The sequence below is a fragment of the Desulfohalobium retbaense DSM 5692 genome (genome assembly GCF_000024325.1).
In the GTDB taxonomy this organism is placed as follows: Bacteria; Desulfobacterota; Desulfovibrionia; order Desulfovibrionales; family Desulfohalobiaceae; genus Desulfohalobium; species Desulfohalobium retbaense.
In genome coordinates this window covers 1,980,001-2,095,051 of sequence record NC_013223.1, presented here as the reverse complement: position 1 = coordinate 2,095,051, position 115,051 = coordinate 1,980,001, and the positions used below count along the sequence as shown (strand labels likewise).

Sequence of the window (115,051 nt, the reverse complement as noted above, 5' to 3'; positions counted from 1 at the left end):
GTGGCTTCGGCATTGTGATAGGCCATGAGGATCAGTTTGACTGAAACCAGAAACACCCCGGCTTCGAGCAGGATGTCGTGTGTCAATCCTTTGGTAAACAGGGCCAGGATGAATAGAATCAGGGTGACCACAACCACCACAATGGAGCTCGGGCCAAGATAGGCTGTCAACTTCGTCACAAAGACTCCGTGTCGCGTTTCGGAAATAAAGGGGGCGCTGACTGAGGGGCGTTGGAGCTGTTTGCAACCTCACGCGCTTTGCTTTCCTTTTTCATATTTCCAGAAATACCCAAGACCCCGCTGATGTGCAACCGATCCTCCTCCAAGGACCGCCAGAAAAAGGGCGGAGAGTGTTTTCACAACGGGCGAAAGAGATGGAAACCGGAGTGCGGGCTTGGGACGTCTCCACTCAGGTCTGTGGGGGGATGGACAAAGGGAGCCGTTTTGGCGCAGTTCAGGATCAGGGAAGTCTCTCCAAGAGGTGCCGTATGGGGCAGCGGTGCAGCGCGGCCTTGTCGTTGGAAATACGTCGTGAGTGCAAAGCCGCCACAAGGGGGCAGTTCACCGCCCCCCTGACCTGCCCCTGAGAGAATACACAAGTCGCACCTCAGGCCCAAAGAGGGCTGTGAGGAAACATGGATTGTCCCGCTTCGGTTCCCCCACCAGAAAGGATCCCTGTTCCGTCGGTAGCTGAGCAGGCCGTTACAAAATCTCTCAATGGCAGACAGCTGCTATACGTTCAAACTTGTCGTACGGCTCCGCACGCTGCGGCCTTGAACGTGTTGCCGCCGTCCCTTGGGATTTTTGGTTCTTTGACGGATCCTGTGGATTTTTGGAGTTTGCCGTCTCTTCTGTGTGCCCACTTTCGGCCCGGTATTTTCTCAATCCCGCCAAAGGGGGATCCTTGCCCCCTCCGGACTCTCAAGTAGAACAGAACTCCAGGTGTCGAAGATGGCCTTGTTGCATCGCAATCCGCCAGGGAGCATTCAGTTCGCGGTCCGGTTTCCCCCTTTTGGCGGGACCAAGAAAATGTGCGGGCCTTTCGCTCGAAGCACACAAAAGAGATGGCAAACTTTTGCGTCTGAAATTCCATGCCCTGTGACGAAGAGCCAGATTTTTGAACGACCTGCATGATACGAAATTTTTCACCAGTCAGTTAGGGGACGAAGGCGTGGTGCGCCCTGTAAAGAGTCGTTCCAGATACGTCTCTGCTGTCTGAATGTGCCCCTGCAGGGTGGACCGGCTCATTTTGTCCAGATGCCAGGTCATGGGTTTGAGACGGGGATTGGCGGCAAAGAACGCCCGTTGTTTGTGGATGAAGCGCCAATATAGTCCGTCCCAGACAGCAGACCACGGCCCCGGGGAGAAATCGGACATCTTGCGGATGTAGTTGCTGGAGCTGATGTACGGTTTACTGCTCATGAGACCGCCGTCAGCGTATTGGCTCATGCCGTAGACATTGGGGACCATGACCCAGTCGTAACTGTCGATGCACATTTCCATAAACCATGTGCATATGTCGTCCGGAGCGATTTCACACAGGAGCATGAAATTGCCCAGGACCATCAAGCGTTCAATGTGATGACAGTAGGCGTTGGACAGCGCTCGCTGGATCGCCAGATCCACCGGCGGAATCCCGGTGGAGGCGGTGTAGAAAGCCTCTGGCAGGGGCCGGCTATGCCCCCAGAAATTGGTACTGCGCTGGCGCCGGCCGTGGTGGCGGTACATGCCGCGGACAAATTCCCGCCATCCCAGGATCTGACGCACGAACCCCTCGAGGCTGGCCAGTGGCAAAGGCGACTGCCGGTGTTTGGCTAAAACGGTATCCAGAACCTGGTTTGGGGTCAGGAGCCCGATGTTCAGACTGGAGGCCAGCAGGGAGTGGAAGAGGAAGGGCTCTTTGCTGGACAAGGCGTCCTGAAACGGGCCGAAAGAGGGGAGGCGACGGTCTACAAAGTCCTCCAGCCACGCCTGTGCCTGGGCATGGGTCCAGGGCATGGTGAGGTCCGGCTCACCGGGGTGGTTCGCAAATTCGTTCCGAACACGGTCCAGGGCGCTGTCTTTTTCCGGACCACCGGTCAAATGCGGCAGGTCGGGCACAGGCGGTTCGCCGCGGTAGCGTTTGCGGTTCGCGGTGTCGAAGGTCCATTTGCCGCCGAGCGGTTTGCCGTGGTCGTCGAGCAGGATCTGGCAACGTTTGCGCATGGCTGTGTAAAAGGAGGTCTGTCGGTACGGCGGTTGTCCGGAGAAAAATGGTCCACACTCTGCGTCGGTGCAGACAAATCCCGGGCTGGGCGTCGTTGTAATCTCCAATCCCGCAGCTCCAGCGGCAGCAGTCAATCGTTGTTCCACCCAGTCATCGACCGGGTCGGCTACACGGATCCCGGTTTCTCCTTTTTGGCGGAGATCAGTGCAGATTGAGTCCAACACCCCGCCTTTTTGCGTGCCCACGGTGGTGACAGGGTGCCCTTTGTGTTTCAGCTGGGTCGCATAGGCCTGCATAGAGGCCCGGTGCAGAGCGAGCTTTTGCTTGTGCATCCGGGCCGGTGTCTGTGCGTCTGCAAAAAAGAGCGGCTCTTCAATGAGGTACACGTCAGCGCCGGGTTCCAAGGCGGGGTGTTCGGCGAAGAGCTGGTGCGGAAAGATGAAGACAGCGGGCATGGCTTCTCCTGAAAGATCGTCACGGGAATGGCAGGAGCTGCCCCGGGAACCGGGCAGAATTCCAGCCGTAGGGCTGCACGATCTGCTCTGCGCTGCGCCGCAGCCTGGTGCGCTGGTGGTCGGTCGGTTTCCCCGTTGTGCGCGGAAACTGGGCGCTCTGCAAGAACCCCTCCTGTTTTTGTTCCTTTATTGACAGAATAAAGCGCGAGTCCTACGAAGGAACGGATTCTATTTCATTCAATGACTGGAGGGTGTTATGCGACGTTGTCTCTTTGTGGTGCTTGTTGTGTGTTTTTGGGGGCTTTCGACCGCTTTTGCCGCCGATCTCGTGGTGTATTCTGGTGCAGGGCTGATGAAGCCCATGGAAGAATTGCGAACCAATTTTGAAACCGAGCACGGCGTGGAAGTGGATATCCATTACGGCAGTTCCGGTGAGCTCTTTGGCATGCTCAAGATGGGCCAAGAATGCGATGTCTTGGTTCCCGGATCGGAAAGATACACCTACGACGCCTTGCGCAATGGATGGATTCAAGAAGATTCCATCAAGAAGATGGTCAAGCATGTTCCGGTCATCGCCGTTCCCAAGGGCAATCCCGGGCAGATCGAAGGGCTCCAGGATTTTACCCGCAACGGCCTGAAACTCGCTATGGGCGACCCCAATTCACCGGCCATCGGGCGTGTGGGACGCAAGATATTCAAGAAACAAGGCCTCTGGGAGGCGGTCAAACCCAATATTGATGTCTATGCACCGACCGTAAATCAACTTTTGGTCTATGTGGCGATGGAACAGGTCGATGGGGCCCTCATTTGGGGCGATCTGGTGACCTGGGCTGAGGCCAAAGGGAAGGTGGAGGTCGTCTCCATTGCCAAAGAGGCCAATATCATCAAGACGATTCCCACCGGATTGACCACGTTTGCCGAGGGCAATTCCTGGGCCGAAAAATTCAGTGCCTATATCAGTTCCGAGGCAGGTCTGGCGATTTGGACCCAGTGGGGTTTTGAGCCATGTTCCGGCCGGTAAATCTGTTTCGCCTTGTGCTGGTCGCGCTATCGTTCGGCGTGACCGGCATTTTAGTTTTGGCCATCGGCTCGTTTTTTGTTGTAGCCGACTGGGCAGAGGTCGGCCACAACCTCCTCGACCCCACTTTGCTGGCCTCCTTGCGCCTGTCGCTGTGGACCGCGGCTTCTTCAGCCCTTTTGGTCATGCTGTGCGCTTTGCCTATCGGCCTGGCCTTGTCCAGGTATGCGTTTCGTGGTCGGGGGCTGGTCAAGGCCGTGGTTGATCTGCCGGTAGCGTTCCCTGAGCTTGTTCTGGGGCTTTGTCTGTTGCTGTGTTTTGGTAAAACCCCGGTCGGGAAGTGGCTCTCGGCCGTCGGCTTGCCGCTTGTTTTTACCAAACAGGGCGTCGTAGCGGCACAATTTTTTACCGCCCTGCCCTATGCCATCCGGATTATGAAATCGACGTATGATTTCATTGATCCCCGGCTGGAATTCGTTTCGCGGAGCTTGGGCTATTCCTCGCTGCAGACATTCTGGAACGTGACCCTGCCGATGGCCAAAAGCGGTCTGGTCGCCGCCGGGGTCATCAGCTTTGCCCGCTGCCTGGGGACATTTGGCACTGTGCTCATCTTGGCCGGCGGCAGTGCCGGAAAGACCGATACCCTGCCCATCCACCTCTACTTGAATATCTCCTACGGCAATCTTTCCCTGGCCATGACCTCGGGGATGGTCCTGATCGCGGTCGCCTTTGCGGCCATTTTCCTGTTTGAAAAGACCGAGGCCCGTTTATGAGTTTTCTGGAAATCCGCGGTTTGAGCAAGGACCTGGGCGAATTTTCCTTGAAAGAAGTGGATCTCGACCTGGAGACAGGAACTTATCTGGCGGTCATCGGACCGACCGGAGCCGGGAAGACCATTTTACTTGAATGTCTGGTGGGATTCTATCTGCCGGAGGCGGGCCATATCCTTCTGGAAGGCGAGGATATCACCCGGTGTCGTCCGGAACACCGGCATATCGGAATTGTCTATCAGGATTTCGCTTTATTGCCGCATATGGATGTGCGCCGGAACATCGGCTATGGACTCCGACGGCGACTCAGAGGAGAAACCCTGGACAACCGAGTCCGGGAAATGGCTGAAGTCCTGCGTATCGACCATCTGCTGCACAGGGCTCCCGGAACCCTGTCCGGGGGCGAAAAGCAACGGGTGGCCCTGGCCCGGTCGTTGATTGTCAAACCCCGCCTGCTCTTGATGGACGAGCCTTTTTCGGCGCTAGATCCCCGGACGCGTCGGAAGTTGCGCCGTCTTTTGCGCCGGGTGATCAAGGAGACGGGGACCACGGTTATCCATGTGACCCATGACTTGGACGATGTTTGGTCTCTGGCTGACGAGGTGGCCTTCCTGCGACACGGACAATTGGTGCAGTCCGGCACCGTGCAGGAGGTCATGCAACGACCGAGGCGGCGGTGTGTGGCTGATTTTCTAGGCATCAATCTTTTCCACGGCCAAGTCCGGGACCGGAGGGACGGGGTCTGTCGCATCCAGGCCGGAGAGATGGAACTGGTCAGCACAGACCGGGCGCAACCCGGCGAGGAGGTCCGGGTGGCGATTCGACCGGAGCAGGTCATCCTGGCCGAGCGGTGTGAAGGGCCTGTGTCGACGAGGAACGTTCTGACCTGCAACGTCGTGGATATTTTTCCGGAAAACGGAGTCTATCTTGTTGAACTTGAACGGGGCGGTTCCCATTTGAGCGCAGTGGTGACGTATGACGCGCTGCAGGACCTGAGACTTGCTCCGGGCAGTGCGGTTACAGCACTGATAAAAAGTACTCATGTGGCGATTGTGGGTTAAAAAATACTGGTTTTTATGCAGCTTTACAATTCGTAGCCACCGGCTATCAAAAGACGATACTGCACTGTTTTGAAGCCATGCTGCAGTATTTGACTCTAACCAGGATACACAGGGAGTGATCCATGCATTCTGTCTATGCCCCTCTTCGAGAACGATTGTACGCCATTTGTGAAGCCGAGCGGCTTCTTGGAGAACACGTCCATATTCAGGCTCGGGTGCTGAGTACTGAAGAAGCGATCGGCAATCCGGAAGGGGACGATTTCCCCTTGCAAAAGGGCCGGGAACGGTTGATGGAGGCCAGTTTCGGACAGGGACGGGGACAGGCCTTTACCGATCGTTTTGGTGATTTTTCTGGACGGCTGGACCAGATTCTGGAGATGGAATTGCAAAATAATTACCGGCGAGCCGTATTCGTGGCAACCATGAACGCGGTCCTGCATCATCTGGGGCAGGTTGGTGGAACGATCCATTGCCGAGACAGCGCCCCAACGGAGTGCGCCGCTAAGCTGGCCGAACATCTGCACAACGAATACGGGCGCCCCAGAATTACCCAGATCGGGTATCAACCCAAAATGGTCGAACGGCTCCAGGACCATTTTGAGTACCGCATTGTCGACCTCGATCCCGAAAATATCGGGCAGGCAAAGGGAAAGGTGGTTGTCGAAGGGCCGGAAACAAGCGCGGAGGCACGTGAGTGGGCGGATCTCCTTTTGGTCACCGGCACCACTTTGGTCAACGACACCATTACCGATTTTTTGAATGGCAAAGAGGTCCTGTTCTATGGGACCACCGTGGCTGGAGCGGCGGCACTTATGGATTGGCCCCGGTTTTGTGCCTGCAGTTCGTAATTGGGGTCATTGGAGCCCCCGGGCGGTGAATTCTTGCACCGACAGGCCGAGGGCGTGCAGATGGATACCGGTGTGGTCGGCATGGAAAATGGTCATAGTGCCCTCAGGGGGGGTGAAGTCGAACAGCCGCTCCAATGGGGCGTTCCGGGCCCAGCAGGCCAGTACGCGGACGACACCGGCATGGCTTACAGCCACGGTTTGCTCAGCGCGGGTCAGGGTCTTTTCGGCCCAGGGACGGACCCGCTCGAGTAGATCGGCAAAACTTTCTCCACCGGGAGGGCGGTAGGTGGCAATGTTTTTTCCCCGGGCTTCATAGGCCCCGGGATTGCGCAGGCGCACCTCCTCTCGGGTCAACCCTTCCCAGTCGCCGAGGTCGATTTCCAGCAAGGCTGGCTCGACAGCCAGGGGGCACTGCAAGGCCGCTGCAATGATTCGAGCCGTCTCCTGGCATCGACCGAGGGGCGAGGTCCAGATTGGGGCAATGGACCAGGATTGGAAGACAGGGGCCCATTCTTTAGCCTGCCGGCGTCCGACTGCGGTCAACGGGACCTCGCGTTGGCCGGTGTAGCGCCATTGAGGGTCCTGGTGGCGTTGGCCATGGCGCAGGATAGAGAGGGTATGTGTGGGTCTCATAGGAGGGTATCCAGTGGCACGCCACAGGCGTGTTCGACCCGTTGAACGATTTGGCTGGCTTGCTTCCAGCGCCGGAGAACAGCCTGTCGGGCGTGAGTGTTTCCGGCAAAGGCCTCGTATTTGGCGCGAAAACGATCGTCCAGACCCACAAGACGGCTGCCCTGGACCAGTTTATCGGCCGTATAGACAATCTCGGTCTCGGTGACCGGGCTTTTTTCTTCGGGTTCGTAATCCGCGTGCTGAGCGACGATGGCGGTCAAGGCCGGGGCAAAACCACAGGCTTTGAGGTGTTTGGCTCCGGTATCGGCGTGGCGGGGCTGGCCCTTGGCAATGTCGTGGAGCAGGGCGCCGGCAACGGCAAGGTCGACATCCACACTGCCCGGGTTTCGGCTGTTTATCTGCAGGGCCAGTCGTTTGGTGACCGAGGCCACCTGCCGGCTGTGGGCACTGATATCGGCATCGCCCTTTGTCTCCCAATCCAAAAGGACTTCGGCCTCTTGGGGCGTGGGCAGACAGTAACGTTGCCACAAGGTGAGGGCGTATTCGTACTGCGTTGGAGTATCGATATCTACAAGGATGTGCTGATCCGGGACCGGAACCTGGACGGTTGAGGCCGTCTCCAGAATCCGGCGCAGTCCCCCGGTGCCGTCGTGGGTAGCGATACGCGAGCGCAAAGTGGCGCGTAGCAGCGGCGGATGCCCGGTTTGATCCTGAAACGAGGGAAGGAAAACCTCGTTGGATTTGTTCAGCGCCAGGACACGCAACAGCAGGCGGATGGTCAATGGGCGGACCAAGGGAATGTCTACCGGCAGGACAAAGAAAGCGTCCGTTTCCGGGCTCAAGGCCGCTACTCCGGCCTGGACCGAGGAAAACATCCCCTGATCGAAATCCGGATTGACGACAGCCCGCGCCCCCGCCTTTTCCACTTTCGGCCGTAATTCTTCCCCGCGATATCCCAGGACGACAACGCTGTCGGCGACGCCCCGGTGCTGAAAAAGCTCCAGGCAGCGCTGAATAACCGTCTGCCCCCCAATGGGCAGCAACGGTTTGAAACCGCGCTGCCGGGTCGAGCGTCCGGCGGCAAGGATGACGGCCCCGATTTTCTGGGTCGGCATCTAACGGCCTCCAGATCGGTGCTGAATGAGTTCGCCGACGATGCTGACCGCGATTTCCTCCGGAGTGTCAGCGCCGATGGACAAGCCAATAGGACAATGGACCCGCTCCAAATCCTTCCAGTCCCAGCCTGCCTCAATCAATGCCGCATAGATAGCGTCGCGTTTTTTGCGACTGCCGATCATCCCGATATATCCGGCCGGGGTCTGCAGGGCCTGATCCAGCACGGTCTTGTCGTGGACATGGCCTCTGGTGACGATAACGATAGCGGTTTCAGGAGTGATGCGACACTCGTTGAAGCAATGGCCGAAATCAGGGAATTGGTGTCGGACCGTGCTTGGGGGAAAGCGGTCCTGGTGGAGGAATTCTTTACGGTCGTCGAGAACCACTGTCTCGTAGCCGACAAGAGCGGCGCAATCCGCGGTCGCTTTCCCTACATGTCCTGCTCCGGCGATGACCACTGTTCCGGAAGGGCGCAAAGGTTCGATCAAAATGGTGTGCTGCGCCTCGTGGACCAAAAAGGGCAAGCGCGTCTGGGCCCCTTTGGTTCTTGCCGTCTCTTTGAGCTGGACGGGAGCAGAGGCCGTCAGACCATCGGTCTCCAGCGCCCGGGAGAGGTCTCCGACCTCGGCACCATTCGAGGTGAAGGCGGTGTAGAGCAGAGCACTTTGGCCATTGTCCCAGCGTTGAAGAAGGGAACCGTAAAAGGTTGCATTTTCTTGAGTGGGGGCGATGTATTCAAGCAGGATGTCCTGGCGTCCGCCGCAGATCATGCCAGCCTCCGCGGCCTGCTCCCCGGTGAGGTCGAGTTGGAGGATGCAGGGGCATTTGTCCTGAAAGGTTTCGGCCGCTTTGCGCTGGGCCAGGGCCTCTCCCGGTCCTCCGCCAACAGTGCCTTGATTGCGGCCGTCCCGGGCAATGGCCATGCGCGAACCGGTCCTGCGGGGGGTGGAACCGGTGCTGGACAGGATGACCGCGCTGACGACGGGGGCGTTGTTTTGCAGTTCATGGTGGATAAGTTCAAGAACGTTGCGCATGGTACTCCCTTTGCGAGAGGTGGCGTTTATCGGAAAGCGACCGTTTGGCGGTATGCGAGCGCTCAAACGGGACCTCGGTCGTGGAGATCTCCAGCGTCAACTGACCGGCAAGTACTGTCTGGCGTAAAACCGGGACAGTCAGGAGCGCCTGGCGGGCCAAATCCTCTCCTGTGCGCTGCGAGCCCGGCCTGACAACGAGGTCGAGGGCAAGCCGCGGGGGACTTTCCGGGGTAGCGTCAGGCGGATCGTACACAGCGGCTTCGTACGAAGTGATCGTCGGCTGGGCCAAAAGGGCTTGATCCAGAGCAGCCAGGGACAAAGTTCCCTGTCCTGGAAAGGTGATGGCGTTGTCGAGTCGACCCTGCAGGTCCGTCAAGCGGGTCAGAATACTGCCGCACGAACACCGCTGGCTTTTCAGACGCCCGATATCACCGGTGCGATAGCGCAGCAAGGGCATGCCGGTGCGGGTCAGTGTGGTGAATACGATTTCTCCCACGGTGTCTGGAGGCAGGACCACTCCGGTGTCGGGGTCGATGATCTCGAAGAGCAGATCGTTTTCCCGGATATGGCAGCCCAGGCCCTCTTTGCATTCTACCGCGGCCCCGAGGCCGGATTCCGTGGACCCGTAATGGATGTGCACGCGGCAGGAAAGGCCGGCGGCAATGGCCTCGCGGACGCAGGGATCGGTGTAGTCCGAGCAGAGCAGAATGCTTTTCAGGTGCGCGGCGGCCAAGCCGGACCGAGGGTGCCGGGCCAGGGCCAGGATGTGCTGGGGCAGGCCCACCAGGCAGTGGGCCTCGTGCTCGTGCACCGCGCGGGCCAGGGCCTCGGGGTCGTGGGGTGGCCAATGGGCGCGACTGGCGATACCGGCTTCGTTCAGAGCGGCCACCAGGAGATTGCCCACGTCATTGTCCCGTTGGCAGGGTAAGAGGACCAATACCTTGTCGTCCGGACCGACCACCAGGCGCATGCCGTACTGGAAAAAGCCCTTCGTGGCTTTGAGGTCGTCGCTGGTGAAGAAGATCCGTTTGGGCGCGGCGCTGGTACCGGAGGATTCCAGGGTGATGATGCGCTCGATGGCTGCTTGCGAACAGCAGAGCATTTCCGGGCCGTGGGCGCGGATGTCCTCGGCTGTGGTCAAGGGCAGGGCCTGGACCAGAACTGTCGGGTCCTCGGTTTCGGGAAGAACGGTGTCCTGCAGGCGCTTGCGGTACCAGGGGCTGTGGGTGCGAGCCAGGTCCACGGTGGCCCGCAAGCGGTCCAGCTGCCACCTGCGCAGGGCAGTGCGGGAGAGCACGGTCTTGCGAGGCAGGTCGATTTGCAGGGAAATCCAGGATTCGAGTTGCGTGACGGGCATAGAGGTATCCCTTTGCTGGGGAGGTTCAAGGGGAGTCCGAGTTGGGCCCCGGCATTTCCTCCCCGGCTCTTGCCTTGGCGAGTTGTCCGTAGCTCGCTCGTCATTCCGTGGCAATTTCCACAGGTTGAATCAGAGTTTGTTTGGGGATTCTGCGGCTCTGGGATTTTGCCCCCCGGCCTGAAAAAACTCGCTCACAGGCAGCGTAGCACTCCTGCCTGCCGCGGATGGCCTTTTCGCCACGCTGGGCGTGGCAATAAGCAGGAGGCGTTTGTCATTGTCCAAGCCGAATATCCGCTTATGAGCTGGCAGGAGTGAACGCTGTTTCGTTCGCTCAGCCAGTTTTCAGGCGGGGGTTCAAAACCCCCAGAGCCGCAAGGCCGGGGCCGCCGGTGTCCGTGCGCAATGGTGGGGGGCGCTATGTTACCTCCGGTACAACGGTCGTCCGTTAGCGGCCGTGAGATTGTAGGCACAAAAGGGGATCAGCCTGCCGTCCGAGGCGTGGACATGGATGCAACAGCCGCGGAGACGCTCCAGGTCCACGGTCCAGGCGTCCTGAAACCCCATGGCCGAGACGGTGAAGCTGGCCTCACGGGCCCGGGCAATGAAGCGGTCCAGGTCGTCTTCATTGGTTTCTGGGCCTGTGGTGGAACCCGTTTGTTGCCCCCGCCAGCGCTGGGCGGTGAGGTGCACGGTCTGCCGGGCCCCGTCCGCGGCCTGAATCGGTCCCTCGCTACAGCAGGCCCCGCCCAAGCGTTGCAGTTCTCCGGAGGCGGCCACCGCATAGGTGGCGTGGAAGGAGCACAGGGCGTGTTCGCAGCCGGGGGGCAAAAAATCTTGGGTCCGGACCAGGCCCGCGGTCTGCTCTTCCAGGGCGCGCATGATCTCCGGCAGGGTCAAACGGTCTGTGTCCGCGGGCGGGGCGGGGTAGCGCCCGAAATAGCTGATGGGCTGGAAATGGACTCCGCGGACCACAGGGTGGTGCTGGACACCAAAGCGCAGGATGGCGCCGATGGCCCGGGTATTGACCCCGGGAACCAGGGTCGGGACCAATACTACGCCCAGCCCGGCTCGACCCATGGCTGTGAGGGCCTGTTGTTTTTCTTCCCACAGGGCCCGGCCGCGGATTGTGGTGTAATCGGCGTCATGGACGGAATCGAACTGGAAAAACACGGCCTCCAGGCCGGCCTCGCGCAGGGCGCGGGCGTATTCCGGTTCCCGGGCGAAGCGCAGGCCGTTGGTGTTCAGTTGGACCAGGCGAAAATTCTGCGCCGCGGCCAAGCGGACGATCTCCGGCAGGTCGTCGCGCACCGTGGGCTCGCCGCCGGAGAGCTGCAGGGTGCAGGGGCCGGCGGTTTCCCGGATGTGGGCCATATTCCGGGCGAGGGTGTCCAGGTCCGGGTCGGTGCCGCTGTCCAGACTGCGGGCAAAACAGATCGGACAGCCCAGATTGCAACGCTGGGTGACTTCCAACAGCGTGGTGCAGGTGTGTTGGGCGTGGTTAGGACACAGGCCGCAGTCAAACGGGCAGCCCGCCTGAGGCTGGGTATGGCAGACCGGGGGCTGGGACGGGAGTTTGTCCCGTTTCCACTCCCCGAACCCCGGGAGCCCGCGCCAAATGGGGGTGGCGAAATGGCCGTGTTCCGGACACGCTTTTTCCAGGCGCATGTCGGTGTCCGTGCCCACGCGCCAGGCTGGAATCCGTTGCAGACAGACGGGACAGAGACTGGCCGTTTGCTGCCTATACTGCATCCGGGCCCTCGGTGGGATCGATGCCGTTATCCATAAGGATGGTCAGGCATTGATCCAAGGTGTCGGCGATGAGCCGTCCACAGATATCCGGATTGGGCTGGGTGGTGTTTTCGCCCAGGATCGCCTGACAGGTGGTGCCGGCATACGCGGCGCAGGCCGTGTCCGCGAACCAGTGTCCCAGGGTTTCCAGCATCAGTGGAAAACGGGAGTGGGCCTCCTCGTTGTCTTGTCCTTTGCCGGCATAGAGCCCCAGCAGGCAGGCCCCGCCGGTCAGGGCGCCGCAGGTATGCCCGCAGCCACCGACACCGTGGCACAGACCGGAGGCGGCCCGGATCAGGGCGGGATTGGACGCGCCCTGGTATTCCAGGCCGAGCCGGAGGATGATCTGGCTGCAGCAATACCCCTGCTGGGCCAGGGGTAAAACGCGGAACAAGGTATCGTCTTCCATAATGGCCTCAATGCGTTTTGACGGCGATGTAACTGACATATCCCGGCCGCAGAGCTTGGATGCCGGCGGCGCAGGACGTGCCCCGGCAAGCCCCGAAAACGGCCTGCCAAAAGCGCTCCAGAGATCCGTGCTCGAAAATGATCCGGGCCGCGGTTTGACGTAGCAATTCGGTCTGGTCTGTTTCCCGCAGGATCTGCCATCCACCGCCGTCAAGGCGCTGGCGCAGCGTGCTGCGGGTGGCAGGAGCGGCCAGGCAGGTGCTGCCCGGGGCTGCGGCCGCAGGTGCGGCAGTGGCGCGGGCGTACAGGTCGCTGTAGTACAGCCGTCCCCCGGGTCGCAGGACGCGCCGGATTTCGGCCAGGGCCTGTTGCGGCCGGGGCAACAGAGCAAGCACACATTCGCAGAACACGGCGTCCAGACTCGCGGTGGCCAACGGTACGGCGGTGATATCCGCCTGGAGGCAGGCCACCTGTTTCTGGGCGCTACGGAGCAGATCGCGGTCGCGGTCCAGGGCCAGCACCCGCTGATAGCCCTGGTTTCGCAAAAACGCCGCTGTGGCCCCCAAACCGCACCCGGCGTCCAGGATACGGGCGTTCATGGCCAACGGGGCCTGTTCCAGGCCCTGGCGGGTGGTTTCCAGGCCACCGGGGCGCAAGGCTTGGCCCAGGGCCTGGTGCATGGTCGGGGAGGTGTAGGCGGTACACTGCTGGGTCACGATACCTCGCTATTTGTCTTCCAAAAGCTTTTCCACCTCCAGCATCTTGCCGGTGGCCATGTCTTCGGGGAGAAGCGCCTGGCGGCATTGGGGGCAGACCTGGGCGCCGACGGTGAAGCTGCTGCCGAGGTAGTGCAGTTCCACCTGACCTTCCTCCAGGGGCTCCTGGCACTGGGCGCAGACCCATTGCCCTGATGGGGGCCGGAAATGTTGATTGACCTGCATTATGCCCTCTTGCTCTGTACGGTCTTGATGATCATGCGGTGACTGTAGGCGGTGTGGATCTGATAGCTGCTGTCCTGTTGCCGGGTGTAATGGACCCAGAAGGTCACCTCGCCGAGTTGAAGGCTGGCTAGAGAGGATTGGGATTCGGTGTCGTAAAACCGCTGTCCGGCGCTCCCGGCATCCTGGATCACCTGCTGGATATCCGAATCCAGGATGCGCCGCTTGTCCAGTAGATCGCGTACCTCGGACTCCATCTGGAGTTTGATGGCAGCGTATTCCGGAGCGGCGAGGCCCGGCTCGTTCCAATACGTCGTCAGCAGTTGGTTTTTGAGCCAGCGCCGGTTGCCGCGACGCAGGGAGAGGGTGGTGCCCTGAGCGCGAAACGGGGCGCTGTCGCCCGGAAAGAGGAGTTCAAGTATATGGGCGGCGGGTTTGCCGCTGCGGGCGATCTGGTCGCGGCACATGGCGCAATAGGTCAGCGCATCACCCTCGCTGCCCTGGCAGCGTTGCTCTGCGGCCCGGGCGGCGACTTCCGGGTTGGCGTTGCTGACCAGGCCGCCGTAGCCGCAACAGGCCGCTTCCTCGGCGTTGCGGCGTGGTTCGCTGATGGTGGCGACATTCTCCTGGGCCAGGTTGCGCACGGCCTGCTGGACCTGCGGCTGGTCACTGGACGTACAGGGGTCGACCAGGGCCGCTTTTTCGGCCGCGGTCAGCGGTGGCAGCTGCCCCTGGTGCCGGGTGAACACCTCCCACAGGGAGATGAGCTGCGGCGGCTGGTCCATGGCCTGGAGCATGCTCTGGCAGGTGGGACAGGCCACGATCCAGGTGGGCTGCCCCAGGCCGCTGGCAGCATCCCGGAGTTGCCGGGTGACTTCCGCAAAGCGCTCCCTGCGGCCGCCCCAATGGGCCGGAGCGCCGCAGCAACTCAGAGCCAGCCCAACGCCGCCGGAAAGGTTGTGCCGCAGCCAGTCGAAGGTGGGGGCGATCTGCTGTGGATGTGTGGCGCACAATTGGCAGCCGGGGAAAAAGAGCCACGCGCAGTTCTCGTGTTCGGGGTCGTCGCGCAGGAGGAAAAACTCCTCGCTTTGGCTGAATTCGAGGTCCTGCATGGCGAACCAATGCGCCGATGGCGGCATGGTGTCTTTGCCCACCATGCGCTCCCGGGCCTCACGGCAGACGTCGCCCATGGGAAAATCGTGCGGGCACAGGGTGGTGCACAACCCGCAGAGCATGCAGGAATTGATGAGGTTGTTGGCCATGCGCGTGCCGTGGACGATGGCCTCATTGTTGTAAATCTGGCGCACGTAGCGTTTGGGATACTCCCCGAAGGCTTCGAGATAGGGGCAGTTGCGCACGCAGATCATGCATTCGCAGGCCAGGCAGCGTCCGGCCTCGTCCCGGACCATTTCCGGGTCAGCGCTATGGGGATCGCCGGTGAGCTGGGGCGGGATCTCTTCTACCCCTTCCAGGCTGGTGACCAGGCGGGTGTCCAGAGGGCCTTCGCGGTCGCGATCAGCGTATAACGAGGCCTTTTGGGTCAGTCGATCCATGGAGATCGCGGCACTGCGGCCTTCAGCCGCGTCGGCAATAGCGCTGGCAGTACCCTTGCGAGCGGAGACGCCGCCGAAAAAGAGCCCTTCTTCCGGCGCCCCCAACGTGGCGGCCTCCCTCGTGTCCAGGCCTGAGGGCAAAACCGCCGGGTCCACCGCGTCTACTCCGACGTAGACCACGTGTCCCTGCTCCAGGAGCGAGAGGACCAATTCTTGGGTACATTTCTGGGCGGTGCACTCCACCCCGAGGCTGTGCAGAAACGCCAATTCTTCGCTGATGGCCGCGCGGGGGACTTGCTGCTCCGTAAATCGGACCGTGAGGTCGTCTTCCGCAGCCGCAGCGGAGTGGTAGACCTGGATGCGGTAGCCTTTGCGGGCCAGATCGTGGGCTACGGTCAGCGAACTGATGCCGCAACCGAGCACGGTGGCCCGGCGACCGCGATCCGGGATGCGCATGGGCTTTTTGCGCCGCGAGGTGTGGCGGACGCAGAATTGTTCCAGCCGTCCGATCTGAATCGCTCCGCCGGCCTCCTGGCGTTTGCATGCTCGTTCGCAGGGCGCTTCACAGACCCGCCCCAGAATGCCGGCGATGGGCATGGTTTTTTCTAAAACAGCCCGGGCGTCGTCGTGCTTGCCCTGTCCCAGAGCCATGCAAAAACTGCGAGCGTCCACGTGCAGGGGGCAGGCCGCGCGGCAATAGGCCCATTCTTCCTGGATGCATTGGTATTCGATGCTACGCAGATCCGTTTGGTCCATGCCGTATCCTGTTCAAGCGGTTTGTCGTTTGGAAGGGGGGCGCGTTACTGCCGACCCAGGCAAGGGAGGCGCCGGACGCAAAGAGGTGCCAGGGACGCTTTCCTGCCACGCAATACGCTGTTCCGCGCACGCACAGAGTTCGAGGGCGAATCTGGTACAAAAAATTGTGGATCAAGTTTCCGTGGTTCTGGGATTTTGCCCCGAACTGAAAAAAACATTCTGTCCGGCCCAGCCCTGGAGGGCGGGAAGTCGTGCTCCCCACCCTCCAGGAATACCGGGTTATTTGGGCATGGCCGCCAAGACTTTTTCCGGGCGGGCCGGGAGTTCGTGGACCCGGGCGCCGCAGGCATTGGCGATGGCATTGATGATAGAGGCGTGCGGACTGGTCAGCGGAAGTTCCCCGACCCCAGAGGCGCCAAATGGCCCCTCCGGCCGCGGACTTTCCACATACATCAATTCGATATCGTCAGGAATCTGTTTGATGTACGGGAACCCAGCCCCGATCAAGGTCGAGTGTTTCTGAATGTCCTCGTAGTCTTCACTCAAGGCCAGGCCGACGCCCTGGGCCAAGCCGCCGTAGTTCTGCCCGTCGACGACGAGGCGGTTGTTGACCACGCCGGGATCGGCGACCATGACCATCCGTTCGACCTCAGTCTTGCCGGTAGCCACTTCCACTGCGACTTCGGACATGAACACGGCGTACATGTAGAGGGCAAAGGGGTTGCCCTGGCCGTTTTCGTCGCAATTGGCGGCCGGGGCGCTCCAGGAGCCGCTGTAGCGCATTTCGCGGCCGGCAGCCTTCATCTCTTCGTAGGTCATGAATCCATTGTCCTTGCGCATAGCGCTGAGCAAGTTCTCTGCCGCAGCGATAGCGGCGCGTCCAATGACGCCCTGAGAGCGGCTGCCGCCGGCGGGGCCGCCGTCGGGGCATTTTTCCGTATCGTTCATGACCAAGTGGATCTGTTCCGCAGACAATCCAAGCGGCCGCAAGGCTTCGTGCACGGTCCCCAGAAGGCCCATGTCCGCGCCCTGACCGTGATCGTGCCAAGTAGTGTAGGCGGTTACTGAATTGTCTTCATTGAGTTCGAGGTCGACTTGAGCGGTGTCCGGGCCGTCCAGGCCGGCGCCGTAAACGCCCACCGAGATCCCCACGCCACGCTTGACGTCGTTTGTGGAGTTCGCCTTGGCGCGTTTGCAGGCTTCTTCATATTTGGGACGCAATTTGTCCATCATCTCCGGAAGACTATAGACTTCGGGCTCCTGCCCGGTCGGGGTCGTGCTGCCGGGGCGATAGACGTTTTTGTAGCGCAGTTCGAAGGGGTCCATGCCGAGTTTCTCAGCCAGTTCGTCAATCAGGACTTCCGACGGGAATTCCGATTCCGGGGAACCGTAGCCCCGGAAAGCCGAGCCCCAGGCGTGGTTGGTGCACACGGTACGGCCTTCACCGCGAATATTGGCGATGTCGTAGCCAGCCCCGATGTACTGGGCGCCGCGCAGGGTCAACAGGTCGCCGAATTCAGAGTACGGCCCGTGGTCCACGCTCCAGTCGGTCTCCATGCCCAGGAATTTGCCTTCCTTGTTCGCCGCCAGACGGACATTGGTGATAAACGGGGAGCGTTTCCCGGTGTAGGTCTGCTGTTGGTGGTAGTCGTAGGACAAAAAGACCGGACGGCCGGTGGCTAAGGCGGCGACGCCGACCAAGGCTTCCATGGTCGGGCTGAATTTGTAGCCGAAGGTGCCGCCGGTGGGGTTTTGGACCATGATGACGTCTTCGAGCTCCACGCCCATGCCCGGGGCAATCATGGCGAGATGGAGATTGAGTCCGATGGATTTGGATTGGATGACCAATTTGTTGTTCTCATTGAGGTAGGCGAAGCCGACATCCGGCTCGATGGGCATATGGGGCTGACGGCCGACATAATAGTCGCCCTCGACCACAGCTTCGGCTTTTTCGAAAACCGATGCGGTGTCTTCGCCCTTGGCGATTTTTTGTTCGAAATAGACATTGGGCGTGCCGGGGTGGATTTCAATAGCGTCTTCGGCCATGGCTTCCGGTGCGCTCATATAGGCCGGCAGCTCTTCAAGATCGACTTTGACTTTCTTGGCCGCCGCCCTGGCGTTGGCTTCGGTGTCGGCGCAGACAATGGCCATGGCGTCGCCGTATTGGTGGATCTTGGTGTCGCAGAGGATGGGACGGTCCCAGCCGTCGCCCTTATTTGTGGGGAAGGTGATCAGGCCGGTGATGCGGTTTTTGCCCTTGACGTCCTTGTGGGTCAGGACCGCATGCACACCGGGCATTTTTTCGGCCTCTGACGTGTCGATGGATTTGATGTTCGCGTGGGAGACCTCGGCCTGGACCAGGGCGAGTTGCAAGGTGTTTTCCGGCATGAACAGTCCCAAATCGCGCCCGAAATCCCAGGTGCCGGTGACTTTGGCCTCGGCGCTGGGCCGGGGCATGGAGCCGCCCCAGACGTGTCCGTCTTCTGGGAGTTTGAAGGCCAAGTCTTGCATGCTCATATCGCCACGAACGACCTTGGCCGCGTCCATGACCGCATCAACGAGCTGTTTATACCCGGTGCAACGGCAGGCATTGCGGTGCTTCTGAAACCAGTCGCGGACGTCCTCGCGGCTCGGATTGGGATTGGTGTCCAACAATCCCTTGGCGGCGACGATAAAGCCGGGTGTGCAGAAACCACATTGGGCGCCGCCGTGGACCATCCATGCCAATTGCAGGGCATGGAGATTGCCTGGCTGACCGATACCTTCGATTGTGGTTACTGCCGCGTTGTCCGGAACTCGACGCATTTTGGTGATGCAGGAACGGACAACCTTGCCATCCATGATGACACTGCAGGCGCCGCACTGGCCCTGGTCGCAGCCGACCTTAGTGCCGGTCAGGTGGAGCTGTTTGCGCAGCACGTTGGCCAGACTTTCGTCGGCTTCAGCGACAATCTTTTTTTCCATTCCATTGATCCACAGAGTCTTTTTGAGCATGGAGCCTCCTTACGGAATATCACTGTTTGGGGGTTATCCCAGGCCGCAACGGCCTGTGGGGAAAGACTGTTTCAAAAAATGATCGCGTCTGAGCTATTTGCCGAATGGGCAAATCGGGTAGCGGCACGGGGAGCATCCCGCACAAAAGCCGCCGTGGCCAAGTTTGATGATGTCCTGACGGGTGACCGGGTCCCCGGCCACAATACGGGGGACAATGAGGTCGAAAATACTGGCTTTGTAGTACATGACGCAGCCAGGCAGGCCGACGACCGGCACGTCGCCGATATACGCGAGCATGAACATGGCCCCGGGAAAGGTGGGGGAGCCATAGGAAACCACTTTGCCGCCGGCGGCCCGGATCGCAGAAGGACTCAGATCGTCGGGATCCACGGACATACCGCCGGTAACGACGACCATCTCGGCGCCCTCTTCAATGAGATTCTCGATGGCACTGACGGTCATGGCTATATCGTCGGCCACAAAGACCTGTCGGGAGATGGAGCACCCCATGTCCTGAAATTTTTTACGGACTACGGGGCCGAAACTGTCTTTGATCCGCCCTTTGTAGACCTCGCTACCGGTGGTCACCATGCCGACCTGCAGCGCCTGGTACGGCAGAATATCGATGATCGGCCCATCGGCACACAAATCCTCCACTGCCTGGATTTTTTCCTCTTCAATGACCAGGGGAACGATGCGTGTTCCGGCGACCGGACGCCCTTGAGCCGCCTCGTGATTGGTGTGGGCCGTGGCCAGAACGATATTTTCAATGGAGTTCAAGCAGTCGAGGCGATCGACATCGATTTTGAGAATGCCCTGGTAGCGGGCGTGCATATTGATACGCCCCTCACTTGGCGTGGAAAGATCAAGTCCTTTTCCGGCCACGGCGGATGCAATGCGTTCAGCCGCTTCGTTTTCATGCACAAACCCGTTTTTTAGATTGAGCACGTACAATTGTTCTTTTCCGATACGCAGGAGATGCTCGATGTCGTCAGAGGTGACGACGTGTCCTTTTTGAAAGGCTCGTCCCTTGAATGTTCCGGGAACAATTTCCGTAATGTCGTGACACAAGACCATGCCGACGGCCTCTTCGACAGGAACGGTTTCCATTATTTGCGAAACGCTCTGCATTCGACCCCTCCTTGGGTTGCGTTTCCTGTAGTCTCCTTGTGCGCTGCCGCCATTGTTGTGTGGGCTGCGCGATCCAAAACCATAGATATCGACGCCAAACTGCAAGTGCGACGCCAACGAAGGGAACACGAGGAATTTAGGTTTCTTATGTGATTTTTTGCATAGCAAAGAAAGGCATAAAAAGGGTCATTTTGTCCCAGTGCAGGGAGGAGTTTGGGTCAATCCGACACATGTGCCCTCCTGCCGGAGGAGGCAATGAGCACATCGTCGACGACGCATGTTGTATTGAATGTCGTGGCCGCCTGCCCGAGTCGCCAAAATGTGTCTGAGTCGAAATGGCACAAGTTGCTGATATACCAGTGTTGCTGAGCCGCTTTGAGAGTTTGCAACCGCTTGTCCAAGGCCGTCGGGGTAAAGATGCCGTCACAGGCTAGAAAGTTGAGGACCTCGGCTATCCGTTCAAGGTGGCTTTCGACAAAGTGCACGTAACGCCGGGCGATATATTGGGAGGTGCTCAGCAGGTGGTGCAGGTGCGGCAAGAGGGCTGGGGTTTCAATGGTCACCATGAAATTGTGGATGAAGTAAGCTCGTTGGCCGCAAATTGTGGAGTGCGGCGGGGCGAACTGGTCGCTAAGCGGCGTATGGCGGCGTTTGTATTCCTTGTGGGGGGAACCCATTGCGCGCACAGCGATGCGGCGCGGATTGGCCAACAAATCGCCGCAATCTGTAAAATTTCCGCTATTGGCGAGCCGAGCCGCACGCAGGATTGCGGCCTCGGCCACACGCGCCAGGCAGATCCAAAAGGACGCGGATTCCGGGGCACAGCGTTGTTGGAGTTGCGACAGGACCCCAGACAGGTGCGCTTCGGACAATGAAGCGGGATCCCTTGCGGCCTCGAGTGACGCATGGAGGTGGAAATAGGGAAGATCGACTGTTCCCTGGGGAGCAGAGCGGGGGCTTGGCCAGGGGCAGAAACATGGTGAGGGCATTCGGCCTCCGTTGGTACTTCCAAGGTGTGAGGACAAGATCCGGTATCCGGAACCATCTCAAGGCAAGCCCATGAAAAAGGACATGTCTCAAATTTTTTATGGGGAGCAAGGGTGGTGTCCGCAAAGTTTCCTGTGGTTTTGTTATGCGCGTTTGTGCATATGTGTCAATGTGTGCAGAAAAAATTTGCTCTTGTGGGGGTGGCGCTGAGAGAGGAAAGGGGCATTGGCGGGTTCAACGGCCCTGAAAAGCAGGAGGGAGGCCCAAAAATCGGTCGCAACAGGCGGTGTCTGTTGCGACGTGGGACTTTCTGTGGCCTGTCATGGATGTGAAAATATCGCTGGGCGATGAACCGAAGACGAAATGGGGTGCACAAGTGGTGCAGTGTGTTGCACTTGTGGGTGAGAAAAAGATTGACGTAAGCCCTGGGAAAAGACGTATGCAGGGGGATACTGGGGTTTGGAACGGATGTTGCCTCTGGGAGGGTAACCGGAATTTCGAAGCACCCAATACAAAGGAGCGTGACATGAATAAACGGACTTTTTTCACTGGCTGTGTGGTGTTGCTCGTGGCTTTGCTGGCCACTTCCGCCGGATGGGCCCAGGGCCATGGTGAGCAGGGCATGATGCGCGGCCAAGGCGGCTATGCTGCTGGACCGAACCAGGGGCCGATGTACGGGCCGTATGGTATGGACCAAGAGCAATACCAGGCTTTGCAGGAGATCGGTGAGAAATACCAACAAGAGTATCTCCAACTGCGCACCACACTTGTCAACAAACGTGCCGCACTCCAGGCTCTGCTGGCCGGACCGCAGGTCGAACCGGAAAAAGCCAGGGCAGCGTATGAGGAAGTGCAGGACGTGCAGGCCGACCTTTTCGAGCTTCGCCTCAAACAGCGCAATGAACTCCAGGCCCAGGGGGTTGATCAGGGCTACGGCATGGGTCCGGGCATGATGCGTGGATACGGTATGGGCCCAGGCATGATGCATGGTCCCGGCATGGGCCGTGGTATGATGGGCGGCTATGGTATGGGTCCGGGTATGATGCAAGGCTATGGCATGGGTCCGGGCATGATGCATGGTCCAGCCATGGGTCCGGGCATGATGCATGGTCCAGCCATGGGTCCGGGCATGATGCGTGGTTATGGCATGGGCCCAGGCTGGATGCACAACAACTGGTAAACAGTGTCTTGCAGGGGCACCCCGAGCTGGCCCAGGTGGCGCTTCGGGGCTCCTGCAGTCATGGAGATATGTATGTTCTGGAATAATTTACCGATGACCGCTCAATACGGACACGGCCCCGGCAATTGGGGCTGGGGGCACATGATGCCCTTCGGCGGTTGGGGGATGATTCTCCTGCTTCTCATAGTGGTGATTGTCGTCGTGGGTCTGCTCCGCACAAGCGGGCGGCAAAGCGGCTCAACCTCCTCGTCGCCGGGGACTGGTGAGAAAGAATCTCCTTTGGATATTCTGAAGAAACGCTACGCTCGTGGAGAAATTGATAAGGATCAATTTGAACAAATGAAAAAAGACCTCCAGGAGTGACCGGGCCGCTAGGCTTTTATGTCCTGGAAGGAGAGTTGGCATGCGAGAAGAGCAGACGCAAGGAGTGGTTGTCGCTGTTGAGGGCAACATGGCCACGGTGAAATTGCCGAAACCGCAGGCGTGCGGTTCGTGCGGCGGCGAAGGGAGCTGTTGCAGCGGTCTGACAGCCAGCGGGGATGTGACGGTTCGGGCCACGAACGAGCCCGGAGCCCGCCTTGGGGAGGTGGTCGATGTTCTTCTTGTGCAGGAATCCTCGAGCAAAGCCGTGAGCATCCTCTATCTCTTTCCTCTGGCGGCCATGGTGCTCGGGGCCATTTTGGGGAGTTGGCTCCATCCGTTGGGCGACCCGGAAATCTCAGCCGTGGTCCTGAGTCTGGTTTGTTTGGGTGCCGCCTTTGGCCTGATCGGGTGGCGCAGCTCCCGGACCCGAGACCGGGAGATCCCACCCCGGATCATCTCCGTGCACCGGTCGCATTCCAGTTCGCGTCCCACGTAAACGCGATACCGGTTCAGATCCATTTTTTCCCTATATGGTTTGGGGATGTTGGCCTTGCCCCAACACTTTCGCTCTCGCCTGTCGCGACCGGGCGGCTGCGCTGGTGCACTGGATTGCACATAGGGTGAGCCGTGCCCGGCTTTCTGGATTTAAAAATAAGTATTTCGATTACTTATTTGATTGGCACTTCTTCTGCATAAGCACCTCCACTTTACAGACAAAGGAGTTGTTATGCAGTACTTGGGGTATGCCGCTTTATTGGCAGCGCAGATCGCGGCCTTGGCTGGGGCCGGATTTTCTCTTTTCGCTGCCATACAGCGGCCGCAAACACACGATGGCCGTGTCAGCCGCTGGGCGATTTTCGCCAATGGCGGATTTTTAACCGTCTCTGCGGTCATTTTGACCTGGGCCCTGGTCAGCAGTGATTTTTCGTTTGCCTATGTGGCGGACTACACTGACCGGGCCCTGCCGCTTTTTTATCGGCTCACCGCCTTTTGGGCCGGGCAGGAAGGGTCGCTGCTTTTCTGGGCCTGGACCGCGGCCGTGCTCGGCTGCGTGTTCGCGCTCAGCCCTGCTGAACGGCAGATGCCACCGCAGAAAAAGCTTTTTTTCTGGGCGTTTTACCTGTCCATTCAGGCCTTTTTCCTTCTTGTCCTCACCTCCTGGAGCAACCCGTTTCAGGAAGTCATGCCCGCCCCGTCTGACGGAAACGGCTTGAATCCCTTACTCCGCCATCCGGGCATGGTTTTCCATCCCCCGCTGTTGTTTCTCGGCTACGCCGGCTTCGGACTACCCGCCTGTGCCGCCTTGGCCCATGGGGTCGCCGGGGGTGGTGGGCAGTGGATTCGGCCTATGCGCAATTGGACACTCCTGGCCTGGGTCTTTTTGACAGTCGGGATCATCCTGGGGGCCTGGTGGTCTTATATGGAACTGGGCTGGGGAGGGTACTGGGCCTGGGACCCGGTCGAGAATGCCTCACTCATTCCGTGGCTTACGGGCACGGCCTTTGTGCACACCGCAGCGATTGAACAGCGAACCGGTGCGCTCAAGCGGTCCAACGTCGCCTTGATCGTGGCCACCTATATCCTCTGTCTTTTCGGAACCTATATCGTGCGCACCGGCGTGGTACAGTCGCTGCACGCCTTCGGCGACAGCGGCCTTGGGCTGCCGCTGCTCTTGGCTATGGGCGTTATAGCGCTTTTCATCCCTGTCAGTCTCTGGGGCGGGATGCGCTCAGAGACCTCCGTTCCCAAAGCGGACAGCCGCGCGGGATTGATTTCCCTTGGCGTCTGGCTCCTGATCGCGCTTTCGGTGGTCATCCTGCTTGGAACCATGTGGCCGGTGCTGAGTTCTTTGTGGAGTCGGCATACGGTCGGCCTCGGTCCCGCGTTCTTCAATCGGGTCTGCACGCCCCTGTTCGCGTTACTGCCCTGGCTGTTTGCTGTGGCCCCGTTTCGCGGTTGGAGAGGCGGTTTTAGAGACTCCCGAGGGATGGGGATCGCATTGGCTTCCGGCCTCCTGACCATTGCAGCCGCGGCAACGCTTGGCGTCAGGATGCCGGTTGTGCTGCTGGCCCTGGGCGGCGGCGGTGCGTGTCTCGTGGCCGCCGGCTATTGTGTGCTTCGGTATCCCCAGGCGCGCCGGTCGCGCAAGCAATGGGGCATGTACCTGGCTCATGCCGCATTGGCGCTGATGGTTATCGGCGTTGCTCTCTCCGGCCCCTTGAAGGTCTCGAACCAGGCCCAACTGGCTCCCGGCGATGCTTTTGAAGTCGGCGGCTACCGGGTCGTTTACGCCTCGGCCGAGCGCGGCCAGTTGCGGGATATGACCTTCCAGCGCGCGGTGCTGGAAATCCGGCGCGGGGGCAAGGTCCAGGGATTTGTTCGTCCCGAACGGCGAGTGTACGCCAATTTTGAGAACAAGACCTTTGCTGAAGCGGGGGTCCTGCCCGGATTGGGCCGGGAGGTTTACGGCATTCTCATGGGGCTTGCTGCGGATGATACGGCTACGGTCAAGGTCAGCATAACCCCCGGTGTCAATTGGATCTGGATAGGCGGCACCCTGCTCTGTCTGGCGGGGCTTGTGGTCTGCGGGCGCCAGCGTTCCCAGGCAGCGGCCAATCCGCGCAATGCCCAGGAGGTGGATCATGGATAGGGTGGTAACAGAGAAGCACAAGGTCACGGCGCTCTTGCTCGGCGGCGTCCTGGCTGTTTTGTTGTTGACGTCGGTTTTTACCAGGCTCACCCACGATCCGGTGCGCATGGAGCAGGGGCAACAGGCGCAGGATCAGGAGCAGATGCAACGGGTCCAGCAATTGATGGCGGCTCTGCAGGACAATCCCGAGCACGTCCCCACGCTGGTGGCCCTTGCCGGGGCGTTTCTCGAATCCGAAAACCCGGAACAGGCGGCGAGGTTTGCCCGGAAAGCATTGGACATCAAGGGCGATCATCCCCAGGCCCTGATGTACCTGGCCACCTCGCAATATCGGACCCATGCGCATGAGGAGGCGGCCCGGACCTTGCGGCAGTTGTTGGAAATCACTCCCGATGATCCCTGGGTCCGCTACAATCTCGGTATTGTCTTGAAATACAATCTCGAGCAGCCTGAGGCGGCCACGGAGCATTTCCGCAAGGCCCGGGAGGATGCCGCCAGCCATCCCGATCTATTGGACCGTTTGGAGCACGAATTGGAACACGACGACTCCTGATCCTGCTCCCTTTCCCTCTTAGCAACGACAACGGCCCGGCTGAAGTCGGGCCGTTGTCGTTGCTAAGGAACTTTTGCCCTCAGTCGGCGTTAGTCGGTAGTGTTCGGAATGTGGCAGGAGGCGCAGTGGAGCGGAACGTCCTGGTTGTGCCCGTGCGTTTTTTCTTCCGTGTGGCAATTGAGGCAGGAGGGACCGGAATCGGCGTGGAAGGCGGCGTAACACGACAAGGCATCGGAACGCGGAGCAGGTTTGGTGTGGCAGCCTGAGGCGCTACAGGAAAAGGTCCCCGCAGGGCCTGCATGGTGGCAGAGTGAGCACTCCATTTCCCGATGCTGGTCATGGGAAAAAACAACCCTGGGCATGGTCCTTTCCATTGTTGCCGGGACCCCTACGACAATACGATCATCAGGGGGCTGCGCTTCTGAGCGTTTCGACGGTTGTCCTTCAGGGACGGGGGGAGTGCAGGCAGCCAGCAGCGTGACGACACCCACGATGAGCAGTCCTTCCCTGAGGTGCGAACGCGGTCTAATGCGAGGAAAATGCATGTCCTTCTCCTGAACGGCTTGCAAGACAAGACGTTTTCAACAGCCAAATACTGCACCGCTACCCGGGCCGGGAATCAAAACCACAGCGCCTCGTGTTCGATGAGGATTTTGATTCCGATGCCGACGAGGACCACACCGCCCAGTATCTCGGCGTACAAGCTGAGGCGGCGGCCTCGACAGGCCAGACGGCCGATGTGCAGGCCAGCCACCGTAAAGGCAAAGGCTGTCAGCCCGATGATCAGTGCTGGGAACCAGACATCAAGGCCCAGCAGGGACAGACTCAGCCCTACGGCAAAGGCGTCGATACTCGTGGCCACCGAGAGCATGACCAATGAGGCGCCGCGGGTAGGATCGGTCTTGTCTTTGGTGTCCGCGTCTTCAAAGGCTTCATGGATCATTTTGCCGCCCAGGTACGCCAGCAAGACGAAAGCAAGCCAATGGTCGAAGGCTTCGATGTAGGGGCGGATTTTGACCCCCATAAACCAGCCGATGATGGGCATCAGGGCCTGAAACAGGCCAAAATGCCAGGCCAGACGGAAGGTCTGCCGGGCAGTGACCCGGCGCAGGGCGACACCGGAAGCGATGGCCACGGCAAAGGCGTCCATTGCCAAGGCAATGGCGATCAAAAATTGTTCGGAAAAAGGCATGACAGATCCTGAAGACTAGGAGCGCGCGTTTTCACCTCAGTCCCGCAACCCCGATGGAGCGAGTGCAATCTTCGGCCTTGGGCGGTTGCATGATCCCGCTACACAGGGGCAGTCGGGCTCGGCTTCTGGCTTAGAGGGAGAGGCGGTGGACTGTCCAGTTGTCGTCGATCCAAAGACCAATTTTCGTCATTTCAGGCACTTCCCGGTCCAAAAAGGTGATCGCTGCTTTGATGTGTTCAAGTTGCGGCTCTTTGGCCACCGGATTGGCGGCGCAATCGGCGTGGCCGGAGACAAAGAGAAGGGAGGAGCCGTGTTTGGACCGGCTGATGGCGATCCGTTCCAGTATGGACGTGATTGTGGGGGCTGGGTCTTGATCGGCCAAAACTTTGTTGGCTCCGGGAATGGTGATGCTGTCCACCCAAGCGTAGCCGAAACAGCGGGCGATGTATTGCAAAAGAGGGGCCTGGATCCGGCCGTCCATGCAGTGAAGCGAAGTGCAAAATGCCATACTGGTCTCCTTTGAGGGCCTTGTTTTTTGAGCAGCAGTGTATCCGGTCAACTCCGGGGCCGGAAATCCGGTAGCCATGAAGAGGCACCGTTTCGGGAGTCTTGTCCTGGAGGTTGTGGATTGGGGGCGACTATCTCAGGTACTGGCTTGAAGAGGGCGCTCCCGGCAGGAATGCCTTGGAAGGCCAAGGCGGATAATTCGGCTCGGCTCTTCCGTAGGGATTGACGCAAGCGTCTGTTTTTTGTCTGGACGAGGGCTACGGAAATGGCTACAGCTTGAGTAAGGGGTGATCAAGGTTTCAGGTGATAGAGGGACATGCCATGCGAGTCAAGCACAGCAGCGCGATACAAGGGCGAGGGCGCCCGGTGTGGGAGAAGCGATGATGGACGTACCTCCAAATGCCCCGAAGACCGATCTCGACGAGGCGTTCCAGCAGTTTCTTGCCGTGCAGGAAGCTTTTCCCGATCCGATTCTGGTAGTGAACGAGGATGGGGTTTACGAGGCCGTTATGGGTGGACAGGCCCGGGGCCTTTACGACAGCGGGCACAATCTTGTGGGCCACGCCATGCACGATGTTTTGCCCCAGGAAAAGGCGGACTGGTTCCTGCAGGTTGTCAGGCAAGCCTTGAACGAACACGAATTGCAGATCGTCGAATACGCCCTTTCTCCCGACGAGGTTATCGATTCCCCTTCAGATGGCCCTGAACACGCGCAATGGTTCGAAGGCCGTGTTTATCCCATTCACCGGCCTGCGGGACAGAAACAGGCGGTGGTCTGGGTCGTTTTGAACATGACCAAGCGCAAGAAACTCTTTGAGGAACTCCAGGCCCAGTCCGAGCGGGACGCCTTGACCGGGGTGTACAACCGCTTGGCATTTACCCGCTATTTCGACCAATACAAATACAACGCCCAACGGTATCGGCGTCCGCTGTCACTGCTGGTGCTGGACCTTGACGAATTCAAGGGGCTCAATGACCGTTTTGGGCACGCCGCGGGCGATGTCGTCCTGCAATCCCTGGCCGAAGCACTCAGGTCACGCCTGCGGCAAACGGATATCCTGGCCCGCCTCGGAGGGGACGAATTTGCCATACTGCTTCCTGAGACCCCCTACGGCGCGGCGGTGGAATTGATGGGTCGCTTGCGCAAAGCGCTCAATGCCATGATCGTGCCTTTTGAATCGGAAGAGATACCGGTGCGCGTCAGTCTGGGGGTGAGTACTTTGTCCCTGACAGACAAGGAATTCGAAGAACTTTTCGCCCGCGCTGACGCCAATATGTACAAACACAAACGTATCCGGCAGAAAAAGGAGCACCAGTTTCCACGGAGCGCTGTGCCGACGTACGAAATCGAATAGTTTCCCCTTTAAAGCGTCCCGAAGCGGCAGCCGTGTCCACTGGCTACCGTGCGGCGGTGGAAGCGATGCTATTGCCCCCTGACAGGAACAGGCCTGGAAGGGGTTTTTTTGTGCCCTTCGCCGGGTTGGCCCGGGGAACTCTCTGAAAAGACAACGGTAGAAAAGAGAGCAAAATCGGTATACACCGAAACCACGATCAGCCTTGATATCTTGCCGGTGGGGTGGCTCGTCGGGAAGCGGGCAGGACGGCGCTGTTCAATTGCTCCAGTGCAGCAGCAAAGGGGACTCGGGATTCCGAGGGCCTGCCGGTCTGGCAGAGTTTGCGGACGCGGCACTCCCAACAGCTATTGACAAATTGTGATTGACGGACTCCATCGCAGTGGACGATTTGCCTAGGAGAATGACAATGCGTGTTTTAATTTGTGGAGCCGGGGATACCACGGCCCAATTGCTCAAACAGATGGGCGAGAATTGGGACGTGGTTCTGGTCGATCCTGAGAAGGAACGCTTGCAGGACTTCGTGGCCGCCCATCCCTGCATCCAGCGGATCCAAGCCGGTGACGCTTCGAGTCCTGTGGTGCTTGAGGACGCGGGCCTGGAGAACGCGGACTATGTCCTGGCCTTGACCGGATCGGACAAGGTTAATCTGGCCATCGCTGAACACGCGAGAAAAAAAGAAGTCGGGGCTGTTCTGGCCCTGGCCCATGAACAGCTCGACGTCCAAGCCTTTCGGGATCTCGGGGCCAGGGTCATCCTGCCGGGCCGTGTTTTGGCCCAGAATATCTATCATTACCTGCAAGACCCGCGGATCAAGGTCCATCCACTGGATATCACCGAGGCCGAGGTGGTGGAAATCGACGCGGCGGACCATTTCGCGCTGGTCGGACGCCGCATTTCTGCCCTGGTCAACGCCGAATGGCGCATCGTGGCCCTGTATCGCGAGGGCCGTATTCTTTTTCCTGAACCGGATATGCGGGTGGGCAAGACGGATAGGTTGATCATTCTCGGGCAGCGAGACGTGTTCAACAATGTCTGTTCGCTGATGGAGTGCGGTCTGCCCCATTTCCCTCTGACCTACGGTCAGACGTTGGTCATTCAGCTCCCAGAGGGTTCAGGGGTTCAAGAAGTGCTTCAGGAGGGGCTGTATGTGACCCAGAATACCCGGGTGCAAAAGGTCAGAGTGGTGGCCCCGGAGGACACCGCTCCGGGGCAAACGATGTTCGACCAATGGCCCCAGTCCCGTCTGCCGCGGGTGGAGACCTACAGCGCGGAAGAAGATCTGCGTGTTTTGCACCGGGTCTGTCAGGCCCAAAACACCGGCCTGGTCCTCCGGCCTCCTCTGGTGGTCTCCTGGGCAGATATCTTCAAGCGCCCGCCGCATGTCGAGTTGGCGCATTCTCTGGGGTGCCCTTTGTTGCTGGGGCGTGGCGCAAAAAGCTATGAACGCATAGCCGTGGCTTTCAACGGCTCGTCCGTAGCGGTGGCTGGAATGGAGGTCGCCATTGATGTGGCGCGGCAGACCGGGGGCACAATAGAAGCGATTGTGGTTCAGGAATCGGACGTGGTTCAAGGGCCGGGCGGCGGTGAGTGGGTCGACGACGTGCTTGCTTCCCTGCGCGAACTGGCCCATGTCCACAAGATCGCCATTGCAGAGCAACTCCGGGAAGGCAATCCGGTTCGGGAAATTGTGGCCGCCGCTGCTGAAAGCGATGTCGTGGTCATGGGGTGCTCCAGGGCGCAGAAGCGCTTGCTGACCCCGAATATTCCGGAATTGGTCACGCGCCGGACGAAAGGTTCTGTTTTGCTTGTTCCGGTGGTCTAGCTCTTCAAATCTTTCTCCGCGCCAAAAGCACGGCGCGCAAAAAAAGATTTGAAGAGCAGTGCGGGGGAACAAGTGAAGACGTGTTCCATTGTGGTGCGATACCGGTGACGTGGTCCAGACGAGGTTACTATGGTTCTCGATCAGGCGTCCGCCTTGCTTATTCTGGCCTTGGCCGTGGCTGTGCTGCCCGGGCTGAGCCGTGTCTTGCGCATGCCGGCTCCGGTGGTGGAGATTCTTTTCGGGGTGGTTTTAGGCAAGAGCGTTCTCGGGCTGGAATTCGGCGGTGAATGGATCGGCTTTCTGGGACATCTTGGATTTTTATTGCTCATGTTCCATGCCGGGATGGAAATCGATTTCGGGATGCTGCTGCGACAGCGGAAAAGTTATCTCGGTTTCCATTTGCTGCTCTTTCTGAGCACCTTGGCCTTGGCGGTGGCCGGGGCCCTTGTCCTGGGACGGGGCGTTTTCATGGCTCTGGTTCTGGCTACGACGTCTCTGGGGCTGGTCATGCCCACACTCAAGCAGGCCGGGCTCAGCCGGACCCCGTTCGGCCAGGGGTTGCTCATTGCCGCCTCGCTGGCTGATTTTTTGACCCTGTTCGCGATCACCTTTTTTCTGCTCTGGCACCAATACGGCATAAGCTGGCAATTCGTCTCTCCCCTGCCCCTGTTTCTCGGTTTCGGCCTTGCCCTCTGGGCCGGGCGGTTGTGGGCCTGGTGGTATCCGTGTCAGGCTGAGCGGATGTTGGCTGCTGAGGATTCCCTGGAAATCGGGGTTCGCCTCTCCCTGGCGCTGCTTTTTCTCTTTGTCGGGCTATCCGAATTGGTCCATCTGGAACCGGTCTTGGGCGCTTTTCTCGGCGGCAGCGTGCTTTCCTTCGTCTTTCGCAACAAAGTGACCCTGGAAAGCAAGATTTCAGCTTTGGGATTCGGATTCCTGATCCCGATTTTTTTCATCAATGTGGGGCTGGAGTTTGATATCGGGAATATTTTGAGCGGAGAGCAGATGATTTTGACCCTGCAATTGCTGGCGATAGCCGTACTGGTCAAAGCTCTGCCCGCGTTGTTGTTTACCCTGCGCCGCATGCGTCTGCGGCAGGCCCTGCAAGCTGGAGCGCTGCTCTCGTCACGTTTGAGTCTGATTGTGGCCGCGGCCACGCTGGGGCTGCAGCAGGGGCTTATCGACCAGGAAACCAAGGATGCCCTGGTCCTGCTGGCCTTATTGACCTGTCTGCTGGGGCCGAGCGTTTTCCATGTATTCGCGCGACAAGACAAACGAACCGGTCAAAACCGGGCCTGAGGGGCGGCTGTGATGCGCGTGCACATTTCCCCGTTTGCCTGGCCCATTGTGTTTTTTGGCGTCGCCATTGTCCTTGGCGCCGTTCTCCTCCATCTCCCGCTGAGCGTGACTGACGGAGCTATCTCCTGGACCAACGCCCTGTTCACCGCGGTTTCGGCTGTCTGCGTAACCGGGTTGATCGTCGTGGACACCGGTTCGTTTTTCAGTCCGTTTGGGCAAGGCGTCATTCTGGGGCTGATCCAGATCGGTGGTCTGGGAATCATGACCATCACTTCGCTGATCTTTTATCTCTGGCGGCAGCGGGTGTCATTGACCGACCATTTGGCGGTGGGGAAGAGCCTGATCCACGACCCCCGTTTCAAACTGGGAGGGTTTCTGATCCGGATCACGTTGCTTGTCCTGGTTTTCGAGGCGCTTGGTGCTGTTTTGCTCCGGTTCCTGGCCCCGCAAGGGTTTTCCTGGCCTTCAGCGGTTTTTCACGCTGTCTCGGCATTTTGCAATGCCGGCTTTGCCCTGCAGGAAAACAGCCTGGTGGCGTGGCAAGGGGATTGGGCCGTCAACGGGGTCTTTATGGGCCTTATCATCTGCGGCGGCATCGGGTTTTCGGTCCTGGTCGAGCTGGGGGCCTTGGCCCGCCGAATGAGGCGGGACTCTTTGCGTTCTGTGCTTCGTGCCACGAGCTGGTATACTCGGGTGGTGCTGTCGACCACTGCCGTGTTGTTATTGGGCGGAGCGGTGTTGTTGCTGGTCACGGAAAGCACGCAATCCGGGATGGGGGTGACTTGGCCCAGGCGGCTGCTGACGGCCTGTTTTCAGTCTGTGACCTGCCGCACCGCGGGATTCAATACCGTCGACATCGGCGCCATGACCAATGTCAGTTTGCTGATCATGGCCGGGATGATGTTTATCGGCGGGGCGCCGGGGTCATGTGCCGGCGGTGTCAAGGTGACCACGGCGCGGACTCTGCTCGCCTTTGTCCGGGCCCAGTTGCGCGGCGGACGACAGCGGCAGGCGGTGATCGGGCGGTATGCGGTGGAGCAGGGGACGATGGATCGGGCCCTGTTGTTGCTTGTCTTTGCCCTGGGTATCGTTGTTGTGGCCGTTGGCGTGCTGAATATGGCTGAAGGGGGCCATCTGGCCCATGCTGAGAGCAAAGGCCTTTTTTTGGAGCTGATGTTCGAGGCTGTCTCGGCGTTCGGGACGGTTGGCTTGAGTACGGGGCTGACCCCCTCATTGAGCGCAGTGGGGAAATATACCTTGATGGTCCTCATGTTCGTCGGCCGGCTGGGTCCGATTTTATTTTTGACCGCTTTGAAGGACTTTCAGAAGCCGCGTCACTATGCATGGCCGGAGCATAACCTGCTCATTGGCTGACGGAAAAACGGCCCGGCTGCGACAGGAGGCCATTTCACGGCACGGCAGCAGGGCCTGAGGAGGCAGATGTGATCAAACGCAAAAGCTATACGGTCGGGGTCATCGGGCTGGGAAAATTCGGTGTCCAGTTCGCCCAAGCGATGCAGGGTCTGGGGCACGAGGTCATCGGCATTGATCGGCATCAGGACCGGGTCAATCAGGCCCAGGAGCATATGACCCAAGCCTACCAGGCCGACGCGATGGACAAGACCGCCCTGGAGCAGATGGGCTTTGCCGATTTGAGCCATGTCCTGATCAGCGTCGGTGACTCTATCGCCTCCAGCTCCATGATCACCTATTATCTGAAAGAGATGGAAGTGCCCTACGTCTGGGTTAAGGCCATTCATGCCGACCACGAGCAATTATTGCGGCGCATCGGGGCCACAGAAGTCATTATCCCTGAGATTTCAGCGGCCCGTGAACTGGCCCACCGTTTAGCCATGCCGGGGTTTGTCGAGTATCTCCCCTTTGGCACCGATCTCGCTTTGCAGGAGGTGATCGTTGACAAATGGGCAGGGAAGTCATTGCGCGAATTGGATCTGACGCGGAAGGCGCACATTCAGGTCGTGGCGGCTCGTCCCTCGAATGAGGAAAAATACGATATCATCCCCCAGCCAGACGACCCGCTCAACGAGGGGGACGCCCTGATGCTGCTGGGCAAAAGTGCCGACCTGCAACGCCTCAAGGCCTAAGGCAGACAAATGGTCAATGGATGGAGAAACATGAACACTACACAAGCGGGGCTGGTCCTTGAGGGAGGGGGACTTCGCGGGGTCTATACCTCCGGGGTCCTCCGATATTTTTCAGATCTTGGACTCTGTTTTCCATATGTGATCGGCGTGTCCATGGGAGCCTGCAACGCGGCCAATTTTGTGGCCCGCCAACCGGAACGCAACCGGATCGTGAATATTCGCTTCGTTAAGGACAGGCGGTACTTGAGCTACCGGCGTCTGCTCCTGCGCGGGGAGTTGTTCGGGATGGATTTCATCTTCGATACGGTGCCGAACCGTCTTGTCCCCTTTGCCTGGAACCGGTTCATGGCCTCGCCGACCCGGTGCGTGACCGGGGTGACCGATTGCCGGACCGGAGAACCGGTGTTCTATACCCAGCATGAGCTCAACGGCGATTATATGACGGTGCTCCAGGCCTCAAGCAGCCTGCCCTTTGTGGCCCGGCCGGTGCGTTATCAAGAACGCTTTTTGCTCGACGGCGGTGTGAGTGCGCCGATTCCGGTGCACCAATGCCAAGCTGACGGGTATTCTCAGCAGGTTGTCGTGCTCACGCAGCCTCCCGGGTATCGCAAGAAACCGTTTCCGGCCCCGGCGCTCGCCCGGTGGCGGTATCCCCGTTTTCCCGGTTTGGTGCGGGCCCTGGCAGAACGGCATGAACGGTATAATGCCTGCCTGGAAGCGCTTGAGCGCCGGGAGCGAAACGGTGAGATCGTTGTTATCCGGCCGGAAAAGCCGTTACCGGCCGGGCGTGTGGAGCGCAACAAGGAGAGGTTGTACCGGGTCTATGACTCCGGGTACGCTGATGCTGTGGCGGCTTGGCCAAAGCTGGCCTCCTATCTGGGGCTTGACTGTGATCAATGACTCTGTGTTCGTTTCAGGAGAGAGCTAACGCAGTGAAGGAAGACTTCTCATGAGTCTGGAGCAAACACGCCTCTATCTGGGGACAGGCCAACACCGGTGTTTTGATTCCCAGGGGCGTGAGATCCCCTGTGACGGCCAGCGACAAGATGGCGCGATACAAGCCGGTCAAACGGTTTCGGCCCCGCGGTTCGTTGTTGACGGGGAACTTGTCAGTGATCGGTTGACCGGACTGCAATGGCCAATGCAAGCGGATCTTTTTCTCTATCCCCTGCGCTGGGACGAAGCCCTGGACGCAGTCGCTGAGGCCAACGCGGCGGGCTTGGCCGGGGCTGATGACTGGCGCGTTCCGAACCGCCGCGAATTGCGTTCTCTCATTGACCACAGCAGGCGCAAACCGGTCCTGCCAAAGGACCATCCCTTCACCGGGGTGCATTTGGGGTGGTATTGGACGTCGACCACAGCGGCCATTGCCCCGGCCTACGCCTGGTATGTCCATTTGGCTGGGGGGCGGATGTTTTTTGGCAAGAAGACGGAATTTTCTCTCCTCTGGCCAGTGCGTGGACAGTTGGCCCGTCTGCCGCGAACCGGCCAAACCCAATGCTTTGATGTTCAGGGGGAGGTCATCGATTGCCGGGAAAGCGCGCAGGACGCGGCGTTGCAGCAGGGGTTGCCTTGGCCCGAGGTCCGTTTTGAGCCTTTTGAGGACGGGATTCTGGACCGGCTCACCGGACTTGTCTGGCGCCGCCAGGCGTTCGAAGGCGGGAAGCTTGTCGACTGGAGTGAAGCCCTGGAACTCGCGGCGGACCTGGCCGAGGCGAGTGGCAGGGCATGGCGGTTGCCGAACATCAACGAACTGGAGAGTCTGGTCGATGCCTCGCAGAGCCGTCCGGCCCTGCCCGAGGACCATCCTTTTTCCGGAATTCAGGAGGCCTATTGGTCCAGCACGACCAGCGGCTTCGAAACCGATTGGGCCTACGCCCTGTATCTGCATAAGGGAGCTGTGGGCGTAGGTTGGAAAAAGAGCCGAGAATTTGCGGTCTGGTGTGTTCGCGATAGGGAGGCGGGGATAACGTCCAGGTGATGAGGGAGCCCTCCTGCATTTTCGGATCTGTTTATTGCGGCTCGTAAGTTGTACCTCGACCTGGAAAAAGAGGGGGCGTGTTTGACCTGGGGCCAGCGTGTGTTCCGAGGCGGGCAAGGCGGTAGCCAAGTGGAGGGGCCACCCAGATCTTGAGCCCGTGACAGATGCTCCTGGCCCGATTGAGGAGGGATAGATCTTGATCGCAGACTGAAATGCGGTACATTGGAGCCGTGTTCGCGCCATCTCATCCTTGTTGTTCACGGAGGGGGTATGAGCCAGACTGCGGCGTATCTGGGGTGCACTACCACGGCCTTGGCCACTCGGGAAAAACGGTTATGGAGCCTGTTGCGTTCGTGTGTGCTGTGCCCGCACCGGTGCCGGGTCGATCGTCTCGCCGGCGAGACCGGCAAATGCCACACGGGCAGCCGAGCGATTGTCTACAACTATTTTCCGCACTTCGGGGAAGAGTCCCCTTTGGTGGGCGACTGCGGATCAGGGGCGATATTTTTTTCCTTTTGCAATCTGGCGTGCTGTTTTTGTCAGAATTGGGAGATCAGCCACGGCGGCGAGGGACTGGAGCTCCAGAGTGAGCATGTCGCGACCATGATGCTTGAACTCCAGGCCATGGGGTGCGCGAATATCAACCTGGTCACTCCCAGCCATGTTGTCCCCCAGATCGTGACTGCCGTCCGGCTGGCTCGCGAGCAGGGGCTGCACCTGCCCCTGGTCTATAATTGCGGCGGCTATGAACGGGTGGCCACCCTGCGGGAACTCGAAGGAATAATCGATATCTATATGCCGGACTTCAAGTTCTGGTCCTCCGCATCTGCGGCACGGTATTGCGGGGCTGAGGATTATCCGGAACGAGCCCGGGCTGCGTTGCGTGAGATGCACCGGCAGGTAGGGGACCTGAGTATTGATCGTGACGGACTCGCCCGGCGCGGTTTGCTGGTTCGCCATCTCGTCCTGCCGGGGCTGGAGCAGGAGAGCGGGGCCATTTTGAAGTTTTTGGCCCAGGAGATTTCGCAGGAAACCTACGTGAATATCATGGACCAGTACCGGCCTTGCGGTACAGCCGTGGGGGATCCCAGGCTGGGCGATGAACTGGAACGGGAACAATGGCTGCGCGTCCTGCGGGCCGCCCGCGCAGCCGGACTGCACCGGTTTGACCACGGCATGATGTTGTTGTCTTGAAGTCCAGACTGGGTCAGAGAGATGCATTGAGGCTGCGGGCTTTTGCTCGTTTTATTCTTCATTCGCGGTACATAATATGCTAAAAATATTAGTGATTTAGTTCCAGAGCCGAGTGTGGCCAATGCATGTAATTCGGGAAGACCGAACTGTATATTCACGAGAAGGCGCAAGTATATGTTCATAGAATTGTATAAATTCGGCCGCATCGTCATCCAGGGGCAGACCTATACCCGAGACGTGAAGATTCTCGAAGGGCGGGTGGTTCCCCATTGGTGGCGAGAAAGCGGACACCGGGTCGTGCTCGGTGACATCCGTGATCTATTGCGCACCGCACCCGAGGTAATCGTCTTTGGGATGGGCAAACCCGGGCTGATGCGATTGGATCCGGATGTCCGGGACTACCTCCAGCGAGAGGAAATCGAAACAATCGAACAGCCCACGGCCCAGGCGATGGAGACGATCAATTCCCTCCTCCAGTCTGGCCGGCGAATGGCTGCCGGGATACATTTGACCTGTTAATCGTCCGTTTATGGACTTGTCCTTGAATTTTCAGCAAGAGATCCGAGAAAAATGGGGTGGGGAAGCGAGCGTTGCGCCTTTGAATTTGCGCCAGTTTACCGCTGAGTGGAGCCCATTCCGACGTATGAATCACGAGCGCCTTCGGCCTGCGAGGGCCGGGTGAACCTCTAACAAAGAGAGCGACTATGCGACGGTTACGCGTTTTGAGCTTGACTATATGCCTGGTTGGAATTGTGCTGCTCGTGGGCACGATCAGCACCGCCTCCACGGGACAATACAAAGGGGCTATTTCAGCTGACAAGCTTGAACAGATGATTGACGAGGAGCGAAGCGACAAGGTGGTCCTTTTGAATTTCTGGGCCACGTGGTGTTCGCCGTGTCGAAGGGAAATGCCTGAACTGGCTCAGCTGCGCCGGGATTTCTCTCCTGAGGAATTGGTCATCCTCAGTGTGTCTCTGGACTATAACAGCAAGGTCATTCCGCATTTTGTGGACCAGTTTGGTCTCAATTTCCCTGTGTATCGCGACGGTGGCGGTGTAGCCCAGCAATTTGAAGTCGCTGCAGTCCCGAAGGTGATGCTCTTTACTCAAAACGGGTTGGTCATGGAACACGCCGGGTATGTTCCGCCGGCTATGCTGCGCCGGGTGGTCGAACAGGCGCTCGACAAGCAGTAGGAGTATCAGCCCGTTGGAACTCTCCAGCGAGATTGCATTTTTCCCCGCCTCCCTTGGAGGTTTTGAACAGGTTGCGAGCGCCTCCCTGTTGCGACGAGGCGAGAGAGGAAGCGGCTTTGCGCCGGCATAAAGGAGTCAACTATGCGTTATGGGGTTCTCATTGGACTGGTCTGTATTTTCCTCAGCGCTGTCCCTTTGTGGGCTGAAGCGGGATCCGGAGATCCGGTGGCGGTTTGCTGTTGCCTGCACTCCCCGGAACGGGCCCAAACCTATGCCGCGCAGATGGCTGAGGCCGTTCCGGGACTTGAATACACCCTGGAATACGCCGCTGAAGACGATGAATGCCAGGGTGTGACCATCTGGATCAGTCACCCGGAGATGGATGGCGACGCCTTGTGTGAGGCGGTCTTTCAATCCTTGCATACTGAATTGACCTGCCCGAAGGAGTAAGTATGGCCGGGACCACTCGTCGAGGACCGATCGTGTTGATGGCCGTTTTTTTGATTGTCTTTCTCGTTGGACTCAATAGCGGCGAAGTGGGAGCTGTTTTTGAAAAAGCCGCCACCATCTGTTTGAGTTGCATAGGGATCGGGTAGATGGTTCTGCGGCGGATAATCCAGACGGTGGCTGTCTTCCTGACCAATGCGTATTGGCTGTTTCCTTTCAGTGGGTCGGGGATCTATACCGGCCGCTTCAAGGCGGTTTGCGCCCCAGGGCTCAATTGCTGGTCCTGCCCCGCCGCGACCACGGCCTGCCCTATTGGGGCGTTGCAGAACAGCTTGGCGACCGTGCGCTTCAACCTCGGGGCTGGGAATTACCATTTCGGGCTCTACGTGCTGGGGTGGCTGGGTCTGATCGGCACAGCCGTGGGGCGCATGCCGTGTGGTTGGGTGTGTCCCTTCGGATTTTTCCAGGAGCTGGTGCACAAGATCCCCTCCAGGAAATTCGGCATCCCGCGGGTTCTGACCTGGCTCAAATATCCTATTCTGGCCTTGTTCGTAGTTTTGCTCCCCCTGTTTGTCGTAGACAGTTTTGGCTTTGGGCAGACCTGGTTTTGTAAATACATCTGTCCAGCCGGGACCCTAGAGGCCGGCCTGCCGGCCATGGGGTTGCAGAGCCAGCTCCGGCCGATGGTCGGGTGGTTGTTCGCCCATAAGGTGACTCTTTTGCTGGGGTTTCTGGTCTGGATGGTTTTTGCCAGCCGCCCTTTTTGCCGGGTGGCTTGTCCCTTGGGCGCTTTGTATTCGTTATTCAACAAGGTCTCTTTTTTCCGGATGCGCTGGGATGAAGACGCCTGCGTGCATTGCCAGAAATGCTATCAGGTTTGTCCCATGGGGGTGAAATTCTGGGAGAATGCGAACCATTACGATTGCATACGGTGTCTTCGCTGCTACTATGAAGGATGCCAGTTCGGGGCCATTAGCTATGAATGGGTCGGCCTGCCGGAGCGGGTGGTTCGAACGGGGCGACGGAAGCAGCAGAAACAGCAGGCGGCGCCATCCGGTGGACAAAGCGGTTGATTGAAGTGAAGATCAGACCACGTTCACAATCCCCCCACCGGGTTTGTGATTTCGGTATGTGTTTCCCCGGTGGGCGATTGTGCGCCCGGCCTGAAAAAAGAGCGTGGGTGAGTATTCCAGTCAAAGCAGGGGAAGTCAGGCAGAGCGTTGCCTGGAGGGCGTTGGTTGCTTGTGGCGCTGAAGGCAGCTTTCAGGCCGCGTTCACAATTCCCCCACCGGGTGTATGATTTCGGTATATGTTTCCCCGGTGGGGCTGCGATTTGGCATTGACAGGGTGACTCTATTTGGTTACTTTGCCAAGTATGCAAACGATCGTAAGACGCAAACCTGATGCCTATTACACTGCCCGGGCTGAAGTTTTCAAAGCCCTGGGACATCCGACCAGACTGCGCTTTGTTCAGGCCTTGGCCGAAGGCGAGTTGTGTGTCTGCCATCTGCAGGAACTTGTTGACGCGGACATGTCGACTGTTTCCAAACACCTTTCCGTGTTGCGCCAAGCCGGCGTGGTCCAGAGCGAAAAACGCGGCAATCAGGTCTATTACCGACTGCGGCTTCCTTGCGTTGGGCAATTCATGGACTGTATCGATGCCATGCTCCAGGAGCAGGTTTCAGACCACTTGGAGGCTGTGGGCTCGGCTTTGCGCTGAGCCAGGCCCAGCAACGGGCTAGAGCCCGTGGGAGTGAAAAGCGGAAGCCCTCTAAGTATTTTTTTGGGATTGTATTTGGCTTTTTGGGAAAATAGAAAATAACTTCAGAAGGAGTTGTGTGCATGGAACCTTTGGAAACCGAAACATGTGCCTGCCAGAGTGGCCACTCTTCACAGCAGGGCGGCGAGCGGCCTCGGTTGGCCCGGCAATTGGGGATGCTGGCTCTGGCTCTTGTGCTCTGGGTAGCGGTTTACCAGCAACTTCTGCCGGTTTCGCAATGGCTCGCCTTCGATCTGCTGGGTCTTTCGCCGGAAAGCCATCTGGGTGATGCAGTCCGGTTTTTCCTCTATGATACTCCCAAGGTGCTCATGCTCCTTGTCCTGGTCGTCTATGCCATTGGGGTCATCCGCTCGTTTTTTACGCCGGAACGGACGCGGGCCATTTTGGCCGGCAAACGCGAATCCCTGGGCAATGTTCTGGCGGCCCTGCTCGGTGTGGTGACGCCGTTTTGTTCTTGTTCGGCCGTGCCCCTGTTTATCGGTTTCGTGTCCGCCGGCATCCCGCTTGGGGTGACCTTTTCCTTTCTGATTTCCGCGCCGATGGTCAATGAAATCGCCCTGGTCTTGCTCTACGGTCTTTTCGGCTGGAAAGTGGCCGGGCTGTATATGGTGACTGGACTCGGTGTGGCCATCGTGGCTGGGTGGACGCTGGGGCGCCTGCGCCTGGAAAAACATCTCCAGGACTGGGTCCGGCAGATCCACGCCGGAGCGGTACAAGATCAGCCTGCCGAGCAAAGTTGGAGTGATCGCCTGAACTATGGTCTGGAACAGGTCAAGGAAATTGTCGGCAAGGTTTGGATCTATGTCATCATCGGCATCGGTGTCGGCGCTGGCATCCACGGCTACGTACCCGAAGGAATGATGGCCTCGATCATGGGCGAACAAGCGTGGTGGTCGGTCCCCTTGGCGGTCGTTATCGGTATCCCGATGTACACCAATGCCGCCGGGGTGATCCCGATCGTGGAGGCCCTTATGGCCAAGGGCGCGGCCCTGGGCACGGTGTTGGCCTTCATGATGAGTGTTATCGCGCTTTCCCTGCCGGAGATGGTCATTTTGCGCAAGGTGCTCAAAGTTCGGCTCATTGCCGTGTTTATCGGTGTTGTCGGTCTGGGGATTCTGCTAGTGGGGTATCTGTTCAATACCCTCATTTAGACGTGGTTGAGCGGAAGGAGTTGTTTAGCAGGCCGTTAAAAATCTTCCAATGACAGCAAAGCTGCAAAAGGTTCCACCACTCACGTGCGAATACGTAGGCAGCGACCTTGAATTTTTCTCGCTGTCCTTTGGAATTTTTGAGCAACCTGCATTATGCCAGTTTTTTCAACAGGTAGTTAGCGTAAGAAGTCATTGAGAAGGAGGCGTGTATGCGTATTCAGGTTTTGGGACCAGGATGTCCGAATTGTGAAAAGACGGAACAGATCGTTCGTGAAGCGCTTCAAGAAGCGGGAGTGGAGGCGACGGTTGAAAAGGTCAGTGATTTTCAGGAAATCGCCCAGATGGGGGTCTTGTCGACACCGGCTGTTGTTGTCGATGGACAGATCAAAGTAACTGGCAAGGTTCCGAAAAAACAGGACGTCCTTGGCTGGATAGGTGCCGCTCCATAACGATTTTGGTTCTTTGACGGATCCTGTGGATTTTTGGAGTTTGCCATCTCTTCTGTGTGCCCACTTTCGGCCCGGTATTTTCTCAATCCCGCCAAAGGGGGATCCTTGCCTCCTCCGGACTCTCAAGTGGAACAGAATTCCAGGTGTCGAAGAGGGCCCTTGTTGCATCGGAATCAGCCTGGGAGCATTCAGTTCACGGTCCGGTTTCCCCCTTTTGGCGGGACCAAGAAAATGTGCGGGCCTTTCGCTCGAAGCACACAGAAGAGACGGCAAACTTTTGCGTTTGAAATTCCATGCCCTGTGACGAAGAGCCACGATTTTTTGGAGTGCAGCCGGAGGGCTGTTCATCCAGCCTGGATCGTCCCGCGGGGCCCAAACAAGCAGCAAAAAAGGAGCGTTTATGCGGATGTTGGCTCAGTTATTTCCTGAATTCACAGAGAAATTGGATGAAATGGACGCCTTGTACAAGGAAAAACGGCTCATTGACGAAAAGACCTACCAATTCATCTGTTTCGCCCTGTCGATCAAGGCTCGTTCCCAGCCGTGCGTGCGCAAGCACTACAAAGAGGCCCTGGACGCAGGGGCAACTGCCCAGGAGTTGGCCTATATCCTGGCTCTGGTTATGCGTGAGGCCGCCGGTGCCGACGATTGCTGGGTCCATGACGTCCTGCATGATTGTGCGGAAATAGCGGCTGGATCTGTGGAATGCGGCTGTCAGAAATAGTATTGGGCCCGGTTGAGTGTCTTCGCCTGCGATAGTGCAAAACGTCGCTTGCAGGAGATTTTGAAGTCCAGCCGAGGTAGAGAGATCCTTCGCGGCTTCGGAGGGCAAACAGGGAAATGGAGATGAAGATGAGTGAACAGCTCCGGCTGCTGTTTTTGTGTACCGGAAATGCCTGTCGCAGTCAGATGGCGGAAGGATGGGCCAACCATTTCTTCCCGGATACGCTTGCTGCAACCTCGGCCGGGGTGGTCAAGACGGTTGTCGACCCCAAGGCTCGAGAGGTCATGGCGGAAGCCGGTGTGGATATAAGCGGTCAGTTTTCCAAACACCTCAGTGAACTTGAATCGCTTGATTTTGATTATGTGATTACGTTATGCGACCATGCGGCCCAGCACTGCCCTGTTTTTCCCGGCCAGGCCGTGGTGCTCCACCACCCGTTTCCCGACCCGCCCCAACTCGCCCGGTCGCTTTCAACCCAAAAAGCGATTTTGGACGTTTACCGCGAGGTCCGAGACGCCATTCGGGAATATATTCGGAATGTACAGGATGAATTACCGGAAAAGCAGCCGATCGAACCTCCGCGGCTGAGATGAACGCCTCCACGGGCTTGCCAGGTTCTTTGCTTTTTTTGTATTCTCAAGCGGTCTTCACAGGCCGCTTTTTTTTTCAATTGTTCTCCCTCCCTCCCGCCGCAGATCGCCGTCCGGGAGCGCCGCTTCTCGGGCGATGACGGACCGTGGGCTTCCAGGGGGCGAGGAGATCTTGCAGGAGACTGTATGGAGTCAAACGCTCCCGACGTATCGCGTCGGACCATATTGCACTGGGCGGTTCTGGCCGCCACCACCCCGGTGTGGTGGACGTTGAGCGGCTGCGCCACCAATCCGGTGACAGGAGAATCAGAATTGATGCTCGTGTCCCGGGATCAGGAGATCTCCCTGGACCGGCAGAAAAGTCCCCATCAACTTTCCGCGGATTATGGGGAAATACAAAACCAGGAACTCCAAAGGTATATCGCTTCCGTAGGTCAGGAGTTGGCGGGGCGGACGCACCGGCCGGACATGCCGTACCGTTTTTTCCCGGTCAACGCGGTCTACGCCAACGCCTATGCCTTTCCCGGCGGTACCATTGCGGTAACTCGGGGTATCCTGCTCGAATTGGACAACGAGGCCGAATTGGCGGCTCTCCTCGGTCACGAACTTGGGCACGTCAACGCCAGGCACACGGCGGCGAGGATGTCCACCGGGGTTCTTTTGCAGGGACTTTTGGGAGGTGCCGGCGCTGTGGCCGCCTCCGCTGGCGGGGGGGCTTCGGCCGAGGCCCTGATGCAGTTAGGCGGCTTGGGAGCCGGAGCGCTGCTGGCCAAATACAGTCGGGACGATGAACGGCAGGCAGACGCCCTTGGTATGCAGTATATGGTTCAAACTGGGTACGCGCCCCGGGGGATGGTTGGTCTCATGGATGTCCTGCGCGGTATGTCCTCCCGTAAACCCTCTGTCATCGATCAGATGTTTTCTTCGCACCCCATGTCCGAGGAGCGGTACCGCACGGCGGTCAGTCGGGTTCAAAATGAGTACCAGACTGGCCGGCAACTGGCGCTGAACCGGGAGCGGTACAAAGACCATTTGGCGCCGATTCGCGCCATGCAGGAGGCCATTGAGGCCATGCAGGAAGGGGAGAAAGCCTTGGGCGCGGAAAATCCCGATCAGGCCGAGCGTTCCTTGCGGCGGGCGTTGCAAGCCGCCCCTCGGGATTACACCGCCTTGGTCATGATGGGCAAATGCCGCTTGCTCCAGGATGCCCCGAAAGATGCGGAGCGCTATTTTACCCACGCGCGGGAGGTTTACCCGCAAGAGCCGCAGGCAGCGCATTTTCTGGGGATCACCCTGCTGGGCCAAAAAGAATACGACGGCGCTTATGAACAATTCCGGTGGTATGAAGAGCGACTGCCGGGAAATCCGAACACTATTTTCCTCCAGGGATTGGCCCTCGAGGGCGCCCAGCGCCAGCAGCAGGCCGCCGAGGCCTACGCCCGTTTTCTGCAAAGCGGCGCCAGCGGGGAGCAGGCCCAATACGCCCGGCAACGGCTCCAGACGTGGGGCTATCTCTAAGCCAGAGCAGGGGCCAGGGGCTCTCCCTGGTCCATTTCTTTTCCACACACAAGACCAAGGTGACACGATTATATGGCACGGCGAAAAGGACAAGGATCCTCACGTAAAGGCACGTTTCTCGTTTTTCTGCTTCTGCTTCTCCTGGCAGGCGGAGGAACGCTGTATTTCTTGAATGCGGAAGGCACTCCCCCGCAAATCACCCTGACACCGCAAACCTCGTATATCGGGCAGGATGCCCAACTCGAAGTCGCGTTGCAGGATCCGGACAGTGGGTTACGGCAGGTGACCGTCACGGCTGTCCAGAATGGGACCCGGATTCAGGTCCTGCCCCCGACGGACATTCGAGGCGGACAATGGCAGCAAGCCTTCTCTTTGAAGAATCTCGGGTTGCGCGAGGCCCCGTTCGAGTTGCAGGTCGTGGCCACGGATCGCTCCTGGCGCCGGCTGGGCAAGGGGAATATCGCCCAAGTGCAGCACCAATTTACCCTGGACACGACCATGCCCTCGGTCGGGGTGCAGTCTGTGCACCATAACCTGAACCAGGGTGGCTCGGGGATGGTTACCTTTTCGGCCAGCGAACCCCTCGCTCGGGCTGGGGTGCAGATCGGGGAGAGCTTTTTCCCGGCCTACCAGACCGAAAACGACGACTGGATCTGTCTGTTTGCCTTCCCCTATTTCGCCACACCAGGAGAGGACCACCCCGTCCTTGTGGCTGAAGACCGGGCCGCGAACAAATTCAGGACCGGGTTTACGTATCACGTCAATGCCCGCAATTTCCCCCAGGACCGCATTCGGGTTTCCGATGCCTTTTTGCAGGCCAAGATGCCGCAATTTCAGAATGATTTTCCGGAGGCCGGGACCTTGCTTCAGGTTTTTCTGCAGGTCAACGGACCCATGCGGGATCAAAACCGGTCCTGGTTGCGGGAGGTCGGTCAAAAAACGGTGGCCAAACGGTTGTGGGAGGGCAAGTTCCTGCGCCTGCCGAACGCCGCCCGCAGGGCATCGTTCGGCGACCAACGGACGTATGTCCATGGTGGAGAGGCCATCGACCGAGCGACCCATCTGGGCGTGGATCTGGCTTCAGTGGCGCGAGCCGAAGTCCCGGCCGCGAATTCAGGTCGGGTGGTCTTCAGCGATTTTCTGGGAATCTATGGCAATGTGGTGGTCATCGATCACGGTTTCGGTTTGCAAAGCCTGTACGCCCACTTGAGCAAGAGTATGGTCCAGGAAGGTCAAGAGGTGACCAAGGAGCAGATTATCGGCAAGACCGGCGCCACGGGGCTGGCCGGCGGCGACCACCTCCATTTTGCTATGCTGGTCTCCGGGCAGCCGGTCAATCCGGTGGAATGGTGGGACACCAACTGGATCGCGAACAATATTCTCTCCAAGTGGGAATATCTGCAAGAAAACGCTTCGTAGGGCGGGCAATCTCGCGGACTTTCCTGATTGCTCTGAGCCGGGGATATCTCTTCCCCCAAACAGCTTTTCGGGTTCAGGTTTCCACCTGAGGTCCTTGGGTTACGAATCGCCCTGACGGGAACATGCGCGACCGCCCCGGATGGATCAGCAGGATCTGTCCGGGGCGGTCGTTTCTTCCCATCTTGGCTCCAAGAGGGGGCACAAAGGAAAGTCGTTTCGGTCCATTGCACTTATATCAGGCGTCTTGACGGTCCCATTTTCTCCGTTGGATTTCGTGGCAGCGATTGCCGGAACTTTTCATTGTGATCAAGGAAACGGGTGTCTCAACCTGTTCCAGTCAGGAGTTCAATAGGGCTATGAAACCTTTTCGAGCCAAGGAATACCCGGATTGCCCGGGGACCTATCTGATGAAGGACGAACGGGGCCGTGTGATCTATGTCGGCAAGGCCAAGGTGCTGCGCAAGCGGTTGGCTTCCTATTTTCAGGAACCAGACCGTCTGCCGCGCAAAACGCGGGTCATGATGGACAAGGTCTGGTCTATTGAAACATTGTGCACGGAAACGGAAAAAGAAGCGTTTCTGCTCGAAAACAGCCTGATCAAGAAGCACCGGCCCCGTTACAATATCATTTTGCGCGACGACAAGTCGTACGTCCTTTTCAAACTGGACAAGCGCCACCCCTTTCCCCGTTTGAGCATGACCCGGCGGGTGGTCCAGGACGGGTCGACCTATTTCGGGCCTTTCACTTCTGCGGTGGCGGCCAGAGAGACCTGGAAACTGCTCAATCGTTTGTTTCCGCTGCGCAAATGCAAACAAACGACCTTCAACAACCGGGTCCGGCCCTGTCTGCAATATAATATCGGTCGGTGTCTGGGCCCGTGTGTCTACGATATCCCTCGGCAGGAGTATCAGGAGGTGGTGCGGCAGGTGGAACTGTTTCTGACCGGCCGCTCCAAGGAACTGCTGCGCCGGCTCCGGGCGGATATGCAAGCGGCGTCAGAGGATCTGCGGTTTGAAGATGCGGCCCGTCTGCGGGATCAGATCCAGGCTGTCGAACAGACCGTGGAGCAGCAGGTCGCGGTTCTTCCCGGCGGCAAGGACCGCGATGTGCTCGGATTGGGGCGCACGGTTGGCGGTGTGGCGCTAGGGCTGCTTTTCGTGCGCCAGGGGCAGCTGCTGGATCAGAAGAGCTTTTTTTGGGCTGAAGAAGACGGGACAGACGAGCTGGGTCTCCAGGAGGAGACGGCCTCGGCACAGTCCACCGCTGTGGAAGAGGCGCAAGAGGTGCTGCGCTCCTTTGTGCTCCAGTTCTACAGCCCTGGCCGGTATATCCCGGAGCGCATCGTGCTCCCCTTTGCCATGGAAGATGCGGTCCTGGAGGACATATTGAGTGAGCGCCGCGGCGGCCCTGTCCGTTTGGCCACCGCCCATGGGCCGCAGGAACGCAAACTGGTATCCTTGGCCGAAACCAATGCCGTCCAGGCGGGAGATCGGGCGCGGAAAACGGTCGAGCCCCCTCTCGAACGCCTTCAGGACCGGCTTGGACTCTCGCAATTGCCGGAGCGCATCGAAGCCGTCGACGCCTCCCATTTCGGTGGCCAGGGGATGGTCGTGGGCCAGGTCGTCTTTGAGAACGGGCGACCGCACAAGGAGGCCTACCGGATTTATGCCTTCCCGGAACTCGAGGGGGCAGCCGATGACTATGCCGCTCTCCAGGGATGGGCGCGGCGCCGGCTTCGTTCCGGACCGCCCTGGCCCGATCTGATCGTGGTTGACGGTGGCAAGGGTCAGCTCCAGGCAGTACAAAAAGGGCTTAACGAAGGACAGGAGGCCGGTCTTGCGGCGGATTCCTTCGCCCTGGCCGCTTTGGCCAAAGGGGAGCGCCGCGGCGGCGAACTCGAGGAACGCGTCTTTCGACCGGGACGAAAAAATCCGGTGGCCCTGCGTCCGGGCAGTGCGGAATTGCTTCTCCTGCAACACATCCGTGACAGCGTGCACCGCTTTGTCTTGAGCCGGCAACGCCGCACGCGGCGGGCGAAGGGCTTGGACAGCCGGCTCGAGGAATTGCCGGGAGTCGGTCCACGAACGGCCCACTTGTTGTGGAACCATTTCGGCACCCTGGAGCGGATGTGTCAGGCAACCGAAGCTGAACTGGAAGCATTGCCAGGCATTGGTGCGGCCAAAGCGGCCCAATTGCGCCGGGGATTGGCTTCACTGTCCCCCGGGACCCCCGTGGACCATGATGAGCAGGGGGGCAACACGGCTTGACCCCTTGCCGGACGGTCTATACGTTCCCGTTCGCTCACATTGGGTTTGTTCGTTCCTGAATCGAAACTGCTGCTTGCCGAGCGGCGGGGTCCGCCGCAACGGAGAGGATGTAATGGCAATCAGTCCTGAATGCGGGACCATAGGATGGCACGAGGATGCATATGGACGATGAGGCGGTGACGACTTCCGAGGCCCTCGCGGCATTGATCAAGGCCAAGCGGCTGGAGGATGGCCTGACCCAGGACGAAGTAGCCGGCTTTTTGGGGCTCGGCCGTCGGTTCGTCGTTGAACTCGAGCAGGGCAAGCCCACGGTTCGTTTGTCCAAGGTCCTCGAAGTGCTGCAAGGCCTGGGTCTGGAAGTGGTCGTGCGTTCCCGGGGCGAGGATGCTTCATGACCGTGGCCGTCAATGTCTATTTGGACGGGTTTTTTGTTGGCAATGCTTGGCGGGACGGCGACGGACAACTCCTGTTCAAGTATTATCCAGGATGGCTGGAATCGTCTGGGAGACAACCGCTGTCGCTGAGGTTGCCGTTGCGCCCGGATGTCTACGGCGATGCAGTAGTCCGCCCGTTTTTGAGTGGTATCTTGCCGGAGCAGGGGGCGCGCCATCGTCTGGCGCAATGTCTGGACATTGACGACAGCGATATCTTGGGCCTTCTCGCGGCTATCGGGGGGGATTGCCCGGGGCGCATTTCCTTTTCGCTGCCCCAGCACGGCCCCGAGCACGTTCCACCGGGACAACGGCCCCTGGACGATCGGATTCTGACGGCGCTTCCCGAGGTGCTGGCCGAGTGTCCGTTTTTGGCCGGGGAACAATCGTTGCGTTTGTGCCTTCCCGGTAGCGGGAGGGCCTTGCCGGTGGTCCAGGAGAGAAACCGGTTTTCTTTGCCGCTGGGCGAACGTTCCAGCACACATGTCCTGAAAACGGCCCCTTTTGATCGCCAAGCGGGTGTGGCTAATGAAGCCTTGTGCCTCGCGCTTGCCGCCAAGGCTGGAGTGCCGGTCCAAGCGAGTATGCAGGTGGCCACCTCCCGCGAACCGCTTCTGCTGGTGCAACGAGCTGACAGATCAGCCGTTGGTGCAGAAGGGATTCAAAGATTGGGGGCCGAGAGCCTCGGACAAGCCCTGGGGATCGCGAACGGGATACCGATCCAGGACAGCAGGTTTTTTTTGCAGACGGGATTCCAGCTTTTGAAACAGGTCGGCGTGGCGCCTATCCGGGATCAAAAACGGCTTCTGCAATGGAGCGCATTGCAATGGGTGTTCGGGAACGAGATGTTGCCTGTCGAAAATATTACATTGCTCAGGCAGGGGCAGGGATGGGGTGTGGCCCCGTTTTACGGTTTGGTCTGCAAGGCGGAGCATTGGGAGCCCTCTGCGGCTGCAGCGAGCGATGAGGGGGCAGAATGGCTGGAACATCGGCCCTGCGTGGCCTGGGCCGAGGCCACGGCTGTGCCGGAAAAAACAGTGGGCGCGATTTTTGATCAGGTAGCGCGTGGGATACTCAAATATGTCGATGAGGCGGTCGGGCAGGTCGGTGATCCCGAGCGGACACGGACTTTGGCCGCGTATTTGCGCGCCAGGGCGGAAAAAGGCTCCCGCTGAAGGTTTTCCGTCTCAGTTTGGTGATTGTGTTGGTGGCATCCGGTTCTGGAATTGCGCTTCCGGCCTGGAAAAAGAGCGAGGGCGGTTTTGTAGGGCTTCGCTGATAATGGGGACGAGGGCGTTGGTAGAGGGCAACGGTTCCTCAGGCGCTGAAGGCACCTTCCCGGCCGTCTTCGCAACTCCAGAACCGGATTCGAAGAGTGGAACTCGTTAGGTGGGCATCCGGTTCTGGAGTGGCGCTTCCGGCCTGGAAAAGAGCGTGGGAATGGACCTATTTGCGCCCTGAGTGTTGCCCATGAATGGACGTTCGGGAACACGGCAATTCCTGCCGTGTTCCCGAACGGGAGAGAAGGCAAGATGGCGTAAATTTCCCAATGGAAATACAGCGGCAAGGCGTTTCAGGTCTTGAATCGTGTTCAGCGCTCTGCTCGGGTGCCTTTTTGTCGGGTCTCTTCGGAATCGGCAATGTCCTGGAAACAAGGCGCTTTTCAACTGCCAGTTAGCACTCGCAAAGGGATTTGTCCGGCAATTGTAGTGGCTTGCCAACCTCGAGCACAGAAATGCCCGTGTCCGGAGCGACCTTGTCGATCTCTTCCTCGAATTTGGTGGTATTTTGTTCTAAAACGGGAAAGGAGCCCCAATGCATGGGCACGACCCGTTTGCATTGCAGAAGTTTGCAGGCCAGGGCGGCGTGGCGCGGATCCATGGTGAAGATGCCGCCGATGGGCAAAATGGCGAGATCGATGTCATAGAGCTGGCCGAAGAGTTCCATGCTGGAAAAAATGCCTGTGTCACCAGCGTGATAGATGGTGAAACCGTCCTCAAGCCGGAAGATGAATCCGACCGGCGTTCCGCTGGCCGAAGAATGAAAGGCCTGGACCATCGTGATATCGACATCCTGAACGCGGACCGTGCCCCCGATATTAATACCGATGCCGTTGACGATCTGGGCCGCGGGGAGGCCGTCGGACACGACTTTTCCAGCCGTCTCCACAATGCCCAGAAACTGGGCCCCGCTGGAACGGCAGATATCCACGGCTTGCCCGATGTGGTCCTGGTGGTCGTGGGTGACACAGACCAGATCGACCTTGCCGACCTCGCCGGATTCGGTAATTGCCGCGGGATTGCCCTCGAACCAGGGATCAATGAGAATATCCAGGTTGGGGGTCGTGATCTGAAAATTCGCATGGCCGTGCCATGTCAAGGTATTCTGAGCCATAGATGCCTCCTGTCGGGGTGGTTTTCTGGCGGCGGGCGGTTGGCCGGTCAATCCGACCTCAGGCGCCGGGTGGGCTTTCTCGCCCCACCGATGGTCCTGTTGTGGGGCAGGCGAGGGGATGTGGTCAAGCGGTTCCTTCTTTTTCATTACCCAACCCAATGAGGCCGTGGATGCAACGCTGGATCCTCCATGTAGATATGGACGCCTTTTTCGCATCCATCGAACAACAGGACTATCCGGAACTCCAGGGGAGGCCGGTCATCGTCGGCGGCGGCGAGCGCGGTGTGGTCAGCGCAGCCTCCTACGAAGCCAGGCGGTTTGGCGTACGTTCAGCGATGCCCATTTCCCAGGCCCGCAAACTGTGTCCCAATGGGAACTTTTGCCACGGGCGCCACAAACGCTACAAAGAACTCTCCCGCCAGGTCATGACCGTGCTGGACGGGTTCTCTCCATGCGTGGAGCAGGCCTCCATCGATGAAGCCTATCTGGATATCACCGGCACCGAGCGGTTGCTGGGCCCCCCGGGAGAGGTGGGGCGGGCTTTGCAACAGGCTATCCGGGTGCGAACCGGATTGTCGGCCTCTATTGGCATTGCTCCCAACAAATTTGTGGCCAAGATCGCTTCGGACTGGGACAAACCCGGTGGATTGACCTGGATCCGGGCGGAGCAGCTGCAGACCTTTCTGGACAAGCTGCCGGTGCGCAAATTGCCGGGAGTTGGGCCGCGAACCAGCGCCCTGCTCGAGCGCCTCGGTGTGGAATCTGTCGGGGCGGTGCGCCGTTTCAGTGAGGCGTTTTGGACGGACCGTCTTGGAGAAGGGGGCAAACAGCTCTGGGCCCGGGCCCATGGGATCGACGATTCCGAGGTCCAGCCGTATCACGCCCCCAAGTCCTGCGGCGCCGAGCACACTCTGCCTCAGGATACAGAGGACGAGGCGATTTTGATCTCGTGGCTGTTGCATGAGGCCGAGCGTATTGGGCGGGAATTGCGGCGCGAGGTCATGGAAGCCGGGACCGTAACCCTCAAGATCCGTTACGACGATTTCACGACCTTCACCCGTTGCCGCAAGCTTTCCCCTCCCACCCAATCGACTCAGGATCTGTACAGCGCCGGGGTGACTCTTTTGCGGCAACAGCAACTCCAGCGCCCGGTACGACTGGTCGGTCTGAGTGCGGGGAATTTGGCGCCAATGGGATCGGGGCGGCGCCAATTGTCTTTTTTCGAAGCCGATTCGGCCCGCCGGAACAGTCTGGACGCGGCTATGGATGCTGTGCGGGAGCGGTTCGGCGGGACCAGCGTCCGCCGCGCTGAGATCCTCCGGGCGCAGGAGGGCAAGGGACAGAGTGACCCGAAAGAGGAATAGTGCTGGTTAGCGAACCGGTTCTGAAAATTTCGAAGCCACGAACAGTTCTCTTCAAACAAAGGCCCCGTTTTCCGGACCGGAAACGGGGCCTTTGTCTGTCGAAAGAGGAGTGTCGAGGCAGTGCTTTGGATCAGTATTCGAGCACCCCGGGATTGACAATTTTGACTTCAGCCTTTTCCCGCAACTGGGTCAGGTAGGCTTGAAACAGGGCCTGCTTGCGGGATTGTTGGAGTTGGCCAACCCAAAGGCTTTGCTGCTCTTCCCATTTACTCATATCCGGGGCTACGCGTTCGGCAAGCCGGGCGAGGACATAGCCTTGCTGGACCTTGTACGGCTTCTCCAGCCATTGGCCCTGCTCAGCGTTGAATACGCTCTCGACCAATTGCGGGTTCATCCCCAGGCCGGGAATAAAGCCGCGACGGCCGAACGGTTCACTGGTGGATGTTTCCCGCTCCAGGTCCTGGTCAGGGGCTTCGAGTCGGGCGAGAACATTTTCAGCCGCCGCCTTGGCCTTTTCCAGGCCTTGTTCCCGTTTCAGCGTCGTTTCGATCTGGTCGCGGACCGCCTTGAGTTCCCGTGGTTGAGCCGGTGAGAAGTCGGTCTGCTTAGCGATCAGGTACCCGTTGTCGAGCAACAGCGGTGTATCGGTGACCTCGCCGGGAGTCAGCGTGAACAGCGTTTCGCGCTGTTCTTTGTCCAGTTCGATGCCTTCAGGGCCTTGCGCCTGGGTGAAGGGGCCACTGTGGCGCAGGGGGATCTCCAGTGTTGCGGCAGTATCCTTCAGGCTCTTTCCCGAGAGGATAAGATCCAGGGCTTCATCAAGCAGGTCGGACATTTTTTGAGCGGCCTTGTCAGCGCCGATTTCCTGGCGGATTTCGTCCTGCACCTCCTCAAAGGGTTGGGTACCGGAAGGTTTGCGGTCTTCAACGGTGATGACGTGGAAGCCGAAGGAGGTCCGGACAGGATCGCTGATTTCGCCGGTGTCCAGGGCAAAGGCGGCCGCTTCGAAAGCCTCGACCATCTCACCACGGGCAAACCACCCTAGATCTCCGCCCTGGGCACTGCTGGGACCGTCGGAATATTCCCGGGCCAGTTCGGCTAAGTCGGCGCCGTCGCGAAGGCGCTCAACCAAGGCCTGGGCCTGCTCTCGGGCCTCGGTCACCTGCTGGTCATCGGCGCCCTCAGGGACTTCGATCAGGATATGCCGGGCCTTGAGTTCTTCCTGGCGTTCGAATTCTCCGGGATTGGCCTCATAGTAGGCCTTGATCTCTTCGTCGCTCACGGGCTGGGCCGCGGCCAATCCTTCCGGGGTCAGCAGGAGGTAGTCCATCTCCATGCGAGCCGGGCGCTGGAACTGCTTTTGGTTTTCCTGGTAGTAGTGTTTGACCGCCTCTTCATTCGGAGCGAGTCCAGGCTGGTCTTGCCAAGCGAACAGGGCGTATTCCATGCGGGCCTTTTCCTGGCTGAAGGCGAACAGATCCTTGGCCTGCGCTTCACTGACCGAAGCCGGCAGTTTGACCGCCCGCTGGATCTTGTTGGTCAGCAGACTGCGGGTCAGGTCGGCTTCGAATTGGGCCGGGGTGAGCTGATTGGCGCGCAGGAGCTGCTCATAGCGCGACGGATCGAACTGCTTGTCGGCATTTTGGAATACCGGCATCTGCTGCACGTATTGCCGGACCTCGGGGGCGGTGACCGCCAGTCCGAGTTTTTTGGCTTCCCGGAACAGGAGCTGGCTGGTGATCAAATCGTTGAGGACCTGGCGTTTGAGCTGCATCTGCTCAAAGTCCTCTCTGGAGATGTCGGGCTGTTTGCGTCGCAGGTTTTCCACCGTGCGTTGGTAGGCCTGCTGAAAATCGCGGATGAGAATGGCTTCTCCCTGGACTTCAGCGACCACTGTGGCCTGGTCATTGCCCAGGTTGCCGACGCCCCAGAAGACGAAGACAAGAATGATCAGGGCAAACAGAAATTTAATGGCCCATGACTGGGCGTTTTTGCGCATGGCATCAAGCATGGTTGTGTCCTTGGCCTGGTATCGTCTTGCGTTGCGGACCGCGGTGCCGGCCCCAGCCTCAAAGTTCTATGACCTGTGTCCCATCATGAGCTCCAGCGAGCAGTACCAGGGATACAGGCTTCGCAGGCCGATGAAAATTCCCAATGGCAGACAGCTGCAATACGTTCAAACTTGTACGTACGAATAGGTACGCTTTGACCTTGAACGTGGTGTCGCCTGGTCCTTGGGATTTTTGAACGACCTGCGTTATAGGGATTTCTTCAACAGTCAGTTAGTCCTCAATCGTGTGCCTGACGGCGTTGAGCTTACCGCCTGCACGGATAACGGCAAGTTCTTCCTCCGTCAAATCGTTGCTGACGTCGATACTCACCCCTTCAGCACTGCTCAGGGAGATGGTTCCCCCGGCGCGAAGCGTCGCGGCCGGGATGGTGAGCCGTGTTCCTTGCTCCAGTGCGTCATAATCCGCCGGATTGGTGAAGGTCAGCGGAACAATGCCGAAGTTGACCAGATTGGCCCGGTGGATCCGGGCAAAGGATTTGGCCACCACGGCACGGATACCGAGGTAGCGCGGCGCCAGGGCGGCGTGCTCCCGGCTGGATCCTTGCCCGTAATTTTCGCCTCCGACAATGATCCCCTGGCCGGCGTCTTTGGCCCGGGTCACGAACTCGGGATCGACACGGCTGTAAATATACTCGCTGATGGCTGGGATGTTCGAGCGCAGGGCGGTCACTTGCGGGCCACCCGGCAGGATATGGTCGGTGGTGATGTTGTCGCCGACCTTGAGGACCACCGGCACGGCGAGGGTCTCAGGCAGAGGCTCGAACGGCGGCAGGGGCACGATGTTCGGCCCGCGCTGGACCTCGACTTTGCTGCGATCCTGTGGGGGATAGAGGAAAAGATTCTTGATATCCGGGACGTCCGCCGGCAGTTCCGGTTTTGTCGGAGCCGGTCCCCAGGTGGCGGGGTCGGTGAACCGTCCGTCCAAAGCCGCCTGGGCGGCGACAAGTGGGCTGGTCAGATAGATCTGGCCGTCCTGGGTGCCGCTGCGCCCTTCAAAATTGCGGTTGAAGGTCCGCACGCTTACGCCGCCGCTTGAGGGCGACCCGCCCATGCCGATGCAGGGACCGCAGGCGCATTCCAACAGGCGGCCGCCGCTATCGAGAAAGGCATCGAGCAACCCTTCGCGGGTCAACATTTTCAGGACCTGTTTGGAGCCGGGGGCGATGAGCAGGTCCGTGTCCTCATGGCGTTGACGCCCCTGGAGGAGCAGCGCGGCCGCTTTGAGATCACTGTAGGAGGAATTGGTGCAGGAACCGATGGCCACCTGGTTGACGGCCAAGCCGTCGAGTTCGGCCACAGGAACCACTTTGTCCGGCATGTGGGGGCAGGCGGCCATGGGCTCGATCCGGGCCAGATCCAGGGTGATCAGCTCATCATAGACAGCGTCTTCGTCGGCCTGCAAAGGTTCGAAATCGGCTTCGCGGTGCATGGCCCGCAAAAAGCGCCGTGTCTGTTCGTCACTGGGAAACAGGGAGGTCGTCGCCCCGAGTTCGGCGCCCATATTGGTAATGGTCGCCCGTTCGGGCACGGTCAGGCTGGCCACGCCGGGTCCGGTATACTCCATGATCGCCCCGACGCCGCCCTTCACGCTCAGCTGCCCCAAAAGGGCGAGGATAACATCCTTGGCTGAGGCCCAACCAGTCAAGGCGTTGTCCAGATGTATCCCGATGATCCGCGGCATGGGCAAGGTATAAGGTTCGCCAGCCATCGCCAGGGCCACGGAGAGTCCACCGGCGCCGATGGCTAGGCTTCCGACGCCACCGGCGGTCGGGGTGTGGCTGTCCGACCCGATCAGGGTCTTGCCGGGACGGGCGAAATTCTCCAGGTGCAGTTGGTGGCAAATACCGGTGCCAGCCGGCGAGAAAATCATGCCGTAGCGCTCGGCAACGCTTTTGAGATACCGGTGATCGTCCGGGTTGCGAAACCCCATCTGGATTGTATTGTGGTCGACGTAATTGACCGAGAGTTCGGTCTGGACCGTCTCCAGGCCGATGGCTTCCCATTGCAAGCAAGCCATGGTGCCAGTGGCGTCCTGGGTCAGGGTCTGGTCCATGCGCAGGCCGATGGATTCACCGGGGGCAGGTGTCCCGCTAAGGAGGTGGTTCTTGATGATCTTGTGACTGAGCGTCTGGCCCATGAGCGTTACTCCTCGTGTGCTGGTATTGTCAGTGGCTGGACAGAACCGTCGAGGTCAAAGATGTGGGTGTCCAGGTATTCTTTGAGTTTGTAGCGGTTGATATTCTGGAGTTTGTGGTAGAGGTCAAAAACCCGTTCGCTTTCGCGGTGGATGATAGCGGCGTGGCGCTGGGCACGCTCGTTGTGGGCTTCGCTGGCCGACTCCAAAAGTTGGGCGGAGTTGATGATCGCTGTCAGCGGCTGCGCCAGCTCGTGGCTGATCGCTCCGGCCACGGCCAAAGCGGCGTGGAGCCGGTTTTCTTCTTCCTGGCTGGTCACGTTGCGCCAGGTCCAGATGATTTCCGAAACCTCGCCTTGTTCCTTGAGCACGAAGTAGGAGATCTCCCATTCCTGCTTGTCCCGAAAATAGGTCACGGTCCCGGAGCCTTCTTCGCTACGGGAGGGAAACAGTGGGCGTTGGTCCTCGGCCGACGGGAGTTGGGACGCCAGTTCCGGCAACAGCTCGAAAAGGTTCTGTCCCCGGATCTGCTCGGAGGCTCCGAGGGATTCCAGGTCAAAAAGGTGGGCGGCCGACCGGTTGCTGACCTGGATGGTGCCCTCGGCGTCGGTCTGGACGAGGGGCAGGGGGACATTGGCGATCAGGGACTGGAGCTGTTGCTCCTGTTGGCCGATGGCGTTTTGGAGTTCGTGCAGGGAATTGAGGTCGTGGATCAGTTCAACCGCGCCCAACAGGCGATCCCCGGAGCGGATCTGGCGGGCGGCGATTTCGTAGTATCCCTGGAGATCTTTTTTCAACGTGCTGAAATAGCCTCGTATGCGGACACCCTCAGCCATGGGCAGGATTTCAATGCCCTCCGGGTAATAGGGTCGCAGTTCGTGAGGATCGGTCGTATGCAGGATGAGTTGTCCCAGCAAGGGGCGTTCGCGGTCATAAAGCGTTCGGCCGAGGCTGGTTTTGCCCTCCATCTCCTGTTTTTTTTGCCCTGTGAGCTGTTCACCGGCGGCATTCCAGTAGGCGGCGTGGCCGTGGCTGTCAAAGACAACCATCGCGCTGGGCACGGCGTCGATAAGATTCTGGGTGAAATGCTGCCAATGGTGGTCCCGTTTTTCGAGACGGGCTGTCTCAATGAGGCTCTCCAGCAGACACCGGCTCGCCAGCGGCCCCAACTGTTCCACCGCAGGGGGGATGTCCTGCCCGAACCCTTCTGGAAGGTCCGTCGGTGGGACAAGAAAAAGACACAAATCCGGACTGGTTGCGGCGAGGGCCTCGTGGCAAGCAGTGAAAGCCGGAACAGGCCAGGTGCCGGCTGTTGCCGAGGAAACGACCGGACAGAGGGCTCCGACGATCATGCATTGCTTCTCCGTCTGCGGTTTGGCGGGCAGGGGGAGGTGGGCAATGGTCTTCGCGAGACGATCCTCAGGGCCAATGAGCAGGGCGCGTGCAGTGGCCATGCGCTTAGGGGGCCTCTTCGTGCGCCATTCTGTTCAGTCGTTTTTGCAGCAGGTCCGCTTCGACTTCCAGCCGGAGTTTTTCCTGACGCAATCCGTGGATTTCCTGGGCATAAAAGATTCCCTGGGCGGGATCTTCCTGGAGCATAAAGTTCTGGATTTTTTCTGCACAGGCACGGGCATCCTGTTGCAGCCGCTGCATTTCCGCTTCTATCTGCGTGCGCTGTGCGTGGGGGGCACTATTTGACGATGCGCCGGCGTCGCCGTTTACCATTGTCTGTTGCCTCCGTTTTTGGCGTTTGCGGGGCTGCCTGCGGTTTGGGCAAGTGCCGCATGATCCGCCAGAATTTGGGCCATGCCGAAGAGATGTCACCGGGGTTGGCGTATTGGAGCGGACCGAAGCGCAACCCGTAGAGTGCCCCAGCCAATCCCCAGTTCGGGCCTTCGGCCGCAAAGGGCAGTTCAGGAGCCGCAGAGGGCTTTCCGGGATTCAGTCCGTGGTCGGTGATTTTGTACGGACAGGCGAGTTGGTCCAAGAAGGAGACCACCGCTCGGCGCTCGGCAGGGTCATCGACCTGCAGGGTGGCGCCGGTAATGGCGGACAGGGCCGTGGCCAGGGGGAGAATCGGACCGTAGCCCCGGAGACGGTCCAAGGTCGTGCCTTCCTGGAGGGTGCTGACCACAGCCTGGGCGTCGTGGTCGCAATGCAGTCCACTGGCGCCAAGGATGCCGAGCATGGATTGGGTCACCGGATTGGCCGTGTCTAAGCGCCCCTGAAGCCGGACCTGGCCGCCTTTGATGCGGGGCAGCGCCAGGAGGAAGCTGGACAGGACCGGATCCAGCCCGGGAGTGACGGATTGCGGCAATTGCGCTCGACCGGGATCGATGGCTACCGTCCTCTCCGAGCGGGAGATGGTCACGCCGATCCGCTCGAGAATGTCCAGGGCCCGAATCACTTCCGGGGCGTCGGCGTGCCGGTCGCCCCAACGAATGACGCACCGGCGCGGGAAACGGAGGCCGGCCATGAGCAGGGCCGCCAAAAATGCAGCCGGGGCCTGGTCTGGAAAATCGACTTCCGCAGGAAGATGGCCGCTGCGTTCCATGCGCAGGGGAACACTGTTGCTCCCGGGGGTCAGGAAGACCAGGCGACTGCCGAGCTGGGCAAAGAGTTCGGTGGTCAGCGAAAGGTCCTCAAGGCGCAACAGACTGCTGCCGGTAATTTTGGTGTTGCCGGGTTCCGGAAGCGAGAGCATCATCACCAGCGCCAGGTTGAAGAAATCCCCCCCAGCGTGCACTGTGGCCCCGTTGAAATGTAAAGTGGTGTCTGCGGGGCAGGCCAATTGTTCTTCTTGCCGCGACAGCGAGGCCTCGACCTGGTTCGCGGCTGTCACGAATTCGTGGAGGGTGTCGTTGGCCAGGACACCGTTTAATTGGAGCGGCTGTCCGGAAGCCAGAGCCGCAGTCGACCAGAGACGGGCCTCAGCTGTATCTGTAGGTCCTGGGAGGTCGACATCCATAGCGGACGTCGCCGGATAGACGGTCAGGGGGCGATCCGGCGTGCGTTCCGCCTGGCCGTAGGCCAGCCCATTGATGGTTTGAAAAATATGCCGCCAATGGCGGGGATCCATGCCGCTTTCCTGCAGGACTTGCTGCCACAGCACCCATAAGCGTTTTTCCTGGCCTGGGTCGACAAGGGACTGTTTGCGTTCCTTGCGTTCCTGAGCGGATTGCGCCAGCAACTGGGAACGGCGGATCAGCATTTTGGTCAGGTCACGGTCAAGGCGGAGGAGTTGGTTGGTCAGCGGGGGGGCACTTTTTTTGTCGTGTGTCATAGGCGGTGCAATAACTTTTCGGCTCGGATTACAAGTGTGCGCGGAGTGTCGTTGCCCTGGATCACAATGGATACGGGCCTGCCCTGTTCCTCACGGTGTGAAGAGCGAGTGCGCACCAGCCGCTTCGCGGGCCGGGCGCATTGGCACACGGTGTGCTGGGCAAAAGGCGAGGCAGACCCGCTGCACAGGCTGCACAGTCTTTCGCAACCGGCGGCGTTGACGCCTCTTTAAATCGCAGGGTCTGGCCGTGAGAATCGGGTAACGGGAAAAGGTCGTTTTTAGCGAAATTCCCTTCAGGAGACAATGTTTTTTAACTCCTTGAAAGTACGAGAAGTTTCGAAGGCTCCTGCCCCTGTAATGATTGTGCCTTTTGGTCAACGTTTTGCATCCGTGTTCCGCCCTTCATTAACGGGCTGGATCTTTTCGCTTTTGGCTTGCATTTGAAGGCAAAATCAGCAAAGGTGTTGCCTTATTTGTTATATTTGTAGAACCGTGGCCTGTCCCGGGGCTTCAACCGATTGCCCAGGCTCGCCATGACGGCGCTACAGGCGGTGTGTGTTTCGCAAATCTCTAACTGCACAAGGAAGGGGCTATGGCACAACGTGAAGAATGGGGAACCAGGGTAGGCTTTATCCTGGCAGCTGTGGGCTCGGCCATTGGACTGGGAAACATCTGGCGTTTCCCTTATATGGCCTATGAAAATGGTGGTGGAGCATTTCTCATACCGTATTTTTTCGCCATGCTGACGGCCGGAATACCGATTATCATTCTTGAGTTCGGCCTTGGCCACAAACATCGCGGTTCGGCTCCTTTGACGTTTGCCAAGGTCTCCAAGAACTGGGAATGGATCGGCTGGTGGCAAACCTTCGTGGCTTTTGTCATTTCCGTGTACTATGTCGCGGTTATCGGCTGGGCGCTGAACTACGTTTTTCTCGCCTTTGGTCAAGGGTGGGGGGAAAACCCCGGCGATTTCTTTTTCGGTTCCTTTTTGCAACTCACCGATAGTCCGATGAAGTTCGGTGGTATCCGTTGGCCCATCTTTGCCACGACCCTGGCCGTCTGGGTCATTAACTGGGCAGTGCTGTTCAGCGGGGTCAAGAAGGGCATTGAAAAGGCGAACAAGATTTTCATGCCCGTTTTATTTGTGCTCATCCTGATCATGATCGGGCGGGCGGTGACTTTGCCCAACGCCGCCGACGGACTGCAATGGCTTTTCCGGCCGGATTTCTCGGCGATCATGGACTACAAGGTCTGGACCGCGGCCTACGGGCAGATTTTCTTTACTCTGAGTGTGGCCTTCGCGATCATGATCACCTATTCCAGTTATTTGCCCAGCCGTTCGGACATCAACAATAACGGCTTTATCACCGTTTTCGTCAACTGCGGGTTCAGCATGCTGGCCGGCATCATGGTTTTCGGTGTTCTGGGCTATATGGCCGCCCAACAAGGCGTTGGCGTTGACGAAGTGGTTGGCTCCGGTGTCGGCTTGGCCTTTGCCACTATCCCGAAAGCGATCAACCTCCTGCCAGCTTCGACGCTCTTTGGCGTCCTCTTCTTCCTGGCTTTGTTCTGCGCCGGCCTGAGTTCGATGATTTCCATCAGCGAGGCCTGCTGTTCCGCCTTGATGGACAAGTACGGCTGGAGCCGGAAATTCACGACTTCGGCCTACGCCATTGTCGGCGGGCTGATCAGTATCGTCTTCGTGACCCGGGGCGGCCTGCTCGTGCTGGATATCGTCGACCACTTCATCAATAACTTCGGTATTGTCTTTACCGGCTTGGTCGAAGTTATTGTCCTGGCTTGGCTGTTCAAGACTGATACCATCCGGCAGCATGTCAACAAGCTCTCCGATTTCACCATCGGTAGCTGGTGGCTGTTTTGCCTGAAGGTCATCACCCCGATCGTGCTTGGGTACATGGCGATTATGAACCTGATCGGCGACATCAAGGAAGCCTACGGTGGGTATCCTGGTTCGGCTTTGGCCCTCTACGGCTGGGGGGTCGTGATCGGTATCGTCGTCCTGAGCTTCATCCTCCAGGCCACTAAAACCGCCAGTGTGGAAACCAAGTAACCTGCTGCAGGGAGAACGCATATGACGACAGGATCCATTATACTGATGATTATCGGCTTGACCGTGACGTGGGGTGGGGCCGCGATCTGCATTTCCCTGGCCATGCGCAAGCGGGATATTTAGCCCGTTTGTAAGGGAAAATAACGCCTTCCCGTGCGGAAGGCCCGGGGCAGGGGGATTTCCTCCTGCCCTTTTTTGTGGCATGGCCCGGAACACCACCGGAACGCTGGACGGAGATGTCGAAATCCAGTGCTGGAGATCTGCAAAACGGTCCGAGGAGAAACAGCAGTGATGAGTCTCGAGGAGAAGCGCCAAGAAACAGAAGCGATTTTTGCCGAGGCCGCGGCCACAGCCCCCTTGGACCGGATCGCCGTGGCCTGGACGGGGGGCAAGGATTCCACCCTGCTTTTGTGGTTGTGGCGGCAGTGGTTGATTGACAACGGCAGAGCACGCCCTGAAGAGGTCCGGGCCCTGAGTGTGGACACTGGCTTGAAATTTCCTGAGACCATCGCTTTTCGCGAGGACATGGCCCGTCGGTGGCAGGTCGCGGTCCACGTTTGTCGGCCGCAGACTGACCTGGAGTCGTATCCGGTGGCCGAAGATGTCGTCCAATGCTGTCGAGACTTGAAAATCGCCCCCTTGCAGGAAGGACTGCGCGCACTGGATATAGCGGTCCTTTTAACCGGGCTGCGCCGTGATGAGCATCCGTCCCGGAGTCAGCGGGCGGCTAAAGAGGCCTGTGATAGGCCGTCCCATTTGCGGGTGCACCCCTTGTTGGCGTGGACGGAAATGGATGTCTGGGCCATGCATATCCAAAGCGGGATCCCATATTGCTCCCTGTACGACCACGGCTATCGGTCCCTGGGATGCCAGCCGTGCACCCGCTGCGACAGCGGCGCAGAACGGGCCGGGCGCAACCAGGACAAGGAGGGCCAGTTGGACACCCTGCGCAGTCTCGGCTATTTTTGAGGGATATTCTGGATCTAAGCCCAGGCTGCACCTGGGCGCACAGCAGTTGAACAACAAGGACAACCAATGGAATCGCAATCCTCTGCGGCTCAGGATCCGCAAGCGAGGCGCCGTCACACGCAAAGCGTGTATATCGGCGGGGTCGGGGTCGGCGGAAACAACCCTGTCCGGGTCCAGAGCATGACCAATACCCCCACTCATGATGTGCCCGCGACATTGGGGCAGATCCGAACCCTGGCAGCGGCGGGCTGCGAAATTGTTCGCGTGGCAGTGCCCGACGAGACGGCGGCAGCTACGCTTTCCGACTTGTGCGCCGCCGCGCCTGTCCCGCTTGTGGCTGATATCCATTTCGATTCCCGGTTGGCGGTGCAGGCGGTGGAAGCTGGGATCGCGGGATTGCGGATCAATCCGGGCAATATCGGCTCGGCCCGTGAGGTGGATCGGGTCGTGGATGCTGCCTCGGCCCGGGGTGTGCCCATACGGATCGGCGTCAACAGCGGGTCGGTGGAAAAAGGACTTCTGGAGCGTTTCGGGGGCCCAACACCGGAAGCCATGGTGGAGTCAGCGCTTTCCCATGTGACCCTGCTGGAAAAGCGGGGGTTCTCGCAGATCAAAATTTCCCTCAAGTCTTCCTCTGTTCTGGATACGGTCCACGCCTATCAACGTATGGCCGATCGGGTCAGTTATCCGCTGCATATCGGTGTTACGGAAGCGGGAACCCCCTTGCGCGGAGCGGTGAAATCCGGAGTGGGACTTGGTATCTTGCTTTGGGAAGGGGTGGGCGATACAGTCCGCGTTTCGCTGACCGGAGACCCGGCCGACGAAATGGTCGCTGCCTGGGAACTCCTCCGGAGCTTGGGGCTGCGCAGCCGTGGCCCGGAGATCATCTCCTGCCCCACTTGCGGACGCACGGAGATCGATCTGATCGGTCTGGCGCAAGCTGTTGAGCGGAGGCTGCGCCCCGTGGAAACAGTGTGCAAGGTCGCGGTCATGGGGTGCGTGGTCAATGGTCCGGGTGAAGCCCGTGAGGCGGATATCGGCATCGCCGGTGGCCGTGATTGCGGGATTATTTTTCGCAAGGGCAAGGTCATCCGGAAAGTCCACGGCGACGCCAACCTTTTGCCGGTGTTTATGGAGGAAGTCCGGCGTTTTCTGGCGGAATGGGGCGTGGAACTGCCCGAAGAGCTCTAGGGGCCACAGGTACGGGCGTCCATGTGCGGTTGTGCAGCCCCGTTTCCGGGATTTTGCTCCTGGCCTGGAAAAAGGCGCGTGGTGGAGTTGCAGGGGCAGTTTGGTGTCTTCCGGCAGTGCGCCGGACGTGGGGCACCGATGGCTCCCTGGCGCAGGAGCTTTCCAGGCCGGAGCAAAACCCCGGAATCGGGCGTCCATGTGCGGTTGTGCAGCCCCGCTTCCAGGATTTGGCCCCTGGCCTGGAAAAAGGCGCGTGGTGGAGTTGTAGGGGCAGTTTGGTGTCATCCGGCAGTGCGCCGGACGTGGGGCACCGATTACTCCCTGGCGCAGGAGCTTTCCAGGCCGGAGCAACACCCCGGAACCGGGCGTCCATGTGCGGTTGTGCAGCCCCGCTTCCGGGATTTTGCTCCTGGCCTGGAAAAAGGCGCGTGGTGGAGTTGCAGGGCAGTTTGGTGTCTTCCGGCAGTGCGCCGGACGTGGGGCACCGATGGCTCCCTGGCGCAGGAGCTTTCCAGGCCGGAGCAAAACCCTGGAAGTGGAGTTCACGCCTCCAGAGAAATGAATAACCAATCGAGCAGTGCGAGAAGGAGCTAGGCATGCGTTTGAGCAACGCGTATATCCCGACCCTGAAAGAAGAGCCGGCCGAGGCCGAAGTCGTCAGCCATAAATTGTTGGTCCGCGCCGGCATGATCCGGAAAGTGACCTCCGGTATCTATACCTTTTTGCCCCTGGGGCTCCGCGCTTTGGACAAGATCGCTCATGTGGTCCGTGAAGAAATGAACCGGGCCGGATGTCAAGAAATCTTCATGCCGATGGTCCAACCGGGAGATCTGTGGAAGGAGACCGGGCGGTGGGAATATTACGGCAAGGAGCTTTTGCGCCTCAAGGATCGCCACGACCGCGATTATTGTCTGGGCCCCACCCATGAGGAAGTGGTTACCTCCCTCGTTCGGGGTGAGGTGCGCTCGTACCGGCAGTTGCCGCTCAATCTCTATCAGATCCAGACGAAATTTCGGGACGAGATCCGGCCCCGGTTCGGCTTGATGCGCTGTCGGGAATTTATCATGAAAGACGCGTATTCCTTTGATCGGGATGAGGCCGGTGCCCAAAAGTCCTACCAAACGATGTTTGATGCCTATACCCGGGCGTTTCAGCGGTTGGGGCTGCAGTTCAGGGCCGTGGAGGCCGATTCCGGAGCCATCGGCGGCTCGGTGTCCCACGAGTTCATGGTCCTGGCCGCCACGGGAGAGGACACCATCGCTTCCTGCGCCGCCTGCGAGTTCGCGGCCAATCTGGAAAAGGCTGAAGTGGTCGTGCCCACCGACCACCCCGTTGGCCTGTGTGAGGCCGAAGCCTCGGAAGTGCCCACCCCGGGTAAGCATACTGTGGACGAGGTGGCGACATTTCTCGGCGTAGGGGCGGACCGGATTGTCAAAACGCTGCTTTATGTGGCCGACGGTGAGGTTGTCGGAGCCTTGGTCCGGGGGGACCGCGAACTCAATGAGACCAAACTCAAGAATCTGCTCGACGTCCAGAGTCTTGAATTGGCCGGTAGCGAGCTCGTTGAGCGTGTCAGCCAGGCACCGGTCGGCTTCGCCGGCCCCAAAGGATTGCAAGTGAAGCGGCTTTATGCCGATCTGGAACTGCAAAACGGCACGGATTGGGTCACCGGAGCGAACAGGGCCGAAACCCACCTCGTGCACGTCGATTTGCAGCGTGACGCGGCGATCACCGCGTATGCCGATTTGCGCGACGTGACCAGCGGCGACCCCTGTCCGCGCTGCGGCGGCGAATTGCGCTTTCCTCAGGGCATTGAGGTCGGCCATGTCTTCAATCTGGGAACCAAATACAGCGCTCCCATGCAGGCCTTGTATCTCGACGAAAACGGCAAGGAACGGGAAATGGTCATGGGGTGTTACGGCATCGGTGTCAGCCGTATCCTGGCAGCGGCCATTGAGCAGAACCACGATGCAAGCGGTATCATGTTTCCGCCGAGTATCGCTCCCTATGAAATCGCCTTGCTTTGCCTGGATACCAAGAACGAAGAGGTCCGAACCAAAGCTGAGGCCTTTTACGAGACCTTGCAGGAGCAAGGCGTTGATGTCCTCTACGACGACCGTGTTGAGCGGCCCGGCTTCAAATTCAAGGACGCCGACCTGATGGGGTTGCCGCTGCAAGTGGTCTTCGGGGGCAAAGGCGTGGCCCGCGGTATTGTCGAGGTCAAGGACCGGCGCACTGGCGAGAAAGCCGAACTGCCGCTGGACGGATTGGCCGAAGCCTTCGCCTCGTGGCGCGACGGTGTCCGGGCTGGATGGAAGGTGGCTTCCCAGCAATAATATCGGGACCTCTTTTTTGCCGCCGCTCAAACAGTTGCCAGGCAGGGGCTCCGGCAATGCCCGGTCCTCATTTCAGGGAATGGCAAAAGGCCAGGTCGTCAGTTTATGCAGCATGTCTTCAGCGTTCAGGAATTGACCCAGGCCGTGAAAGGGGTCGTCGAGGGCCAGTTCCCTCTGGTCTGGGTTCGAGGGCAGGTTTCCAACCTGTCCCGGCCCGGTTCGGGGCATATCTATTTCACGCTCAAGGACGAACTCGCTCAACTCAAAGTGGTCTGGTTCAAAGGCAACCAATGGCAGACACCGGCCCTGGAATCCCTGCATAACGGGCAGGAAATCGTCTGTGCCGGGCGGTTGAGCGTCTATCCGCCGCAAGGGACCTACCAACTCATTGCTGAATGGGTGCAGGACCAGGGGATTGGCCGTTTGCAGGCCGCCTTTGAAGCCCTGAAGCAGAAGATGGAGGCCAAGGGGTATTTTGCACAGGACCGGAAACGGCCCCTGCCGCCGCATCCCCAACGCGTCGCGGTCGTGACCGCGCCCCAGGGCGCGGCGGTACGCGATTTTCTCCGTCTGGCCGGAGAGCGGGGACGTCCGGCTGCCATCCGCATCTACCCCAGCCTCATGCAGGGAGAAGGGGCGGAAGACAACGTCATTGGAGCCCTGGAGCAGGTGCAACTCGACGAATGGGCCGAAGTGGTGGTCATCACCCGCGGCGGTGGATCACTGGAGGACCTGTGGACCTTTAATACCGAGGCGGTCGCCGAGGCCGTGGCCCACTTTCCGCTTCCGACCGTTGCCGCGATCGGCCACGAGCGGGATGTGACCATCGTAGACCTTATCGCTGACAGTCGGGCGGCCACGCCGAGTCACGCTGCGCAACTTGTGTGGCCTTTGCGTCAGGAACTTGTGCAGGAGGTCGACGAGTGGGAAATGCGTCTGGATAAGGCGTGGATGGTACAGTGGCGCCATGCCCAGCGCCGCTTTGCCGAACTGGAGAAAGGGCTGGGATGGCTTTCGCCCAGGCGCCGTTTGCAACGAATGGACAAGGAATGCCACCGTTTGGGACACGCCCTGGTCCGGACCGGACGCCGCTTTGTCACGCAGCAGGAAAGCCGGGCACACGACAGCAGCGAGGCGCTTTTGCATCGGGTGCGACGGCATTTTGGCCGCACGGCCACGGAACGTCTGGAACACGCCGGGCGACGTTTGCTCCACTGTCGCAGCAACCATTTTAATGCCGTTGCCCATCGGCTCGAAATCCAGACTTCGGCCTTGGCCCATCTCGATCCCAAGGCCCCGCTACGGCACGGATTCAGCCTAGTCTCTCGGGTGGACACCGGAGAGTTGGTGACATCGGCGGCTCAGGTCGCCCCTGAAGATTTTTTGCAGGTCCAGACCGGTGATGGAGCGTACCGGGTCCGGGCTACAGCAGGCGATACGGCTGCCTCGTCCGGCCAAGAGACGGAAACCTGACCCCATGGCCATGTCGGGTGAGCCCATTTTATGCCCTCGCATCCAAGAGCAAGGAGAAGAGCAGTCATGACGACCGCGTCCACCGAATCGGACCAAGCGCAATGGGATTTTGAACAGCGTCTGGAACGGCTCCAGGCCATCGTCAGCCGCCTGGAAGAGGAAAACGTCCCTTTGGAAGAGGGAGTGGCCCTGTTCAAGGAAGGCAGTGAACTGGCCCAACAATGCCGCAGGCAATTGCAGGAGGCCAAGCACCAGGTTGAAATTTACGCCCAGGGCGTGCTCGAAGAGTTCGATCCGGAGCAGGGCGGGGGAGGAGGCGATGCCGAAACAGCGTCTTGAACTCTACCGGCGCGAGGTGGAGTCTTTTTTGGAGCAGTGCCTGGACGCCCGGCGGATGCCGGCAACATTGTACGAGTCCATGCGCTATTCGCTTCTGGCCGGTGGCAAGCGGGTGCGCCCCGTTTTGTGTCTGGTCTGGGCCGAGCTTCTGGGCGGAGACCGCCAAGCGGTACTGCCTTTTGCCTCTGGGCTGGAATGCATTCACACCTATTCCCTGGTACACGATGATCTCCCGGCGATGGACGACGACGATCTGCGGCGGGGCAAGCCTTCCAACCACAAACAATTCGGCGAGGCGATGGCCATTCTGGCCGGCGACGGCCTCTTGACCCATGCCTTTGAGCTCATGCTTCACGCCGATCTTCCCGCAGAGCGTTTGGTTCGGGCGGCTGGCCTCGTAGCTGGCGCCGCCGGCGCATCAGGGATGATCGGCGGCCAGGTCACGGACATCCAATTGACCGGCAGCGGCGCGACGAATGTGGAGGACCTCCGGGCCATGCACGGCATGAAGACCGGGGCCCTGCTGCAGGTCGCATGTACCTCGGGCGCAGTCCTGGCCGGTGCGATAGAAGAAGATATCCAGCGGGCAGCCACCTATGGAGGGGCGTTGGGGCTTGCTTTTCAGGTAGCCGACGATATTCTGGACGTTGTCGGCGATGAAGCCGCCCTTGGCAAACCGGTGGGGAGTGACCAGGGGGCTGACAAGGTCACTTATCCCGCCCTGATGGGGCTGGACAAAAGCAAATCCCTGGGGCAGGAGATGGTCGCTCAGGCCCAGGAAGCGCTCCAGGGCAAATCTGGACCGCAAGCCGATTTTCTTTCCGATCTGGCCCAATACGTCATGGATCGGACCGAATAAACCGCAGGCCTTTTTCCCGTTACCGCGGGCTGCCACACCCCTTGGCCAACACTGAATCAGAGCAGGAACTATGACAGTATCCTCATCATCTTCCATCCTCCAGGCGATCCAGTCTCCGCAGGATGTTCAGGGGTTGTCCCTGACGGAACTGACGACCCTGGCTGAAGAATTGCGGCAGGCCATTATTGAGGTCGTGTCCACCAACGGCGGACATCTGGCCCCTTCACTCGGGGTCGTGGAATTGACCCTGGCGCTGTTAAAGAGCTTCAACCCGGACCAGGACCGCTTTGTCTGGGACGTGGGGCACCAGGCCTATGCCTACAAGCTCCTGACCGGCCGCCGGGACCAATTCCATACCTTGCGCTGTCTGCACGGGGTCAGCGGATTCCCCAACCGCAGCGAAAGCCCTTACGACCATTTTGGCGTCGGCCATTCGAGCACCTCGATTTCCGCAGCCCTGGGTATCGCTGTGGGGCGTGATCTGGCGCAACAATCGAATAAGGTGCTGGCGGTCATCGGCGACGGATCCATGACTGCGGGGCTGGCCTACGAGGGGCTCAATCAGGCTGGCGGGCTGGACCGTGATCTGGTCGTGGTTCTCAACGACAACGAGATGTCTATTTCCAAGAATGTCGGCGCCCTGTCCTCATTTTTGAGTCGGCAGCTCTCTTCGCGCTGGCTGGTGCGCTTCAAGCGTGAACTCGAAGGGCGCTTGCGGCAGATTCCCCGGATCGGCGAGGATCTGGTGACCTACGCCAAGCGCAGTGAAGAGTCGTTCAAGGGGCTCTTCACGCCGGGAATGCTTTTTGAAGCCTTTAAGTTCAATTATCTGGGGCCTATTGACGGCCACGACCTGCGGCAGATGACTGATGTCTTCAAGCAGGTACGTTCTTTGGACGGGCCGGTGCTCGTTCATGTCCTGACCCAGAAGGGGCGGGGGTATACCCCGGCCGAGGACAACCCGACCTATTTTCACGGCGTAGGGTGTTTCGAGCCGGAGACCGGAAAATCGAAAAAGATTTCCAGCTGCAGCCTGCCTCCATATACGAAAGTCTTTGGACGGACACTGAGCCAATTGGCCCGTCAAAACGACCGGATCGTGGCTATTACCGCTGCCATGCCCGAGGGCACCGGCCTTGGAGAATTCGCCGAAGAGTTCCCGGACCGATTTTTTGATGTCGGCATCTGCGAACAGCACGCCGTGACCTTTGCCGCCGGGTTGGCTACTGAGGGCTATCGGCCGTTTGTGGCCATTTATTCGACGTTTTTGCAACGTTCTTATGATCAAATCGTCCATGATGTGTGTCTGCAAAACTTGCCCGTGACTCTTTGCCTGGACCGAGGTGGTCTGGTCGGCGAAGACGGGGCGACCCATCACGGGGCCTTTGACCTCTCCTTTTTGCGCCATATCCCGAATCTGGCGGTCATGGCCCCTAAGGATGAGCCCGAACTCCAGGACATGCTGGCCACGGCTCTGGCCCATAATGGACCTGTGGCGGTACGCTATCCTCGGGGTGTGGGACCCGGCCATGCCATAAAGGACAGCGCGACCGCTCTGCCGTGGGCTCGGGGTGAATGGCTCCGCTCCGGCAGCGATGCCGTGGTGCTGGCCATCGGTAGCCGTGTCGAACCCGCCCTGGAAGCCGTAGCGCAGCTTGCTGAGGCGACTGGGAAAGAGATCGGGGTCCTCAATCTCCGCTTCGTTAAGCCGTTGCCCGTCGAGGAAATCTTGGAAGCGGCCCGGCAGAGCAGGCGCCTTCTGGTGGTCGAGGAAAATGCGGCCATCGGGGGAATGGGGTCGGCCGTGCTGGAATGTCTGGCTGAAAACGACGCCCTGGACGGTATCCGGGTTCGTCGGCTCGGCCTGCCCGACGCTTTTGTCGGGCACGGGCCGCAAAAAGCGCTGCGGGCCGAGGTTGGCCTTGATGCCGCTGGTATCAGCAAGGCATTGCGGGACTTTTTGAGCGAATAGAATACGTTGACCGGTTCTGGGGAGTTGAGTGGTTGGTGTTGTTGGCCTTCCCCGGTTCTGGAATTGTGCTCCCGGCCTGGAAAAATAGCGTAGGTGTTCTCTTGAATTGGCAAGCGGATAGTGTGCGGCGTGGCTTTGCCTGAAGGGGGGCGGTGTCCTGGTGCGCTCAAGGCACCTTCCAGGCCGTGTTCACAATCCCAGAACCGGGGTATTGAGTGGTTGGTGTTGTTGGTCTCCCCCGGTTCTGGAATTGTGCTCCCGGCCTGGAAAAAGAGCGTAGGTGTTCTCTTGAATTGGCAAGCGGATAGTGTGCGGCGTGGCTTTGCCTGAAGGGGAGCGGTGTCCTGGTGCGCTCAAGGCACCTTCCAGGCCGTGTTCACAATCCCAGAACCGGGAGTTGAGTGGTTGGTGTTGTTGGCCTTCCCCGATTCTGGAAACCGTTTCAGCAACGTTTATACGAAGGCCGGCTTCTGCGCAGCAGAGGCCGGCCTTCGTAGTATTGGAAGTCTGATTGCGGGAGGTTTTCCTTCTTGGGAAAAGCGTGAGCGTCGGGTCGGCTTCCACGCCTCTTGGGCATCGGGCGAGGGGGAACCCGGTTGCACAAGTTACCGCTTGGCGATGATCCAGACCGCGTGGACGATGCCGGGCACATAGCCCAGCAAGGTCAACAGGATATTGATCCAGAATGGCCATTTGATGCCGACCTGGAGAAAAACACCGAGCGGGGGGAGCAAGATCGCTATCAGAATGCGAACAAGATCCATAGGGGCGCTCCTTGATTGGGCGCGAGTGCGGTGCCAATCGGCTGCTACCGGCAATCAGCGCGTCTGTTTCTGTTCCTCCTCCTCACGCAGGGCGCGGCGGAGGACTTTGCCGACCATGGTTTTGGGGAGTTCCTCTCTGAATTCGACCTTCTTGGGGACCTTATAGTTGGCGAGTTTCTGGCGGCAGAAGCTGATGACGTCGCTCTTTTTGAGCTGGACTCCGTCCTGGGGAACGACAAAGGCCTTGACGATTTCCCCCCGGGTGGGGTGGGAGATGCCGACAGTCACGGCCTCTTTGATGTCTGGATGCTCATAGAGCACCTCGTCGATTTCGCGGGGGTAGATGTTGTAGCCGCCGGAGATGATCATGTCTTTTTTCCGATCGACGATGAAAAAATACCCTTCTTCATCCATATAGGCAATGTCGCCGGTGTACAGCCAGCCGTTGCGCAGGGCTGTGGCCGTCTCGTCGGGCCGGTTCCAATAGCCCTTCATAACCTGCGGCCCCCGGATGACGAGTTCCCCGACCTTGCCCGGCGGCAGGGCGAGACTGCCGACCTCCATGTCCACAATGCAGGCGTCGGTGTCTGGAAAGGGCAGACCGATGGAACCGATCTTCCGTTTTTTACGCAGCGGATTGAGATGGGTGATGGGTGAGGCCTCGGTCAGGCCAAAGCCCTCAATAATTTCAGCCCCGGTGAGTTCCTTGAAGGTGTTGATCGTTTCCCGCGGAATGGGCGCTGAACCGGAAATGCAATACTGGATGGAACTCAGGTCGTATTTCTGAATATCCTTGTGCTGCAATAGGGCCTGGAAGACGGCTGGAGCGGACGGGAAAATCGTCGGCCGGACCTTGTGGATGGTTTTCAGGACATCGATGGGCGCAAAGCGGGGAAACGGGACCAGGGTCGCCCCGATGGAGGTCGCGAAATTGACGCAGACAGTCAGTCCGTAAATATGAAAATAGGGCAGCAGGCCGAGAACGGTTTCTTGTTTTTCACCGATTCGGTGGAGCATGGCCAGGCACTGCTGGACATTGGCCGCCATATTGGCATGGCTGAGCATGACCCCTTTGGATATACCTGTCGTGCCGCCGGTGTATTGCAGGACAGCCAAGTCGCGGTGGGGATTGATATGCGGATGAACCGGCGGAGCACCGGCTTTGAGGAGGGACTTCCAGGGCAAGACAGTCGCGTCGTCAAAGGGGATATCGACCTTTTCTCCGGATCGCCGGGTCTTGAGGGTGTAGAGCTGCTTGAAGGGAAACCGGAGTCCGTCTTCGATCCCGGTGACGAAAATTTTCCGTAGTTCGGGCAGTTGGGGACGGAGCGGGGCGACTTTGGCGTAAAGGCGGTCCAGGGTGACCAGAAACCGCGTTCCGGAATCGGCCAAATGGTGGCTGAGTTCCTTTTCCATGTACAGGGGGTTGGTCATGACGACGACCGCGCCGGCCTTGAGCAAGCCCCAGTAGGTGATGATCGTCTGGGGCAGGTTCGGCAGCATCAGCGCGACCCGGTCTCCCTGACGCACTCCGTTGGCCCTGAAGTTGGCGGCCACGGTCTCGGCCATCTGCTTGAGGCGGGCGTAACTGGTCTTGCAGTGGTTGAAGACGATAGCCGGGCGTTTGGGCGTCTTGGCCGCGGCCCGATCGAGATAGGTATACAGCGGTACGCTTTCGTAACGCAGACTCGAGCTCACTTCGTCATCGTAGCTCTCGAGCCACAGCCGCTGGATTGCATCCTGGATCATGGTCGGTCCCTTGATGTGTTGCTTTCGGAAGTGGTTGGCGCCTTACCCGTTCGAGCCGCGGCGATCAAGGATAAAGACGCCCTCCATATGCCACGTCTGCGGGAACATGTCGAAAAGGGCCAGTGACGTCAATTGCCATCCCTGGGTCAAAAAGGACCGCACATCCCGGGCGGAGTTGGTCAGATCGCAGGAAATCCAGATGATGCGCTCAAGAGAGGGGATATGCAGCAGGTGGCGACAGACAGGGCCGCTGCCGGAGCGGGGCGGGTCGGCGACAACGACGTCGGGCTGGAATTCGAGGATGGGCTTCCAGGCCCGTTCATGCCGAAGGTCGGCCTGTCGGCCCTGCCAGTGGTCAAGACCGGAGCGGGCGGCGGTGGTTCGAGCGGCTTGCAGGGCGGGGCCGTCGCCCTCCACCGCAAAAACGGGATTGCCGGCCTGGGCCAGAGGCAGGCCGAAATTGCCAGCCCCGGCATACAGGTCCGCCACTCGGCTGCCTGCCGGGCACCAGGAGCGGATATGCTCCACGAGCGTAGGATTCAGAGACTGGTTGGCCTGAAAAAATGTCTGAGGCAGAACGTCGACCGCCAGTCCGCCAGGCAGAGGGAGAGACAAACGGTGTGTCTCCAATGCGCTGGCGACGGCGTGGTCCACGGGGCTTGCGGCCACGGTGTGCCGCCCGTCCGGCAAATCGCGGGCCAAGCGTGGCAACGCCTCAGCCAGAGGACGGGCAAAAAGCAGGCAACGCTCTATGGGGACTTTCGCATGACTGCCCTGTCCGAGCAGATGGGGCTGTCCCTGATGGACATGGAGTTGGCCGCGCCACCGGTAGCGCCACCCTTTGGGGCTGGGCACCACCTGAGGGGACTCCAGGACGGAAGCCGGGACCTCTTTGCCGAGGTGGCGCCTCAGGGTGTCGGCCATGATAGCTTGCTTGAGGGCCAGCTGGGTCCTTTGGGAGGTGATGCCAAAGCGGCAGCCACCGCAGGCTGGCGAGGCCGGACAAGGGTGGGGTCGGCGTTCGGAAGCGGGCTCGAGGACCGTCTCGCACTTGGCGCGCAGGTAGTCCTTGTGCCGTTTTGTGATCCGGGCCTGGATTTCCTCACCGGGCAATACGCCGGGTTCGACAATGACAACCGGAGCGTCAGCCGGGCGGGCCAGACCGCGGCCACGCCAGATGAGTTTCTCGACGCGCAGGCGCATGAGGGAATCAGACATGGGGTGCGTCACATTCGGTTATGAGGCGGTCCTTTTGGGGCTGACAGCTACAAAAGCCTATCTTCTAGCCCCTTATCAGACTGTTGCAAATCTCCCAATGGCAGCAAAGTCGCAATACGTTCCAACGCTTCCGTACGAATACGTGCGCTGCGACCTTGAAATTTTGTCGCTGTCCTTTGGGGTTTTCGAACGACCGGCGGTAGAAGGAATTATCCAACAGTCAGTCAGGAACTTTCTTCTTCCTCAATCCATTGGTCCAGAGCGGTCACGATCTTCCGGGCCTGGTCCACACTGGAAATATTGAATTTGGTCTGTTGCCGGTATTCGCCGTGGATCTTCCGGTAGCGGCGCAAGGTGAAGCGGGGGGCGCCGAAATCTCCGGTTTTGCGGTCGAGGTCCTGGTATTTGAACAAAATAGTGGTCCAGGCACCTTTGGAAAGGATGACCTTGTCCAATTCCTGGACCAGGACCTGTCCGTCTTCTTCGTAGTGGACGGTGAGGGCGTCGATTGTTTCAGCCATGGACGTCTCCGAGTGGGGCTTTTACAGGACCTGAATCTGTGCATGCGAGCGCCTTGCTTCACCGCAATCCCCATACAGAGCCAGAAACTCCTGGGGCATGACGACGCTTTTAGCTGTGTGTCAAAAGCGTACATCTCGGCGACGCAACGTCAGAGCCAAGTCTGTAGATTCAGAAAAGAAAGTGGTTGAAAAGCAAAATCCGCCCCGCTTCGAGGAAGCGGGGCGGATATTCATAATTTGTGAGTTGGAAACGCGGGTTACCAGTTGGACTGGCGCGGCTTGCGCTCGCGGGCTTCGTTGACCCGCAGGCTCCGGCCGCCGAAGGTCGTACCATCCAAGGCTTCAATGGCCTTGTCTGCGCCGCCGTCCTCCATTTCAACAAATCCAAAACCGCGGGGGCGACCAGTGTCGCGGTCGGAAATGAGTTTGACCGACTGGACCTCGCCGTATTGGGCGAAAAGATCGCGGACTTCGTCTTCCGTGGAACTGAACGGCAGGTTCCCAACATAAATGTTCTTCATCGCGAATGCTCCTTACATCTGAAAAGCAGAAAACCAACCCGTTTCGCAGGAACCTGGCCACAGGCCACTCAATCGTCCGACAGTATAGGAGCGAAGCCCAAGTGGCTTTGTGCATGCGCAGTCCGAGCGCAACGAGCGCAAAACTGAATCCCCTGTATAAAAACTTCCTGTCGGTGGCAAGGACAAATCGCAGGAAAAACGGTTCCTGGGCAAAAAAGTTTCTCGCCCGTGCGAGGGTCTTCCGTGTGTATCCCAGCGACCACCCCTTCCGTCACCGGGGCCCAGCGAAGTCCCTGCCCCTTGGCGTTGGACGCCCTCAGGCGAAGGGGCTTTCACCCTGTCGCCTTGAAACGTTTTGCCGGTGCTTCTGGTATCCTGGAAGTCGCTAGACCCGAGCGACCGGAAACGTTTTCGCTGGGAGAGCCCCGCTTCAGTTGCCCTGCGAGGAATTGCTGTCGTTATCGGAGGACTGGCGAGTTTTTTTCCGGCGAGGCCGCCGCCGTTTCTTGTTGGCTTTGGGCTTGTCCTGCTTTGGCTCGGAAGGAGGTTCCTCTTCGCTTGGTGCGGCTGGCCCCTGGCTTGCTTTTTGCGCTGCTTCGTCAAGGAGCATGCCCAGCAACATGGCGGCGTCGTCGTTTTGGCCCAGTTCTCTGGCGAGTTTGACAAATCGCTTGGCGCGTTCCTGCTGGACAAGATCACGGGAGCGGAGTTCAGCTTCGAGGATAGCGGTCAACCGTTGCCCGACCATATCGTTGACTGTTTCCTCCGAAGGCAGTTCCTGCTCCTGCAGCGGGATGCGGAATTTTTTGGCGACCTGATTGAGCTTGATCTTCTCCATCCCGGCCACGAGGGTCACCGCCTCGCCGCTGGCGCCAGCACGTCCGGTCCGCCCAGCCCGGTGGACATAGAGTTCGGGGTCTTCCGAAGGCTGGTACTGGATGACATGGGAAAGATCGGGGATGTCGATCCCCCGGGCAGCGACATCCGTGGCCACGAGAAGACGCAGGTTTCCGGCCTTGATGCGTCCAAGGACCTGGTCGCGTTTGTTTTGTCGCAGGTCCGAGGTCAACTGGTCCGCGTCGAGGCCAAAACGTTGCAGGACCGTGGTCACGAATTGAACATCACTTTTCGTATTGCAGAAAATAAGCGCCGAAACCGGATTGAGATATTCCAGAATGCGCAGCAGGCTCCGTTCGCGCTGCACCGCGGGAACCACATAGTAGGAATGCTCGATCTCTGCGACGTTGAGGGTGTCGCTGCTGAGGCTCAAAAAACCGGGATCGATCAGAAACTGACTCGACAGGCGCAGGACGTGAGAGGGAAATGTGGCAGAGAAGAGGTAGCTGCTTTCAACGGATTGCGGAAGATAGCCCCGGATCTGGACCATGTCCTGGTAAAACCCCATGGATAACATCCGATCGGCTTCGTCCATGACCAGGATACGCAGTTTTTTGGTGGCGAAACTGCCTTTGAGCAGGTGGTCGAGGATCCGCCCCGGGGTGCCTACAACGACATGGGCGCCTTCACGCAGAGCGTCGAATTGTTCTTTATAGCCAACTCCGCCAAAGACAGCGGCTGTGCGAAGTCCTGAACCCTTGAATAACGTCTGGGCCTCGGCGTGGACCTGCCGGGCCAGTTCCCGAGTGGGGACGAGGATCAAGGCCTGACAGGCGGCTTGATCCGGGTTCAGGCGTTCCAGCATGGGCAGGAGAAAGGCTCCGGTCTTGCCGCTGCCGGTCCGGGATTGGACCATGAGGTCGTCACCGCGCAGCAGAACCGGTATGCTTCTGGCCTGCACCGGAGCCAAGCTGGACCAGCCGGCTGAGCGGCAAGCCTCTTGTATGCGCGGAGAAAGGTCCTCCAGCGAGGTGGCGGAATATTCGTGTTTGGACTGGGAAGCGTTCGAGGCGTATTGATCGGTCATAAATGCTCTTGGTGTTTCGTATTCGGCCACGAAAGGCGTGGCGGAAAATGGGTTTGGGTTTTGAATACGGGAAACCGCGCCGGAAGCGAGGCCCCGGATTGCATGCTGGTTCTCAATGTGTCACCGCGTATCAAATCTTTGCCGTGTCGCGGTTTTCTCAGGCCTGCCGGGGGATGCTTGACCCTTCCGGAATTTGGGTTCCGAAAGCGAAGGATTTTTGATTGGACCGGGATACTGTGGCTTAAAAGCTTCGCACAGCAATCCAGCTTCCGGCGACGAAGGATCCCAACGAGCTCCCGAGATTGGCCAGTACCACAACGAGAAGGATTCGGCAAACCGGGTTGAACCAGAAGGCCTTGATGCTGGTCAGAGCCAGAGGCAGATCTTCAAGGTCGGTGACGGTCGGACGCCGGACCCAGGCCTGGACGATGCCGGCCGCCCAGCCGGCTGCGAACATGGGATTGAGACTGGTCAGTGGGGCCGCAACAAAGGTGATCAGGATAGTCAAGGGATGGGCCAGGGCCAGGGCTGCGCCCAGAGAGGACAAAACCCCGTTGACCAGGATCCAGATGGAGATGGATTCAATGGAATGGGCGGCGCCGCCCTGGAAAAATCCGTAAACCAGCAGGCCGATGATCAGCGCCGGAATCGCCCACTTCAATACTGTGGGCCAGACCGATTTCGGCGGCGTTGTTTCCAAAGGGGCCAGGTCGTTTTCCTCATGCACGGCCTCGCGGATGCCGGCGACATGCCCGGCGCCAACCACGGCCAGGATTTTTTGCCCTGGGGCGCGACGGATTTTTTCCGCCAGGTAGATGTCGCGCTCATCAATGAGCCGCTTTTTGACCTCGGGGAGAGATTTGCCGAAACTTTCCATGACCGCTTCAAGCTGGTCCTGTTCTTTCAAAGATTCAACCTGCTCGGCGTCGACGCCGTCTGCGGCCAGCAGGGAGACCATGATCTGAAAGGCCATTTTGATTTTTTGCCACCAGGAGAGGTAGCCCCAAACCCGCCGCAGGGTGATCTGCACGTCGCGATCGGCCAGCACGAGATGGGCTCCGGTGGCGTCTGCCTGCCGGGCACCTTCGAGCATTTCGGCGCCGGGTTGGACACCGAGTTGTTCGCCCAGTTTGCGATAAAACGCGGTCATCAGGAGTTGGGCTAAAAGCAGTACGGCCTTGCGTTCCTTAAGCACGCGCAGGATATCCATCTTTTTCCAGGCGTCCTGGTTGCGCATGGCCTGGTAGCGCGAGGGACAGAGCTCGATACAGATGGTGTCCGGACTAAGCGCGGCCACACTGTCCTGGACGTCCTGGACGCTGCTTGGAGAGACATGCGCGGTGCCCAGGAGGTAGACCTCTTTATCTGCCAGTTGGACGTGTTGGATGTTTTCGGGAAGTGAAGAAGGGGTGTCCGACATACACGATCCTTGGTTGTACAGGCCGGTTTGTTCGTGTCGAGGGCGGTTTCCGCCGGACATGCGGTGGCGCGGAGCGCGGCCTGTGGCACAGAATGTCTGGGTTGTGTGTTCTCCCGGCATACAGGGAGGATGCCGGCGTACCTGACAGCTGAAAAAGGTCCCTTGTCTGGCTGGCCGTGGAACAGCCCAAGTAGCGGCGAGGAAACGTTCAAAATTGAAGCCTACGCAGAGGCACGTCTCCAATGTCTGCCATTGGGAACTGTTCGGTGGCTTGATTTCAGGCCTTGCTGGCGCAAGCCGGGACCACCGGGAGCTGTATCCTATCCCTCTTTACTTTGCAAAAGGAGAACAGGTAGATACCCGCCAGGAACGGCGAACCTCTTTGAAGCGTGGCAAACTGGAAGGAGAACACCATGGGCTGTACATGGGGACCGCGGCGCGGTCAATGGCTGGATGGCGAAGATATCCCGTCAACCACGGGACTGACAAGCGATGAACGTGCGTATCTGGAGCATTTCGATGCTGTTTATCGGGCACTTTGCGCGATGCTCTATAACTATGTCCCAACTTCGGGACATCCCGGCGGCTCGATTTCCTGCGGCCGGTTCGTGGCCAATTTGATCTGGAACCATATGGATTACGATCTCGGCGCCCCGGACGAGGCCGCCGCCGACCAGATTGTTTTTGCCGCCGGGCACAAGGCGCTGGGGCTCTATGCCATGTGGGCCCTGCGTGATGAAATCGCCGCCCAGTATGCGCCCGGGATATTGCCGGAGTTGTGGCAGCAACGCCTGCGGCTTGAGGATCTGCTTGGCTTTCGGCGCAATCCGGCCTCGATGACCCCGCTGCGGCACCGGTTCCAGGCCAAGTCCCTGGACGGGCACCCGACTCCGGCCACCCCATTTGTCCCGCTGGCCACAGGCGCTTCAGGAGTCGGCCTGTGCGGTGCGATCGGCCTGGCTCTGGGGTTCAAGGATTACTATGGGGACAATGCCCCGCGGGTCCATGTGGTCGAAGGCGAGGGCGGTCTGACGCCGGGACGGGTCAGCGAAGCCCTGGCCAGCGCTGGCACGGCTGGCCTGGACAATCTCGTGCTCCATCTGGACTGGAACCAGTCCTCCATTGATGTGGATCGTGTCTGCCGCGATGCTGCCGGCCCCGGTCAATACGTCCAGTGGGAGCCAGCGGAACTGCTCCGCCTGCACGACTGGAACGTCATCTGCGTCGAAGACGGCACCGATTGGTCGGGCATCGATCGGGCTCAGGCCAAGGCGTTGTCCTTCTCCAACGGCCAGCCTACGGCCATCGTCTACCGCACGACCAAAGGGTGGCAATACGGTATTGAAGGCCGCAAATCGCATGGGGCTGGGCATGCCTTGTGTTCGACCTCGTTTTACGAACTCCTGGAACCGGTTTTGCAGGAATTGCACGGCAACCTTCCTTCCTGTTCCGCCGCCGAGGTGCCGGCCTGTGCCTCCGCTGACGGCGACGAGATCAGGGAAGCCTGTTTTTGGCAAGCATTGGAACAAGTTCGCTCCCTGCTCGGTGAGGCGCCCGCATGCTGCCGCTGGCTGGCTGGCGGAGTGCAGCAGGCCAGAGAGCGCCTCCTGGAACAGGGGCGTCAGTCCCGGTTTTCTTCGCCCCCGAATGTGGAGGCAATTGGACAGGCGGCAGGACGTTTGGGCAGCACTGTTCCGTCGGATATGGCCGTGGCCCCCAATTCTTCGGAAACCTTGCGCGGGGCTCTGGGCAAGGCTCTCGGCTACTGGAACAGGGTCGCCGGTGGGGCGGTTCTCACCTCCTCGGCCGATCTCCTTGATTCGACCAGCGTCAGCCAGGCCGGGCGCGACTGGCCCCAGGGATTGTACCAGAGCCGGGACAACCCAGACACGCGGCTGTTTGCCGCCGGCGGGATCTGTGAAGACAATATGGCTGGGATGATCGCTGGGCTTGCGGCTACGCGGCGGTATCTCGGGGTCGGTTCTTCGTATGGGGCGTTTATGGCCCCATTGGGGCATATCGCTGCGCGACTGCACGCCATCTCATGCCAAGCCCGTGCCGAGCGCACCGGCGAACCCCCGCTGCCCCTGGTTATGGTTTGCGGCCACGCCGGTTTGAAGACTGGCGAGGACGGGCCAACGCACGCTGATCCCCAGGCCTTGCAGCTACTCCAGGGCAATTTCCCGGCCGAGGCGTGTGTGACCCTGACGCCGTGGGAACCGGCCGAAGTTTTTCCGTTATTAGCCCGGAGCCTGGCGTTGCGCCCGGCAGTCATCGCCCCGTTTGTGACTCGCCCGAAAGAGACGGTTCCAGACCGCGAAGCGTTGGGCTTGGCGCCGGTTTCTGCAGCGGTCCAGGGGCTTTATTGTCTGCGCGAGAGCGGGGGCGAGCCGGATATTGTCCTCGTCTTGCAGGGCAGCGGCGTGACCCTGACCTTTGTCAACGATGTTCTGCCTCAGCTGATTGCCGATGGAATCGATCCCCAGGTTTTTGTGGTCTCCAGTGCTGAATTATTCGATAGCCTGGAGCCGCGAGAGCAGGAGGAGGTTTTTTCCGTCCGTGCGGCTGAGCGCGCCATGGGGATCACCGGTTTCACCCTGCCGACATTGTATCGCTGGGTGACGTCGCCGCTGGGCCGGCAATGCTCGCTGCACCCCTTTGCCGAGGGGCATTATCCGGGTAGCGGCCGGGCGGAGCAGGTCCTTGGCCAAGCTGGTCTCGACGCCCGGGGCCAGCTGGCAGCGATCTACAGGTATCTTTCCCTGCGAGCGTGATTTTTGAAGGGCGAGATCGAGTAGGAAATGTCGAGACGCAAAAAGGGGCTGCAAGTATTGACTTGCAGCCCCTTCATTTTTCTTGGTGGAGGCGATGGGGATCGAACCCACGACCTCAGCGTTGCGAACGCTGCGCTCTCCCAGCTGAGCTACGCCCCCGAAAGAAGACCCGATTTTTAGCGACTTTGCCCGGGTGGGTCAACCCCCGCGTTTTGACACCTGTCGTGGTATGAGGCACATAAGGCGGCTTGGCTACGAAACAGCTTTAGGCTATCCTCCGGACCCACATTGGCGACAAGGGACCCATCTCGTATGAAGAAATACCGCGACCACTATTTCAAACGCGCGAAGCAGGACAATTATCCGGCACGCTCCGTGTATAAGCTCCAGGAATTGGACAAACGTTTTCAATTCCTGGCCAAAGGGCAACGGATTCTGGATCTCGGCGCCGCTCCGGGGTCGTGGACCCTTTTTGCCGCGAAAAAAACGGGCGCAGCCGGACGGGTCGTTGCCGTGGATCTTCAAGCTATCGACATCGAACTGCCGGACCATGTCACGGCCTTGCAGGATGATCTGCTCCACCCCTCGCCCCGGTTTGCCGAAGTCATGGGCAGCCAGGCGCCATTTGATGTTGTACTCAGTGATATGGCGCCCAAAACCACCGGGGTCAAAATCACCGATCAGGCCCGTTCTCTGGAACTGGCCGAGATGGCTCGGGATGTGGCACTGGATACATTGAAGACCCCCGGGGGCACGTTTGTGGTCAAGATTTTTGAAGGTCCGGATGTGCCACAATACGTGAGCGATCTCCGGCAGTATTTCAAAAAGGTCAAGACCGCCAAACCGAAAAGCTCCCGGGCGGAGAGCAAGGAAATTTTCGTCATGGGGTTCGGGTTCAAGGGGCAGGAGTGACCACTGGCTTTGGCGATTCCAAGTAGAAAGGCGGGGGCGCCAGAAGTGTTCTGGCTTGCGTTTTTACCGGTTTCCGGACATCTCCCGCCCCATGGGCATACAGCGATTGATGACTGGTACTCACACATAGACCAGGAGCTAAGGAGGCTTCTTCATGGCCGGACACAGTAAATGGGCAAATATCAAACGCCGGAAAGGCGCTCAGGACGCCAAACGGGGCAAGATCTTCACCCGGGTGACCAAAGAAATCATGCTTGCCGCGAAGTTGGGTGGCGGGGATCTGGACGGCAACTCCCGTCTGCGCGCTGCCGTTGAGTCGGCGAAATCGGTCAACCTGCCCAAGGACAAGATCGAAACAGCGATCAAAAAGGGAACCGGGGAAATCGGTGCTGAGAGCATCGAGGAAATCATGTACGAGGGGTACGCGCCCGGCGGCGTAGCCATGCTCATTGAGGCGGCCACGGACAATAAGAACCGTACCGTTGCTGAGATCCGTCATATTTTGAGCAAAGGCGGTGGCAGTCTGGGGGAATCTGGTTGTGTGGCCTGGATGTTCGATCGCCGCGGCATTTTGCGGTTCCCGAAGGAAAGCTACGACGAGGAGCAATTGCTTGAAGTCGGTCTGGAGGCCGGAGCTGACGACGTCAAGGACGACGGTGACACCTGGGAAGTGCGCACTGAGCCCGAGGCCCTGAGCGAGGTCCAGGAAGCCTATACCTCCGCGGGCCTGGAATATACCGAAGCCGACGTGACAATGGTCCCCCAGAATACGGTGCCTGTGGACAAGGAGACCGGGGCGAAGGTCCTCAAGGTCTATGAGGCCCTGGACGACCACGATGATGTCCAGCGGGTCTACGCCAATTTCGATCTGCCCGACGACCTGCTCGAAGAACTCGCGAACTAGCGTTCAGGCGTGGCAATTGTGGACACGGAAAATGGACTGGTGGTGCTCGGCCTGGATCCCGGCTCCCGGTGCACTGGGTTCGGGGTGGTCCGGGAACGTTCAGGGCAGTTGACACTTCTGGAAACTGGCACCATCCGCCCCAAGTCCTCGGAGGGACTCAGTCTCCGTCTGGGCGCGCTTCTCACACAGATTGCGGTGGTCATAGACCGGTGGTCGCCCCACGAAGCGGCAATTGAAGATGTTTTCGTCGCTCGGAATACCGCTTCGGCTCTCAAGCTCGGCCAAGCCCGGGGCGCGGCGCTGGCCGCCTGCGGCAGTCGCGGACTTGATGTCTCCGAATACGCGCCGACCGTGGTCAAAAAAACACTGGTTGGGGCCGGCCGGGCGGAAAAATCCCAGGTGGCCTTCATGGTCGGGCAGATGCTCGGCTGCAAACCGCAGTGGGCTGAAGACAGCAGTGATGCCCTGGCTGTGGCGCTGTGCCATTGCAATCAGCGGCGACTTTCTCGCTTGACGGCCGCCGGGAGGTAGCAGCCCGCTCGGTCCGATATCCCCGGGCGGGGAGCAACGAGCCCGCAACCCAACCGTATCCCAGGAAAATGCAACATGATCGGCTATCTCAAGGGCGACGTGCTTCGGATCAGAAAGGACCACTGCCTGCTGGCCACGGCCGGCGGCGTAGGGTATGATGTCCAGGCCACGGCCGGGACGTTGGGGCGCCTGGAACAGGGCAGTGAAGCGGAGCTTTTTGTGCACACGGTGGTGCGAGAGGACGCCTTGGAGTTGTACGGATTCGCGAGCCTTGCCGAGCGGGATGTCTTTGCTGAATTGCTCGGGGTCTCCAAACTCGGGCCGAAAACCTCGTTGGCCATCCTCTCCACGTTCACGCCGGAAGAACTGGCCCGCATTGCCCAGACAGAGGACACCGCCGCATTGACCCGGGTCAGCGGTATCGGACCTAAGTCGGCCAAGCGGATCATGTGGGAACTCAAGGACAAACTGACCGCCTGGGAAGGGGAAGCCGTGCCGGGAACACCGCAGGCCACACCGGCATCCGGTGGTTCGGTTTTCGGGGATGCCTTGTCGGGCTTGTGCGGACTCGGTTACAGCGAGGAGGAGGTCCGTCCCGTGCTCAGCGAAATCTTGGAACAGGAACCCGACCTGGATGTCGGTGAAATCATTCGGGCCTGTCTGAAGCGGCTGGCCCGCCACACACAATGACACACCCGAATACTTCCCCTCTTGACGAAGGCGTCCGTCCAAGCCGGATGGACGAATTCATTGGCCAGGACGATCTGCGGGCCAATCTCCAGGTCTTTCTCCAGTCCGCGCGCGGACGGGGCAAGGCTATGGACCATACGTTGCTGTTTGGTCAGCCCGGCTTGGGCAAGACAACACTGGCCCAGATCATTGCCACGGAAATGGGGGTCAATCTGGTCTCGACCTCAGGGCCGGTCATGGAACGAAGTGGTGATCTCGCCGCTATTTTGACCAACCTCCAGCGCTACGACGTCCTTTTTGTCGACGAAATCCATCGTATGCCCGCCAGTGTGGAGGAGGTGCTCTATCCGGCTCTGGAGGATTTCAAGCTCGATCTCGTGGTGGGACAGGGACCGGGAGCGCGGACGGTCAAAATTGATCTCGAGCCGTTTACCCTGGTCGGAGCCACCACGCGTATGGGGTTGCTGAGCTCGCCGCTGCGGGACCGGTTCGGGGTGATGTGCCGGCTGGAATATTATACCTCGGAAGACCTGGCCCGCATCGTTCAGCGTTCGGCCCAGATTCAGGCCATCGCCATATCTCCGGACGGGGCCTTGGAGATCGGCCGCCGTTCACGGGGAACGCCGCGCATCGCCAACAGGCTCCTGCGCCGGGTCCGCGATTTTGCCATGGTTCAGGGTGCTGAGCATATCGGCACAGAGGAGGCCGCGGCTGCCTTGGAGCGCCTCGATGTCGATCAGCTGGGGTTGGACATGATGGACCGCAAGATATTGCAGGCCATGGTTGAGAAGTTCGGAGGCGGGCCGGTGGGCGTCAAGACCCTGGCTGTGGCCTGCTGCGAAGAGGTCCGGACCCTGGAAGATATCTATGAGCCCTATCTTATCCAGAGCGGATTTTTAAAGCGTACCCCCCGAGGGCGGGTGTTGACGGCCAAGGCCTACGAACACTTGAAAATTTTGCTGTAAAAAGGCCAGTTATGCGTATTATCGATCCTTCCGCCGAGATCCTCTCCCTGCAAAATAGTGACCAGGTCCTGCGTCTTATCGAACAGGCGGGGCGGACCTGCTACAAGTCCGAACACCGTATATCCCAGGGAACGGCCGAGGAATTCATCGGTCGAATCATCAATATGGGCCATGAGAGCGTCATCGAACACGGCAGCGCCACTGTGCGTTTTGTGATCGATCGCGGTGTCTCCCATGAACTGGTCCGGCATCGGCTGGCCTCCTTTTCCCAGGAGTCGACCCGCTACGCGAACTACGCCAAAGAGCGTTTCGGCAATGAGATCACGGTTATCCGGCCCTGTTTTTGGCAGGAAGGATCAGAGGCCTACCGCATGTGGGAAACGGCCATGCGCGATGCCGAGCGCCATTATCTGGCCCTGATCGAAGCCGGGGCCAAGGCGCAGGAGGCGCGCTCGGTGCTGCCCAACAGCCTGAAAACCGAAGTGGTTATGACCGCCAATCTCCGGCAGTGGCGGCATGTATTTCGTCTGCGGTGCGATAGTCCGGCGCATCCCCAGATTCGTGAGGTCATGCTGCCCTTGCTGCACGCCATGCATGAACGGTTGCCGGTCGTCTTTGCCGACCTGGCCGCTCAGTTTCCGCAGATGGGAACCTCCTGCTGATCAAAAAACGTGTTTCGACGGACATTGCTGTGACGACAGGGCGACAGTGCCCCGGCCTTTCGCGCTTAGCGGGGGGTGTGAGCAGACTGCGATTCGAGAGAACGATCACGGTGGCCCGGAACAGGCCAGTGAAAATCACCCAATAGGCAGCAAAGCCGCAAGAGGTTCAAACTCGTACGGACGAATACGCGGGCTGCGACCTTGAACTTTTTTGGTTCTTTGACGGATCCTGTGGATTTTTGGAGTTTGCCGTCTCTTCTGTGTGCCCATTTTCGGCCCGGTATTTTCTCAATCCCGCCAAAGGGGGATCCTTGCCCCCTCCGGACTCTCAAGAGGAACAGAACTCCAGGTGTCGAAGATGGCCCTTGTTGCATCAAAATCCGCCTGGGAGCGTTCAGTTCGCGGTCCGGTTTCCCCCTTTTGGCGGGACCAAGAAAATGTGCGGGCCTTTCGCTCGAAGCACACAGAAGAGACGGCAAACTTTTGCGTCTGAAATTCCATGCCCTGTGACGAAGAGCCACTTTTTTTGTGCTTTGCCCGTGGGATTTTTGGCTGGCCTGGGGTATAAGGAATTTTCCAACAGGCAGATACAGGGCCGTGTCCGGTGCGCGGCCACCGCTTCAGCAGGTCTTACCCCACCTCGACCAATTCCATTTGTCCCCAGACTCCGATCTGATCGTCGTATTGGGCGAAGACGCCCTGCAGTCCCTGCGCCGCCATCTCCTTGGCCTGGTCCAGTACACGCTGAACGTCCTGCCGTCTGTGCAATAGATTGGCCAGAGCGGTGGCGCCGGCGTCGGCAAAGGCGCCCTGCCGGGCCCGGACGACTACCAGGTCGCCGGAACCGAGACTCAGGGAATGGCCGATTCGGCCGGACGAGGCGCACAGGGCGCAAGGGAAATCCGTGGCGTTGAGGCGCAGCCCCAACCGCAGACCCTGGTCTGGCTGGGCCAGCAACCCTATGGTCCGCTCGCGGGTGGAGTGGAGATAGAGATCACCCCCGTTTTCGACCAGCAGCTCCGGACTGTGGGGCTGGCAGCTGTCAGCCACCCCCTGGGCGATGGCGCCGGCGACACAGGCCATGGGGCCGACATTCCAGGCCAGAGCAGCCTCGGCCATCTCGCGGATCAGGGCCGGTGCACTGTCAGGAACCGGGACCGGCCGCAGGCTTGGGCCGAAATCCGCATAGAGGGCCAGGGCGTTTTTGACCATCCCTCGCAGGCGGTGCACAGCCGAGTGGACCTCGGGGCTCAGATCTTTTTGGGCCGTGATCCACAGGTCGGTCTCTTCAACGACCACCTGGAATGCCAGTTCGCTTTCGCGCGGTCGGGCGTCCATGCGGTAGGCGCGCTGGGGTGAAGCGTGGTGTTTCATCGGTCGGGACTCAGGAGCCGGGTGTACAGACTCTGGGTGTGTTGAACAAAATGGTCGGTGGAGAGATCGCGGATGGTCTCTTCCTGCTGCTTGTGCAGCCGCTGCACAAGGGATTGATCGCTGAAAACGTCCCGGATGCGGTCGGCCAGGGCTCCGCTGTCGCCTGGCGGAACCAGGGCTTCCTGGGAGAGCAGGTCGGGCAGGACTCCGACGGTGGTTCCAATAAGCGGGACGGAACAGGACATGGTCTCCAGGGCGGCGCGGGCAATGGTCTCCGACCACAAGGAATTGACAATACCGAGATCCAGGGCCGAGAGACAGGCGGGGACGTCTTCAGTCAATCCCGTGATATGGACCACTTCGGTCAGCCCCAGGTCCTGAATCCATCCTTCCACTTCCGCCTGGGAAGTGGCGGTGGTAAAACCGATGAGCAAGACCCGGAGGTCGCTCATCCCGTCATGGTAGAGACGGGATACGGCCTGGAGCAATTCCCACTGTCCCTTGACGCGGTCGAATCGTCCCAAGAGACCAACCACCTTGTGCTGGGGGCCAAAGCCGTAGCGTTGTCGCACAGTGTGTCGTCCTTCAGGATCGTATTTGAACCGGTCCCGGTCCACACCACCGAAAATGAGCCAGAGGTGGGAGGCAGGCAGTCCAAGGATATCCCGGAAATGGCGGGCCATGGCCGAGTTGGTGCAAACTACGGCGTCTGCCAGACTCCGGTGCAGCCAGCGGTTGACGCGGTTGTTTTTGGGGGGACGCTGGTCGCCCCGGGTGCGCACGAGCCGAAAAAGCCCCCTGCTTTGCAATTTCAGGAGTCCCCAAAGGACAAAGGCCTCCCCGCGGTGGCAATTGACTATTTCCGGGGGAAATTCCCGGAGCAGCCTGCGCATGCGGACGTACAGCCGGACTATGCCCAGCGGCGAGGTGGTGTTCAGGTCCAGGGTGGCGACAGGAAGCCCGTATTCCAGGGCCTTCAGATGGGCTGGCGAGTCCGGCAGACAGACGACCATGACCTCATGGCCGTGGGCCGTAAGCAGCCGGGCTTGGGTGATAGCATACCAGGCGGTGGCATTGAACCAGCGGACATTGATAACTTCGTAAACGCGCATGGAGAAGGCCGTGCCGAATAAAGAACTTCAGGTTGCAGTGATTATCCCTACGCACAATCGCAGGGGGACTGTTGAACGTGCCGTGGCTTCGGTTCTTGCGCAGACCCGTCCCGCTCGGGAGGTCATCGTCGTCGACGACGGGTCCACAGACGGAACGGCCGAAGCACTCGAGCAGGAATTCGGCCGGCGGATCCGTGTCCTGCGCCAGGAACACCGCGGGGTTTCGGCTGCCCGCAATGTTGGCATAGCCGCCAGTTCAGCGGCATTGATCGGACTTTTGGATTCGGACGATATCTGGCTTCCCGCCAAATTGGCCCGGCAAGTGGCCTTCCTGAGTGAGGGGAACTGGCATATCTGCCAGACGGAAGAGAGCTGGATCCGCAACGGCAAGCGGGTCAATCCCGGGTTCAAACACGCCAAACCCTCGGGCTGGATTCTGGAACCCTCGCTGACCATGTGCCTGATCAGCCCCTCGTGCGTGCTTTTCCGGCGCAGCCTGTGGCAGGAGTGCGGCCCTTTTGATGTTTCGCTTCCGGCCTGCGAAGATTTTGACCTCTGGCTCAGGGTGGCCGGGCGCTATCCTGTCGGCCTGTTGCCGAACGTGCTGGTGGAAAAATACGGCGGGCACGCCGACCAATTGTCCCGGCGCATTATCGGACTGGACCTCTACCGTATCTATGCCCTGAAAAAAACAGTGGACGAGGCCACCTTAGCGCCGGCTGATCATAGATTGGCCCGGACGGCCCTCCACGACAGGGTTCGCCTGTATGCCCAAGGTTGCCTCAAGCGGGGAAAACCGGAAGAGGCTGCCCGGGTTTGGGAGTTGCTGGGCGCGTGACACACCCAGCGCCAAGTGGTGGCGTTTTCTATGCGCCGGGCACTTCTTCCTTGCTGATCGCTTCCGTTTTGACACGGTCAAGCAGATCACTCAGGGCCTTTTTGACATTCTCCCTGATATCTCCGGCCACGACGAGAAACAGGAGGTCATCGCCCGGGGTGAACGTCCCTTCATTGGCCTGGATACGGATGTCGAAGATACCGGGATATTGCAAAATCTCCTGACGGATGCGTTCAATTTTTTCCTGATCGGGCTGGACCTTCAGCGAAGTCACTGAAGAGCGGTCCGCCCGCGACCATTCCCGGGCGGTTCCGTTATGGGCCAGGACCATGCCCACGTTCTGGGCGAACCCCGGGTCTTGCTTCATTTCAGCGATGGTCTTTGAAATATCCATACGAACTCCTGTGGGGTGATGGCGTTTACAGGTCCGTGAGCCGGTTCGGCAGTTGTGGTTTGGTTTTGCCCTGGTCCTCTGAGGCGGGCAGAGCTGCTTGCCATGCGAACTGGATCAAGGACCGGACTTCGAGCTGCTGTATACTTTACGCAGGAGCCCACAGGGGGTCAATCGGGTCAACAGCGGATAAAAAAAGGCGGTGCCGTCAGGCACCGCCTTTTTTTCGCAGAAGTAGTGACCGCGTTATACGCAGCCGGTGGGCTTGGGCAGGCCAGCCATTTTGCAGGCTCCCTTGCCGGGCCCGGAGGGGAACAGTTCGTAGATCTTTTTCAGCTTGAAGCCGGTGACCTTGGACAGGATGCGCACCATGGGGGCGATCCCGTTTTTCTTGTAGTAGTCTTGCAGAAAATCGATCACTTTCTGGTGTTCTTCGGTGATCTCTTTGATGCCTTCTTGCTCTTTGACATAATCAACCCATTCCGGGGCCCACATATCGAAACTTTGCAAGAAACCGTCTTCATCGACTTCAAATGTTTTCCCCTGAAATTCCACTGTAGCCATGATCTTACCTCCTTAAAACCGGTTTGTGTTGCACGGCGGGTGCTATAGCATTGCCCTGCATGTGTGTCAAAGCCCTGGAGAGAGCCCAGGGCTGACAAGGGACCGTGTTCGGACTTAGCTTCGTTATTGAACTACTAAGTTGACGGAAGTCCTTTGTCAATGCCTGAACTTTCAATGGGTTCTCAGCCGAATCTTCAAGTATTGAGCAGGCCTGCCAAGGTTTCCCGGGCGAATTCGATGCCGGGATCGAGCTCGAGGGCGGTTTGAAGCCATGTAATGGCCTCTTGCCTGTCTCCCAATTTCAAAGCGCACATCCCCACATTGGCTATATCCATAGCCGAGCCGCTGTCCTCGGCAAGGGCCTGTTCAAAATGCTTCCGCGCCTCGGCGTATTGCGCTTGTTTGAATGCGGCCACCCCCCGAAGGTTGAAGGCGGCATGGGAACGACTGGCTGCCAGGGAGCGGTCGAGAGCGGTGGCGGTCGTTTCCCAGTCGTTTATTAGGGAGGCGCTGTAGCCAAGATAGAAGTCGACCAGGGCCCGCTCCTCCCGGCCCGGCTGGAGACCAGCCGTAGCGGCGAAGCAGGTCATGGCCTGTCCGGGGGCGTCTTCGCGCAGGGCGAGCAGGCCCTGGAAAAAGGGAACATAGGGGGCTTCGGGCTGCAGGGCTTCCAGAATCTGCAAACCGGGCCGGGCCTCTTCCACCGGGGTGTCTTCCGCCAGCCGCCGCCCGACAAACAGGCCGAGGCTGGGGTGCCGGGTCCGTTCACGGAAGTCGCAGCCGGTGATAAAGGTGTAAAAGGCTGGAATAGTAAGGTCGGGGTGGGTCATATCCGCAGCGTAGGCGCGCAGTCCCTGTCGGTCCAGAGAGCGGGCCAGGGTCCGTATTTCATGAGCGATGTTTTCGTCGGTGATGTCCGGTAGCGAGTTCAGGGAACAGGCTCTGCCCCAGGTCAGCCAGGCGCATTCGTCCAGGCTGGTGTATTTGCTGAGCCCGGAGGCCTCGTAATTGCTGCTGGTCTGGAAGTCACCGGCGAGTTGGGCGACTTCAGTCAGGGCCCGGATGGCTGCTTTGTCCGGGCTCGAAGCGGTCCCAGCGGTGAAGACGATTTCGCTGGACTCGGGAAAAGTCTGGGGGTCGTAGGCCAGGGCTCCCACTGTCGGGGCGGGCAGGCCATACGAGAAATCCTTGAGCCAGACCCGGATGCCGTTGGCCTCAAAGGTATCAAGCAAGGCCCGCAAGGTGGGGTCGGTACACGAGTCCGGATCGATCGTCGGCAACTCGGGCGTCCGGTCATCGATCCGGGCGCAGACATGCCGTTCGATGACTTCGCACAAGCCCTGGAGGATGGCTTCTTCATTGGTGTTGCCCGCGCAGGACCCATTATACTCATTAAGCAGCCTGAACCAATCCACAGGGGCGTACACCTCGCGTTCCAGGGCCAGGTCCCAGACCTTGGCGAACCGCCAGGCGAGCAGATCAAGCAGATTTTCAGCCAGATCCGGATCGAGGTCGTCCCCGACCGAATCCAGAATGTGTTCTATTGGGATCAGGGCATCGCCGTAGCGGGCCTTGGCCTCGGTCCAGGTGCATGTCTCGCAGGAGTGGCCGTCTTGCCAGAAAGCGAAAAAACTGAAGCGTTCCGTGAGTTCCATGAGGGCCGAAGCCTGAGCCTGTTCCGGGGAAGCCCCTTTGCCCATTTGCTTGCGCCCCGGCAACAGATCAAGGGCCTTGGGGCCACAGCAACTCATGTAGACCGGTATTCCCAGACGACCGGTGTCGATTCGTTTATTTTCGGACAACACGCCGCCGTAGCGCTCGAGCACTTCTCCGACGCGGGCGACGGTTTCCTGCGGCGAGCAGACCTTGTCCAGATCGGTGGTGGATCCCTTGAAGCAGTTCTTAAGCAGCATCGGAAGCCGCTCCTTTGCGGGTGAGTTTGTATATGACACTCATGTGCTTTTCGTCTTCTTTGTCCGCCCCTTCTTTATAGCCGAGAATGGTCTGCTGAACCTGGAATGCGTTTTGGGCCAACTCGAAAAACCCCTGGGCTCCGCGGGCATAGCCCTGGGCTAAAAGCGTGGCGGCATGTGGCCTTTGAGCGAGGTGGTTCTGCAGAAACTCCACCAGGCCGGTATAGGCGGAAGCGTGGTACAGGACTTCGGAGCCCAGAATGAAGTCGTAGGTTCGGGGCAATCTGTCAGTGCTGAAGTCGGCTTGGGCCACTTCGGCCCTGTCCTGCAAACCGTTCTGCAAAATGTTGATCTGGCTGAAGAGCAGGGCGTCAGGGTCGAGGTCGCTGATGGTGACCGAGAAACCGCAACGCGCGGCCACGAGGCCGCAGACGCCGACCCCGGCTCCGATTTCAAGCAGGCGGGGAGCATTTTGCCGTCCGGGGAGTTTTTGGACAAAATAGGCGAGCAAGAGGGAGGTGGGCCATATCTTGGCCCAAAAGGGCAGCTCCAGATCTTTGCTCGTTTGCGCAGCCAATCGCTCGATATAGTTTTCCATATCCGCGATTTGGAGGATTTCAACACGCTGTTCGCCAATGACAAGCGGTTCGAAACACACGTTGTATTTGGACTGGGCCTGGTCCAAGAGTTCGGACAGTGGGGCCCTGAGGTCAAATGGCAGCTCTGACAAACCGATTCCCTCCCGACAAGGTGGATACAACAAAAAAAAGGCCAAACCGAAACGGCTGGCCTTGAATAATCAGATGGAGCGGGAGACGGGATTTGAACCCGCGACTTCAACCTTGGCAAGGTTGCACTCTACCACTGAGTTACTCCCGCGAACAAATATGGAGGCGGCATCCGGATTTGAACCGGAGAATGGCGGTTTTGCAGACCGCTGCCTTACCACTTGGCTATGCCGCCTTGTCGATGGAGCGGGAAACGGGATTTGAACCCGCGACTTCAACCTTGGCAAGGTTGCACTCTACCGCTGAGTTATTCCCGCTCGCGACGAAGGAATCTTTTAGGCAAAAGCCAATGCGGTGTCAAGCAGTGAGTGCGGGGTTGGATAAAAAAAGCGAGGTCTCGGCTGTAAAGGGGAGAAGCAAAGTGCCCCGGATCGACAGGAGAAAAAGGGCCTGGAGGGCATTTATGTCCTGCTACCGGGCAGAGTCCCTAAGCGCAACTGAGCTCCAACTGTTTCTGGACAATGGTGAGAGTGTACCGGCATGAAAAAACGTTGGGGCAGGCGGGAGGTTCGCCCTCAGGCTCGCCAATTCAGAAACTTGGGTCGGCAACAGCCTGTACTCGACTTGCTTCTTTACTTTTTATGTCCAGATACGGTAGGAATCTCTCCTTCTCAATCGGTAATTTCAGGATAGGAGGAGAAGGAGGAATTTTCCATGGAACAAAAAGATCTTGATTTTTTTCGCGAATACCTGACCCAGGAATTGGAAGAAATCCAGAAAAAAGGCGAACATACTCTGGAGGACATGTCCAACCAGAACGCGGTCTACGCTGACCCGGCCGACCGCGCGTCGCACGAATCGGATCAGGCCTTCACGCTCCGTCTCCGGGACCGGGACCGCAAGTTGATCAAAAAAATCCGGGAAGCTTTGGGGCGTATTGAGGACGGGACATTTGGTATCTGCGAGGAGTGCGGCGAAGATATCAGCATTTCCCGTCTCAAGGCCCGGCCGGTGACCACGTTGTGTATCGAGTGCAAAAGCAAGCAGGAAGAGGAAGAGCAACTGCTTAAGCCGTAGTAGTCCGACGTGCTCTAACGCCCTTGCAATGTTGAGCTTTTTGTGTCGTTGCTCGGGGTGTGGGAGCGGGGCGCGATGCGGTTTTTTCAACAGTCAGATAAGGACGTTCAGGCATGGAAGCCAATTTCTTCCGCTATCTTGTGCCCGAACTCCATCAGAAGGTGCAGGGACAGCGGGTAGACAAGGTCTATATCCCCTCTGCCACGCTTTGGACGATCAAGTTCGCCTCGCACAGTCATGTCTTGGCGGTGGTGGACAAGAAAATCGGCACATTGTTCTGGAGTCCAACTCGACCGCCCAATCCGGAGACGCCCTCTGGGGGCGCCCAGTGGCTGCGCAAACGGCTACGTGGACGGCGGTTGGACTCCTATGTTCTTGACTGGCCCCACCGCCGCGTTGCGTGGTGGGTGGTGCCTGATGGGTATTGGCTTATGTGGGACGTCTGCGCGGGGCCCACGTGTCTCGAAGCCTTGCCCGACGGGTTCGGAGCCTCTCCTGCGTGGCCAGATTCCGTGGAACACGCCATGGATTCTCAGAGCTGGCGCCATTTTCCTCAGCTATCCCCTCCGTTACGCTCGACCCTCAATTCCCTGTCTCCGGACGAGGCCGCCGCGGTATTGGATCGCTTGGCGACGGGAGTTCCTGACCGATTCTATTGTTATTATTATCCTGACGGCCGTGCTGTGGCGTTGCCCTGGCGTTTGCCGGAGCCGCTGCGTACCTCGGTGCGGGAAGTCGAGGCCGATTCCGCTGTTGAAGCGGCCCGATTGGAAGGCGAGGCAGCACTTCACAGCCGCCTTGGGGCCCAGCGGCAGGGAAATCGAGAACATAAGCGGGCACGGAAAAAGCTCGAGCGGCAATTGCGCCATGTCCATGAAGACGAACACCGTTTGCAGGAAATGATCGCTCTGGCTGAGGATGCCCGTTTTCTGCAGATCAATCTCCACCGGGTGGATAAAGATGCCAAGCTCGACCATGTCGAGGGGTATGACGAGAACGGCACGTGGCGACGCCTCGCACTTGACCCGGCCTTGAACGTGCAAGAGAATATGCAACGGCTGTTTACGAAAAGTCGCAAAGGCCGGCGGGGGATTCCGCATGTGCGCCAGCGTAAAGAGATGCTGGAGCAGGAATATGCCGCTTTGCTCCACCGCTCGGGGGAAATGGACCAGCAGGATCGGGACGACAAACAACCTTCCACAACAACCGTGAAGCGCTCAGTGCCGCGAATTCCGTCCCGTTTTCAAGGAGTAGCTGCGCACGCCTTTCGCAGTTCCGATGGCTTTCTTGTATTGCGCGGCAAGAACAAGAAGGCCAATCACGCTCTGCTCACCAAGGCGGCCCGCCCCTTCGACCTCTGGCTGCACACTCAGGGCGGGCCCGGGGCGCATGTGATTTTGGTCCGCGACCACCAAGGGCAGGAGGTTCCGCAACGGAGCCTGGATGAGGCCGCATGTCTGGCCGCCCTGGCCAGTCACGCCAGTCAGGCGGACAAGGCGGAAGTGATGGTGGCGCTGGTGCGCAATGTGCGTCCTGTCAAAGGGGCGGCGCCAGGCCAGGTTCGGGTGGATGTGGTCCAACAGACCCTTCTCGTGACCGTGGACGCCGCTTTGGAACAACAATTGCGGCTTGATGTTCCGGGTGCGGGAACCAGTTCGTTTGCGAAGTAGACAGCCGACTGGACGGGAGGCGCGAATCCAGCCGTTGGCAACCAGGGCTGGTTGGCGCCTGAAATGTTCTGACCGCCTTGATGAAAGGGGGAAATTGTGGGGCCCATGACAGATGATTACGGCAGGAGTGTGAGTTATCTCCGGTTGAGTGTGACCGATCGCTGCAATCTGCGGTGTTTTTATTGTCGCAACAAAGAGGGGCTGCAGTTCATCCCCCACCACAAGATCCTGCGCTACGAGGAGATGCTCCGTCTGATCGCGGCCGTGGATTCCATGGGGGTTTCCAAGGTGCGCCTGACCGGAGGAGAGCCCTTTGTCCGCCGGGATTTTATAGAATTTCTGGAGCAGGCCGCCGAGCGCTTTCCCCAGACCGATTTTCGGGTGACCACCAATGGGACCTATCTCACGACCCACGCTGAGCGCTTGCAACGTATGGGCATGCGCTACGTCAATGTGTCTTTGGATACCTTGGATCCGCAACGGTATGCCGAGATTACCGGGCGGGACATGTTCAGCCGCGTCTGGGACGGGATCCACGCCTGTCTGGAAGCCGGTCTGCGAGTCAAGCTCAATGCCGTAGCCCTGCGGTCGTTCACCGCCGATGAATTGGAGGGGTTTATCGCCTTTGCCCTGGAGCATCCGGTAGACGTCCGCTTCATCGAATTCATGCCCATCGGCGCGAGCACTTCCTGGGAAGAGCAGCAATACTGGTCGGCCGAAGAGTTGGTGGCCGCCGCCAAGAATATTACCCCCCTCGAGCCGGTCAAAGCACAGGACCGGAACAAGGGACCGGCCCGGATGTATAACCTGGTCCGGGGCCGGGGCCGGTTGGGGGTCATCTCTCCGTTGTCCGACCATTTTTGCGCGCAATGCAATCGGCTCCGGGTGACACCGGACGGGCGGTTGCGAACCTGTCTATTTTCAGACAAGGAGTACCGGCTCCGGCCCCATTTGCGCCATCCCAAGCTTGGGATCGAACATCTGCGGCGGGTACTCGTGGCGGCGAATGCCCATAAACCCTTGGGCTATGAATTGTTGCAGGCCAAAAAAGACAACGCGGTCTGTCAGCGGGGCATGTCGGCTATTGGGGGCTGAGGCCTGTTTTGAAGCGAGCTCTGCGGCGAAGTGACCGTGATCCATGTGCTTCCCTGTTTGGATGGGGGGAAGCGACACCAGTGGCTTCGTGAATCGATTCTGGAAGTCTGTTTCCCAGCCCGCAAGCGAGCGTGGGGCCAAGCGCGGTGGAGAAGCCGCCTTGTCAGGCAATGCCGGGCACCAGGTTTGTTGTCTTGGGGGCCTGGAGCGAGGGCAGAGTGCAGGCACAATCCCGGCAAATGGATTGTGCTCGAAATTTTAAGGGATTCCGTACTACTGCATTGGAGACGTAATGGCTGAACAGCGCATCACCTTTCATGATGCCGATATTGCCCGGGAATTGTTCGGGGCCCAGGAACGCAATCTCAAGCTCGTGCGCGAACGCACCGGTGCGGAGGTCAACGTCCGGGGCACCGAGGTGCTTGTCCGGGGGACAGAAGAGGCTGTGGCCTGGGCTGCGAGTGCTCTGGTCCAATTATACGAACTCTACCGCTCCGGCTATACCTGGGTGGTCCAGGAGATGGAATACGCCTTGCGGGCCCTGGAAAAAGATCCCCAGGCCGATTTAAGCGGGCTGTTTCGTGACGAAGTCTTTGCCGTGTCCCCGAAAAAGACCATCAGCCCCAAGACCCTGGGCCAGCGAGAGTATTTGCAGGCGCTGCGGACCAATGATCTGACCTTCGGGATCGGACCGGCCGGCACTGGAAAGACCTACCTGGCCGTGGCCATGGCTGTCTCCTTTTTGCTCCAGCGCAAGGTCAAACGGTTGATCCTCACCCGCCCCGCGGTCGAGGCCGGTGAAAAGCTCGGCTTCTTGCCCGGCGATATGATGGAAAAGGTCAATCCCTACCTGCGCCCTCTCTACGACGCCCTGCACGATATGCTCGACTTTCGGAAGGTCCGAGAGATGCTCGAGGGAGGCGTCATCGAGGTCGCTCCTCTGGCCTTTATGCGCGGACGGACCCTCAATGACGCCGTGGTCATCCTCGACGAGGCCCAGAATACGACTCCGGAACAGATGAAAATGTTTTTAACCCGAATGGGATTCGGGTCCAAGGCGGTGGTCACGGGCGACGTGACCCAGATCGACCTCCCGGCTCGGACCCAGTCGGGATTGATCCAGGCCCTGAAGATTCTGCAAGGCGTGCAGGGAATCGGCGTGGTCCACTTCGGGGACGAGGATGTCATTCGCCACAGCCTAGTCGGCCGCATTGTCCAGGCCTACGACCGCTACAATCGTGAGTTGCAGACCGATTCGGATCAATCCACATGAGTGCTGCAGGAAGTGGCGTTGCCGTCCAGATCGATGCCCAGGCAGCCGCGTATGGGGTTGTCCCGATCGGCCGCCACGAGGTGGCGGCGCTGGCCGTGCAGATTGGCAATATTTTGGGGCTGAGCACCGCATCGCTGGATATTCGTATTACGACCGATTTCGGCATCGCCGGTCTTAATGCCCGCTACCTCGGCTGTGTGGGACCGACCAATGTCTTGAGTTTTCCCAACGAATACGGCGGCGGCAGTCTGGTGCTCAATGCCCAGGCGGTGGCGCGCGAAGCCTGGTTGTACGCCCAGGATCCTCTGGAGCATTGGGTCCGGCTGGTGGCGCACGGGCTGTTGCATCTTTATGGCCTGGACCACGGCCCGGCTATGGACGCGGCCACGGAAACGGCTGTAGAGCAGGCCGGCATCCCCTGCATATCTTGACCCGTCGAGGCGGGGCGTATCCCGTTGTCCGTCAGGCGCTTTACAAACCGTGAGCAGTGCTTATAAGCCTTGAGGGCTTGGTTACCCGGCAACCCAAAAGGAATCTCTATGTCCCGACATTTTCTGCGTATCCTTGATATTCCCCAACAGGAGATGCTTCCGCTTATCCAGCGGGCCCAGCAGCTCAAGGCTGTTCGGGCCCAGAGCCATCTCCTGGCCGGAAAGACGATCCTTCTGGTCTTTGAAAAGGCCTCGACGCGAACCCGCCTTTCGTTTGAGATGGCGGTACGTGAATTGGGGGGCTCGACAATTTTCATGACCCCGATGGAATCCCAATTGGGGCGCAGCGAGCCACTCAAGGATTCGGCCCGGGTCTTTTCCCGCTATGTCCACGGGCTTGTTGTCCGGACCTTCGGGCAAGAGAAACTCGAGGAATTGGTGGAGTATGGCGCAATCCCGGTTGTCAACGCTCTAACCGATTCCTACCACCCCTGTCAGGTCATGAGCGATCTGTTGACTATGTACGAACGCACCCCGGCCCTGAAAGACCAGGTCGTGGCCTGGATCGGAGACGGGAACAATATGGCCCACTCCTGGATCAATGCGGCCGCTCAGGTCGGCTTTCACCTCCAGATGGCCGTGCCCGCCGGGTATGAACCGGATGCGGGCCTGCTCGAGCAGGCCCGGGCAGCAGGGGCGCGGATCTCATTGTCTCAGGATCCCCGGGAGGCTGTGACCGGAGCCGATTACGTCAATACCGATGTCTGGGCCTCAATGGGCGATGAAGCCGAAGCCGAAGAGCGGGCCAGGGCCTTTGCTGGCTATCTCGTGGACGAGGAACTGTTGCGGCTGGCCAACCCCGGCGTTAAAGTCATGCATTGTCTGCCGGCGCACCGCGGCGAAGAGATCAGTGAGGCGGTCATGGAAGGGCCGGCAAGCATTGTTTGGGATCAGGCCGAGAACCGGTTGCACATGCAAAAGGCGATTCTGGAATGGGTTTTTTCCACCCCAGAGCGGGGGTGAGCCCCAGGTTCGGGATGCAAGCCGAGCAGGCCGTTGAAATCTCCCCATGGCAGCGAAGCTGTAAGAGATTCAAACTCGTCCGTACGGATACGCAGGCTGCGACCTTGCATTTGTGTCGCCGTCCCTTGGGATTTTTGAACGACCTGCAATAGAAAGAATTTTTCAACAGTCAGCTAGAACCTGGACGGGTCTCCTCTTCCCGCGGGGCCAGGAGACAATTTGTAGGACACAGAGCGAGCAGCGGAGTCAGACTGTGAAACACGAGCAGATAGCAAAAGTTGTCCTGGCCTATTCCGGCGGCCTGGATACCTCCATCATTTTGAAATGGATCAAGAAGACATACGGTTGCGAGGTCATTACCTTGACGGCGGATCTCGGGCAGGAGGAAGAACTCGACGGTCTGGAAGAAAAGGCCCTGAACACCGGGGCGAGCAAGGCCTACGTCGAGGATTTACAGGAAGAATTCGTCAGGGATTTCGTCTTTCCTGCCCTGCGCGCCAATGCCGTCTATGAAGGACGGTATCTTCTGGGGACATCCCTTGCCCGGCCGCTCATTGCCAAGCGGATGGTGGAGATCGCCCAGCAGGAGGGCGCTCAGGCTCTGGCCCACGGCGCGACAGGCAAGGGCAACGACCAGATCCGGTTCGAACTCAACGCCATGGCCCTGGCCCCGGAATTGGAGACCATTGCCCCGTGGCGCGAGTGGGACCTGCGTTCGCGCAGTGATCTGGTGAACTTCGCTGAAGCCAACGATATTCCGGTTCCGGTGACCAAGGAAAAGCCGTACAGCAGTGACCGCAATCTGTTGCACCTGAGCTTTGAGGGCGGCGAACTGGAAGATCCCTGGCAGGAGCCCGGTCCACACAGTTATCTGTTGGCGGTTCCGGTGGAGCAGGCTCCTGACACACCGGAAATTATCAGCATAGATTTTGAGGCGGGCAATCCGGTGGCGGTCAATGGGGAAACGTTGTCGCCAGCGGCATTGTTGCGCCGCTTGAACCATCTTGGCGGCAAACACGGCATCGGTCGTGTCGATATGGTGGAAAACCGTTTTATTGGTATGAAATCCCGCGGTGTTTACGAGACCCCGGGAGGGACGATACTGCATCTCGCCCACCGGGACCTGGAAGGGATCTGTCTGGATCGCGAAGCGATGCACCAACGCGACAGTCTTATCCCCGAGTATGCCAAGATGGTCTACAACGGGTTCTGGTACGCTCCGGAGCGTACCGCTTTGCAAGCCATGGTCGATGCCACCCAAGGTAATGTGACCGGTACGGTGCGGCTGAAGCTCTATAAAGGCGGTGTCTATCCGATCGGACGCAAGTCTCCTGTTTCACTGTATAACCCTGATCTGGCCACCTTCGAAAGCGACGAGGTTTACGACCAAGCCGACGCGGCCGGGTTTATCCGTCTGCAGGGATTGCGCCTTCGGGCCGCCCAGGGTGTGGCCGCCAAGGGACAGGGCAAAAGCTGATCACTGCGGCCGGACCGGCACGGCCGGGTCCGGCAGAATTCTGGTGCCGAGGGGAGGGATTTACTCCCCGGATTGCGGAAGGAAGAGCCATGAGCGAACAGAAATTGTGGGGCGGGCGCTTTGAAGCCAGGACCGACAGCCTGGTGGAGCAGTATACGGCGTCCGTGGAGACCGATAAGCATTTTGCCGTGCAGGATATTGCGGGGTCCAAAGCCCATGCCGCCATGCTGGCGGCCCAGGGCATTCTCACCCGGGAAGAGGCCCAGACCCTGCGCAATGGTCTGGATCAAGTCGCTGATGAGATCCTCCAGGGGAGTTTCGAGTGGCGCGACGACCTTGAAGACGTGCACATGAATGTCGAAAAACGGCTCACCGACATCGTCGGCGAAACCGGCCAGAAATTGCACACCGGGCGCAGTCGCAACGACCAGGTCGCCCTGGGATTCCGGCTTTTGGTCTCTGAACGGGTCACGGCCTGGCAGGGCCATCTGTGCGGAGTGATTCAGGCCCTGGTGGAGCAGGCCCGGCAGCATGTGCAAACCATTCTTCCCGGCTACACGCACTTGCAGCCTGCGCAGCCGGTCTCGCTGGCCCAGCATCTGCTTGCGTATGCGACCATGTTTCAACGGGACTGGGAGCGGCTCAACGACGCCCAGAAACGGATCCGGGTCTCCCCGCTGGGTGCAGCCGCCCTGGCCGGCACCACGTATCCCCTCGATCCTCAGGCTGTGGCCGATGAACTCGGATTCGAGACCGTGTTCGCCAACAGCATGGACGCGGTGGCCGACCGGGATTTTGTGCTCGAACCCCTTTTTGGAGCCAGCTGTATCGCCATGCATTTGAGCCGGTTGTGTGAAGAGATCGTGCTCTGGGCCAATCCGGGCTTCGGTTTTGTCCGTCTGCCCGACGCCTTTGCCACCGGCTCGTCGATCATGCCCCAGAAGAAAAATCCGGACGTCGCGGAGATCATGCGCGGCAAGACCGGCCATGTCTATGGCGCCTTGATGGGCTTGCTGACGACCTTGAAGGGGTTGCCCTTGACGTACAATCGGGATCTGCAGGAGGACAAGGCCCCGTTTCTGGAGGCGGACCGCACTGTGGGCCTTTCTCTGGAAATCATGGCCCGCATGGTCCCCGAACTGGAATTTCTCCCGGAGCCCATGCGCCGCGCCACCAGAGCCGGCTTCCTCAATGCCACGGAATTTGCGGACTATCTGGTGGGCAAGGGCCTTCCGTTTCGCCAGGCGCACCATATCACCGGCCAAGCAGTGGCCGCGGCAGAGCGTGCCCAATGCGGACTGGAGGATCTTTCCCTGGCCCAGTTCCGGGAATTTTCGCCACTCGTCGACGAGGATATCTATGCGGTTCTCGATTATGCGGCAGCGGTGAACAGGCGGCAGACGCCGGGAGGAACGGGAGCGGGATCAGTCGAGCACCAGATCGCTACTTTGTCGCGTTGGCTGGAGATGGTCCCGAAAGGGGGGAATGGCGGAAGCGTATAGGAGTCGAACCTACCGGCGACTTGGCAGCCGCCCACTGGATTTGAAGTCCAGGCGCCACACCGGTGACGAAACGCTTCCCACCACGTCCGAATTTCTTTAACAATCCAGGCCTTCTTTGACAAGGCCTTTTCAGCGCCGCGCATAGACAGGTGGCTGGGACTGTGCTAGACGGCTGCGTTATTTTGCTGCTTTGCCGGGAGACTTTTCCCATGCCCCCGGCACGCAACGCCCGACCCCATTACGGAGGAATTCGTTTTGAACAATTTTTATAAGAACCTTTTTTTGTGGGCAACGATCTCACTGGTCATGGTCGTGCTCTTCAACCTCTTCAACCAGCCCCAGGCGCCACAGCAGCAATTGTCCTACAGCCAATTGCTGACCGAGGTCCGTCAGGGACGGGTGGTCGGCGTGACCATCCAGGGGCAGAAAGTGACCGGGGTGATGACCAACGACCAGCGATTCGTCAGCTACGCGCCGGACGACCCGAATTTCGTAAACACCCTTTTGGAGAACAGCGTCGAGGTCAAAGCCCAGCCACGGGACGAGGCGCCATGGTATATGACCATTTTCGTCTCCTGGTTTCCAATGCTGCTGCTGATCGGGGTCTGGATCTTTTTTATGCGCCAGATGCAGGGCGGTGGCGGAAAGGCTATGTCATTTGGCAAGTCCAAGGCCAAGATGGTGACCCAGGAATCGACAAAGGTCACTTTCACCGATGTGGCCGGCGTGGATGAGGCCAAGGAGGAGCTGACTGAAATTGTAGAATTTCTCAGCAATCCCAAGAAATTTACCCGACTCGGGGGGCGGATTCCCAAGGGCGTTCTGCTCGTTGGCGGGCCCGGTACTGGAAAGACCCTTTTGTCCCGCGCCGTGGCCGGGGAAGCTGGGGTGCCCTTTTTCTCCATCTCCGGTTCCGATTTTGTGGAAATGTTCGTCGGTGTCGGTGCGTCGCGGGTGCGGGACCTTTTTGTCCAAGGCAAGAAAAACGCCCCATGTCTGATCTTTATTGATGAAATCGACGCGGTCGGACGTCAGCGCGGCGCTGGCCTTGGCGGCGGGCACGACGAACGGGAGCAGACCCTGAATCAGTTGCTGGTGGAAATGGACGGTTTCGAGTCCAACGAAGGTGTCATCCTCATCGCTGCCACCAACCGCCCAGATGTCCTGGACCCGGCTCTGCTTCGTCCCGGGCGCTTCGATCGCCAGGTGATGGTCCCCAATCCGGACCTCAAGGGCCGTAAATCGATCCTGGAAGTCCATGCCCGCCACACTCCCCTTGCCGGAGACGTGGATATGGGGGTCATCGCGCGCGGTACGCCTGGCTTTTCCGGTGCCGATCTGGAAAACCTGGTCAACGAAGCCGCTCTGGCGGCGGCCAAGGTGAACAAAGACCAGGTGGACATGAACGATTTCGAAGACGCCAAGGATAAAGTCCTGATGGGCAAGGAACGGCGTAGCGTGATTTTGAGTGAAGAAGAAAAGAAGACCACGGCCTACCACGAAGCCGGTCACGCGTTGGTGGCCCGGTTGTTGCCGGGAACCGATCCGGTGCACAAGGTGTCCATCATCCCCCGGGGACGCGCCCTGGGCGTGACCATGCAGCTTCCTGAAGACGACCGCCACAACTATTCCCGCGTCTTTTTGGAAAATTCCTTGGCGGTGCTTCTCGGCGGGCGTGTGGCCGAAGAATTGGTCCTGGATCAGATCACCACCGGAGCCGGCAACGACCTCGAACGGGCGACAAAGATGGCCCGGAAGATGGTCTGCGAATGGGGCATGAGCGAGGCTATCGGCCCGCTGGGCCTCAATGACAACGGCGATCAGGTTTTTCTCGGCCGGGAGTTGGTCCAGCATAAACATTACAGCGAGGATACCGCCCGGCTCATCGATAGCGAGATCAAGCGGATCATCAGCGATGCCTATGAAAAGGCGCGGCGGCTGCTCAAGGAAAATGGCGAGACCCTTGAAGCCCTTGCCGAAGCCTTGTTGGAGCGTGAGACCTTGACCGGGAATGATATCGCCACCATCATGCGTGGGGAAACTCTCCCTCCGGTGGAGGTAGAGCAGGAAAAGGGCCAGGGCCCATCGGCCTCGGCCGACACTCAGCAAGAGACTGAGGATTTTGCTGCGGAGGATTTCACCCTCGAAGAAGAGGACGACGAATGAACGAGTCACCCGGGAGCACGACGCCGATCTGGCGGGTGGCTGGGGGCAGGGTGGTGCACCCTGCCCCTTTTTGCATATTGGGCATTTTGAATGCCACGCCGGATTCCTTTTATGACGGCGGCCGCTACGACCGGCCGGACACGGCCGTGGCCCAAGCAGTGCATATCCTGGATGCCGGCGCGGATATTCTGGACATTGGCGGAGAATCGACCCGGCCTTACGCCGAGCCGGTCGGGGCGGCTGAGGAGATCGAGCGGGTGGTGCCGGTGATAGGAGAGGTTCTGGAGCGGAGTCCAGAGGCCCTCATCTCCGTAGACACCTACAAGGGAGCCACGGCCGAGGCGGCGCTGCAGGCCGGGGCTTGTATCGTGAACGATGTCTCAGGGTGCCGCTACGATCCCGCATTGCTCCCGGTGCTCACCTCGTGCCGTCCGGGCTATGTCCTGATGCACAGCCAGGGACGACCCAGCGATATGCAAGACGCGCCTCGATACGGTGACGTTGTTGACGAAGTGATGGCCTTTTTCGTGGACCGGATGCAGTGGCTGACGGGTCAGGGGTTGCCGGAGGAGCATATTGTTCTGGACCCAGGCATCGGATTCGGCAAGACCCTGGAGCACAACCTGGCGTTATTGCGGCATGTCGAGCGGCTTCAAACCCTCGGGCGCCCCGTGCTCATGGGGCTGTCGAACAAATCCCTGTGGAGCAAACTCCTGGGGTTGGAAGGAGCCGAGCGGGAATGGGCCACCCAGGTCGCGACTGCCCTGCTGGCGGCCCGAGGTGTGACGCTGCACCGTGTCCACGACGCCGGGCGAAGCAGGCAAAGCTTGCAACTCATGCAGGCGATCACACCAACAGCCCCCTGAAGCGGGACAAGGATGGTGGCAACAGGCAAAGCTTTTGGGCGTTGGATGGCAACGGGCCCTGCCTTCCTTTGCTGATTGTTGCAAAATTCCATAGACCGCAGGTTATGCAAAAATCCCAAGTGACGGCGACAAAAGTTCAAGGTCGTGGCGTACCTATTCGTACGCAAGAGTTTGAACGGATTGCAGCTCTGCTGCCATTGGGAGATTAGCAACGGCCTGTTCGGATAAAGCGGGCAAGGGTATGCTAGAGAATCTTCCTTTCGAACTCCCGGCGCTGCACTGGCGGGACCTGCTGGATATCAGCCTCGTGGCCTTCGTGCTCTACAGGCTTATTCTCCTGGTCCGGGGCACGCGAGCGGTTTCGGTCATTTTCGGGCTCTTGCTCGTCCTTTTGATCTATTACTTGGCCGGGGAATTCGGGCTGTATACCCTGCATTGGCTGCTGGCCAATTTCCTGGGGTCGATCTTTCTGGTGGTCATCATCTTGTTTCAGCAGGACATTCGTAAGGCCTTGGCTGAAATGGGCACGGCCGGCTTATGGCGCCGACGGAGCAAACCCCCGGAGATCCTGGACGAACTTGTTCTGGCCATGATGGAGATGGCCCGGCGGCGCGTGGGCGCTCTGGTGGTCATTGAACGCCAACAACAGCTGGGAGAAGTCATTGCGCGAGGGGTGACCCTGAATGCGGTCTTCAGCCGGGACCTGCTGTTGACCATTTTCCGTCCCGAAACCCCGCTGCATGACGGGGCGGTGCTCATTCGGGGTCAGACCATCACCGCTGCGGCCTGCATTTTGCCTCTGGCGGCCGGGGTAGAGCATAAATCCGACTGGGGAACGCGACACCGGGCGGCTATGGGCATCACTGAGGAAAGCGATGCCGTAGCTATCATCGTCTCCGAGGAACGGGGCAGCGTTTCTGTGGCCCTCGGCGGAAAATTGACAACCGCTTTGGACGAGGTCCGTCTGAAGCGGGTGTTGGCCTCGACATTGCGGCGCTAAGGCCCTTGAGATTTTGTGAACGGGTTGCGGGTGCGGCTGCTTTTCAGCAGCCAGTCCTGGAGCCTGGGTTCGAGAGCGTATTCTATGGCGATGAAAATACATAAGAATTGGCAGTATCAACTTCTGGCCCTTTTGCTGGCCTTGTTTACTTGGTACCTCATTTCCGGGCGTGAACGGGTTGAGACATGGGTCGAAATGCCCATCGAATTGGTGAATCTGCCTGAGGAGCTTGTCATCCGCGAAGGGATGGTCAATCGGCTCGAAGTCCGGGTGCGCGGGCCGAAAAGTCTGGTCCGTGCTTTGAATACCAAGGATCTGGCCTATACCATGGATATGGGGACACTGCAGCAGGGGCGGCAGACCCTGGCCCTGCAGCCGGCGAACGTCCCCATCAGCCAAGCCTTGCGGGTCATGGAAATTCGGCCGTCGCGGGTCGAGATCGTGGTTGACCGGCTGATGAGCAAAGAGGTCCCGGTCAAGGTCAATTGGGAGGCCGATCTGGATCCCGCTTTTCAATTTCTCAATGCGCGGACGGTGCCGGACCGCGTGGAGCTAGAAGGACCGAGTACCCTGGTCGCTCCTCTGGACCACGTCTTCACCAAGCCGGTCACCGTTAAGGGGAATCAGCCGCGGCAATGGCAAGGCACGGTTGGCCTTGACGTCTCTGCAGAGATTGAAGTGCGCCCGGCCACCGTCCAGGCCGAACTCGAATTCGCGCCCAAGACCACCACCTTGTGGGTCAAGCGACCGGTGGAGCTTTTGGGAGGTCCGGTTTCGCAGGCCAGTGTCGCGCCCGAAGCGGTCCGCCTCCATCTCGAATTGCCGCTGACCCTTTTAGATCAGGAGAATTGGCGCGAGCGGATCACCGTGACCGTGCCGCTGGACGAACTCGGTCCTGGCGTCTATCAACGCGCCTATGAAGTCGATCTCCCGCCGGATACCCGGATTCTGGGCATCAAACCCGATCAATTGCGGGTGGTCATTGATGCCCCCGCCAATGCCACCGCAGAACAGACAACGCCGATGCAACAGGAGAACTCGCGATGAGTCAGGAGCTTTTCGGAACCGACGGCCTGCGCGGCCAGGTCAATATCTATCCGATGCAACCGGAGATCGTCCTGCGTCTGGGGCTTGCCGCAGGACAGTATTTCCGCAACGGGGCCAAACGGCACCGGGTGGTCATCGGGAAGGACACGAGGTTGTCGGGGTATGTCTTTGAAAGCGCCTTGACCTCGGGATTTTGCGCCGCGGGCATGGACGTTTTTCTGGTCGGCCCCATGCCCACACCGGCTATCTCTTTTCTGACCAAGAATATGCGTGCCGATCTCGGCGTGGTCATCTCCGCTTCGCACAACCCGTTTATGGATAACGGGATCAAGTTTTTTGACAGCGACGGGTACAAACTGGCCGACAGTGTGGAAAAGGAGATCAGCTCTCTGGTCCTCGATCCCTCCACAAACTGGGAGATCCCGGATTCGGAACAGATCGGACGGGCCTATAAGATCCAGGACAGTCCGGGACGCTATATTGTCGCGCTGAAAAATTCCTTTCCCCCCCAAATGACCCTGGACGGGATGAAGGTCGTGCTCGACTGCGCCAACGGGGCCTCCTACCGGGTGGCGCCACTGGTACTCGAGGAATTGGGGGCCAAGGTCGTCAAGGTCGGCAATGAGCCCGACGGGTTGAATATCAACCGTCAATGCGGTTCCCTGTATCCCGAGGTCACGGCCCAGAAAGTGGTCGAGACCGGGGCGGACATCGGGCTCGCCCTGGACGGAGACGCCGATCGCTTGATCGTAGTCGATGAAAAGGGGCGGATTCTGGACGGCGACCAGATCATGGCTGTTTGTGCTCGGGATTTTTTGAACAAAGGCGATCTGCCAGGCAATACCCTGGTGGCCACGGTCATGAGCAATATGGCCCTCGAGGTCTTTATGCAGGAATGCGGTGGCAGGTTGGTGCGCACGCCGGTGGGCGATCGCAATGTGGTCGAGGCCATGCGACACCACGGCACCATTCTCGGTGGAGAACAGTCCGGCCATCTTATCTTTTTGCGTCACAGCACGACCGGTGATGGTGTTTTGGCCGCCCTGCAACTTTTGCGGATCATGCGCGAACAGGACCGTCCCATTTCAGAACTGGCTGGCTTGCTCCAACCGTTTCCTCAGGAATTGATCAATGTCCATGTCGAACGCAAAGTGCCGTTTGACGAGGTCCCGGCCGTGCAAAAGGGGGTCACCGAGGCCGAAAAACGGTTGGGTGATCGCGGGCGCGTCTTGTTGCGCTACTCGGGAACAGAGGCTGTGGCCCGGGTCATGGTCGAGGGCGAAGACGGGGAACTGGTCGCTTCCTTGGCCGGTGATCTCGCCGAAACGCTTCGGGTCCATCTGCGTTGATTGACCGAGCTGCACGTGCGGCCGGGGAGTGCTTTTTTCCGGCGCGTGTTTGATCGGCCGGGAAAAAACGGCTACTCGGGACTTGTCTGGGGCCTGCTGTCGCTGTGCTTTTTCTGGCTCTGAGTCAGGACGCCAGGGATCGCCGCGACGCTTCCCAGGCTGATGAAAATTTTCCAATGACAGAAAAGCTGTACTTTTTCAGTATGTTATATTCGAAAGCGCATACTGCGATCTTGACCGTTTTTGCGGCGTCCCTTGGGATTTTTGAACGACCTGCGGTCTAAGGAATTTTTCAACCGTCAGTGAAGAGGCTGAAAAGCCTTCGTCGACACGAAAATGTCGTATTGACACCCCTGTATTGGCATGCGCATAGTGCATGCCAATACCCTTCCTGCAGCAATCACGACCTTCGCATGTCCAGCGCGCGTTCACGGCGTTGGCCTGTCCAGTTGAAAGGAGTCCGCACGATGCAAGTCGACAAAGTAGTTGTTCCAGTAGCCGGATGGGGGACACGTTCTCTTCCTGCGACCAAAAATCTGCCCAAGGAAATGTTGCCGGTGTATAAAAAACCGGCGGTGCAGTATGTTGTCGAAGAGGCCATGATGGCCGGGCTGACCGATGTGGTTTTCGTCAACAATCAGAATAAAACGATCATTGAAGACCATTTCGACTACAATCTCGCCCTGGAATCGGTTCTCCAGCGGACCGGGAAACTGGATATGCTGGAACAGATCCGCGAAGTGGCCGAAATGGTCAACATCACCTCCGTGCGCCAGAAATCCCAACTCGGACTTGGGCACGCCGTCCTCTGCGCCCGGAAGGTGGTCAAAGATTCCCCCTTTGCGGTCCTGGTTGGCGATGATCTGCTCTTCGACGCCGAACCCGGGATCAAGCAACTTATTGAGGTTGCCAAGGCCGAGCACATGGCGGTCGTCGGGGTCGTCCAGGTGCCTGCGGACAAGGTCCCCAGCTACGGGATCATCCAGGGCGAGGAATTTGCCCCGGGGATGTACCGTGTCCGGGACCTGCAGGAAAAGCCCAGCCGCGAGTCGGCGGTTTCCCGGTTGGCTGTTGTGGGGCGGTATGTGCTGACTCCTGAAATTTTCGATCATCTTGAAGGCCTCCAGCCTGGACACGGCGGGGAAATCCAACTCACCGATGCCTTGCAGGCCATGGCCCGGAACAACCGTCTCCTGGCTGTCCGCCTGCGCGGCGAACGGTTTGATATCGGGGATTGGGTCGATTATCTGACGGCGAATATCTATTTCGGGCTCCGGGACCCTGAGTTGCGCGACGATCTTGCTGAACGTCTAAAGGAGCTGCTGCCCTCGTGATGCTCAAGCGGGTTTTCTTGTCTGTGTGCTTTGTCCTCTGGGCCGGGGCCAGCCCGGCCTTTTTTCCGACAACCCCGGAAGTGGCCGATCGGGTCCAGACCAATTTCGGGTCGTTGGATTCTTATCAGGTCCAGTTGGCGGCAAACGGCACAATGGCTGTGGGACAGAGCATCAATTTCTGGTCCGATTCGGGACGGTGGCGCCGGGAATGGGTCCGCGAAACAAACGGTACCGCCACCCTGCAGCGGGTTGATGTGGGTGACGGGGCCCGGCTCTATGGGACGCTGCCCCGGGAACGCACCCTCCCGGCTCCATTATTAGTGCTCTTGCATCGGACAAATCTGCGGTCATGGTGGAAGGAACTCGGGATCGACACCGGGCACAAACGGTACGCCTTTATTGGGCAACGCCCCTGTCTGGTCCTGGGCGATGCCTCCGCCGGCCAAGGTCGCCGCACTGAGATCTGGATCGATTTCGAGCGCTGGCTACCGCTCAGACTTGCCTGGGGCAATGGGGGCAGCGCGCGTTTCGCCCGCTACCGTAATGTCGGCAATTTCTTGTTGCCCCACAAGATTGTTGTCGATGACGGCTCGGGGCAGCATTGCCGGTTTTCCTTGCAATGGCAGGGCGTCAATACCCAGCTGCCGCCGCGGCTATTCAATGCCTCACGGCTCCAGGCCGAATACGGCACGGCCTCTTTCCCCTCTCAGCCTTCCTATCTCTTGCAGTGGTTGCGCGGTGTCCTCCCGCTCGTAGCGCGCTGATGGAAACCTTATGGGATGTCGCCCTGCTTGGGGCTCCCTTTACGACGTTGACCTACACGCTTCCCGAGGGCTTCCCCCACTCCCTGTGGCAGCCCGGGCTCCGGGTGTGGGTCCCTGTCGGGCGTGCGCTGCGCCCTGGCGTTTTGCTCCGTCCCGCCTCGTCCTCCCTTGATCCCGATAAACTCAAGCCCCTTTTCTGGCCGCTGGAACGCGCTCCTTTGCTCTCCCGGGATTATCTGGAGATGATCGAGGAGATGGCCAAACGTGTCGTGCAGGACTCGGGAGCAATCCTGGCCGCCGCTTTGCCTGCCGGACTCCGTAGCGCCAAGGGAGCGCTTGTGGCTGCAGGGAACAAACGAGAGCGACTTTCGCTTGACGCCCTGCGCCGGCTCTCAGAGACGGAACGCAAGCGCTGGGCCGAACTCTGGAGCGAGGGCCAAGCCGAGTGGGTGTTGCACGACAGCGAACACCGCGACAGTCTGCAGTGTTTTGTAAAACAGGATCCCCCCTGGCAGGTCCGCCCGCAAGCAAAGCGCCAGATCGCTGTGCTCGATTACCTGTGGGACAAAGGGAGTGTGAACAGGGGCAGGCTGCGGCACGAGCTTGGTAATTGGGCCGGCCCGGTCCTTGACACCTTGTGCGATAAGGCGTTGGTGGAGGTCGCTGCTCCGGAGGAATGCGAGCCAGACTCGTGCTCGGTCGCCTCAGGGCTGGAAGATCTGGTCCTGAGTGCGGAGCAGAGCCGAGCCCTGGAGGGATTGCGCCATGCCGCGACCCAGCACCAGGCGGCCCTGGTCCACGGAGTGACCGGCAGCGGCAAGACCGTTGTCTATGCCCATCTCGCCCGGGAGTGGCTGGCGGGCGGGCGCAGTGTCCTCTTGCTGGTCCCAGAGGTGGCCCTGGCCCGGCAGACCCTGGCGGCAGTGCGCCATTTCCTCCCTGGTGAGAGGGTGTATCTCTACCACGGCTACCAGTCCCCCAAACAGCGGGAAAAGGTCTTTACCGAACTTGCCGGGCGCGATGAGCCGTGTGTAGTCGTCGGAACCCGTTCCGCCCTGTTTTTGCCCCTGCGTGACACCGGCCTTGTGGTCCTGGACGAAGAACATGCCGAGTCGTTTAAACAGGATGAGCGCTTGGTCTATCAGGCCAAGGAACTCGCCTTTTTCCGGGTGCGACAGAGTCAGGGGTTCCTGGTCCTCGGCTCTGCCACACCGGATCTGAAGACTTTTTCCGCAGCTCGGGAAGAGCGGCTGCCCAAGGTGACCCTCCAGGAGCGGGTCGGTGCCAGCCAGCTGCCGGAGATCGATCTCGTTGATCTGCGTGAGGAGCCACCGGTTGCCGGTCCTTTTGCGGCCTCGGTCCACCAGCGTTTGCAGGAGGTCCTTGAGCGCGGCGAACAGGCAATTATCATGCACAACCGGCGCGGCTATGCCCCTTTGGTTTACTGCACCGGTTGCGGCGAAGTGGCCCGGTGTCCGGATTGTGAGGTGGGGTTGACCTACCACAAGCGGCGCCAGCGGCTTGTCTGTCATTATTGCGGTCAGCACAAAGAGTTTCCTTTTGTATGTCCGAAATGTCGCGCCAGCCAGTTCGTCCCCATTGGCGAGGGGACCGAACTCATTGAGGAATACTTGTCGACCTCGTTGCCGGCCGGGGTGCGGGTAGATCGTCTCGATCGCGACAGCACCCGGCGGCAAGGGCGGCTGGAGGAGATCCTGGCCGCATTCAGCCGCGGGGAGTCGCAGGTGCTCGTTGGGACCCAGATGCTGAGCAAGGGCCACCATTTTCCCGGGGTAACCCTGGCGGTGGTCGTGGACGGCGATCTGGGGCTCAATCTGCCCGATTACCGGGCAGCGGAGAGGACGTTTCAGATGCTCGTCCAGGTTGCCGGCCGTGCGGGGCGGGGGGACAAACCAGGCCATGTCCTGATTCAGACCCGGGATCCGGAGCATTATTGTTGGGAATTTGTCCGGCGCGGCGATTATGAAGGGTTTTTCGAGCGTGAAGCCGCACTGCGGCAGCGGCTGTCCTATCCGCCGTATACCAAGTTGGCCTTGGTGCGTTTCAGCCTCCCGACTGAATGGGAGCAAGGGGCGGAAACGATTAGGGAAGTAGGGCGATTTCTCAGGCAGGCCGGCAAGGCCGCTGGATTACGCGTACTCGGTCCTGCTCCGGCCCCTTTGGGACAATTGCGGGGGCGGCTACGGTACCATTGCCTGCTCAAAGGGGAATCCTGGCAGGAGATGCGCACGGTGTATCAGCAGGTGCGGCACCGCTTTTTTCGCGTCCGGCAACTTCGAATACAACTCGATCTTGATCCAGTGCACATGATGTGATTGTGTCTGCGCCCAGACCCACGTCCAGAAGCGGGCGGAGACGGTGGCAAGATGGCAGCGGCGCGCCCTGCGCCGGGAAATGCAATGGTATAACGGCAGGAAGTGGAGGAGAAAATGGAGCGAACTCGTGTGGTGCAGGCCTTGCGCTCCACCGCCCCGGTGGACGATATCCAGATTATGGGCTGGGTGCGTACCAAAAGGGATTCGAAGCAATTCACCTTTTTGGAGGTCAATGATGGCTCGTGCCTGAAAAATATCCAGGTCATCGTGGACAGCGATGTCCCGAGTTATTCGGAGTTGGAAGGCATCAACACCGGGGCTTCCGTCCGTCTCCGGGGCAAACTGGTCGAATCACCCGGCAAGGGGCAGAAATGGGAGGTCCAGGCCACTGAAATTGCCCTGATCGGCGCAGCGGACCCAGAAGGATACCCTTTGCAAAAGAAACGCCATTCCGACGAGTTCCTGCGGACCATCGCCCAGTTGCGCCC

103 protein-coding genes and 5 tRNA genes (2 of these 108 running past the window's edge) are annotated in these 115,051 nt (G+C 59.4%); 68 read left to right on the top strand and 40 right to left on the bottom strand.

Features of this window, described 5'->3' with window-relative positions:
* Both DRET_RS09125 and DRET_RS09120 read right to left on the bottom strand, forming a co-directional pair.
* Positions 1–179 carry the 5' portion of a hypothetical protein gene (locus DRET_RS09125; RefSeq protein WP_015752251.1) on the bottom strand. It extends 76 nt beyond the left edge of the window, so the window shows 179 of its 255 coding nt (coding positions 1–179); its start codon is at positions 177–179; the stop codon falls past the left edge of the window.
* A gap of 972 nt (positions 180–1,151) precedes the next feature.
* On the bottom strand, positions 1,152–2,660 hold the full coding sequence (locus DRET_RS09120) for a cryptochrome/photolyase family protein (RefSeq protein WP_015752250.1): 1,509 nt from the start codon (positions 2,658–2,660) through the stop codon (positions 1,152–1,154).
* A 256-nt stretch (positions 2,661–2,916) separates the two neighbouring features.
* On the opposite strand from DRET_RS09120, the gene modA reads away from it, so the two are divergent.
* The 4 genes from modA to DRET_RS09100 all read left to right on the top strand — a co-directional run bounded on the left by modA (position 2,917) and on the right by DRET_RS09100 (position 6,357).
* On the top strand, positions 2,917–3,681 hold the full coding sequence (modA, locus tag DRET_RS09115; protein ID WP_015752248.1) for a molybdate ABC transporter substrate-binding protein: 765 nt from the start codon (positions 2,917–2,919) through the stop codon (positions 3,679–3,681).
* Positions 3,666–4,451, top strand: a complete 786-nt coding sequence (locus DRET_RS09110) for an ABC transporter permease (protein WP_015752247.1) — start codon at positions 3,666–3,668, stop codon at positions 4,449–4,451. The genes modA and DRET_RS09110 overlap by 16 nt, the downstream gene beginning before the upstream one ends.
* Positions 4,448–5,509, top strand: coding sequence for an ABC transporter ATP-binding protein (locus tag DRET_RS09105; RefSeq protein WP_015752246.1), 1,062 nt, complete (start codon positions 4,448–4,450; stop codon positions 5,507–5,509). The genes DRET_RS09110 and DRET_RS09105 overlap by 4 nt, the downstream gene beginning before the upstream one ends.
* A gap of 122 nt (positions 5,510–5,631) precedes the next feature.
* The gene (locus DRET_RS09100) at positions 5,632–6,357 is read left to right on the top strand and encodes a Rossmann-like domain-containing protein (protein ID WP_015752245.1); all 726 of its coding nucleotides are present in this window, start codon (positions 5,632–5,634) and stop codon (positions 6,355–6,357) included.
* A 6-nt stretch (positions 6,358–6,363) separates the two neighbouring features.
* On the opposite strand, the gene DRET_RS09095 is transcribed toward DRET_RS09100, so the two are convergent.
* The 12 genes from DRET_RS09095 to DRET_RS09040 all read right to left on the bottom strand — a co-directional run bounded on the left by DRET_RS09095 (position 6,364) and on the right by DRET_RS09040 (position 21,054).
* Positions 6,364–6,990: a histidine phosphatase family protein gene (locus DRET_RS09095; RefSeq protein WP_015752244.1), complete on the bottom strand. Its 627-nt coding sequence runs from the start codon at positions 6,988–6,990 to the stop codon at positions 6,364–6,366.
* Entirely contained in the window at positions 6,987–8,105 is a 1,119-nt protein-coding gene (locus DRET_RS09090) for a DVU_1551 family NTP transferase (protein WP_015752243.1), read from the bottom strand. Before DRET_RS09090 ends, DRET_RS09095 begins: the two co-directional genes overlap by 4 nt.
* Positions 8,106–9,140 carry an XdhC family aldehyde oxidoreductase maturation factor gene (locus tag DRET_RS09085; RefSeq protein ID WP_015752242.1) on the bottom strand — a complete coding sequence of 345 codons (1,035 nt, stop codon included), beginning with the start codon at positions 9,138–9,140 and terminating at the stop codon, positions 8,106–8,108.
* Positions 9,124–10,497: a DVU_1553 family AMP-dependent CoA ligase gene (locus DRET_RS09080; RefSeq protein ID WP_015752241.1), complete on the bottom strand. Its 1,374-nt coding sequence runs from the start codon at positions 10,495–10,497 to the stop codon at positions 9,124–9,126. The genes DRET_RS09085 and DRET_RS09080 overlap by 17 nt, the downstream gene beginning before the upstream one ends.
* Positions 10,498–10,917: 420 nt before the next feature.
* The gene (gene trsS / locus DRET_RS09075; RefSeq protein ID WP_015752240.1) at positions 10,918–12,246 is read right to left on the bottom strand and encodes a radical SAM (seleno)protein TrsS; all 1,329 of its coding nucleotides are present in this window, start codon (positions 12,244–12,246) and stop codon (positions 10,918–10,920) included.
* Complete coding sequence (locus DRET_RS09070; protein ID WP_015752239.1) at positions 12,236–12,694, bottom strand: DVU_1555 family C-GCAxxG-C-C protein; 459 nt, start codon at positions 12,692–12,694, stop codon at positions 12,236–12,238. The genes trsS and DRET_RS09070 overlap by 11 nt, the downstream gene beginning before the upstream one ends.
* A gap of 7 nt (positions 12,695–12,701) precedes the next feature.
* On the bottom strand, positions 12,702–13,409 hold the full coding sequence (gene trsM, locus DRET_RS13065) for a DVU_1556 family methyltransferase (protein ID WP_015752238.1): 708 nt from the start codon (positions 13,407–13,409) through the stop codon (positions 12,702–12,704).
* Positions 13,410–13,418: 9 nt separating this feature from the next.
* The gene (locus tag DRET_RS09060; RefSeq protein ID WP_015752237.1) at positions 13,419–13,634 is read right to left on the bottom strand and encodes a DVU_1557 family redox protein; all 216 of its coding nucleotides are present in this window, start codon (positions 13,632–13,634) and stop codon (positions 13,419–13,421) included.
* Positions 13,634–15,940, bottom strand: a complete 2,307-nt coding sequence (locus tag DRET_RS09055) for a pyridine nucleotide-disulfide oxidoreductase/dicluster-binding protein (RefSeq protein ID WP_015752236.1) — start codon at positions 15,938–15,940, stop codon at positions 13,634–13,636. Before DRET_RS09055 ends, DRET_RS09060 begins: the two co-directional genes overlap by 1 nt.
* Before the next feature lie 279 nt (positions 15,941–16,219).
* Positions 16,220–18,934 carry a molybdopterin-dependent aldehyde oxidoreductase gene (locus DRET_RS09050; protein ID WP_015752235.1) on the bottom strand — a complete coding sequence of 905 codons (2,715 nt, stop codon included), beginning with the start codon at positions 18,932–18,934 and terminating at the stop codon, positions 16,220–16,222.
* A gap of 93 nt (positions 18,935–19,027) precedes the next feature.
* Positions 19,028–20,044: a molybdopterin-binding protein gene (locus DRET_RS09045; protein WP_041282559.1), complete on the bottom strand. Its 1,017-nt coding sequence runs from the start codon at positions 20,042–20,044 to the stop codon at positions 19,028–19,030.
* A 239-nt stretch (positions 20,045–20,283) separates the two neighbouring features.
* Complete coding sequence (locus tag DRET_RS09040) at positions 20,284–21,054, bottom strand: hypothetical protein (RefSeq protein WP_015752233.1); 771 nt, start codon at positions 21,052–21,054, stop codon at positions 20,284–20,286.
* Positions 21,055–21,578: 524 nt separating this feature from the next.
* Here DRET_RS09040 and DRET_RS13060 point away from each other — a divergent pair.
* The 5 genes from DRET_RS13060 to DRET_RS09015 all read left to right on the top strand — a co-directional run bounded on the left by DRET_RS13060 (position 21,579) and on the right by DRET_RS09015 (position 25,798).
* Positions 21,579–22,232 (top strand): periplasmic heavy metal sensor, encoded by a 654-nt coding sequence (locus DRET_RS13060; protein WP_015752232.1) that lies wholly within the window; start codon positions 21,579–21,581, stop codon positions 22,230–22,232.
* Positions 22,233–22,304: 72 nt separating this feature from the next.
* Positions 22,305–22,595 carry an SHOCT domain-containing protein gene (locus DRET_RS09030; protein WP_015752231.1) on the top strand — a complete coding sequence of 97 codons (291 nt, stop codon included), beginning with the start codon at positions 22,305–22,307 and terminating at the stop codon, positions 22,593–22,595.
* A gap of 40 nt (positions 22,596–22,635) precedes the next feature.
* A complete protein-coding gene (locus tag DRET_RS09025) occupies positions 22,636–23,091 on the top strand; it encodes a SoxR reducing system RseC family protein (RefSeq protein WP_015752230.1) in 456 nt (151 codons plus the stop codon).
* Positions 23,092–23,322: 231 nt separating this feature from the next.
* Positions 23,323–25,245: a heme lyase CcmF/NrfE family subunit gene (locus tag DRET_RS09020; protein WP_015752229.1), complete on the top strand. Its 1,923-nt coding sequence runs from the start codon at positions 23,323–23,325 to the stop codon at positions 25,243–25,245.
* Positions 25,238–25,798, top strand: coding sequence for a tetratricopeptide repeat protein (locus DRET_RS09015; RefSeq protein WP_015752228.1), 561 nt, complete (start codon positions 25,238–25,240; stop codon positions 25,796–25,798). The genes DRET_RS09020 and DRET_RS09015 overlap by 8 nt, the downstream gene beginning before the upstream one ends.
* Positions 25,799–25,887: 89 nt before the next feature.
* On the opposite strand, the gene DRET_RS14050 is transcribed toward DRET_RS09015, so the two are convergent.
* From DRET_RS14050 to DRET_RS09000, 3 genes are all read right to left on the bottom strand, one after another.
* A complete protein-coding gene (locus DRET_RS14050) occupies positions 25,888–26,343 on the bottom strand; it encodes a cytochrome c3 family protein (protein ID WP_015752227.1) in 456 nt (151 codons plus the stop codon).
* A gap of 74 nt (positions 26,344–26,417) precedes the next feature.
* The gene (locus tag DRET_RS09005; protein ID WP_015752226.1) at positions 26,418–26,990 is read right to left on the bottom strand and encodes a manganese efflux pump MntP; all 573 of its coding nucleotides are present in this window, start codon (positions 26,988–26,990) and stop codon (positions 26,418–26,420) included.
* Positions 26,991–27,120: 130 nt separating this feature from the next.
* On the bottom strand, positions 27,121–27,498 hold the full coding sequence (locus DRET_RS09000; RefSeq protein ID WP_015752225.1) for a carbonic anhydrase: 378 nt from the start codon (positions 27,496–27,498) through the stop codon (positions 27,121–27,123).
* Positions 27,499–27,877: 379 nt separating this feature from the next.
* On the opposite strand from DRET_RS09000, the gene DRET_RS08995 reads away from it, so the two are divergent.
* From DRET_RS08995 to DRET_RS08890, 23 genes are all read left to right on the top strand, one after another.
* A complete protein-coding gene (locus tag DRET_RS08995) occupies positions 27,878–28,852 on the top strand; it encodes a GGDEF domain-containing protein (protein ID WP_015752224.1) in 975 nt (324 codons plus the stop codon).
* Between the two features lie 406 nt (positions 28,853–29,258).
* Positions 29,259–30,674, top strand: a complete 1,416-nt coding sequence (locus DRET_RS13055; protein ID WP_015752223.1) for an NAD-binding protein — start codon at positions 29,259–29,261, stop codon at positions 30,672–30,674.
* 129 nt (positions 30,675–30,803) lie between these two features.
* Positions 30,804–31,973: a cation:proton antiporter gene (locus tag DRET_RS08985; protein ID WP_015752222.1), complete on the top strand. Its 1,170-nt coding sequence runs from the start codon at positions 30,804–30,806 to the stop codon at positions 31,971–31,973.
* Between the two features lie 12 nt (positions 31,974–31,985).
* Positions 31,986–33,347, top strand: a complete 1,362-nt coding sequence (locus DRET_RS08980; RefSeq protein WP_015752221.1) for a TrkH family potassium uptake protein — start codon at positions 31,986–31,988, stop codon at positions 33,345–33,347.
* Positions 33,348–33,415: 68 nt separating this feature from the next.
* Positions 33,416–34,078, top strand: coding sequence for a potassium channel family protein (locus DRET_RS08975; protein ID WP_015752220.1), 663 nt, complete (start codon positions 33,416–33,418; stop codon positions 34,076–34,078).
* Between the two features lie 30 nt (positions 34,079–34,108).
* On the top strand, positions 34,109–34,978 hold the full coding sequence (locus DRET_RS08970; protein WP_041281987.1) for a patatin-like phospholipase family protein: 870 nt from the start codon (positions 34,109–34,111) through the stop codon (positions 34,976–34,978).
* Between the two features lie 49 nt (positions 34,979–35,027).
* Entirely contained in the window at positions 35,028–36,059 is a 1,032-nt protein-coding gene (locus DRET_RS08965; protein ID WP_015752218.1) for an Lcl C-terminal domain-containing protein, read from the top strand.
* A 270-nt stretch (positions 36,060–36,329) separates the two neighbouring features.
* Complete coding sequence (locus DRET_RS08960; protein WP_015752217.1) at positions 36,330–37,253, top strand: radical SAM protein; 924 nt, start codon at positions 36,330–36,332, stop codon at positions 37,251–37,253.
* 174 nt (positions 37,254–37,427) lie between these two features.
* Positions 37,428–37,772 carry an Mth938-like domain-containing protein gene (locus DRET_RS08955; RefSeq protein ID WP_015752216.1) on the top strand — a complete coding sequence of 115 codons (345 nt, stop codon included), beginning with the start codon at positions 37,428–37,430 and terminating at the stop codon, positions 37,770–37,772.
* Positions 37,773–37,957: 185 nt separating this feature from the next.
* Entirely contained in the window at positions 37,958–38,446 is a 489-nt protein-coding gene (locus DRET_RS08950; protein WP_015752215.1) for a TlpA family protein disulfide reductase, read from the top strand.
* A 141-nt stretch (positions 38,447–38,587) separates the two neighbouring features.
* Positions 38,588–38,896 carry a hypothetical protein gene (locus DRET_RS08945; RefSeq protein WP_015752214.1) on the top strand — a complete coding sequence of 103 codons (309 nt, stop codon included), beginning with the start codon at positions 38,588–38,590 and terminating at the stop codon, positions 38,894–38,896.
* 2 nt (positions 38,897–38,898) lie between these two features.
* Positions 38,899–39,042 (top strand): CD1871A family CXXC motif-containing protein, encoded by a 144-nt coding sequence (locus tag DRET_RS13750; protein WP_015752213.1) that lies wholly within the window; start codon positions 38,899–38,901, stop codon positions 39,040–39,042.
* The gene (locus DRET_RS08940) at positions 39,043–39,966 is read left to right on the top strand and encodes a 4Fe-4S binding protein (RefSeq protein ID WP_015752212.1); all 924 of its coding nucleotides are present in this window, start codon (positions 39,043–39,045) and stop codon (positions 39,964–39,966) included.
* Positions 39,967–40,268: 302 nt separating this feature from the next.
* On the top strand, positions 40,269–40,613 hold the full coding sequence (locus DRET_RS08935) for an ArsR/SmtB family transcription factor (RefSeq protein WP_015752211.1): 345 nt from the start codon (positions 40,269–40,271) through the stop codon (positions 40,611–40,613).
* Positions 40,614–40,735: 122 nt separating this feature from the next.
* A complete protein-coding gene (locus DRET_RS08930; RefSeq protein ID WP_015752210.1) occupies positions 40,736–41,824 on the top strand; it encodes a permease in 1,089 nt (362 codons plus the stop codon).
* A gap of 209 nt (positions 41,825–42,033) precedes the next feature.
* Positions 42,034–42,273 carry a thioredoxin family protein gene (locus DRET_RS08925; RefSeq protein ID WP_015752209.1) on the top strand — a complete coding sequence of 80 codons (240 nt, stop codon included), beginning with the start codon at positions 42,034–42,036 and terminating at the stop codon, positions 42,271–42,273.
* Positions 42,274–42,673: 400 nt separating this feature from the next.
* Positions 42,674–42,997, top strand: coding sequence for a carboxymuconolactone decarboxylase family protein (locus DRET_RS08920; RefSeq protein ID WP_015752208.1), 324 nt, complete (start codon positions 42,674–42,676; stop codon positions 42,995–42,997).
* Between the two features lie 128 nt (positions 42,998–43,125).
* Complete coding sequence (locus tag DRET_RS08915) at positions 43,126–43,590, top strand: arsenate reductase ArsC (RefSeq protein ID WP_015752207.1); 465 nt, start codon at positions 43,126–43,128, stop codon at positions 43,588–43,590.
* A gap of 183 nt (positions 43,591–43,773) precedes the next feature.
* Entirely contained in the window at positions 43,774–45,105 is a 1,332-nt protein-coding gene (locus tag DRET_RS08910) for a M48 family metalloprotease (protein ID WP_015752206.1), read from the top strand.
* A gap of 72 nt (positions 45,106–45,177) precedes the next feature.
* Entirely contained in the window at positions 45,178–46,524 is a 1,347-nt protein-coding gene (locus DRET_RS08905) for a M23 family metallopeptidase (protein ID WP_015752205.1), read from the top strand.
* Positions 46,525–46,880: 356 nt separating this feature from the next.
* A complete protein-coding gene (uvrC, locus tag DRET_RS08900) occupies positions 46,881–48,791 on the top strand; it encodes an excinuclease ABC subunit UvrC (protein WP_015752204.1) in 1,911 nt (636 codons plus the stop codon).
* A gap of 161 nt (positions 48,792–48,952) precedes the next feature.
* Positions 48,953–49,186 (top strand): helix-turn-helix domain-containing protein, encoded by a 234-nt coding sequence (locus DRET_RS08895; RefSeq protein ID WP_148214087.1) that lies wholly within the window; start codon positions 48,953–48,955, stop codon positions 49,184–49,186.
* Positions 49,183–50,397: a type II toxin-antitoxin system HipA family toxin gene (locus DRET_RS08890; RefSeq protein WP_015752202.1), complete on the top strand. Its 1,215-nt coding sequence runs from the start codon at positions 49,183–49,185 to the stop codon at positions 50,395–50,397. The genes DRET_RS08895 and DRET_RS08890 overlap by 4 nt, the downstream gene beginning before the upstream one ends.
* A 499-nt stretch (positions 50,398–50,896) precedes the next feature.
* Here DRET_RS08890 and DRET_RS08885 read toward each other — a convergent pair whose 3' ends face one another.
* Entirely contained in the window at positions 50,897–51,616 is a 720-nt protein-coding gene (locus DRET_RS08885) for a metal-dependent hydrolase (RefSeq protein ID WP_015752201.1), read from the bottom strand.
* A 170-nt stretch (positions 51,617–51,786) separates the two neighbouring features.
* On the opposite strand from DRET_RS08885, the gene dinB reads away from it, so the two are divergent.
* Positions 51,787–52,980 carry a DNA polymerase IV gene (gene dinB / locus DRET_RS08880; RefSeq protein WP_015752200.1) on the top strand — a complete coding sequence of 398 codons (1,194 nt, stop codon included), beginning with the start codon at positions 51,787–51,789 and terminating at the stop codon, positions 52,978–52,980.
* Between the two features lie 130 nt (positions 52,981–53,110).
* Here the strand turns inward: dinB and DRET_RS08875 are convergent, their stop codons facing one another.
* From DRET_RS08875 to DRET_RS08865, 3 genes are all read right to left on the bottom strand, one after another.
* Positions 53,111–54,991 (bottom strand): SurA N-terminal domain-containing protein, encoded by a 1,881-nt coding sequence (locus DRET_RS08875; RefSeq protein ID WP_015752199.1) that lies wholly within the window; start codon positions 54,989–54,991, stop codon positions 53,111–53,113.
* A 271-nt stretch (positions 54,992–55,262) separates the two neighbouring features.
* Positions 55,263–57,188, bottom strand: coding sequence for an aconitate hydratase (locus tag DRET_RS08870; RefSeq protein ID WP_015752198.1), 1,926 nt, complete (start codon positions 57,186–57,188; stop codon positions 55,263–55,265).
* A 5-nt stretch (positions 57,189–57,193) separates the two neighbouring features.
* Positions 57,194–58,639, bottom strand: a complete 1,446-nt coding sequence (locus tag DRET_RS08865) for a PAS domain-containing protein (RefSeq protein WP_015752197.1) — start codon at positions 58,637–58,639, stop codon at positions 57,194–57,196.
* 19 nt (positions 58,640–58,658) lie between these two features.
* On the opposite strand from DRET_RS08865, the gene DRET_RS13820 reads away from it, so the two are divergent.
* Positions 58,659–58,883, top strand: coding sequence for a hypothetical protein (locus DRET_RS13820; RefSeq protein WP_167317800.1), 225 nt, complete (start codon positions 58,659–58,661; stop codon positions 58,881–58,883).
* Here DRET_RS13820 and DRET_RS08855 read toward each other — a convergent pair.
* Complete coding sequence (locus DRET_RS08855; protein WP_015752195.1) at positions 58,876–60,468, bottom strand: chorismate mutase family protein; 1,593 nt, start codon at positions 60,466–60,468, stop codon at positions 58,876–58,878. The genes DRET_RS13820 and DRET_RS08855 overlap by 8 nt on opposite strands.
* Before the next feature lie 592 nt (positions 60,469–61,060).
* Here DRET_RS08855 and DRET_RS08850 point away from each other — a divergent pair.
* The 9 genes from DRET_RS08850 (at position 61,061) to dxs (ending at position 71,678) form a co-directional block, all read left to right on the top strand.
* Positions 61,061–62,539, top strand: coding sequence for a sodium-dependent transporter (locus tag DRET_RS08850; protein ID WP_015752194.1), 1,479 nt, complete (start codon positions 61,061–61,063; stop codon positions 62,537–62,539).
* A 21-nt stretch (positions 62,540–62,560) separates the two neighbouring features.
* On the top strand, positions 62,561–62,662 hold the full coding sequence (locus tag DRET_RS13690) for a MetS family NSS transporter small subunit (protein WP_015752193.1): 102 nt from the start codon (positions 62,561–62,563) through the stop codon (positions 62,660–62,662).
* Between the two features lie 168 nt (positions 62,663–62,830).
* Complete coding sequence (locus tag DRET_RS08845; RefSeq protein WP_041281984.1) at positions 62,831–63,508, top strand: phosphoadenosine phosphosulfate reductase family protein; 678 nt, start codon at positions 62,831–62,833, stop codon at positions 63,506–63,508.
* A 66-nt stretch (positions 63,509–63,574) separates the two neighbouring features.
* On the top strand, positions 63,575–64,699 hold the full coding sequence (gene ispG, locus DRET_RS08840) for a flavodoxin-dependent (E)-4-hydroxy-3-methylbut-2-enyl-diphosphate synthase (RefSeq protein WP_015752191.1): 1,125 nt from the start codon (positions 63,575–63,577) through the stop codon (positions 64,697–64,699).
* A gap of 596 nt (positions 64,700–65,295) precedes the next feature.
* Positions 65,296–67,035 (top strand): proline--tRNA ligase, encoded by a 1,740-nt coding sequence (locus DRET_RS08835; protein WP_015752189.1) that lies wholly within the window; start codon positions 65,296–65,298, stop codon positions 67,033–67,035.
* 105 nt (positions 67,036–67,140) lie between these two features.
* Positions 67,141–68,508 (top strand): exodeoxyribonuclease VII large subunit, encoded by a 1,368-nt coding sequence (gene xseA, locus DRET_RS08830; RefSeq protein ID WP_015752188.1) that lies wholly within the window; start codon positions 67,141–67,143, stop codon positions 68,506–68,508.
* A gap of 66 nt (positions 68,509–68,574) precedes the next feature.
* Positions 68,575–68,847 (top strand): exodeoxyribonuclease VII small subunit, encoded by a 273-nt coding sequence (xseB, locus tag DRET_RS08825; protein ID WP_015752187.1) that lies wholly within the window; start codon positions 68,575–68,577, stop codon positions 68,845–68,847.
* Positions 68,828–69,706 carry a polyprenyl synthetase family protein gene (locus DRET_RS08820; protein WP_015752186.1) on the top strand — a complete coding sequence of 293 codons (879 nt, stop codon included), beginning with the start codon at positions 68,828–68,830 and terminating at the stop codon, positions 69,704–69,706. The genes xseB and DRET_RS08820 overlap by 20 nt, the downstream gene beginning before the upstream one ends.
* A gap of 70 nt (positions 69,707–69,776) precedes the next feature.
* Positions 69,777–71,678 carry a 1-deoxy-D-xylulose-5-phosphate synthase gene (gene dxs / locus DRET_RS08815; RefSeq protein ID WP_015752185.1) on the top strand — a complete coding sequence of 634 codons (1,902 nt, stop codon included), beginning with the start codon at positions 69,777–69,779 and terminating at the stop codon, positions 71,676–71,678.
* Between the two features lie 605 nt (positions 71,679–72,283).
* Here the strand turns inward: dxs and DRET_RS13425 are convergent.
* From DRET_RS13425 to DRET_RS08780, 7 genes are all read right to left on the bottom strand, one after another.
* Entirely contained in the window at positions 72,284–72,442 is a 159-nt protein-coding gene (locus DRET_RS13425) for a YqaE/Pmp3 family membrane protein (RefSeq protein WP_015752184.1), read from the bottom strand.
* Between the two features lie 54 nt (positions 72,443–72,496).
* A complete protein-coding gene (locus DRET_RS08805) occupies positions 72,497–74,191 on the bottom strand; it encodes a long-chain-fatty-acid--CoA ligase (protein WP_015752183.1) in 1,695 nt (564 codons plus the stop codon).
* Between the two features lie 42 nt (positions 74,192–74,233).
* On the bottom strand, positions 74,234–75,409 hold the full coding sequence (locus tag DRET_RS08800) for a class I SAM-dependent RNA methyltransferase (RefSeq protein WP_015752182.1): 1,176 nt from the start codon (positions 75,407–75,409) through the stop codon (positions 74,234–74,236).
* A 224-nt stretch (positions 75,410–75,633) separates the two neighbouring features.
* Positions 75,634–75,930 (bottom strand): hypothetical protein, encoded by a 297-nt coding sequence (locus DRET_RS08795; RefSeq protein ID WP_015752181.1) that lies wholly within the window; start codon positions 75,928–75,930, stop codon positions 75,634–75,636.
* A gap of 257 nt (positions 75,931–76,187) precedes the next feature.
* Positions 76,188–76,451 (bottom strand): RNA recognition motif domain-containing protein, encoded by a 264-nt coding sequence (locus DRET_RS08790; protein ID WP_015752180.1) that lies wholly within the window; start codon positions 76,449–76,451, stop codon positions 76,188–76,190.
* A gap of 430 nt (positions 76,452–76,881) precedes the next feature.
* Entirely contained in the window at positions 76,882–78,375 is a 1,494-nt protein-coding gene (locus tag DRET_RS08785; protein WP_015752179.1) for a DEAD/DEAH box helicase, read from the bottom strand.
* 241 nt (positions 78,376–78,616) lie between these two features.
* Complete coding sequence (locus tag DRET_RS08780; RefSeq protein WP_015752178.1) at positions 78,617–79,795, bottom strand: TraB/GumN family protein; 1,179 nt, start codon at positions 79,793–79,795, stop codon at positions 78,617–78,619.
* A gap of 413 nt (positions 79,796–80,208) precedes the next feature.
* On the opposite strand from DRET_RS08780, the gene DRET_RS08775 reads away from it, so the two are divergent.
* Complete coding sequence (locus tag DRET_RS08775; RefSeq protein ID WP_015752177.1) at positions 80,209–82,569, top strand: transketolase family protein; 2,361 nt, start codon at positions 80,209–80,211, stop codon at positions 82,567–82,569.
* A gap of 83 nt (positions 82,570–82,652) precedes the next feature.
* Here the strand turns inward: DRET_RS08775 and DRET_RS08770 are convergent.
* A tRNA-Ala gene (locus tag DRET_RS08770) sits at positions 82,653–82,728 on the bottom strand.
* A 153-nt stretch (positions 82,729–82,881) separates the two neighbouring features.
* Here DRET_RS08770 and DRET_RS08765 point away from each other — a divergent pair.
* The 6 genes from DRET_RS08765 to thyX all read left to right on the top strand — a co-directional run bounded on the left by DRET_RS08765 (position 82,882) and on the right by thyX (position 87,233).
* Complete coding sequence (locus DRET_RS08765) at positions 82,882–83,481, top strand: RlmE family RNA methyltransferase (RefSeq protein WP_015752176.1); 600 nt, start codon at positions 82,882–82,884, stop codon at positions 83,479–83,481.
* Between the two features lie 154 nt (positions 83,482–83,635).
* Entirely contained in the window at positions 83,636–84,385 is a 750-nt protein-coding gene (locus DRET_RS08760) for a YebC/PmpR family DNA-binding transcriptional regulator (protein WP_015752175.1), read from the top strand.
* An 18-nt stretch (positions 84,386–84,403) separates the two neighbouring features.
* Complete coding sequence (ruvC, locus tag DRET_RS08755) at positions 84,404–84,916, top strand: crossover junction endodeoxyribonuclease RuvC (RefSeq protein ID WP_015752174.1); 513 nt, start codon at positions 84,404–84,406, stop codon at positions 84,914–84,916.
* 75 nt (positions 84,917–84,991) lie between these two features.
* The gene (ruvA, locus tag DRET_RS08750) at positions 84,992–85,606 is read left to right on the top strand and encodes a Holliday junction branch migration protein RuvA (RefSeq protein ID WP_015752173.1); all 615 of its coding nucleotides are present in this window, start codon (positions 84,992–84,994) and stop codon (positions 85,604–85,606) included.
* A complete protein-coding gene (ruvB, locus tag DRET_RS08745; RefSeq protein WP_015752172.1) occupies positions 85,603–86,571 on the top strand; it encodes a Holliday junction branch migration DNA helicase RuvB in 969 nt (322 codons plus the stop codon). Before ruvA ends, ruvB begins: the two co-directional genes overlap by 4 nt.
* A gap of 11 nt (positions 86,572–86,582) precedes the next feature.
* Positions 86,583–87,233 (top strand): FAD-dependent thymidylate synthase, encoded by a 651-nt coding sequence (thyX, locus tag DRET_RS08740; protein WP_015752171.1) that lies wholly within the window; start codon positions 86,583–86,585, stop codon positions 87,231–87,233.
* A gap of 630 nt (positions 87,234–87,863) precedes the next feature.
* Here the strand turns inward: thyX and DRET_RS08735 are convergent.
* Both DRET_RS08735 and DRET_RS08730 read right to left on the bottom strand, forming a co-directional pair.
* A complete protein-coding gene (locus DRET_RS08735; protein WP_015752170.1) occupies positions 87,864–88,607 on the bottom strand; it encodes a UPF0280 family protein in 744 nt (247 codons plus the stop codon).
* Complete coding sequence (locus DRET_RS08730) at positions 88,604–89,719, bottom strand: glycosyltransferase family 4 protein (RefSeq protein ID WP_015752169.1); 1,116 nt, start codon at positions 89,717–89,719, stop codon at positions 88,604–88,606. Before DRET_RS08730 ends, DRET_RS08735 begins: the two co-directional genes overlap by 4 nt.
* Positions 89,720–89,729: 10 nt before the next feature.
* Between DRET_RS08730 and DRET_RS08725 the strand changes: the two genes are divergently transcribed.
* Positions 89,730–90,557, top strand: a complete 828-nt coding sequence (locus tag DRET_RS08725; RefSeq protein WP_015752168.1) for a glycosyltransferase family 2 protein — start codon at positions 89,730–89,732, stop codon at positions 90,555–90,557.
* A 28-nt stretch (positions 90,558–90,585) separates the two neighbouring features.
* On the opposite strand, the gene DRET_RS08720 is transcribed toward DRET_RS08725, so the two are convergent.
* The 7 genes from DRET_RS08720 to DRET_RS08690 form a co-directional block, all read right to left on the bottom strand.
* Complete coding sequence (locus DRET_RS08720; RefSeq protein WP_015752167.1) at positions 90,586–90,951, bottom strand: molybdenum cofactor biosynthesis protein MoaE; 366 nt, start codon at positions 90,949–90,951, stop codon at positions 90,586–90,588.
* 243 nt (positions 90,952–91,194) lie between these two features.
* Entirely contained in the window at positions 91,195–91,512 is a 318-nt protein-coding gene (locus tag DRET_RS08715; protein WP_015752166.1) for a TusE/DsrC/DsvC family sulfur relay protein, read from the bottom strand.
* Positions 91,513–91,706: 194 nt separating this feature from the next.
* Complete coding sequence (locus DRET_RS08710) at positions 91,707–93,425, bottom strand: YcaO-like family protein (RefSeq protein ID WP_015752165.1); 1,719 nt, start codon at positions 93,423–93,425, stop codon at positions 91,707–91,709.
* Entirely contained in the window at positions 93,415–94,155 is a 741-nt protein-coding gene (locus DRET_RS08705; protein WP_015752164.1) for a class I SAM-dependent methyltransferase, read from the bottom strand. Before DRET_RS08705 ends, DRET_RS08710 begins: the two co-directional genes overlap by 11 nt.
* Before the next feature lie 74 nt (positions 94,156–94,229).
* A tRNA-Gly gene (locus tag DRET_RS08700) sits at positions 94,230–94,304 on the bottom strand.
* Positions 94,305–94,313: 9 nt separating this feature from the next.
* Positions 94,314–94,388 (bottom strand) — tRNA-Cys (locus DRET_RS08695).
* Positions 94,389–94,395: 7 nt separating this feature from the next.
* Positions 94,396–94,470: transfer RNA gene (locus DRET_RS08690), tRNA-Gly, on the bottom strand.
* Between the two features lie 397 nt (positions 94,471–94,867).
* Between DRET_RS08690 and dksA the strand changes: the two genes are divergently transcribed.
* The 8 genes from dksA (at position 94,868) to argH (ending at position 103,701) form a co-directional block, all read left to right on the top strand.
* Positions 94,868–95,230: an RNA polymerase-binding protein DksA gene (gene dksA, locus DRET_RS08680; RefSeq protein WP_015752163.1), complete on the top strand. Its 363-nt coding sequence runs from the start codon at positions 94,868–94,870 to the stop codon at positions 95,228–95,230.
* A 113-nt stretch (positions 95,231–95,343) separates the two neighbouring features.
* A complete protein-coding gene (locus DRET_RS13050) occupies positions 95,344–96,900 on the top strand; it encodes an NFACT RNA binding domain-containing protein (RefSeq protein WP_015752162.1) in 1,557 nt (518 codons plus the stop codon).
* Between the two features lie 105 nt (positions 96,901–97,005).
* Complete coding sequence (gene moaA / locus DRET_RS08670) at positions 97,006–97,995, top strand: GTP 3',8-cyclase MoaA (RefSeq protein ID WP_015752161.1); 990 nt, start codon at positions 97,006–97,008, stop codon at positions 97,993–97,995.
* Between the two features lie 292 nt (positions 97,996–98,287).
* Positions 98,288–99,268, top strand: coding sequence for a PhoH family protein (locus DRET_RS08665; protein WP_015752160.1), 981 nt, complete (start codon positions 98,288–98,290; stop codon positions 99,266–99,268).
* Positions 99,265–99,699 (top strand): rRNA maturation RNase YbeY, encoded by a 435-nt coding sequence (ybeY, locus tag DRET_RS08660; RefSeq protein ID WP_015752159.1) that lies wholly within the window; start codon positions 99,265–99,267, stop codon positions 99,697–99,699. Before DRET_RS08665 ends, ybeY begins: the two co-directional genes overlap by 4 nt.
* 108 nt (positions 99,700–99,807) lie before the next feature.
* Positions 99,808–100,722 (top strand): ornithine carbamoyltransferase, encoded by a 915-nt coding sequence (gene argF / locus DRET_RS08655; RefSeq protein ID WP_015752158.1) that lies wholly within the window; start codon positions 99,808–99,810, stop codon positions 100,720–100,722.
* A 253-nt stretch (positions 100,723–100,975) separates the two neighbouring features.
* Positions 100,976–102,199 carry an argininosuccinate synthase gene (locus tag DRET_RS08650; protein ID WP_015752156.1) on the top strand — a complete coding sequence of 408 codons (1,224 nt, stop codon included), beginning with the start codon at positions 100,976–100,978 and terminating at the stop codon, positions 102,197–102,199.
* An 89-nt stretch (positions 102,200–102,288) separates the two neighbouring features.
* Positions 102,289–103,701 carry an argininosuccinate lyase gene (gene argH, locus DRET_RS13420; protein WP_015752155.1) on the top strand — a complete coding sequence of 471 codons (1,413 nt, stop codon included), beginning with the start codon at positions 102,289–102,291 and terminating at the stop codon, positions 103,699–103,701.
* Here the strand turns inward: argH and DRET_RS08640 are convergent.
* Positions 103,686–103,779, bottom strand: a tRNA-Sec gene (locus tag DRET_RS08640). The two genes, argH and DRET_RS08640, sit on opposite strands and share 16 nt — an antisense overlap.
* 177 nt (positions 103,780–103,956) lie before the next feature.
* Between DRET_RS08640 and ftsH the strand changes: the two genes are divergently transcribed.
* The 9 genes from ftsH to asnS form a co-directional block, all read left to right on the top strand.
* Positions 103,957–105,867 carry an ATP-dependent zinc metalloprotease FtsH gene (gene ftsH / locus DRET_RS08635; protein ID WP_015752154.1) on the top strand — a complete coding sequence of 637 codons (1,911 nt, stop codon included), beginning with the start codon at positions 103,957–103,959 and terminating at the stop codon, positions 105,865–105,867.
* Positions 105,864–106,733 (top strand): dihydropteroate synthase, encoded by an 870-nt coding sequence (gene folP, locus DRET_RS08630; protein ID WP_015752153.1) that lies wholly within the window; start codon positions 105,864–105,866, stop codon positions 106,731–106,733. Before ftsH ends, folP begins: the two co-directional genes overlap by 4 nt.
* Positions 106,734–106,974: 241 nt before the next feature.
* The gene (cdaA, locus tag DRET_RS08625) at positions 106,975–107,733 is read left to right on the top strand and encodes a diadenylate cyclase CdaA (protein WP_015752152.1); all 759 of its coding nucleotides are present in this window, start codon (positions 106,975–106,977) and stop codon (positions 107,731–107,733) included.
* 84 nt (positions 107,734–107,817) lie between these two features.
* The gene (locus DRET_RS08620; protein WP_015752151.1) at positions 107,818–108,780 is read left to right on the top strand and encodes a CdaR family protein; all 963 of its coding nucleotides are present in this window, start codon (positions 107,818–107,820) and stop codon (positions 108,778–108,780) included.
* Positions 108,777–110,129, top strand: coding sequence for a phosphoglucosamine mutase (gene glmM / locus DRET_RS08615; RefSeq protein WP_015752150.1), 1,353 nt, complete (start codon positions 108,777–108,779; stop codon positions 110,127–110,129). The genes DRET_RS08620 and glmM overlap by 4 nt, the downstream gene beginning before the upstream one ends.
* A 467-nt stretch (positions 110,130–110,596) precedes the next feature.
* Complete coding sequence (gene galU / locus DRET_RS08605) at positions 110,597–111,463, top strand: UTP--glucose-1-phosphate uridylyltransferase GalU (protein WP_015752149.1); 867 nt, start codon at positions 110,597–110,599, stop codon at positions 111,461–111,463.
* Positions 111,463–112,227: a LolA-like protein gene (locus DRET_RS08600; RefSeq protein ID WP_015752148.1), complete on the top strand. Its 765-nt coding sequence runs from the start codon at positions 111,463–111,465 to the stop codon at positions 112,225–112,227. The genes galU and DRET_RS08600 overlap by 1 nt, the downstream gene beginning before the upstream one ends.
* Positions 112,227–114,563 (top strand): replication restart helicase PriA, encoded by a 2,337-nt coding sequence (gene priA / locus DRET_RS08595; RefSeq protein WP_015752147.1) that lies wholly within the window; start codon positions 112,227–112,229, stop codon positions 114,561–114,563. The genes DRET_RS08600 and priA overlap by 1 nt, the downstream gene beginning before the upstream one ends.
* 114 nt (positions 114,564–114,677) lie before the next feature.
* Positions 114,678–115,051 carry the 5' portion of an asparagine--tRNA ligase gene (gene asnS / locus DRET_RS08590; protein ID WP_015752146.1) on the top strand. The gene runs 1,018 nt beyond the window's last position, so only the first 374 of its 1,392 coding nucleotides appear in the window; it begins with the start codon at positions 114,678–114,680; its stop codon lies beyond the right edge, outside the window.

Coding starts and splice junctions, on each gene's coding strand:
- DRET_RS09120 (WP_015752250.1), bottom strand. CDS start 2,660: ATGCCCGCTGTCTTCATCTTTCCGCACCAGCTCTTCGCCGAACACCCC.
- modA (WP_015752248.1), top strand. CDS start 2,917: ATGCGACGTTGTCTCTTTGTGGTGCTTGTTGTGTGTTTTTGGGGGCTT.
- DRET_RS09110 (WP_015752247.1), top strand. CDS start 3,666: ATGTTCCGGCCGGTAAATCTGTTTCGCCTTGTGCTGGTCGCGCTATCG.
- DRET_RS09105 (WP_015752246.1), top strand. CDS start 4,448: ATGAGTTTTCTGGAAATCCGCGGTTTGAGCAAGGACCTGGGCGAATTT.
- DRET_RS09100 (WP_015752245.1), top strand. CDS start 5,632: ATGCATTCTGTCTATGCCCCTCTTCGAGAACGATTGTACGCCATTTGT.
- DRET_RS09095 (WP_015752244.1), bottom strand. CDS start 6,990: ATGAGACCCACACATACCCTCTCTATCCTGCGCCATGGCCAACGCCAC.
- DRET_RS09090 (WP_015752243.1), bottom strand. CDS start 8,105: ATGCCGACCCAGAAAATCGGGGCCGTCATCCTTGCCGCCGGACGCTCG.
- DRET_RS09085 (WP_015752242.1), bottom strand. CDS start 9,140: ATGCGCAACGTTCTTGAACTTATCCACCATGAACTGCAAAACAACGCC.
- DRET_RS09080 (WP_015752241.1), bottom strand. CDS start 10,497: ATGCCCGTCACGCAACTCGAATCCTGGATTTCCCTGCAAATCGACCTG.
- trsS (WP_015752240.1), bottom strand. CDS start 12,246: ATGCAGTATAGGCAGCAAACGGCCAGTCTCTGTCCCGTCTGTCTGCAA.
- DRET_RS09070 (WP_015752239.1), bottom strand. CDS start 12,694: ATGGAAGACGATACCTTGTTCCGCGTTTTACCCCTGGCCCAGCAGGGG.
- DRET_RS09060 (WP_015752237.1), bottom strand. CDS start 13,634: ATGCAGGTCAATCAACATTTCCGGCCCCCATCAGGGCAATGGGTCTGC.
- DRET_RS09055 (WP_015752236.1), bottom strand. CDS start 15,940: ATGGACCAAACGGATCTGCGTAGCATCGAATACCAATGCATCCAGGAA.
- DRET_RS09050 (WP_015752235.1), bottom strand. CDS start 18,934: ATGCTCAAAAAGACTCTGTGGATCAATGGAATGGAAAAAAAGATTGTC.
- DRET_RS09045 (WP_041282559.1), bottom strand. CDS start 20,044: ATGGAAACCGTTCCTGTCGAAGAGGCCGTCGGCATGGTCTTGTGTCAC.
- DRET_RS09040 (WP_015752233.1), bottom strand. CDS start 21,054: ATGCCCTCACCATGTTTCTGCCCCTGGCCAAGCCCCCGCTCTGCTCCC.
- DRET_RS13060 (WP_015752232.1), top strand. CDS start 21,579: ATGAATAAACGGACTTTTTTCACTGGCTGTGTGGTGTTGCTCGTGGCT.
- DRET_RS09030 (WP_015752231.1), top strand. CDS start 22,305: ATGTTCTGGAATAATTTACCGATGACCGCTCAATACGGACACGGCCCC.
- DRET_RS09025 (WP_015752230.1), top strand. CDS start 22,636: ATGCGAGAAGAGCAGACGCAAGGAGTGGTTGTCGCTGTTGAGGGCAAC.
- DRET_RS09020 (WP_015752229.1), top strand. CDS start 23,323: ATGCAGTACTTGGGGTATGCCGCTTTATTGGCAGCGCAGATCGCGGCC.
- DRET_RS09015 (WP_015752228.1), top strand. CDS start 25,238: ATGGATAGGGTGGTAACAGAGAAGCACAAGGTCACGGCGCTCTTGCTC.
- DRET_RS14050 (WP_015752227.1), bottom strand. CDS start 26,343: ATGCATTTTCCTCGCATTAGACCGCGTTCGCACCTCAGGGAAGGACTG.
- DRET_RS09005 (WP_015752226.1), bottom strand. CDS start 26,990: ATGCCTTTTTCCGAACAATTTTTGATCGCCATTGCCTTGGCAATGGAC.
- DRET_RS09000 (WP_015752225.1), bottom strand. CDS start 27,498: ATGGCATTTTGCACTTCGCTTCACTGCATGGACGGCCGGATCCAGGCC.
- DRET_RS08995 (WP_015752224.1), top strand. CDS start 27,878: ATGATGGACGTACCTCCAAATGCCCCGAAGACCGATCTCGACGAGGCG.
- DRET_RS13055 (WP_015752223.1), top strand. CDS start 29,259: ATGCGTGTTTTAATTTGTGGAGCCGGGGATACCACGGCCCAATTGCTC.
- DRET_RS08985 (WP_015752222.1), top strand. CDS start 30,804: ATGGTTCTCGATCAGGCGTCCGCCTTGCTTATTCTGGCCTTGGCCGTG.
- DRET_RS08980 (WP_015752221.1), top strand. CDS start 31,986: ATGCGCGTGCACATTTCCCCGTTTGCCTGGCCCATTGTGTTTTTTGGC.
- DRET_RS08970 (WP_041281987.1), top strand. CDS start 34,109: ATGAACACTACACAAGCGGGGCTGGTCCTTGAGGGAGGGGGACTTCGC.
- DRET_RS08965 (WP_015752218.1), top strand. CDS start 35,028: ATGAGTCTGGAGCAAACACGCCTCTATCTGGGGACAGGCCAACACCGG.
- DRET_RS08960 (WP_015752217.1), top strand. CDS start 36,330: ATGAGCCAGACTGCGGCGTATCTGGGGTGCACTACCACGGCCTTGGCC.
- DRET_RS08955 (WP_015752216.1), top strand. CDS start 37,428: ATGTTCATAGAATTGTATAAATTCGGCCGCATCGTCATCCAGGGGCAG.
- DRET_RS08950 (WP_015752215.1), top strand. CDS start 37,958: ATGCGACGGTTACGCGTTTTGAGCTTGACTATATGCCTGGTTGGAATT.
- DRET_RS08945 (WP_015752214.1), top strand. CDS start 38,588: ATGCGTTATGGGGTTCTCATTGGACTGGTCTGTATTTTCCTCAGCGCT.
- DRET_RS13750 (WP_015752213.1), top strand. CDS start 38,899: ATGGCCGGGACCACTCGTCGAGGACCGATCGTGTTGATGGCCGTTTTT.
- DRET_RS08940 (WP_015752212.1), top strand. CDS start 39,043: ATGGTTCTGCGGCGGATAATCCAGACGGTGGCTGTCTTCCTGACCAAT.
- DRET_RS08935 (WP_015752211.1), top strand. CDS start 40,269: ATGCAAACGATCGTAAGACGCAAACCTGATGCCTATTACACTGCCCGG.
- DRET_RS08930 (WP_015752210.1), top strand. CDS start 40,736: ATGGAACCTTTGGAAACCGAAACATGTGCCTGCCAGAGTGGCCACTCT.
- DRET_RS08925 (WP_015752209.1), top strand. CDS start 42,034: ATGCGTATTCAGGTTTTGGGACCAGGATGTCCGAATTGTGAAAAGACG.
- DRET_RS08920 (WP_015752208.1), top strand. CDS start 42,674: ATGCGGATGTTGGCTCAGTTATTTCCTGAATTCACAGAGAAATTGGAT.
- DRET_RS08915 (WP_015752207.1), top strand. CDS start 43,126: ATGAGTGAACAGCTCCGGCTGCTGTTTTTGTGTACCGGAAATGCCTGT.
- DRET_RS08910 (WP_015752206.1), top strand. CDS start 43,774: ATGGAGTCAAACGCTCCCGACGTATCGCGTCGGACCATATTGCACTGG.
- DRET_RS08905 (WP_015752205.1), top strand. CDS start 45,178: ATGGCACGGCGAAAAGGACAAGGATCCTCACGTAAAGGCACGTTTCTC.
- uvrC (WP_015752204.1), top strand. CDS start 46,881: ATGAAACCTTTTCGAGCCAAGGAATACCCGGATTGCCCGGGGACCTAT.
- DRET_RS08895 (WP_148214087.1), top strand. CDS start 48,953: ATGGACGATGAGGCGGTGACGACTTCCGAGGCCCTCGCGGCATTGATC.
- DRET_RS08890 (WP_015752202.1), top strand. CDS start 49,183: ATGACCGTGGCCGTCAATGTCTATTTGGACGGGTTTTTTGTTGGCAAT.
- DRET_RS08885 (WP_015752201.1), bottom strand. CDS start 51,616: ATGGCTCAGAATACCTTGACATGGCACGGCCATGCGAATTTTCAGATC.
- dinB (WP_015752200.1), top strand. CDS start 51,787: ATGCAACGCTGGATCCTCCATGTAGATATGGACGCCTTTTTCGCATCC.
- DRET_RS08875 (WP_015752199.1), bottom strand. CDS start 54,991: ATGCTTGATGCCATGCGCAAAAACGCCCAGTCATGGGCCATTAAATTT.
- DRET_RS08870 (WP_015752198.1), bottom strand. CDS start 57,188: ATGGGCCAGACGCTCAGTCACAAGATCATCAAGAACCACCTCCTTAGC.
- DRET_RS08865 (WP_015752197.1), bottom strand. CDS start 58,639: ATGGCCACTGCACGCGCCCTGCTCATTGGCCCTGAGGATCGTCTCGCG.
- DRET_RS08855 (WP_015752195.1), bottom strand. CDS start 60,468: ATGACACACGACAAAAAAAGTGCCCCCCCGCTGACCAACCAACTCCTC.
- DRET_RS08850 (WP_015752194.1), top strand. CDS start 61,061: ATGGCACAACGTGAAGAATGGGGAACCAGGGTAGGCTTTATCCTGGCA.
- DRET_RS13690 (WP_015752193.1), top strand. CDS start 62,561: ATGACGACAGGATCCATTATACTGATGATTATCGGCTTGACCGTGACG.
- DRET_RS08845 (WP_041281984.1), top strand. CDS start 62,831: ATGAGTCTCGAGGAGAAGCGCCAAGAAACAGAAGCGATTTTTGCCGAG.
- ispG (WP_015752191.1), top strand. CDS start 63,575: ATGGAATCGCAATCCTCTGCGGCTCAGGATCCGCAAGCGAGGCGCCGT.
- DRET_RS08835 (WP_015752189.1), top strand. CDS start 65,296: ATGCGTTTGAGCAACGCGTATATCCCGACCCTGAAAGAAGAGCCGGCC.
- xseA (WP_015752188.1), top strand. CDS start 67,141: ATGCAGCATGTCTTCAGCGTTCAGGAATTGACCCAGGCCGTGAAAGGG.
- xseB (WP_015752187.1), top strand. CDS start 68,575: ATGACGACCGCGTCCACCGAATCGGACCAAGCGCAATGGGATTTTGAA.
- DRET_RS08820 (WP_015752186.1), top strand. CDS start 68,828: ATGCCGAAACAGCGTCTTGAACTCTACCGGCGCGAGGTGGAGTCTTTT.
- dxs (WP_015752185.1), top strand. CDS start 69,777: ATGACAGTATCCTCATCATCTTCCATCCTCCAGGCGATCCAGTCTCCG.
- DRET_RS13425 (WP_015752184.1), bottom strand. CDS start 72,442: ATGGATCTTGTTCGCATTCTGATAGCGATCTTGCTCCCCCCGCTCGGT.
- DRET_RS08805 (WP_015752183.1), bottom strand. CDS start 74,191: ATGATCCAGGATGCAATCCAGCGGCTGTGGCTCGAGAGCTACGATGAC.
- DRET_RS08800 (WP_015752182.1), bottom strand. CDS start 75,409: ATGTCTGATTCCCTCATGCGCCTGCGCGTCGAGAAACTCATCTGGCGT.
- DRET_RS08795 (WP_015752181.1), bottom strand. CDS start 75,930: ATGGCTGAAACAATCGACGCCCTCACCGTCCACTACGAAGAAGACGGA.
- DRET_RS08790 (WP_015752180.1), bottom strand. CDS start 76,451: ATGAAGAACATTTATGTTGGGAACCTGCCGTTCAGTTCCACGGAAGAC.
- DRET_RS08785 (WP_015752179.1), bottom strand. CDS start 78,375: ATGACCGATCAATACGCCTCGAACGCTTCCCAGTCCAAACACGAATAT.
- DRET_RS08780 (WP_015752178.1), bottom strand. CDS start 79,795: ATGTCGGACACCCCTTCTTCACTTCCCGAAAACATCCAACACGTCCAA.
- DRET_RS08775 (WP_015752177.1), top strand. CDS start 80,209: ATGGGCTGTACATGGGGACCGCGGCGCGGTCAATGGCTGGATGGCGAA.
- DRET_RS08765 (WP_015752176.1), top strand. CDS start 82,882: ATGAAGAAATACCGCGACCACTATTTCAAACGCGCGAAGCAGGACAAT.
- DRET_RS08760 (WP_015752175.1), top strand. CDS start 83,636: ATGGCCGGACACAGTAAATGGGCAAATATCAAACGCCGGAAAGGCGCT.
- ruvA (WP_015752173.1), top strand. CDS start 84,992: ATGATCGGCTATCTCAAGGGCGACGTGCTTCGGATCAGAAAGGACCAC.
- ruvB (WP_015752172.1), top strand. CDS start 85,603: ATGACACACCCGAATACTTCCCCTCTTGACGAAGGCGTCCGTCCAAGC.
- thyX (WP_015752171.1), top strand. CDS start 86,583: ATGCGTATTATCGATCCTTCCGCCGAGATCCTCTCCCTGCAAAATAGT.
- DRET_RS08735 (WP_015752170.1), bottom strand. CDS start 88,607: ATGAAACACCACGCTTCACCCCAGCGCGCCTACCGCATGGACGCCCGA.
- DRET_RS08730 (WP_015752169.1), bottom strand. CDS start 89,719: ATGCGCGTTTACGAAGTTATCAATGTCCGCTGGTTCAATGCCACCGCC.
- DRET_RS08720 (WP_015752167.1), bottom strand. CDS start 90,951: ATGGATATTTCAAAGACCATCGCTGAAATGAAGCAAGACCCGGGGTTC.
- DRET_RS08715 (WP_015752166.1), bottom strand. CDS start 91,512: ATGGCTACAGTGGAATTTCAGGGGAAAACATTTGAAGTCGATGAAGAC.
- DRET_RS08710 (WP_015752165.1), bottom strand. CDS start 93,425: ATGCTGCTTAAGAACTGCTTCAAGGGATCCACCACCGATCTGGACAAG.
- dksA (WP_015752163.1), top strand. CDS start 94,868: ATGGAACAAAAAGATCTTGATTTTTTTCGCGAATACCTGACCCAGGAA.
- DRET_RS13050 (WP_015752162.1), top strand. CDS start 95,344: ATGGAAGCCAATTTCTTCCGCTATCTTGTGCCCGAACTCCATCAGAAG.
- moaA (WP_015752161.1), top strand. CDS start 97,006: ATGACAGATGATTACGGCAGGAGTGTGAGTTATCTCCGGTTGAGTGTG.
- DRET_RS08665 (WP_015752160.1), top strand. CDS start 98,288: ATGGCTGAACAGCGCATCACCTTTCATGATGCCGATATTGCCCGGGAA.
- ybeY (WP_015752159.1), top strand. CDS start 99,265: ATGAGTGCTGCAGGAAGTGGCGTTGCCGTCCAGATCGATGCCCAGGCA.
- argF (WP_015752158.1), top strand. CDS start 99,808: ATGTCCCGACATTTTCTGCGTATCCTTGATATTCCCCAACAGGAGATG.
- argH (WP_015752155.1), top strand. CDS start 102,289: ATGAGCGAACAGAAATTGTGGGGCGGGCGCTTTGAAGCCAGGACCGAC.
- folP (WP_015752153.1), top strand. CDS start 105,864: ATGAACGAGTCACCCGGGAGCACGACGCCGATCTGGCGGGTGGCTGGG.
- cdaA (WP_015752152.1), top strand. CDS start 106,975: ATGCTAGAGAATCTTCCTTTCGAACTCCCGGCGCTGCACTGGCGGGAC.
- DRET_RS08620 (WP_015752151.1), top strand. CDS start 107,818: ATGGCGATGAAAATACATAAGAATTGGCAGTATCAACTTCTGGCCCTT.
- glmM (WP_015752150.1), top strand. CDS start 108,777: ATGAGTCAGGAGCTTTTCGGAACCGACGGCCTGCGCGGCCAGGTCAAT.
- galU (WP_015752149.1), top strand. CDS start 110,597: ATGCAAGTCGACAAAGTAGTTGTTCCAGTAGCCGGATGGGGGACACGT.
- DRET_RS08600 (WP_015752148.1), top strand. CDS start 111,463: ATGCTCAAGCGGGTTTTCTTGTCTGTGTGCTTTGTCCTCTGGGCCGGG.
- priA (WP_015752147.1), top strand. CDS start 112,227: ATGGAAACCTTATGGGATGTCGCCCTGCTTGGGGCTCCCTTTACGACG.